Origin of the sequence: Bradyrhizobium sp. 187 (genome assembly GCF_023101005.1) — a bacterium.
Taxonomy (GTDB): domain Bacteria; phylum Pseudomonadota; class Alphaproteobacteria; order Rhizobiales; family Xanthobacteraceae; genus Bradyrhizobium; species Bradyrhizobium canariense_D.
Map to the genome: position 1 here is coordinate 2,626,228 of NZ_CP064693.1, position 114,008 is coordinate 2,740,235.

Consider the following 114,008-nt stretch of genomic DNA (forward strand, 5'->3'; position numbering starts at 1 on the left):
TGCGCTGGTGCTGAACAATCTGCTGCTCACTGTGGCCTGCGCGGTGGTGCTGTTCGGCACGCTCTATCCGCTGGCGATGGAGATGCTCGCCGATTTCAAGATGTCGGTCGGCGCGCCGTTCTACAATCTCACCTTCGCTCCGCTGTTCACGCTATTGCTGCTCGCCGTGCCGTTCGGGCCGATGCTGGCGTGGAAACGCGGCGATCTGCTAGGCGTCACCCAACGCCTGCTGGCGGCCGGCGTTGCCGGGCTTATCGCCGTCGCGATGGTCTGGGGCTGGGTGCGCGGCGGCAGCGCGCTCGCGCCATTGGCAATCGGACTTGGCGTCTTCGTCATTGCCGGCGCCGTCACGGATCTGGCCGAACGAACCGGCTTGTTCCGGCTGCCGTTCGCGACGACGCTGCATCGTGCCCGCGGTCTGCCGCGCTCGGCCTGGGGCTCGGTATTTGCGCATGCCGGCCTCGGCGTTGCGCTGATCGGAATCGTCTGCGAGACCACCTGGAACAGCGAATATATCGCGACGATGAAGCAGAACGACGTCGCCCATGTCGCCGGCTATGACGTCAAGCTGGACGGCCTGTTTCAGCGCCAGGGACCGAACTTCCACGAGATGATCGCCGAATTCAACGTCAGCCACGACGGCGAGATGCTCAGCGTGATGACGCCGTCCAAGCGCAGCTTCACCACCCGCGGCTCCTCGACCACCGAGGCCGCGCTGCTGACGCGCGGCGCCAGCCAGCTCTACATCTCGCTCGGCGACGCCACTGCCGAAGGCGCCATTGCCGTGCGCATCTATCACAAGCCGCTGGTGCTGCTGATCTGGTGGGGACCGGTGCTGATGGCGTTCGGCGGCGTGCTATCGCTGTCGGACCGGCGCCTGCGAGTCGGCGCGCCGAAACCGGCGCGTGCCAAGCAGCGCCTGCAGCCGGCGGAGTGATCTGATGCGCCGAATGATGGTCGCGTTCATCGCGCTGATGCTGCTGGCCTTGCCTGCGGCGCATGCCGTGCAGCCGGACGAGATCATGTCGGATCCGGTGAAGGAGTCGCGTGCACGCGATCTGTCGCGTGAGCTGCGCTGCATGGTCTGCCAGAACCAGTCGATCGACGATTCCGATGCGCCGCTGGCGCGCGATTTGCGGCTCCTGGTGCGCGAGCGTATCGCGGCCGGCGACAGCAATTCGCAAGTGCTCGATTTCCTGGTCGCGCGCTACGGCGAGTTCGTGCTGCTCAAGCCGCGCTTCGAGCGCCAGAACATGCTGCTGTGGCTGCTCGCGCCGTTGCTGCTGATTGGCGGCAGCCTGGCGCTATGGCTGCAAATCCGCCGGCGCGCGCGAAATGGTGCAGACCTACCGGCTCCGCCGCTCACGCCCGACGAGGAAGCGCGGCTCGCCGCATTGATGGCGGATGAAGCCAAATCCAGCTAGCTACGTTGCTGCGCGCATCAAGCCGGCACTGCGCGGGGGTTCCTGGAACTTGGTTAAGTTCCTGCAGGTTCACTAGTTTTGGCCGCGATAAACTGCCGCATCCGCATGTCCGGTTCATTACAAAAGTTTAACCCCGCCGCCAGCGCACGGTAAGGCGACAGCCCCCATCTTCAGGTCCGTAAGGTGCCGCCGTCAGGCGCCAAATGGATTTCAAGGCCCTGGAGATCTCTGCATGACCGACCGTTCCGACCTCTCGAACCTTCCGTCCTACCGGCAGCCCCGCCGGCCCGTTTTCTCGGCCCGCAAGATCGCGCTGATGGCCTCGGTCGTCGCCGGCCTCGGCGCCGCCGTCTACGGCTTCGGCACGTCAACCTCGCCCGCCGACCTGTTCTCGACCCCGGCGCTTGCGCAGGTCAACAACGAGGTCCGCAAGGTCGAACGCCCGATCGGTTTCGCCGACATTGTCGAGCGCGTGAAGCCGTCGGTGATCTCGGTGAAGGTCAACATGAAGGAGAAGACCGCGAGCAACGACGACGGCGATGATTCCTCCTCGCCGTTCCAGCCGGGCTCGCCGATGGAGCGGTTCTTCCGCCGCTTCGGCGGTCCGGATGGCGTCCCGGGCCTGAAGGGTGGTGGCGGTCGTGGCCGCGTCGTGCAGGGCCAGGGCTCCGGCTTCTTCATCTCGGCTGATGGCTTTGCCGTGACCAACAACCACGTGGTCGACGGCGCCGACAAGGTCGAGGTCACCACCGACGACGGCAAGACCTACACCGCCAAGGTGATCGGTACCGACCAGCGCACCGACCTTGCCTTGATCAAGGTCGAGGGCAGCTCGAACTTCCCGTTCGCGAAGCTTGCCGACGGCAAGCCGCGGATCGGCGACTGGGTGCTCGCGGTGGGCAACCCGTTCGGCCTCGGCGGCACCGTGACTGCCGGCATCGTTTCGGCCAGCGGCCGCGACATCGGCAACGGCCCCTACGACGATTTCATCCAGATCGACGCCCCCGTGAACAAGGGCAATTCCGGCGGTCCCGCGTTCGACACCAATGGTGAGGTGATGGGCGTCAACACCGCGATCTACTCGCCTTCCGGCGGCAGCGTCGGCATCGCGTTCTCGATCCCCGCCAGCACCGTGAAGAGCGTGGTGGCGCAGCTCAAGGACAAGGGCTCGGTCAGCCGCGGCTGGATCGGCGTGCAGATCCAGCCGGTGACACCCGACATCGCAGACAGCCTCGGCATGAAGAAGGCCGAAGGTGCGCTGGTTGCGGAGCCGCAGGCGAATGGTCCGGCGGCCAAGGCCGGCATCGAGTCCGGTGACGTGATCACGTCGGTCAACGGCGAATCGGTCAAGGACGCGCGCGAGCTCGCCCGCACCATTGGCGGCCTGGCGCCCGGCGCGACCGTGAAGCTCAACGTGCTGCACAAGGGCCAGGACAAGGTGGTGAACCTCACCCTCGGCCAGCTGCCGAACACGATCGAAGCAAAGGCCGACATCGACAAGGACAGCGGCAAGGGCGCGAGCCGCGGCACCGACGTGCCCAAGCTCGGCATGACCGTCGCGCCCGCCGATTCCGTGGCCGGCGCCGGCAAGGAAGGCGTCGTGGTCACCGAAGTCGATCCGAAGAGCGCCGCAGCCGAACGCGGCTTCAAGGAAGGTGACGTGATTCTCGAAGTCGGCGGCAAGAGCGTGAGCACCGCCGGCGAAGTTCGCGACGCCATCAACACGGCGCGGACTGACAACAAGAACAGCGTCCTGATGCGGGTGAAGAGCGGAGGTCAGTCGCGCTTCGTCGCCGTGCCCATCGCGAAGGGCTAACCAAGGGCTCGGCCTCAGGAGGCCTCCGAGATGAAGGGTGTCGCCGGCATCAGTCGCCCCCGCCGACGGCGCCCTTCGGGGGAGCAGCGCAACGTTTGCTTCCCCTATCTACCTTCCGGTGGAATACGCCCCCCTCCGTCGGAAGGCCTAGGGCGGTGAAGTCCCCCCAGCTTCACCGCCCGCCTTTTTCTCGATGCCAGAGTCTCTCACTCGGCTTGCATGCGATTGCCGCTCGCGCCATGTTTAGAGAAGGTTCACTCCCTTGACCGTTGCCGAACGCACGATGCGCCTCCTCATCATCGAAGACGACCGCGAATCCGCCGACTACCTCGTGAAGGCTTTTCGTGAGGTCGGGCACATTGCCGACCACGCCGCCGACGGCGAGGAAGGCCTTGCCATGGCCGAGAACGGCGATTACGACGTGCTGGTGGTCGACCGCATGCTGCCCAAGCGCGACGGCCTGTCGGTGATCGGCGCGCTCCGCGACAAGGACGATTCGACGCCAGTGCTGATTCTCTCGGCGCTCGGCCAGGTCGACGACCGCATCAAGGGCCTGCGCGCTGGCGGCGACGATTATCTGCCGAAACCCTATTCCTTCGCCGAGCTGTTGGCCCGGGTCGAGGTGCTGTCGCGCCGCCGCGGCGGTCCGGCCGAGGACACGCTGTACCGCGTCGGCGATCTCGAGCTCGACCGGCTCTCCCATCGCGTCGCGCGCGGCAAGGACGAGCTGACGCTCCAGCCGCGCGAATTCCGCCTGCTCGAATACCTCATGAAGCATGCGGGCCAGGTGGTGACCCGCACCATGCTGCTGGAGAACGTCTGGGACTATCATTTCGATCCGCAGACCAACGTCATCGACGTGCACATTTCGCGGCTGCGCTCCAAGATCGACAAGGGTTTTGAGCGGCCGCTGCTGCACACGATCCGCGGCGCGGGATACATGATCCGTGACGGCATTCGGTAAACTCGTCCGCACCACGGCATTCCGGCTGACGCTGGTCTATTTGCTGTTGTTCGCGATGTTCGCGGCCTCGCTGCTGGCCTATTTCGCCTGGAATACGCGGCGGCTGATCACCGAGGAGATCACGCAGACGGTCAATGCCGAGACCTCGGAGATCAGCGAGATCTACGGCCGCCGCGGCTTGCGCGCTCTCGTGCTCGCGATCGAGTACCGGGCGCTGCGTCCGGGTGCCAACCTCTATCTCGTGACGACGCCGACCGGGCAGGCGATCGCCGGCAATGTCGGCTCGCTGGCGCCCGGCGTGATGGCGAAGCGCGGCTGGTCCGAGACCGCCTACCGGCGTATCGAGGACACCGACGATCGCGACCACCTTGCGCTCGTCCGCGTCACCGAACTGGAAAACGGCTTCCGGCTTCTGATCGGACGCGATCTGGCCGAGCGGCGACGGCTGTTCGGCATCGTGGCGAAGGCCGCGCAATGGTCGATCCTGATCGTCGTTGTGCTCGGCCTGGGCGGCGGCATCTTTGTGGCGCGCAGGGTTTTGAGGCGCATTGATGCGATGAGCGGCACCGCCCATCGGATCATGACCGGCGATCTCAGCGAACGCCTGCCGGTAGGGCGCAGTGGCGACGAGCTCGACCGCCTCGCCGAAAATCTCAACGCCATGCTGGAGCGGATCGAGGCGCTGATGGCGGGGCTGAAGGAGGTCTCCGACAACATCGCCCACGATCTCAAGACGCCGCTGACGCGACTTCGCAACCGCGCCGAGGAGGCGCTGGCGAAATCCGGCGGCGAGGCCGATTACCGCGCCGCGCTGGAACGGACCATCGAGGAATCCGACGGGCTGATCCGTACCTTCAACGCGCTTCTGATGATCGCGCGCGCCGAGTCCGGGCAGGCGCGCGGCAACATGGATGATTTCGACGCGGCCGATGTCGCCAACGGCATTCACGAACTCTACGAGCCGCTGGCCGAAGACGACGGCATGACTTTGAAGGTCAGGTGCGAGCCGACCCCGGTTCACGCCAACCGCGAATTGATCAGCCAGGCCCTCGCCAATCTTGTCGAGAATGCGATCAAATACGGCAAGCCGGTCGCGCAATCCGCGGGAACCGTGGTCAGCATGGAGGGCAGGCAGATCACGATCGAATCGAGGCGCGAGGGCGATCAGGTGCTGCTCAGCGTCACCGATCGCGGTCCCGGAATCCCCGAAGGCGACCGCAAGCATGTGGTGGAACGATTCGTGCGGCTGGAAGCGAGCCGCACGCTGCCTGGATCCGGCCTCGGTCTCAGTCTCGCCTCCGCGGTCGCGACATTGCATGGCGGTGAGTTAAGGTTGGGTGACGCCCAGCCCGGTCTTGTCGCCACGCTGGTGCTGCCGGCGCGCGCGGGCGACAGGGTTGCTCCGCCAATGCCGGATGTGCCACAGAAGGTGGCATGAACCACTCCGCGCCGGGAAACGCGGACAAGCATGGTGAGAGACTTGCCGCACGCTTCGCGGAGGCTCCCCATATTGCCGCTTCCGTCACCGACCAAGGACGTTTTGAAAGCTGGCTGGCCGAGCTCGAGCCAGCGCAATTCACCCGTCTTGAAACGCTGCTGGCTCACCGCTTCGCGCGGGACATCCTGGCCGGCATCGCGGAATTCTCGCCTTATCTGTTTGAGCTGCTGCGCGCTGATCCGCAGCGCCTGATCCGGCTGCTGGAATGCGATCCGGATGCGCATCTCGCCACGCTGATCGCGGAGGCGAACGGCGCCGTGCTCGCGGCATCCGATGAAGCCGAGGTGATGCGGCTGCTTCGCCGCATGAAGGCGGAGGCCGCGCTCCTGATCGCACTGTGCGACATCGGCGGGGTCTGGCCGGTGATGCGGGTGACCGCAGCGCTCACCGATCTCGCGGTGGCCTCGGTGCGGGCGGCGCTTCAATACCTCCTGCGGCAGGAAGCCGCGCGCGGCAAGCTCTCGCCGCCCAATCCCGAGGCGCCGGAGGAGGGCTGCGGGCTGATCGTGCTTGCGATGGGCAAGATGGGCGCAGGCGAGCTGAACTATTCCAGCGACATCGATCTCATCGTGTTCTTCGATCCCGACAATACGACGCTTGCCGCGGATATCGAACCCCAGCCGTTCTTCGTGAGGGTGACGCAGGGGATGGCACGCATTCTCCAGCAGCGCACTTATGACGGCTACGTCTTCCGCGTCGATCTGCGCCTGCGTCCCGATCCATCCTCGACGCAGGTGGCGATTTCGCGCGATGCCGCGCTGAACTATTATGAGCGGGAAGGGCGTACCTGGGAGCGCGCCGCGATGATCAAGGCGCGAGTCTGCGCCGGCGATCCCAGGGCGGGCGCGGCGCTACTCGCGGAGATCGCGCCCTTCGTCTGGCGCAAGCATCTCGACTTTGCCGCGCTTGCCGACGTTCACGACATGAAGCGGCAGATGCAGACCTATCGCGGCCAGAGCGAGGTTGCGGTCGAAGGGCATAACGTGAAGGTCGGGCGCGGCGGAATCCGCGAGATCGAGTTCTTCGCCCAGACCCAGCAATTGATCGCCGGGGGGCGACATCCCGAACTGCGTGTGCGGCCGACGCTCGCCGCGCTCGGCGTGCTTGCTTCCAGCAACTGGATCACGGTTTCGGCGCGTGACGAGCTGACCACGGCCTACCAATTCCTGCGCCGGGTCGAGCATCGCCTCCAGATGATCGCAGACGAGCAGACCCACACGCTGCCCGAGGACAAGGAGGCGGTCGAGCGTTTCGCCTGGTTCTTCGGCTATCCGGATCGCGAGGCCTTTGCCCGCGACCTTCTGCGGCAGCTCGAGATCGTCCAGGGCCACTACGAAAAACTGTTCGAAGGCGACGATCCGACCGGCACGGCCAAGCTGCCGGCGCTCGACTACAGTGCGGGTCCCGACGATCCGCGGCTGCTTCAGTATCTGGCCACGCTCGGCTTCAAGAAGCCTGCCGCCGTCGCGCAGACCGTGCGTGACTGGATCACCGGCGAGTACCGCGTGTTCCGCGTCGAAGCGACGCGCAACGCATTCGTCGAATTCGTGCCGGCTCTCATCGACGGTCTCGCTCATGCCGAGGAGCCGGATCGGGCCGTCGTGGCGTTCGACCATTTCCTTGGAGCGCTTCAGCGCGGCGGCCGGCTGATCACGCTGCTCGGGCAGAACCGCGATCTCGTCGCACTGGTCGCCCTGGTGCTGGGCGCGGCGCCCCGACTCGGCGAGATGCTGGCGCGGCAGCCGCAGCTCATGGACGGCCTGATCGATCCGCGCTTCTTCGGTGCCATGCCCGACAGGCAGGAATTGTCGGGGCGGCTTGCGAGCACGGTGCAGGATGCCGGCTCTTACGAAGAGTTCCTCGACCGCCTGCGCCTGTTCGGGCAGGAGAGCCTGTTCCTGATCGGCACGCGCATTCTCTCGGGCACGGTCTCGGCGCAGCAAGCGAGCACGGCCTTTGCTGACGTCGCCGAGGGCATCGTCCATACCGTGCATGGCCTCGTCGCCGACCGCTTCGCCGCCCAGCATGGCCGGATCAAGGGGCAGGAGACCGCGATCATCGCGATGGGCCGGCTCGGCAGCCGCGAGATGACCGCGTCGTCCGATCTCGACCTGATCCTGCTTTACGATTTCGACGGCGACAGTCCGGACTCCGACGGTGCGAAGTCGCTGCAAGGTGCACATTACTTCGCGCGTTTCACCCAACGCCTGATCAGCGCGTTCACGACGCGCACCAATTACGGAGTGCTCTACGAGATCGACATGCGGCTGCGCCCCTCGGGGCGTGCCGGCCCTGTGGCCTCGAGCCTCGTCTCGTTCGCGGACTACCAGGCCAACGAGGCCTGGACCTGGGAGCACATGGCGCTGACGCGCGCGCGCGTCGTGTCCGCTTCGCCCGAATTCCGGGAACGGATCGAGCGCGTCATCCGCGATGTCCTGACCCGCCGCCGCGATCCCGGAATCATCGCCAACGATGTTGCCGACATGCGGCGCGCGATCGCCCAGGAGAAGGGCGAGGCCGATTGCTGGGATCTCAAATATGCCGCCGGCGGCATGGTCGACATCGATTTCATCGCGCAATATCTCCAGCTCGTGCATGCGCACGAGAAGCCGGAGATTCTCGACGCCGGCACCATGCAGGTGCTGGAAAATGCATGCAGGCTGGGCGTGCTGGCGCAATCGGAGACCGAGATATTGCGGGCCGCGGCGCGGCTGTATCACGACCTGACGCAGATCCTGCGGCTCTGCGTCAGCGACCGGTTCAAGCCGGAGACCGCCGGCACCGACCTTCTGCGCGTGATGGCACGCGCCGGCGATGCGCCGCATTTCTCCTCGCTGGAGGCGCGCGTGAAGGAGACGCAGAGCGAGGTGCGCCGTGTCTTCAGGGCGCTGCTGGAAGGGACGTCGTCGTCGGCTTCAGCGAGGTGAGCGCCTCCCGCACGTTCGGCTCCAAGCCCGCGCCGCGGGCGTCGCGGCGACGCGCTGGATGCAGCGCTAGGCATTCGTGGCGGTTTTTGCGTGTCGCAAGGGGTAGGGCATGCTAGCTTGCATGCCACCATACGATCCGAGGGAACGAACGGTTGCTCGACAAGCTTGAACTATTGCTGGCGCTGGCGAAGGAACGGCATTTCGGCCGGGCCGCCGAAATGTGCGGCGTGACGCAACCGACGATGTCGACCGGGCTGAAGCAGCTCGAGGAGATCCTCGGCGTGATGTTGGTCCAGCGCGGCTCCCGCTTCCAGGGTTTTACGCCGGAAGGCGAGCGGGCGCTGGATTGGGCGCGGCGGATCGTGGGCGATGCCCGCGCGATGCGTGACGAGATCAACGGGCTGAAGCATCAGCTCTCCGGCGAGATCCGAATTGCGGCAATCCCGACCGTGCTCGGTATGGTCGCTGCGCTGACGACGCCGTTCCGCGCCAGGCATCCCGAGGTGCGTTTCCGCATCCAGTCCACCACCTCATCCGAGGTGCTGGGGTTGCTCGAGAATCTCGAGGTGGATGCAGGCCTGACCTATATCGAGAACGAGCCGATCGGCAAGGTGCGCACCATTCCGCTCTACAGCGAGAGCTATCGTCTGCTCACCGCGCCGGATGGAATGTTCGGTGATCGCGAGACGGTGACGTGGCGGGAGGTCGGACAGGTGCCGCTGTGCCTGCTGACGCCCGACATGCAGAACCGCCGCATCATCGACCGCGCGTTACGTTCGGTCGGCGCCGAGGCGACGCCGACCTTGACCTCGAATTCGCTGCTGGTGCTGTTCACGCATGTGAAGACGGGGCGCTGGGCCAGCGTGATGCCGGCCAAGCTCGCCGAGACGCTCGGCCTGTCCGATACGGTGCGCTCGATCCCGATCATCGATCCCGATGTCAATTACAGCATCGGCATGGTGATCCCGCAGCGTGATCCGATGACGCCGCTGATCGCGGCGCTGGTCAATGTCGCGCGAGAAGTCGCGCCGTCGCTGCAATCGTAGAATTCAGGCCGCGGCCGATATTCCGGACGCCGACTTGATCGCGTTGCGGGGCAGGGTGACGCGCACGACGGTGCCGACCTCGAGTTTGGAGCGCAGCCGCATCGAGCCGCCATGAAGCTGCGCCAGCGAGCGGGCGATCGCCAACCCCAGTCCCGAGCCGTGATAGGTCTTGGTGAGCTGGCTCTCGACTTGCTCGAAGGGGCGGCCGAGCCGCGCCAGCGAATGCGGCGCGATGCCGATGCCGGTGTCGGCGATCATCAGCACGATCCTGTCGTCGAGCTGCCGGCTGCGCACCACGATGCGTCCGCCGTCGGGCGTGAACTTCACGGCGTTGGAGAGCAAATTGACGATGATCTGCTTGGTGGCGCGACGGTCGGCGACGACGGAGATGGACTTTGCGATGTCGGCGTCGAGCGTCAGGTGCTTGTCCTGCGCGCGGCCGGTGACGACCCGCAGGGATTCCGCCAGCGTCTGCGCCAGGTCGAGCTCTTCCATGTCGAGCTTCATGCGGCCGGCCTCGATCTTGGACATGTCGAGGATGTCGTTGATGACTTCGAGCAGGTAATGCCCGCTGGTCAGGATGTCGTGGCAGTATTCCTGGTACTTCTCCGAGCCGAGCTCGCCGAACATGCCCGAGCCCATGATTTCGGAAAAGCCGATGATCGCGTTCAGCGGCGTGCGCAGCTCGTGGCTCATATTGGCGAGGAATTTCGACTTGGTCTGGTTGGCTTCCTCGGCGCGGGTCTTCTCGCGCTGGTATTTCTCGGCGAGATCGGCGAGTTCGCCCGCCTGGCGCTCCAGGGCTGCCTGCGAGCGCTTAAGGTCGATGACGGTGGCGCGCAGGCGTAGATCGTTGTCGACCAGCTTCTGCTCGTGCTCCTTGATGCGGGTGATGTCGGTGCCGACCGAGACGTAGCCGCCGTCCTTGGTGCGGCGCTCGCTGATGTGCAGCCAGCTGCCGTCGTCGAGCTGCGCCTCGAAGGTCCGCGCACCGGGGCCCTGGCTCGCAGTCTCGTTGTGCCGGGTGCGAACCTCCGGCATGCGGCCGACCTCCAGCACGGTCTCGTAGGAGGTGCCGGGGATGACGGCGCTGTCGGGCAGCTTGTGCAGGCGCTGGAAGTGCGAATTGCAGAGCACCAAGCGGTCGCTGGCGTCCCACAGGACGAAGGCTTCGGGAATGGTCTCGATCGCGTCGCGCAGGCGCAAATCGGCTTCCACGGTCCGCTCGGCGAGGCTCTTCTGCTCGGTGATGTCGACCGCGATCCCGATCAGGTGAACGCTGGAATCGGTCGCGCCGCTGGTCTTCTCGCAGCGGACGCGGAGCCAGATCCAGTGGCCGTCGACATGCTGCATGCGGAAGGTCTGGTCGATGTGGTCGATCTTCTCGGAGATGAGCTGGTCGGCGATCTCGAACAGGTCGATGTCGTCGAACTTCACCAGCGCGTTGACCTCGCCGAAGGTGAGGAGCTCGTTGCGGCCGTCGAGGCCGAGCATTGAAAACATTGACTGCGACCAGAAGATGCGGCCGCGCGACAGGTCCCAGTCCCACAGCCCGCAGCGGCCGCGGTTGAGCGCGGTGTCGATCCGGCCGCGCACGGCGTCGTTGATCAGGTCGCCCTCGCGGGCACGGGTGGACTGCCAGTGGAAGGCGAAGCCGAGGATCAGGACCACGAAGCCGGTGGTGGCCGACAGCGTCACCGATAGCGCGGCGTCCGAGCCCCAGATCGGCTCGTTGCGCTCCTGGATCACGGTCACGAAGCCGGGCAACGATTTGATCTGCCGCGCGGTCGCCATTGCGGCGTTGCCGTTCGGCAGCGTCATATCGGAGATGTTGTCGTCGCGCGGCGGTGCCGCCAGCAGTTGCGCCGTCGTGATTGCGTCGAGCAGGCGGTCGTTGCCCGAGGGATCGCTGTCGATCGGGATGCGAGCGAGGATGCGGCGGTCGATTCCAGCCGAGGTGACGATGACGTGGCGGCCCGAGGCGGTGCCCCAGGTTGGAATGAGGTCGGGCAGCAACGCCGGGAGGCTCTCGATGTTCTTCAGCCGCTCCTGTCGCCCGGAGGTGAGGCGGTCGATACGCTCGGCGAGCAGGTCGGCGAGCGCCGAGATGTCGTGGCGGATCACCAGCCGCTTCTGGCGCGTCTGGTCGACGACCTGCACGAACGCGCCGAGGCAGATCGTGATCAGGAATGCGATGATGAGCGTCGGCACGGCGCGGCGCAGCGCAGGCTCCGCTATCAGGAGCCGATGATAGGCAGGTTTCGCGATCGATTGCGCCAATCCTTTGATCGAATCGGATTGGACGCACGCGTTCGCGGCGTCTGCACGCGACATGCCTAAAGCCCCCTGGAAACCTGCTTGCAACTGGACTTCGGAAGCAGCCCCACATCGCTTCCGAATCATGGTCGATTTGAATCCAGATTTCGCGGGCTGTCGAGAGTCAACGAATCGTTAACGCGAATTTATTCTTATCCAACGCGCAGTTTGTGCGTCGTGCGTCCGCAAACTTACGTGCGCGGCGAGTCCGAAACGAGAACGTGTGACTCCTCGCACATTCTCTGTCACGCGCGCGGCGGTTCGGCGTGACTGATGACGCGCTTCACGCTCGGGAACGCGCGCCGCAACGCGCGCTCGATCGCATCGACATGCTCGTGCACCTTGATCACGCTCATCGACGGCTCGGCGCGGCAGTGGAAATTCACGATCTCGCCGGCGTCGGTGTTGCGGACGCGAACATTATGGATGTCGTGGATCTCGCCGCTGGCGGCATATTCCGTCAAGGCTGCGGCGATGGCCCGCACCCGTTCCGGTTCGGCATCGACCCCGAACGGCAGTTCCGGTTCCAGCGGCTCGATGTGGACGTCGACCTCGACATCTGCGCCGAACTCTTCCTGGATGTTGCGTTCCAGCGTGTTGGCGACGTCATGGGCGGCGTAGAGCTGCATCCCCCCGTCGACCTCGAGGTCGATGCTGACGATCAGCTTGGCGCCGAGATCGTGCACGGTGACGTGGTGGATGGCGAGGCCCGAATTGTGGGCGATGACCATGATGCGGTCGCGCACGGTCTCGTTGTCGCGCGCCACGGGGACTGCGGTGAAGGTGAGGTCGGTATCGCCGAAGGCCGTCTCGACGGCTGCTTGCGCGTTGCGCTTGATGTCCTCGACCCGGTCGATGGGGTAGGTCCGCGGCACCTTTGCGATCGTGTCGATAAACGTGGTGGCACCGACCATGCGCACGCGGAGCCGCTCGATGTCGATCACGCCCGGCACGCTGCGGATCGCGGCCGTGGCCGTCTCATGCGCGCCTTCCGGAGCGCGGTCCACCAGCGTCTGCACGGTCGAGCCGGCCATGCGCAGGCCGAGCAGGGCGATCATCACGGCCACTGCGGCGGCGGCAGCCGCGTCGCCCCACCAGAAGCCGAGGCCGGCGAGGATCAGGCCCACGATCACGGCGAACGAGCCCATCACGTCGGAGGCGAAATGCAGCGCATCGGCGGCGAGCGCCTGGCTCCTGGTCTCCCGTGCGGCACGGTGCAGGGCACGGGCGCGCCAGAAATTGACGGCGATGTCGATCACCAGCACGACGAAAGGGACGGCGGAGATCGTCGGCGGCGCAACTCCCTCTCGGAGATGGCTGTAGGACTGGACCAGGATTCCACCGGCGAGCACGTAGAGCAGGGCGGTGACGCCCAGTGCCGAGACACTTTCGAGCTTGCCGTGGCCGTAATGATGCTCTTCGTCCGCCGGCTTGTCGGACACCCGCACCACCGCCCAGGTGATGATGGTGGCGACCAGGTCGATCGACGAATGCAGCGCCTCGGAGATTAGCGCCAGCGAGCCGATCGCGATCCCGACCGCGAACTTGGCCGCCGCCATGCCGCCGCTGGCGAATATCGAGATCGCTGCGACTGAGGTCTTGTTGTGTTGGGAGCTCATGGCGGGGATTTAGCAGGCCGCGGGTGAACATCAAGCGACGATCCACAGGCGTAGACGCTAGTGAGTTGCAGGAGCGGGTGAACTCCGTCGTGCCCGGACTTGTCCCGGGCATCCACGTTCTTCGGAGCGACAAAGACGTGGACGGCCGGGACAAGCCCGGCCATGACGAGTGGAGAGACTGGTGCGCTGCCGCTCTCTCTGGTCGTCGCGGCCACTACACCGTCACGACGATCTTCCCCAGGTGCTTGTTGGCCTCCATGTGCTCGAAGGCCTTGTCGATGTCGTCGAAGGCAAACACCTTGTCGATCGGCAGCTGCAGCTTTCGCGACTCGACGGCGCCCCAGATGTCCTTGCGGACCTCCTCAAAAATCTCACGGACCTCCGCGACGGTGCGGGTGCGGAAGGTGACGCCGACATAATCGATGCGGCGGGCCGCGTGCAGGTCGAAGTTGAAATCGGCATGGGTGCCGCCGAGCCGGCCGACATTGACGATGCAACCCTTGACCTTGGTCGCCGCGAGGTTCTGGTTCGCGACCTTGCCCGAGACCTGGTCGACGATGAGGTCGACACCTTCGCCGTTCGTCGCCTTCAGCACCTCGTCGACCCATGAGGGGTCAGAGGAGTCGACCGCAAGATCGGCGCCATACTCCTTCAGCCGGCTGCGGCGATAAGCATCGGTCGAGGAGCCGATCACGAGCCTGGCGCCCTTGAGCTTCGCAATCTGCATCGCCATCAGGCCGACGCCGGAGCTTGCGCCCTGGATCAGCACGGCTTGCCCGGGCTGCACGCCGCCGATGGTGACGACGGCGTTGTGCATGGTCGCGAGTGCGACGGGCAGGGTGGCGGCTTCCTCGAAGTTCATGTTCGAGGGCGCGTGGAAAAGCCGGCCGTGATCGGCCAGCGTGTATTCGGCAAACGCCGCGCCGCCCGAGCCCATGATGCGGTCGCCGACCTTGAGGCCCTTGGCATCCGGTCCGAGCGCGGCGACCTCGCCGGCCCATTCCATGCCGAGCACGGTGCCGGCGCCGCCGGCCGCGCCATGGGCGTGGCCCTTGCGCATGCCGGTGTCGGCGCGATTGAGGCCACAGGCGCGGACCCGGACCAGCACCTGCGTGCCTTCAGGCTTTGGTTGAGCGACGTCGGAAATCGTAGCGCCACCAGGGCCGTAGACATAAGCCTTCATGAATTGCTCTCGCTTCTTGCAGTGATTATTCAGCAGCCTGCGCTGTCGGATGAACGATCATGCCTTCGAGCCGGCTGCGGATGATGGCCTCCGCTTCGCGCACGATGCGGGAGATCAGTTCCGCGCAGGTCGGGATGTCCTGGATCAGGCCCTGGACCTGGCCCGCCGACCAGATGCCTTCGTCCGAGTTGCCGGTCGCGTAGACCATCTTGCCGCGGGCGCCCGCGACGAGTTCGCGGATGTCCTCGAACTTGGCGCCTTCCTTCTCCATCGCTACGACCTTGGTCGAGATCTCGTTCCTGGCGACGCGGGAGGTGTTGCGCATGGTGCGGAAGATCAGCTCGGTTTCGCGCTCGTCATTGGCCACGATCTTCTCCTTGATGAGCTGATGAATGGGGCTCTCTTTGGTCGCCATGAAGCGGGTGCCCATGTTGATGCCTTCGGCGCCGAGCGCCAGTGCGGCGACGAGGCCGCGGGCGTCGGCAAAGCCGCCGGAGGCGATCATCGGGATCTTGATCTTGTTGGCGGCGGCCGGGATTAGGATCAGGCCGGGGGTGTCGTCCTCGCCGGGATGGCCGGCGCATTCGAACCCGTCGATCGAAATGGCGTCGACGCCCATGCGCTCGGCCGAGAGCCCGTGACGGACGCTAGTGCATTTGTGCACGACCTTGACGCCGTGCTTCTTGAACTCGTCGACATGCTCCTGCGGCTTGTTGCCGGCGGTTTCGACCACCTTGATGCCGCTCTCGATGATGGCGGCGCGATATTCGGCATAAGGCGGCGGCTCGATTGCGGGCAGGATGGTGAGGTTGACGCCAAACGGCTTGTCGGTGAGATCGCGGCAGCGGGCGATCTCCTTCCTGAGGTCCTCCGGTGTCGGCTGGGTCAGCGCCGTGATGAAGCCGAGCGCGCCGGCATTGGCGACGGCGGCGACCAGCTCGGCGCGCCCGACCCACTGCATGCCGCCCTGGACGATCGGGTGCTCGACTCCGACGAGCTTGGTGAACCGTGTCTGCAGCATGATCTGTTTCCCCGCTTGCGTGGCGCTCTTTTATCGGTCGATGCCGGCAGGATGCCGCCCGGGTCGGGAAAAGTCTATTGCGAGGGCGTGCGGTGGAGGCGGGGCGATCATGCGGGGAGTGGGGGGATTCCGTGAGGCGGATAATTGACGCGGGCTCGTGTCCCGGACGCGCTGCAACGCCTCTTCGCGTTGCCGCGCAGAGCCGCGACCCATGCCCAGCGAGCGCTCTGAAAGATGGGCGCCGGCTCTGCAGCGCACCGTCGAACCGGACGATGCTTCGCTCTGCCGGGGGATGCTGCGCTGCGTCCGGGGCACGGACGCACAATCTTCCGATCAATCTCGATCCGACTTGCAAACAGCAGACGCATCTTCGCATCCTCGCGGCGCATTTCGCCCGAGCTTTGCCTGATCGCATCGCCCTCGTCGTGACAAGGGCGCAGGGAAGGCCGGGCGCCGGCTGGCACCCGCAAGTCCGTGCGCCAGAAGAATGCACACGGGGTGGACCACAGGTCAGCCAATCGCCCGGCCTTCCCTGCGCGGTGGTTTACGGCTTACTTCGTGCTCTCCCCGGGGAGCGATGCACTATTGCCCCCGTCGCCCCGCAGATGGCTGATGCAAGCGCCCGGTCGGGCAGCACGCATCACCACAGGACTTGACGCACAGACCCCGGGCGTCAGGACCACACGACTTCGCCGTCCGCGCACGTCCTCGCTGGGTCTTCGGGAGCTGGCGTGTGCTCGCACCCGAAGCCATGCGAAGACGCTGTCGGCGCCGTGTCGTAGGCGCGAAAGCCTGTGCTCACGGTTTCCCGCCCTGCAAGGCTCGCCGCGCCCGACGCCGTCGCGTCCATCGCTGCCCCACCCGCGGTCCGTGACGATCGCGATCCGCCCCTTGTCCCGGGTCAGGGTGTGTCGTAGGTGCGCCAAATCCGAATTTCGGTAAAGTGGAATATTTTGGCAGACGGGGATTGACAGGCGGCGCGCGAAATTTGTGCGGCTGTTTTGCCCGACGGGCGAACCCTGCCGGGCTATTCCGTCGACAGCCGCACCATCTGGCGGCCGCCGTTCATTTCCTTGAGGCTGTTGACGAAGTTTTCGGGGCGCTGCCAGCGGTAGGGGACCTTCAATCCCATGTACTCGGCGATGTCGCCGATGAAGCCGGTGCAATTGGTGGTCTCGGCGTTCCAGACCGGCGAGCTCGCCTGCAATTTCTTGATATAGGCAAACACGCGCTTGGCGTCGGCTTCGTTCAGATATACGCGGTAGTTCGCGGTCAGATACTCCGGGTCGAGATCGCCGTAGCTCGCGCCGGTCTCCGCCGGCACCCAGGTGAGGTGACCAAGCACATAGGCCCAGGTGTCGCCGGCGGGCGTGAGCCCTGCCACTTCGACGGCGCGCTCGCTGGTCTTGCCGTACCAGACGAAGGCGTGGCCCCAGCTCGCCGCCGTGCGGGCGCGGAAATCGACGTAGTACGGACCTTTTTCCGCGCGCGTTTCCGCGCGCGCGACCGGGCGCCGGGTCGATGGCGCCGGCCGTGATACGGTGTCGGTCGTGGCAAGCGCGTTTGCGTCAGCAACGCGCTTGTTCGCTTCGTGGGCCGAGGCCGAAGGTGTCGTACACGCGAGCATGGCCGCGAGCGCGAATCCCGCAAGGATGCAGGGTCCCGATCGATCAGGTTTGTTCGTCACGCTGTGCCCCTCGACTGTCGGCCACTCACGCAGAGTCTACGCTTGCTTCTGCGGGTATTTCGCTAACGCGTCAGTAGCGCGCTGCGACGGGGCCGGGCGCCTTGCCGATCGGGGCCTTTCCAGCCGGGCTCTTGCCAATCGGCATCTTGCCGATCGGCGCCTGCTCCGAATAGACGGGAACGGGCTGCCGGCGCGGCAGATCCGCGGCATTCGCGACCGTTACCAGAGCAAGCGTAGCACCCACGACAAATACAATCTTCTTCACAGTCATACCCCTAGAAGGTTTGGTCCAAACACGGCACCGCCGTGCCCCCAGACACGCCTCACAGAAGGGCGGCCGAATGCGTCCACAGTGCGGCATCGGCGCGACATGTTGGCGGCATCTGCCGGCCGCGCGGAGATGTGATGTGTCTGGATGTTTCGGCGCGCTCTGCCCAGCCTACGCGACTCGGCCTCACCCGATCCGGTTCAGGCTGTTCCTGATCGTCGAGAAGATGCCGCCGATGTCTTTTCGCAAACCGTCGAGCGCGTTGAAACTGTCGAAGATGCGGGCGAGGCGGTCTTCGACCTCGCGTTTGCTCTTGGTCAGCGCGTCGACGCGCGAGGCGAGGGTGACGTCGCCGTTTGCCTCGATCTCGCCGACGGTTTTGGCGAGGAGGTCGTGCGTCGTGCCGACGTCCGCGATCATGGCCTCGATTCCGAACACGGGCGCCTTCAGCGGGACGAGGTCAGCCTGCGACTTCGACAGCTCTGTCTTGAAGGCGTTCAGCGTCGCCAGCGTTTCCTGTAACGCACCGAGGCGCTGGCGCGACTGGAGAACAAAATCGTTCAACGCATTCTGGCGGTCGGCAAGCGTCTTGCCCTCGGCGTCGATCTCGACACGGGCGAGCGAGCGTTCGAGCTGGGCCCGGCGCTCGCCGAGCTCTTCGAAGTCGAGCCCGATGCCTTTCAGGATGTGGAAGCTGTCGTCGATGCGGGCCAGGCGCTGCTCGATCTCGATCTTGTTCTTCGACAGCGTCTCGACGCGGGCGCCGAGCGGTGCTTCGCCGCCGGTTTCGAGCTCGTCGACGCTCTTGGCGAGGCGCTCATGGCTGAGGCTCAGCTCGCCGATCAACGCATTGAGGCCAGCGTCCGACGCGCGCAGCGGCACCAGCTCAGCGTGGGACTTCGCTAGATCGTCCTTGTACTGGTTCAGGGTCGCAAAGGTGTCCTGGACCGCGCCGACCCGGGACAGCAGCGTCGATACGTCGCCCGCGATGTCCTTGAGCCGGTCGGCGAGGTTGTTCTTGCGGTCGTCGGTCTCGAGGTCGTGCAGCGAGCGTTCGAGCTGGTTCTGGCGGTCGCGGATCTCAGTGAAAACCGGCTCGACCGCGCGGCGCTGCTCGGCGATCTTGCCGACCATATCGCGCAATTCCTGCTGGCGGCGGCGGATTTCGGCGAGCTGGTCGTGCATGTCGGTGGATTCGTTGCGGCCCCGCTGCAGCAGGGCGCGCTGCTCGGTCTCGCCCAGCTTGTCGTGCAGGGCGGAAACGGCCTCCCGGGGATCGCTCTCGATCAGGTGCTGGACGGTGGCGTCGAGGTGGTTCTGCAGGGCGTGGGCGACGACCACGTCCTCGCGGGTCTTCTTGAGGCGGTCGCGCAATGTGTCGAGGCGCCGGTCCTGGCGCGAGAGCCGCCAGGCGGAGGCGCCGATCAGTGCCAACGCCAAGGCCAGGATCGCGCCGGTCGCAACACGCTGCGGGACGGGCAGGCCTCCGAACCAGGCAGGCAGGTGGCCGACATCGTAACCGAGCGCCTGCTGGGCGAAGATCGCGATGGCAGTGAGCAGAACAAACCAGGCAACCAGGAAAAACAGCCACATCGTGACTTCCTCACGCCGGCACATTATCGCCATAATTGCTATTGGAGAGCGGAACCGAGATCAAGGGCGGCGGGAGCTTGCTGGATAGGTCCGGCCTCACGATCCACGGCTGAATGCGTCAGCCGATCGGTGGAGGGGGAGAGGCGCGTTTCCCGTGTTGGGGGCAGACGTTCAGGGCGCTGGTCATGCCCGGGCTTGTCCCAGGCATCCACGCGCCTCCGCGCCAACAGAACGTGGATGGCCGGGACAAGCCCGGCCATGACGGAGAGAGAAGCTACAGCCGAAACTCGTTGGTCAGCTCGCCGATGCCGTCGATCGCGACGGTCACAATGTTCACCGGCTCTTTCATCACGCCGACGCCGACCGAGGTGCCGACGGCAATGAGGTCGCCGGGGAGCAGGGTCATGTCGTGGGAGATCCTGCTGACCAGCTCCTGCGCGGTGAAGATCATGTCCGATATCGGATAGTTCTGTCGCTCCGCACCGTTGAGGATGGTGCGGACCACCAGCCTGACCGGATCGAGACCGGTCGCGATGACGGGGCCGAACGGGCCGTAATCGTCGATGCCTTTGGCCCGTGCCCATTGCGGGAAGGTCGGGTCGCTGGTCAGGATGTCGTTGGCGGTGATGTCGTTGACGCAGGTGTAGCCGAAGATGAAGCTGTCCGCTTCCGCCGGCGACACCCGGGCACAGGTCTTGCCGATGACGATGCCGAGCTCGCCTTCATACGTGGTCTTGCCATCGTAATAAGAGGGACGGCGGATCACCGCGCCTGGCGTCGTAATGCTGGTGGTGGCCTTCAGGAGGTAGAGCGGCTCCGGTGGCTCGGGCTGGTTGAGCCTGGCCGCGAGTGCATGAAAATTGTTCCAGAGCGCGACGATCTTGCTGGGCACGCAGGGCGCGAGCAGTTCGACCTCCGACAGCGCCAGCGTCTTGCCGGTGGCTGCATGGCGGCCAAACATCTCGCCCTCATGGACGCTGATACCCGACGACGTTAGCGTGCCGAAGCCGGTCGCACCGCTATTCCGGAAGCGGAGCCATTGTTTGATCTCGCCAGCCATCACGCCACCGCCAGTGCGCGCGGATCCGATGGGGTCGGGATGCCGTCGTAGAGACCGGCAATGCGGGCGCGCTGGGTCACCATCGCCAGCACTGAATCGAGGGCGGGGGTGGCGACGCCGGTGAGGCGGCCCATCTCCTGCACGACGGTGACGAGCGGGTCGATCTCCATCGGGCGGCCGCGCTCGAGATCCTGGAGCATCGAGGTCTTGTGCGCGCCGACCTTGCGCGCACCTTCGATGCGGCGCTCGACGTCGACGCGGAATTTGACGCCGAACGTTTCGGCGATGCCTTGCGTCTCCATCATGATCGCGCGCGACAGCGCGCGAGTGGCCGGATCGGTGCAGATCACGTCGAGCGTTGCATGGGTGAGTGCGCTGATCGGGTTGAAGCAGACATTGCCCCACAGCTTGAGCCAGATCTCGTCGCGGATGCGGTCGAGCACCGGCGCCTTCAGCCCGGCTGCGACGAAGAGATCGGCGAGGCGTTGCACGTCCGGGGTGATCTCGCCGGAGGGCTCGCCGAGCGGAAAGTTGTTGCCGTAGACGTGACGGATCACGCCGGGCGCCTCGATCTCGGTGGCGGGATAGACGATGCAACCGATGGCGCGCTCGGCGCCAATTTCGCGCCACTGCCGTCCGCCGGGGTCGATGCTCTCCAGCGTCGAATTCTCGTATTGGCCGCCGTGCTTGTAGAAGTACCAATAGGGGATGCCGTTGACGGCGGTGACGATGCGGGTGTGGGGTCCGAGCAGCGGCTGCATTGTCTCGATCACGCCGGTGATCGAGTGCGCCTTCAGCGTGATGATGATGTAGTCCTGCACACCGAGCTCGGCGGGATCGTCGGTGCAGCGCGGATGCACGGTGTGCTTCTCCTCGCCCGCGAGCAACGTCAGGCCGCGCTCGCGCATCGCGGCAAGGTGCGCGCCGCGTGCGACGAGGCTGACGTCGGCGCCCGCGCGCGCGAGCTGAACCCCGAGATATCCGCCGATTGCGCCGGCGCCGTAGATGCAGATCTTCATGGAATCCTCGCGAAGCAGCGGAAGCCGGATTTCGGGACGAAAGATCCGGTCCGGCTCGGAAGGTCCGAGCCGGGGACGGTAGTCGCAGGGGAAGTGAGACGCTTTAAGCTGCTTGCGGCGTGCCGTTGATCGCTTCGTCCACGAAGGAGGCGATGTCACGCATGCTGATGACCGAGACGAGGCTGTAATCGTCGATGACAGGCAGGTGCCGGATGTGATTCCGGTTCATCAGATGGCGGACGTGCTCGATCGTGTCGTTTGAGGTGCAGGATACGAGCTGCTGCACCGAGACGAGCTGCGAAACCTTGACGTTGACGGCATTGGCGCCGTGCTCGGCGACGGCGCGCACGACGTCGCGCTCGGTGAACATGCCGACCGCGGTGTTACCCTCGGAGCGGACCACGTCCTTCACCACAAGTGCGCTGATATTGTTGGCGCGCATCAGCTTGGCGGCGATACCCACCGTTTCGTTCATTCGCACCGTGACAACGCGCGGTGTCTTCTTGCGCAGAATGTCTCCGACCAGCATTGCAACCTCCCTGGGTGAATGATGCGGCAAGTGTGGTATACATAATGCCAATCGTCAAGCACTCGATTTGGCTGTTCCGAAAAATCTTGAGGCAACAATGCTGACGTTTGCCGTGAGCCAAAAAGAAAGAGGCGCATCGCTGCGCCCCCTGTCTCACCGTGCAAGGAGTGTTCGTTATGCCGTCTCGGTCTTGGCGTTCCCCGTCGCGGCGTTGGCGCTCTCGGCTTCCTTGCCGAGGATGAAGGAGCGGCGCATCGGCTTGATCACGAACAGCGCCGTCAGGGCCGCCGTCGCGTTCAGCGCGACTGCGACCACGAACACGGCCTTCCAGCCATACGTGGCCGAGATCACGCTGGCGAGCGGAACGAGCAGGGACGCGGTCCCCTTCGCCGTGTAGAGCATGCCGTTGTTGGTGGTTGCGAACTTCGAGCCGAAGGTGTCGCCGCAGGTCGCTGGGAACAGCGAGTAGATCTCGCCGAACACGCCGAAATAGACCGCGGTGGCGAGCACGAAGACGACAGGGACGTGGCCATAGGCCGACAGCGTCAGCAGCATCAGCGCGGCGGTGCCGAAGGCGATGAACATGGTGTGCTCGCGGCCGATCGTGTCGGAGACGAAGCCGAAGAACGGCCGTCCGAAACCGTCGAAGATGCGGTCGAGCGAGATCGCGAACGTCAATGCCGCCATCTGGAATCCGGCGAGCGTGACCGGCGTGTCGGCGATCTTGAAGTCGTGTGCGATCGGGGCGATCTGCGCCGCGGTCATCAGGCCGCCGGAGGCGACCATGACGAACACGAGATACATGACCCAGAAAATAGGGGTGCGCAGCACCTGGGGCGGGGTGAAGTCGATCTTGGTCTGCGGCAGATTGAGCTGCTTCTTCTTCGGCGGGATCGAGATCCGCGGCGGCTGAATGAAGAAGGCGAGCACGAAGACGATCACGCCCTGGCCGATGCCGAAGGTGAGGAACGCGTGCTGATAGCCGCTCGTTGCGATCATGGCTGCGATCGGCACGACGGTGAGTGCAGCGCCTGCGCCGAAGCCGGCGGCAGTCGCACCGGCGGCAAGGCCCCGGCGATCGGGAAACCATTTCAGCGCGTTGCCGACGCAGGTGCCGTACACGGCGCCCGCGCCCATGCCGCCGATGATCGCGGCCGCGTAGAGCAAGGTGAGGCTATCGGCATAGGAGTTGAGAATCCACGACAGCGCGATCATGACGCCGCCGAACATGATGACGATGCGCGGGCCGTATTTGTCGACGAACCAGGCCTCGATCGGCACCAGCCAGGTTTCGGTGACGACGAAGATGGTGAAGGCGAGCTGGATCGCGGCGCGTCCCCAATGGTGCGCGTGATCGATCGGATCGACGAACAGGGTCCAGCCATATTGCAGGTTGGCGATCATCGCCATGCAGACGATGCCCATGACCAGCTGGAGCCAGCGGAAACCTGTGCGGAGAGGCGCGGCCGTGACAGCGCCATCGGTGCTGGAAATCATCAAGAACCTCCCAAGCGCCTGTCTGGTTCGACACCGGTCGCAAGATGACCTGATGTCGCAATATTGTGGCTTATCGTCGCAAGCGCGGTGGCGACCTTGGTATACCATATTCCAGATTGCAAGCCCTATCTTGGCGCGCGCCTGAAAATTTGCGGAGTTCCTTTAGGGACGGCGGGTTCACGAAAACGTCGCGCACAACGAAAACGCCCGGCCGCGAGGCCGGGCGTTTTGCGCGAGAAGCGCTTTTGGAGCGCGTCAGACGGTCGATTGCGCGACCACGACCTTGCGCCAGGGCTTGAGCACCGCGATCGCCAGCGCCGAGGCCAGGATGTTGGCGCCGGCTGCGATGATAAACACGTTGTCCCAACTGCCCGACGACTGCTGCATGTAGTTGCCGATCGGGACCAGCAGCGCGGCCGTACCCTTCGCGGTGTAGAGCAGGCCGGCATTGGTGGTCGCGAACTTGGCGCCGAACGTGTCGGTGCAGGTCGAGGGGAACAGCGAGTAGATCTCACCCCAAGCGAAGAACACGAAGCCCGAGAGCAGCACGAACCAGAGCGGATCGTGGCCCCAGAGGTAGAGCATCCAGATGCCGATACCTTCCATGCCGAAGGCGATGAACATCGTGTTCTCGCGGCCGATCATGTCGGAGATCCAGCCGAAGAACGGACGCGTCAGGCCGTTGAGCACGCGGTCGATCGTGGCCGCGAAGGTCACCGCGGTCATCGTCACCGCCATCAGCGTGACCGGCACGTTGTCGATCTTCCAGTCCGCCGCGATCGGCTTCAGGTTCGCCGTCACCATCAGGCCGCCAGCGCCGACAATCACGAACATGAAGTACATCAGCCAGAAGATCGGCTGACGCAGCACCTCGGTCGGCTGGTAGTTGCGCCGGGTCTGCTGCAGATTGGCGTTCACGACCGCGTTCGGCACCTGACCTGCTTTCGGCGCGAGCAGGAAGAAGGCGAGGATGCAGATGATAATGCCTTGTCCGAGGCCGAAATAAAGGAAGGTGGTCTGGAAACCGCTGTCCTTGATCATGGCCTGGATCGGCGCGACGGTCAGCGCGGAGCCCGCACCGAAACCAGCGGCCGTGATGCCCGCGGCAAGACCGCGCTTGTCCGGAAACCACTTCAGCGCGTTACCGACGCAGGTGCCGTAGACGCCGCCGGCGCCGATGCCTGCGATGATCATGCCGAGATAGTAGCCGTTGAGCGTGGTCGCCTCCGCGTTGATCGCCCAGCCGGCGGCACAGAGCACGCCGCCGACCAGCACCACGATGCGCGGACCGTATTTGTCGACGAACCATCCTTCGATCGGCACGAGCCAGGTCTCGAACAGCACGAACAGCGTAAAGGCCCATTGGATCGACGCACGATCCCAGCCGAACTTCTTCTGGATGTCGGGGACGAAGAACGTCCAGCCGTATTGATAATTGGCGATCATTACCATCGCCGCGACGCCAACTGCCAATTGCGTCCAGCGATACGTGTCGCTAACGCGCGCGGCTGTCGGGGCGGTTGCTTGCACCATGTCCGTCATAAAGCCTCCCGTGGCGCCTCTCATTTTTCTGCGAGCGCTGGAACGGCATTCTTGTATGCATTATGCCAAGCTTCAAGCGCTGGTCCGGTCACCGTGCGCAAATGCCGCAGGACCTTGCCCGGTTGCGGCTGTGACTCAGGACAGCACAAGTAGAAATGGCCCCGTGATCCGGGGCCATTCATCAAAAGTAGTATGCGGACTGATCTAAAACCGTCTCCCGCTGCGCGCGCAGGCGCGGGCGGCTGTCCGGCCTACAGGCCAAAGCGCGGCAGGTCGCCGTTGTGATTCGAGATCTCGGCGCTCGCCATCAGGAGGCGGTCGATCGTTGCCATCAGGCGGGCGAACAGCGTGGAGGAGGGCGCGAGAGCGACGGAAGCGGTCTTGGACATCGGAAATCCCTTTCTCGAGACGGTCAGTAGTGCTGTCTCATTTCGAAAGGGAATTTATGTATACCAGATGCCAATGTCTATGCATGCCATTGCATAGCAGCATTTAGCTTTTCGCATTGCAGCATAATAATCAGTTAAATGGGCCGATTTGAGCGGGATATGCCCAAAGCCGGCCGAAACTGAACCATTTGACCGTCGATATCCAAAAACGGAGCCTTGGCAGCGGCACATGAAGCCGTTAGTGGTCTGCCCCCTCCAATCATCTGTCAGAGTGGTTCATGTCGAGCGCCTCGCCCGCCGTCTCGATCGGCATCGATTTTGGGACCAGCAACACGGTCGTGGCCCTTGCGGCGGACGATCGCCGGGTCGAGGCCATCCGCTTCGACCATGGTGAGCAGCGCCACAGCGTCTTCGTGTCAGCGCTGTGCTTCTGGGAGGACCGGCCGGGAGCCGGCGCCCAGGCTGAAGGCGGCCCGTGGGCGATCGAGCAGTTCCTGGAAGGACGCCATGTCTACCGCTTCCTCCAGTCGTTCAAGACCTTTGCCGCAAGCTCCAGCTTCAACACCACCCAGGTGTTCCGGCAGCGCTACAAGTTCGAGGATATTTTGGCGGCGTTCCTGCGGACGCTGGCGCGGCATGGCGGCGATAAATTCGGCTTCGAGACGTCCACCATTACAGTCGGTCGCCCCGTCCGCTTCGCCGGGGGCAATCCCGACGAAGCGCTGGCGATGCAGCGCTACCGGGCCGCGTTCGAGCGCCTCGGCGCCGGCCACGCCCGCTATGTCTACGAACCCGTGGGCGCGGCGTTCTCCTTCGCCCGCCGGCTGGAGCGCGATGCGACCGTGCTGGTCGCGGATTTCGGTGGCGGCACCAGCGATTTCTCGGTGATGCGGTTCTCGCGTGCCGGCGGCGCCTTGCGCGCCGAGCCGCTCGGCCATGCCGGCATCGGGATTGCGGGCGACACCTTCGACTACCGTATCGTCGATCACGTCGTCTCGCCGCGGCTGGGCAAGGGCTCGAGCTTCCGCTCGTTCGACAAGGTGCTGCCGATCCCCACCGGCCACTACACTAATCTCGCGCGCTGGCATCAGCTCGCGATGATGAAGAGCAACGGCGACCTGCGCGAACTCCGGGAGCTTGCGCGCACCGCGGTGAAGCCGGCTCTGCTCGAGGATTTCATCACCATCGTCGATCTCGACCTCGGCTTTGCGCTGTACCGCGCGGTGTCCGACGCCAAGGTCGCGCTGTCGGCCCAGGATCAGGTGGAGTTCCGCTTCAAAGGAGGCGGGGTCGATATCGGCTCGACTATCACGCGGAAGAATTTCGAAGCCTGGATTGCCGACGACATCGCGAGGCTCGGGGCCACCGTCGACAAGGTGCTGGGCGAAGCCGGCATCACCGCGCGCGAGGTCGAGAAGGTGTTTTTGACCGGCGGCACGTCTTTCGTGCCGGCCGTTCGAAAACTGTTCGCCGAGCGGTTCGGCAACGAACGGCTGATGTCGGGCGATCAGTTCGAGTCGATTGCGTACGGCCTTGCTTTGATCGGACACAGCCCGGACCCGGACCGCTGGACCGCAAGCGGCGGGCTCCAGTCGAGGGCGGGCGCGTAGCCTACGGTCACGCGGCCGCCCCTAAGTCGCGTCCGATCGCTATTGCTTGATCTCAGGCTCGACGAGCTTCGCCAGATTGCGCAGCGATTCCTGCCAGCCGAGATAACAAGCCTCCGGCGGGATGACGTCGGGGATGCCGGCCTGCGTGATATCCAGCTCGGTGCCTACGGATACTTTCTTCAGGATCACGGTGACCTGGATCTCTCCCGGCAGATTGGGGTCGTCGAACCTGTCGGTGTAACGGAGACGTTCGCCGGGGACGAGCTCGAGATATTCGCCGCCGAAGGCGTGGCTGTTGCCCGTCGTGAAGTTACGGAACGACATCTTGAACGTGCCCCTGACCTTCGGCTCGAAATGATGGACGGTGCAGGTGAAGCCATTCGGCGGAAGCCATTTTGCCAACGCATCCGCCTCCAGGAAGGCGCGATAGACTTTCTCCGGGCTGGTCGTGAGAACGCGGTGCAGGCGGACAGTGCTGGGCATGATCATTCTTCCTCATGAATCGCCGGGCTCGACGTGGGCGTCTACTGCCCGTTCATGTCCAGATGACGAAGGAGATGCTGCCGATCCGACGCGGCGTCTCGATTTTTTTTGATGGATCCACGCATGGGGCGCTCGGCAGCCTTCGAGAGCAGCTCGCCGGGGGGCGAAAGATGAGCGCTGAATAGCGCGCGTCCTGCACCTACCGCCGGGCTCCCGAGCCGTTAAATTCCGTCAAGCCTTGCAAATGGCGAGGATGAGGTATACGTTGAGGCTGTTCGTTCAGCCGCTGTGCCTTGTTGAATGCGCCCGCGGGCTCCTTTTCCATAGACATCGACGAATAGAATTTGTTCTGCGTGACGATCACGCGGAACCTGCGCGTATGCGCTTTGGAGAAGAAAATGACGACAGGTACTGTAAAGTGGTTTAACGGCCAGAAGGGCTTTGGATTCATTCAGCCGAACGACGGCGGCAACGATGTGTTCGTTCACATCAGCGCGGTCGAGCGGGCTGGTCTTGCAGGTCTCGCTGAAGGCCAAAAGGTCAACTTCGAACTCAAGACCGACAAGATGCGGGGCAAGGTCAGCGCTGAGAATCTCTCGCTGGCCTAAGCCTTGGTGCCGTTTCACGGATGTACTGAAACGGCCATGCCACCCGCTCGATCCCAGGATTGAGCGGGTTTTTGTCCGTTGCAGAGCAGGGTGAATAATGAGCGCCAAGAGACCGGCCGAACCGTCACCCGAAAGCATCGCGCGTTCTAACCGTCAGCGTTTGGCCGCTGAGGAAGGCGCGCGGGCGATGGTGGACGTTGGAAAGCAAGCCGTCGATGTTCGCAAGAACATGGCGCGGCTTCGAGAGCTGCGCCAGGCCAAGGAAGCGGCAGACGCCGCCCTTCAGGCGTCGCTGCCGCCGCCCGTCCCGACGAAGCGCAAGAAGAAGGTGACGCCATAACTGGCTTCCATTGCGCCGAGGACAATTTGGAGAGGGCCGATCACATGCCAAAGAGTGCGGGTCGTGCCTAGAATAAAGTCGGATGGCGGTGGCACCATCACCTTCTTTCTCGCGCTTGGCGCGGGACGACAGATGTGCCGTCTTGCGACGACGTTCCTGACGCAGAAGCAGGCTTTCAGTTATCTTCGCAAGAACCGGACCGAGTTCGAGCGCATGGCGCGGGCGCAGCTCGCTTCTGGTGCAGTCGAAGACGGAATCGTCGTGCTCTCGATGCTGTAGACCAGGCGGATTTCGGCGCCCCGCCTTTAGCGGAATTCGCGGTCGGAGTCTGGGATCGTCGTGCCTATTCGGAGCCGCTTCCCGGCTTCGCCTCCCGGGCCAATCGCTCCGCTTTCAGCCGTTCGCGATTCTCGTTGAAGGAGTTCTGGTCCTTCGCATAGTCATTGATCGGCTTCTGCGTTGTCGCAGGCTTGAACGCCTTGTTGGCTTCACGCTTGGCGCGATCAGAGGATTGATCTTTCGACATTTAAGCCCTCAATTTGATCAACGAGCGTGGTCCTGGCGAGTGCCGGACGCGACGCCACCCGTGCCCGAACTGAAAGGCCGACTTGCCATCCTCGGAAGCGAAGGCGACCAGTTCTTCAGCGTGGGGCAGGGTCTTTGCGAGGCGTACTGCACTCGCCGTGGAGATGGCATGCTGGCATTTCCGGCATGCTCGCATTTCCGGGAGCACACCGGTCGAGGGAGCAACGGCCGGCCACCGCATCTGTTCCTCGCGAACCAATCTTTAATCCAGCCTTGGCGGCGCGGCAAGCGCGCCGATCGTGCGATGCAGCCTTTGCGCGCCAACAAAAAGGCCGCCGAAGCCGGCGGCCTTTCGCGTCGTGAGATAAGCCCGCTTATTCGGCGGCCTGCTTCTGCGGCGGATCGAGCGCGCCGGACTTGTGGATATCGGCGACCTGATGGTCCGAGAAGCCCAGCACGGTGCGCAGGATCTCGTCGGTGTGCTCGCCGAGCAGCGGGGATCGCTCCACCTCGCTCGGGGAGTCCGACAGCTTGATCGGGTTGCCGACGGAGATGTACTTGCCGCGGGTGGGGTGGTCGACCTCGACCACGGTGCCGGTCGCGCGCAGCGACTGGTCCTCGGCGATCTCCTTCATCGACAGGATCGGGCCGCAGGGAATGTCGTCCTTGTTGAGGATTTCCATCGCCTCGAACTTCGTCTTCGTCATCGTCCATTGTTCGATGCGGCCGAAGATCTCATTCAGGCGCGGCAGGCGGACGGCCGGCTTGGCGTAGTTCGGATCGGTCTTCCAGGAGGGCTCACCGATCACGTCGCAGATCTTCTCCCAGACCGGGGCCTGGGTGATGAAGTAGATATAGGCGTTGGGATCGGTCTCCCAGCCCTTGCACTTCAGGATGCGGCCGGGCTGGCCGCCGCCGGAATCGTTGCCGGCACGCGGCACGGCATCGCCGAACGGAATGCCTTCGCCGAACTGGCTGTATTCCTTGAGCGGACCATGGGCGAGGCGCTGCTGGTCGCGCAGCTTGACGCGCGCGAGATTGAGCACGCCGTCCTGCATCGCGGCGGTGACGCGCTGGCCCTTGCCGGAATGGGTGCGCTGATAGAGTGCGGTGACGATGCCGAGCGCCAGATGCAGACCGGTGCCGCTGTCGCCGATCTGCGCGCCGGTCACGAGGGGCAAGCCGTCGCGGAAGCCGGTGGTGGAGGCGGCGCCGCCGGTGCACTGGGCGACGTTCTCATAAACCTTGCAGTCCTCGTATGGTCCGGGACCAAAGCCCTTAATAGAGGCGACGATCATCTTCGGGTTGATCGCCTGGATCTTCTCCCAGGGGAAGCCCATGCGGTCGAGCACGCCGGGGCCGAAATTCTCGACCAACACGTCGCACTTCTTGATGAGCTCGGTGAGGACTTCCTTGCCCTTGGGGTTCTTGGTGTCGAGCGTGATCGAGCGCTTGTTGTGGTTGAGCATGGTGAAATACAGGCTGTCCACATTCGGGATGTCCTGCAGCTGGCCGCGGGTGATGTCACCCACGCCCGGGCGCTCCACCTTGATCACGTCGGCGCCGAACCATGCGAGCAACTGCGTGCAGGTCGGCCCGGACTGGACGTGGGTGAAGTCGAGAATGCGAACGCCCTCGAGCGCTTTTGTCATCGTGTTGCTCCGTACTCTGATCTACCCCTGCACCCGCAGGGACCTTGTGGGTTGACGGGGATGCTTACTTCTTCTTCTGCAGAACGCTCTGCGGATTGAGGTTGCCGATGCGGCCGCTCTCGGAACCGGCGGCCGGATCGATCACGGCGTTGATGAGCGTCGGCTTGCCCGAAGCCATGGCCTCGTTGACGGCGCGCTTGAGCTCGTCCGGTGAGGTGGCATTGACGCCGACGCCGCCGAAGGCTTCCATCATCTTGTCGTAGCGGGCGCCCTTGACGAACACCGTCGTCGCCGGATCGGCGTTGGCGCCGTTGACGTCGGTGCCGCGATAGATGCCGTCATTGTTGAAGATGACGACGCAGATCGGCAAATTGTAGCGGCAGATGGTCTCGACCTCCATGCCGGAGAAGCCGAAGGCCGAGTCGCCTTCGACCGCGAGCACGGGATGGCCGGTCTCGAGAGCAGCCGCGATCGCCTGGCCCATGCCAATGCCCATCACGCCCCAGGTGCCGACGTCGAGACGCTTGCGTGGGCGATACATGTCGATGACGCCGCGGGCGAGGTCGAGCGTGTTGGCGCCCTCGTTGACGAGGATCGCCTCGGGATGATCCTTGATGACGTTTTTCAGCACGCCGAGCGCGCCGTGATAGTCCATCGGCGATTTGTTGTTCATGAGCTTCGGCGCCATCTTGGCGACGTTCTCTTCGCGCTTGGTCGAAATCGCCTTGGTCCATTCGGCAGGCGGGGCGGTCCAGCCCGAAGCCATCGCCTGGTTGAAGGCGGAGACGACCGAGCCGATGTCGCCGACGACGGGCGCGACGATCTCGACGTTGGAGTCCATCTCGCGCGGTTCGATGTCGACCTGGATGAACTTCTTGGGCGCTTCGCCCCAGTTCTTGCCCTTGCCGTGCGAGAGCAGCCAGTTCAGCCGGGCGCCGATCAGCAGGACGACGTCGGATTCCTTCAGCACCGTCGAGCGGGCAGCGCCTGCGCACTGCGGATGGGTGTCTGAGAGGAGACCCTTGGCCATGCTCATCGGCAGGAAGGGGATACCGCTCTTCTCGACGAAGGTTTTGATCTCCTCGTCGGCCTGCGCGTAGGCCGCGCCCTTGCCGAGGATGATGAGAGGGCGCTTTGCGCTCTTCAAAACATCAAGCGCGCGCTTGATCGAAGCGGGCGAGGGGATCTGCGCGGGAGCCGCGTCGATTACCTTGACCAGCGACTTCTGGCCGGCATCGGCGTTCATCACCTGGCCGAACAGCTTTGCCGGCAGGTCGAGATAGACGCCGCCCGGACGGCCGGAGACGGCGGCACGGATGGCACGGGCAAGACCAATGCCGATGTCCTGGGCGTGCAGCACACGGTAGGCTGCCTTGCACAGCGGCTTGGCGATCGCGAGCTGGTCCATCTCTTCATAGTCGCCCTGCTGGAGGTCGACGATCTCGCGCTCGGAGGAGCCCGAGATCAGGATCATCGGGTAGCAGTTGGTGGTGGCGTGGGCGAGCGCGGTGAGACCGTTGAGGAAGCCGGGCGCGGAGACGGTGAGGCAGATGCCGGGCTTCTTGGTGAGGTAGCCGGCGATGCCCGCCGCATAACCGGCGTTCTGCTCGTGGCGGAACGAAATCATGCGAATACCGGCCGCCTGCGCCATGCGGCCCAAATCCGTGATCGGGATGCCCGGCACATTATAGATGGTGTTGATGCCGTTCAGCTTGAGCGCGTCAATGACGAGATGAAAACCATCCGTCAATTCCTGCTCGGTGCCCGGTGCTTCGGACTTGGTCGCGGTATTCAGCATGGGCCTTGTCTCCCTGGTCTCAAGATGCCGTTTCAGGCTTTTGGGGGCGATGCCTCGCCCTTTGGTGAACGTTGCCGGCTAGAAGAGTTCCTGACCATGCGCTTCGACGTAAGCGGCAAGGCCAAGGGTGTGATCGCGGGCGCGCTTCTCGGCGAGCTCGGTATCGCGCGCCTCCAGGGCTTCGATCATGCCGAGATGCTCGGGAAGCGACGTCGCGGTGCGGTCCTTGCGTCCGATGGTCAATTGCCGATAGCCACGCACATGCAGCAGCAAGTCGTTGGTGAGATCGACCAGCACCGGTGATTCCGACAGCGAGATCAGCGCCTGGTGGAAGGCGATGTTGGCGCGCGAATATTCCTCGACGTGATCCTCGGGCAGGCGATCCTTGCCAAATTCCTTGAAGTAGTCGCGCAGCGCCGTGATGTCTTTCTTGCGCGCTGTGGCGGTGATGAGGCGAGCCGCCATGCTCTCCAGCGCCGCCCAGGCGCGGATCATGTCGACGATCTCGCTCTTGGTCCTTCGGACCACCATGATGCCGCGGCGAGGAACCGTCTTCACGAAACCGTCTTGCTCTAGCATCGCGATGGCTTCGCGGATCGGCGTGCGGCTCACGCCGAGGCGCTCGGACAACGCGCGCTCGTCGAGCATGACGGGTTCGGGCGTCGAGTAGATGTCCATCTTGAGGATGGCTTCCTTCAAGGCGTCATACGCCTTGTTCTTGAAGCTCGACTCCGGGGCAATACGAACGATTGCGATATCTGCCTCGGCCATGTTCGGCAACGCCTTGGTTGGTTTCCGCAGTGACACGACGAATCTCCTCCAGTGGGAGTCGTCTTTTACAGGATTATTAACGGGAAAGTTTTTGGCATACCAAATACCAGAATGTCAAGCTGCCTATTTTTTGCAGCGTTCTAAGGTGCGCTGCAGCTTGACAAGTTGGCTTCTGGCATACCAAATGCCATCGCCAGCCATTTTTGATCCAAGCCGGCGGAGTAATCTCGGCTTTATGCCACTCCGTTCCGCGACATGGAACAGAGCGCGGCGAATGGAAAGCATCACGGGCAGCCGCAACGCGCGCGCGCTTTGAGAACGCAAGAACCAAGGTCAAGGGAGAGCCACATGTCCAATTCCAAAGATGCCGTCCGCAAGGTGCTTGACCAGGTCAAGGCGGACAAGCGCACCAGCCTGACCGCGCCGGAAGGCAAGCTGGTCTGCGACGCCTACGGCATTGCGGTGCCGAAGGAGGGTGTGGCGAAGTCGGCCGGCGAGGCCGGCAAAATGGCCGCCTCGATGGGGTTTCCGGTGGTGATGAAGATCGTCTCGCCGGACATTCTCCACAAGACCGAAGCCGGCGGTGTCATCGTCGGCCTCAAGACGGCCGAAGACGCCGAGAAGGCCTACGAGACGATTCTCTCCAACGCCAGGAAGTACAAGTCCGATGCCAAGATCGAGGGTGTCCAGGTGCAGCAGATGCTGGCCGGCGGCACCGAAGTGATCGTGGGGTCGATCACCGACGCCTCGTTCGGCAAGCTGGTTGCCTTCGGCCTCGGCGGCGTGCTGGTCGAAGTTCTGAAGGACATAACCTTCCGCCTCGCGCCCGCGACCAAGCAAGATGCGCTGTCGATGCTCGACGGCATCCAGGCGCATGAGATTTTGAAGGGCGTTCGCGGTGGCGAGCCGGTGAACCGCACCGCGCTTGCGGATGTCATCGTCAAGGTCTCGCAGCTCGTCACGGATTTCCCCGAGATCGTCGAGCTCGATCTCAACCCGGTGTTCGCGACGGCCAAGGACGCCATCGCGGCCGACGTCCGCATCGTCGTCGACTTCGCTTACGTGCCCAAGCCGAAGCCGCGCCCGACCGAAGAGATCGTCGCGGCCATGAGCCGCATCATGCAGCCGAAGGCGGTTGCAGTGGTCGGCGCTTCAGCCGAAGACGGCAAGATCGGCAATTCCGTGATGAAGAACCTCATCAACGGCGGCTACAAGGGCGACATCTACCCGATTCATCCCAAGGCCGCCGAGATCCTCGGCTACAAGGCGTATAAGAGCGTCAAGGACGTGCCCGGCGTGATCGACACCGCGGTGTTCGCAATTCCCGCGAAGTTCGTGGCCGCGGCGCTCACCGAATGCGGCGAGAAGAAAATTCCCGGCGCGGTTCTGATTCCGTCGGGCTTCGCGGAAGCCGGCGCGCCGGAGCTCCAGGCCGAGATCGTCGAAGTCGGCAAGAAGTACGACATCCGCCTGATGGGACCGAACATCTACGGCTTCTATTATACGCCTGCCAACCTCTGCGCGACCTTCTGCACCGCCTATGATGTCAAGGGCCACGCGGCACTGTCTTCGCAATCGGGCGGCATCGGCATGGCCATCATCGGCTTCTCCCGTTCGGCCAAGATGGGCGTGTCGGCGATCGTCGGCCTCGGCAACAAGTCCGACATCGACGAGGACGATCTGCTCGCCTTCTTCGAGCAGGATCCGAACACGAACCTGATCGCGCAGCACTGCGAAGACCTCAAGGACGGCCGCGCCTTTGCGGAAGCCGCAAAACGCGTCTCCAAGAAAAAACCGGTCATCGTGCTCAAGGCCGGCCGCACCTCCGCCGGTGCCAAGGCGGCCTCGTCGCACACCGGCGCGCTCGCCGGCAACGACAAGATCTACGAGGATGTCCTGGCCCAGTCCGGCGTGATCCGCGCCCGTAGCTTGCGGCAGCTGCTCGAATTCGCGCGCGGCGTGCCGGTGCTGCCGACGCCGAAGGGCGAGAACGTGCTGATCATTACCGGTGCAGGCGGTTCGGGCGTGCTGTTGTCGGACTCCTGCGTCGACAACGGCTTGTCGCTGATGTCGATGCCGCCGGATCTGGATGCGGCCTTCCGCAAGTTCATCCCGCCGTTTGGCGCGGCCGGAAATCCCGTGGACATCACCGGCGGTGAGCCGCCGATCACCTACGTCAACACCGTAAAACTCGGCCTGACGGACGAGCGCATCCACTCGCTGATCCTCGGCTACTGGCACACCATCGTCACGCCGCCGATGGTGTTCGCCCGCAACATGGTCGAGGTGAAGAAGGAGATGGAGGCCAAGGGCTTCGTGAAGCCGATCGTCGCCTCGCTCGCCGGCGACGTCGAGGTTGAGGAAGCCGCCGAATATCTCTACCAGAACGGCATTCCGGCCTATGCCTACTCGACCGAACTGCCGGTCGAGGTCCTCGGTGCCAAGTACAAATGGGCGCGCGGAGCAGGGCTGCTCTGAGCCGACGATGCCGCTTCACCTCTCCCCGCGCGCGGGGAGAGGTGAGAACAGTCAGGTCGCGATGGGCAGGAACGTGATCCGGCGCAAATCGATCGAGCCCCGATCGCCATCGGCGGCCGATCACGACGCGCGCGACGGCGGCGTGCAGTCCGTCGATCGCGCGCTGTCGATCCTCGAGACATTGTCCGAAGACGACGAAGGCTATCGCCTCAGCGATCTCGCCGTCCGCACCGGGCTCTCGGCCTCGACCGTGCATCGCCTGCTGGCGACGCTGGAAAGCCGCCGCTTCGTGCAGTTCGACCGCGCCGAATCCAAATGGCATGTCGGCGTGCGCAGCTTCACGGTGGGCGCGAGCTTTGCGCGGCGGCGCAATTTCAGTGCCCAGGCCATTCCTTACTTGCGCAAGCTGCGTGATCTTACCCGCGAGACCGCCAATCTCGCCGTGGTCGACGACGAGTTCATCATCGTGCTGACCCGGATGGAGAGCCGCGAGATCATGCGCTCGCTGACCCAAGTCGGCGGCCGCGTTCCGATGGTGACCTCCGGCGTCGGCAAGGCGGTGCTCGCGACCTATTCCGACGAGGACGTCGGCGCCGTCATCCGCCATCACGGCATGCCACGCCTGACCGAGAAGTCGATCGTGCGGCCGAGCGACCTGTTCAAGGAGCTCGAAAAGATCCGCAAGCAAGGCTACGCGCTGGATGATGAAGAGGCCTGCATGGGCCTGCGCTGCGTTGCAGCGGTGGTCTACAACGCCTGCGCCGAGCCGCTTGCTGCGATTTCGGTGTCCGGCATGACCAGCCGGCTGACCGATCAGCGGTTACCGGAAATCGGGCAAATCGTCCGTGATGTTGCCGCCGAACTGACGGCAGCGCTCGGCGGGGCAATTCCGACGCCCCGCTAATCGGAAACCGGGGGTATGTCACTGGACAGTGTCGGCCGTTTTGGCTGATATGCGACCAAACGACACGATGCGGCAAACGTCCGCATGAGCCCGGAGACGTCCCATGTTTCAACTTCCCGCGCGCCTCGTCGGCGCAGCCGTCGCGCTGACCCTTGCGGCAGCCACGCCGGCCTTTGCCCAGCAGCTCGAGCTCAAGCTGATGGCACCTGCGGCGCCGGGCGGTGGTTGGGACCAGACCGCGCGCTCGATGCAGCAGGCGCTGGTCGCTGCCGGCGTCGCACGCAGCGTGCAGGTCACCAACGTTCCCGGCGCAGGCGGCAGTGTCGGCATCGCGCAGTTCGTCAACGGCGCCAAGGGCGACGGCAACCAGCTGATGGTCAACGGCTTCGTCATGGTGGGCGCGCTCGCCATGAACAAATCACCCGTCACGCTCGAGCAGGTGACGCCGATCGCGCGCCTCACCGAGGAAATCCAGGTGATCGTGGTGCCGGCCAATTCGCCGATCAAGACCGCGCAGGATCTGGCCGCCGCGGTGAAGGCCGACATCGCCAAGGTGACCTTCGCCGGCGGCTCGGCCGGCGGCGTCGATCACGTGATGGCGGCATTGTTCGCTGGTGCCGTCGGCGCCGACGCGAAGAAGATCAACTACATCCCGTTCTCGGGCGGCGGCGAGTCGCTCGCCGCCATTCTCGGCGCGAAGGTCACTGCCGGCATTTCCGGCCTCAGCGAATATGATGGGCAGATCAAGTCGGGCAAGCTGCGCGCGATCGGCGTGACCTCGGAGAAGCGCATTCCAGGCAGCGACATCCCGACCTTCAAGGAGCAGGGCATCGACCTCGTGATCGCCAACTGGCGCTCGGTGGTCGCGCCTCCCGGAATCACGCCGGAGCAGCGCAAGACGCTCAGCGACGCGGTCGAGAAGATGGTGAAGTCGGACGCCTGGAAAGACATCCTCAAGCAGAAGGGCTGGGAGGATGCCTATCTCGGCGGTGACGCCTTCGCCGATTTCCTGAAGAAAGAAACGGTGCGTGTGACGGACGTGCTGAGATCAGTCGGCCTGGTCAAGTCATGACCACAGGCGATCCCGTCCAGCCACCGCGGCGCATCGATCGCGCCGGCGTCGTCATCGCCGCGCTGCTCGCAGGTCTTGCCGCGGTGCTGGTCTGGGATGCGCACGGCCTGCAATCGACCGCGATGTACGGGATGGGGCCGGAAGCCATGCCGGTCGTGATCGCCTCCGGCCTCGCGCTGCTCGCGATCGGCAATCTCGTTGACGCGCTGCGCGGCAATCTGCCAGAGCGCGAAAGCGCCGATCCCGTGCGTGTGGTCTTCATCCTCGCCGGCCTTGCGCTGCTGATCGGCATCATCGGCTTCGGCGGCGGGTTCATCCTGGCGACGTCGGCGCTGTTCGTCACGACCTCGGCGGCATTTGGGCGCCGGGCTGTCCTCGTCGATTCCGCCATCGCCCTCGTGATGTCGACCCTCATTTACCTCGCGTTCGACCGCCTGTTGACGTTGAGCCTTCCGGCCGGCCCCCTGGAGCGACTGCTGTGATGGAAACTTTCGCGGCGCTGGCCCACGGCATGGCGGTCGCCGTCCAGCCGATGAATCTCCTCTACGCCCTGATCGGCGTGTTCCTTGGCACGGCCGTGGGCGTGCTGCCCGGCATCGGCCCGGCGTTGACGGTCGCGCTGCTGCTGCCGGTGACGTACAAGCTCGATCCCGGCGGTTCGCTGATCATGTTTGCCGGCATCTATTACGGCGGCATGTATGGCGGATCGACTACGGCCATCTTGATCAACACGCCCGGCGAGAGCGCCTCGATGGCGACGGCGCTCGAAGGCAACAAGATGGCCAAGGCCGGCCGCGGCGGACCGGCGCTCGCGACCTCCGCGATCGGCTCCTTCGTCGCGGGCACCATTGCCACCATCGGGCTTGCCTTTCTCGCGCCGTGGTTGGTCGATTTCGCCGTGCGCTTTGGTCCGGAGGATTATTTCGCGCTGATGTGCGTCGCCTTCGTCACGGTGTCGGCGACCTTCGGCGATTCTCCGATCCGCGGCCTGACCAGCCTATTTATTGGTCTGACATTAGGTCTCGTCGGTATAGACAAGCTGACCGGTCAGGCGCGGCTTGCGTTCGGGGTGCCCGAGCTGCTCGACGGCGTCGAGGTGACGACGCTCGCGGTCGGCCTGTTCGCGGTGGGCGAGGCGCTCTACGTCGCATCGCGCCGCCACCACACCGAAGAGAAGCTCGAGCCGGTGCGCGGCTCGCTGTGGATGACCAAGGAAGACTGGAAGCGATCGTGGAAGCCGTGGTTGCGCGGCACCATGTTCGGCTTCCCAATCGGTGCGCTGCCTGCCGGCGGCGCGGAGATCCCGACTTTCCTGTCCTATTCCTGCGAGAAGCGACTGACCAAATACCCCGAAGAATTCGGCAAGGGCGCGATCGAAGGTGTCGCAGGACCGGAGGCCGCCAACAACGCTTCGGCTGCCGGCACGCTGGTGCCGCTCTTGACGCTGGGATTGCCGACCTCGGCGACGGCCGCGATGATGCTGGCGGGCTTCCAGCAATACGGCCTCAACCCGGGGCCGCTGCTGTTCGCCGAGCGGCCCGACCTCGTGTGGGGCCTGATCGCGAGCCTGTTCATCGCCAATTGCATGCTGCTGGTGCTCAATCTGCCGCTGGTTGGCCTGTGGGTGCGGCTGCTGGCGATCCCGCAGCCGTGGCTCTATGCCGGCATCCTCGTGTTCGCGACCATGGGCACCATCGCCGCAAAGCCGTCGGTGGTCGAACTGTCGATGCTGGCCGGCTTCGGCGTGCTCGGCTTTCTGATGCGGCGGTTCGATTTTCCGATCGCGCCCGTCGTGGTCGGCCTGATCCTCGGCCCGATCGCCGAGAGCCAGCTGCGTCGCGCGCTCGCGATCAGTCTCGGCGATCCCATGACGTTGCTCCAGAGCCCGATCTCGGCGACGCTGCTTGCGCTGGCGTTCATCGCGCTGCTGGCACCCTTCGTGCTGAAAGGGATGGGACGCTTCAAGGCGAACGAGGACTAGCCATTCCGCCGCGAGCGTCTTCTAATGTTACGTTCATCTCGTGGGAAAAGTCATGCCGTCAGAGCTCCGTTCGCCCCGTCTCGCTGTCCTGATCGATGCAGACAATGCTTCGGCAAAAATCGCCGATGGGCTGTTCGACGAGATTGCCAAGATCGGCGAGGCCAGCGTTCGCCGCATCTAAGGCGACTTCTCCAATGCCAGGTCGAGGGGCTGGGCCGACATCCTGTCCAAACACGCCATCATCCCGCAGCAGCAGTTCGCCTATACGACGGGGAAGAATGCCTCCGACATCACGCTGGTCATCGACGCAATGGACCTGCTTCACAGCGGCCGGTTCGATGGCTTTTGCCTGGTGTCGTCGGACAGCGATTTCACCCGTCTGGCCGCCCGCATCCGGGAGCAGGGCATCGACGTCTTTGGGTTCGGCGAACAGAAGACGCCGGAGAGCTTCCGGCAGGCCTGTCGAAGGTTCGTCTACACGGAGAACTTGCTTGCCGCCCCAGCGAACACCCAGGACGCCGCCTCGAGATCGACGTCGCTTCAGCCGCTCGATGCCGCAACCCCCATCATCAAGAAGGTCATCACCCAGATGGAAAGCGAGGACGGCTGGGTGACGCTCGGGGAAGTTGGCCGCCAGCTCGCCAATCTCGCGTCCGATTTCGATCCGCGAACGTTCGGCTTCCGCAAGCTGAGTGACCTCGTGCGCAAGACGAATGCGTTCGAGATTGACGAGCAGAACGGGAGGTCGATGCGGATTCGGGTCAAGCCCGCTGCCGCACCGGCCCCGCGACGACGGAACTCGCGCAGACCTGCGAGGCCAGCGGCGGCAGGCGCTTCTCCGCCTAAAGCGTAAGCAGAGCCTGCCGTTATATTTGCGCTTGCCCGGTCGGGCGCAGGGCGTAACCATCGCAGGGCCATAACGCCACGCGAGGGTTCTGATGACCAGACTTACCCGCTTCGCCGTCGCACCGCTGCATTCGATGACCCGGCGTCTCGCCGATGTGGCCTCGGCGCGTGTCGCGCCGGATCTCGTCGTCACCGGCGCGCGGGTGCTCTCGACCTATTCGGAGCGCATCCTTGCGAACCGCGAAATCTGGATCACCGGCGGCCGCATTGCTGCGATGAAGCCGGCCGGCGCTGCGAAGAATGTCTTCGGCGACGTGCCGGTTTACGACGCGGCGGGCGGCATCATCGCGCCGGGGCTGGTCGACCCGCACATCCACATCGAATCCTCGATGGTGACGGCCTGCGCCTATGCCGAGGCCGCCCTGCTCAACGGCACCACCACAATCTTCTGCGACAGCCACGAGATCGGCAACGTCATGGACGTCGTCGGCGTCGAGGCGATGCTGGAGGACGCACGCGAGGCTCCGCTCTCGATCTTCCTGACGGTGCCCTCGACGGTTCCTGCGACTTCGGCCGCACTGGAGACTGCGGGCGGCGATCTGACGCCCGACAAGATCGCCGGCCTGTTCGACCGTTGGCCGGAAGCCGTCGGGCTCGGCGAGAAGATGGATTTCGTGCCTGTCACCATGGGCGATGAGCGAAGCCACGCCATCCTCGCTGCCGCCCTGAAGCGCGGCCGGCCGGTGTCCGGCCATATCTATGGCCGCGACTTCGTTGCGGCCTATGCGGCGAGCGGCATCACCGACACCCATGAGGCGATCGACCGCGACATCGCCGACGATCTGCTCGATGCCGGGGTCTGGGTGTTCCTGCGCGGGGGACCGCCGACCACGCCCTGGCACTCGCTGCCGCAGGCGATCCGGACCATCACCGAGCTCGGCGCCTCGCACAAGCGCACGGCCGTGTGCACCGACGATCGCGACGCCGACGATCTCCTGCTGTTCGGTCTCGACTGGGTGGTGCGCGAAGCCGTGAAAGCAGGGATGTCGCCGGAGCAGGCCTGGTCGATGGGCTCGCTGCATGGCGCGACGCGCTTCAACATGGACAGCGATATCGGCGGGCTCGGCGGCGGGCGCCGCGCCGATCTGGTGCTGATGGACGACAATCTGAAGCCGCAATGCACCTGGTATGGCGGCGAACTCGTGGTCGAAAACCGAAAGATCACGCCGAAGCTCGAGCAGGCGCTGTCGCAGCGCTATCAATATCCGCAGGCGGCCTATGCGACGGTGAAGCTGCCCGAGAAGGTCAAGCTGACGCCGGAGCTGCCGGCGAAGGCCTGCACTGTCAACGCGATCAAGACCGCGTTGCCCGGCATCACGCTGATCCATGAGAAGATCGCGATCGAGCCCGCAAAGGACTGGCCCTCACTGTTCGCCCGCTACGGCCTATGCTTCGTCACGGTGGTCGAACGCCACGGCAAGTCGGCCGGCAATGTCGCCTACGGCCTGTTGAAGGACTTTGGACTGAAGCGCGGCGCGGTCGCCTCCAGCGTCGGGCACGACAGCCACAACATCATCGTTGCCGGCACCAACGAGGCCGATATGCAGGTCGCGGTCGCCGCCATCAAGGAGCAACAGGGCGCCGTCTGCCTCGTCGCCGAGGGCAAGGTGAGGGCGCTAGTGCCGCTGCCGATCGCTGGGCTCTTGTCCGACAAGCGCGTCACGGAGGTGGCGGAAGAAGTCAAGGCGCTGAAGAAGGAATGGGCGGAGGCCGGCTGCACCATCCCCTACATGGGTTTCAATCTGATTCCGCTATCGGTCATTCCGGAAATTCGTATCACCGACAAGGGCCTCGTGCTGGTGCCGCAGATGCAGCTGGCGCCGCTGTTCGAGTGATCGCTTTCACGGATATCTCGATCTAACCGATTGAGACCGCCACGTTTTTTCCGCGGCTGCCGCATCGTGGAAAATAAAATCGATCTCGTTGAGTGAAGCCCTCGCGGGCCCGATGATCTCGCTCAAGCCAATGCAACTCAAGCGAGGTCCGATATGGCGAAGATGCGAGCCATCGATGCTGCCGTGCGAATTCTGGAGAAGGAGGGCATCTCGACTGCCTTCGGCGTTCCCGGGGCCGCGATCAATCCGCTTTACTCGGCGCTGAAGAAGCGCGGCTCGATCCGCCATATCCTGGCGCGCCATGTCGAGGGTGCCTCGCACATGGCCGAGGGCTATACGCGGGCCAAGGCCGGCAATATCGGCGTCTGCATCGGCACCTCGGGGCCGGCCGGGACCGACATGATCACCGGGCTCTATTCCGCGATCGCTGATTCCATCCCGATCCTCTGCATCACCGGGCAGGCGCCGCGCGCGCGGCTCTACAAGGAGGATTTCCAGGCCGTCGACATCGAGTCGATCGCAAAGCCCGTGACCAAATGGGCGGTGACGGTGCGCGAGCCGGCGCTGGTGCCCCGCGTGTTCAGCCAGGCGTTTCACGTGATGCGCTCGGGAAGGCCCGGCCCGGTGCTGATCGACATGCCGCTCGACGTGCAGCTCGCCGAGATCGAGTTCGACGACGAGACCTATGAGCCATTGCCGGTCTACAAGCCGACCGCGACCCGCAAGCAGGTCGAGAAGGCGCTGGAGATGCTCAATGCGGCCGAACGGCCGCTGATCGTCGCGGGCGGCGGCGTGATCAATGCCGACGCCTCGGATCTGCTGGTGGAATTCGCCGAGATTGCCAACGTGCCGGTCGTGCCGACGCTGATGGGCTGGGGGGCCATCCCCGACGACCACGTGCTGATGGCCGGCATGGTCGGTCTTCAGACCAGCCACCGTTACGGCAATGCCACCATGCTCGAATCCGATTTCGTGCTCGGCATCGGCAATCGCTGGGCCAACCGCCACACCGGCTCGGTCGAGACCTACACCAAGGGGCGCACCTTCGTGCATGTCGACATCGAGCCGACGCAGATCGGGCGCGTGTTCAATCCCGATCTCGGCATCGTCTCGGACGCGAAGGCCGCTCTCGAACTCTTCGTCACCGTCGCCAGGGAGTGGCGCCGGTCCGGCAGGTTGCGCGAGCGCCAGGCGTGGCCCGCTGCCTGCCGCGACCGGAAGAAGACAATGTTGCGCAAGAGCCATTTCGATAACGTCCCGATCAAGCCCCAGCGCGTCTACGAGGAGATGACCAAGGCGTTTGGCCGTGACACCTGCTACGTCTCCGTGATCGGCCTGTCGCAGATCGCCGGCGCGCAGTTCCTGGGCGTCTACAAGCCGCGCAACTGGATCAATGCCGGGCAGGCGGGCCCGCTCGGCTGGACGCTACCCGCGGCGCTCGGCGTGCGCGCGGCGTGTCCGGATCGTGATATCGTCGCGCTCTCAGGCGACTACGATTTCCAATTCCTGATCGAGGAGCTCGCAGTCGGGGCGCAATTCAATCTGCCCTACATCCACGTCGTCGTGAACAATTCCTATCTCGGCCTGATCCGCCAAGCCCAGCGCGGCTTCGACATGGACTATCACGTCCAGCTCTCGTTCGAGAACATCAACGCGCCCGAGCTCGGCGGCTACGGTGTCGATCACGTCGCTGTCGCCGAAGGGCTCGGCTGCAAGGCGATCCGCGTCACCGACCCGAAGGACTCGCAGGCGGCGTTCGCGACCGCGCGCGAATGGATGGCCAAGCATCGCGTGCCCGTGATGGTCGAGTTCATCCTCGAACGCGTCACCAACATCGCGATGGGCACGGAAATCGACAACATCGTCGAATTCGAGGAGGTGCTGGATCTGCCGCTCGACGAGGTCGCGACCGCGCGGCCCGGCGTGCTGCAGCCGGCGGAATAGGGAGATAGCATCATGCCGAAATTCGCCGCCAACCTCACCATGCTCTTCAACGAAATGCCGTTCGTGGACCGCTTCGCAGCGGCCAAAGCAGCGGGCTTCGGCGGGGTCGAGTACCTCTTCCCCTACGAATTCGACAAGGCGCAGCTGCGCGAGCAACTCGACGGCCATGGGCTGACGCAGGTGCTGCACAATCTGCCGGCCGGCAATTGGGCGGCGGGCGAGCGCGGCATCGCGATCCTGCCTGATCGTATCAGCGAGTTCAGGGACGGCGTGTTTCGCGCCATCGACTATGCCAAGGCGCTCGATTGCGAGCAGCTCAACTGTCTCGTCGGCATCGCGCCTGCGGATGCCGATCCGCGTGAGCTCAACGAAACGCTGGTCGGGAATCTGCGCTTTGCGGCGTCGACGCTGGCGCGGGAAAACATCAAGCTGCTGATCGAGCCGATCAACACGCTCGACATCCCCGGCTTCTTTCTGAACGGCACCGAGCAGGCCGTGCAGCTGATCTCCGAGGTGCGCTCGAACAATCTGTTCGTCCAGTACGACATCTACCACATGCAGATCATGGAGGGCGACCTCGCCCGTACTATGCAGGAATACCTGCCGCAGATCGCGCACATCCAGCTCGCCGACAACCCCGGCCGTCACGAGCCTGGCACCGGCGAGATCAACTATCCCTTCCTGTTCCGCCATCTCGACGCGATCGGTTACCGCGGCTGGGTCGGCTGCGAATACAAGCCGCGCACCACGACGCTGGAAGGCCTGTCCTGGCACGCGGCGCAGACGTTCGAGACCTGAGGAAACGTTGACATGATCGACATCGGCTTTATCGGACTTGGCACCATGGGACGGCCGATGGCCGGCCATCTTCTGACCGCAGGCCATCGCGTTCTCCTGCACGATGTCGGGCCGGTCGCGCCCGGGCTGATCGCGGCCGGCGGCGTTGGCTGCAAGTCAAGCAAGGAGGTCGCGGAGGAGGCGGATGCGGTCATCATCATGGTGCCGGATACGCCGCATGTGGAGGCCGTGCTGTTCGGCAAGGACGGCGTCGCGGGCGGCATTTCCAAGGGGAAGATCGTGGTCGACATGAGCTCAATCTCGCCGCTGGCGACCAAGGAGTTTGCGAAGAAGATCGAGGCGCTCGGCGCGGATTATCTCGACGCACCGGTGTCAGGCGGGGAGGTCGGTGCCAAGGCGGCAAGCCTCACCATCATGGTGGGTGGCCCCGAGCGCGCCTTCAACACCATGAAGCCGATCTTCGACCGGATGGGGAAGAACGTCACCCGGGTCGGCGCCAATGGCGACGGCCAGACGACGAAGGTCGCCAACCAGATCATCGTCGCGTTGACGATCGAGGCGGTCAGCGAAGCGCTGCTGTTCGCGTCGAAAGCCGGTGCGGATCCGGCGCTGGTGCGGCAGGCCCTGATGGGCGGCTTTGCGTCGTCGCGGATTCTCGAAGTGCATGGCGAGCGCATGGTGAAGCGCAATTTCGATCCCGGCTTCCGCATCGAGCTGCATCAGAAGGATCTCAACCTCGCGCTTGAAGGCGCCCGCGCGCTCGGCCTGTCACTGCCAAGCACGGCAGTGGCGCAGCAATTGTTCTCGTCTTGCACCGCACATGGCGGCAAGGGTTGGGATCACTCGGCAATGGTGCGTGCGCTGGAACTGATGGCGCGGCACGAGATCGCCGCAGCCTGAACTGTTACCAGGTAACAGTCTCCACTTGTAGTTCTGCCTAGATCCGGCGGGGAACCGGAACAATGATCCGGCCCCGCGGTTGAAGGCGCACAACAATCACTGGAGACATAAGCACATGAAGACCCGTCTTGCGATTACGTTCGCTGCCGCGTCGCTGCTGGCGTCGAGTGCAGCCTTTGCCCAGTCGACGACCGAACAGGGCGCCAGGGACGGCGCTCGCGCGGGCGGCGACATCAGCGGCCCGGTCGGAGCGATGGTCGGTGGTACCGTCGGTGCGGCGGTCGGCGCTGGTCTGGAAATCCCGAATGCGATCCTCGGCGGAATTCCGCGCGATGATTCCGTCGTGGTCCACGAGCGCGTCGTGGTCGGCGAGCCACTGCCGCCGACCGTGGTGCTGCGGCCCGTGCCGAACTACACCGAATATCGCTATGCGGTCGTGAACGATCGCCGCGTGATCGTGGAGCCGCGCACGCGCCGCGTCGTTAAGATCATCGACTGATCGACCGGAGCGTGAGCTTTGAAGAGACGGGCCCTGCGGAGCGTCACTCCGCGGGGCCTTGACTCGTCAGGGCCGGATTTGCGCGAAACCGCGTCATGGCCCAATCGGCGATGGCCGCCAGCGCGAAACCGATGCAGGTGGTGCCGGCATCGACCAGAAAGTCCTCCAGCCGCGCATGCCGTCCCGGTGCCCAGAATTGCATCAGTTCCAGCAGGCCGATCAGCACCACGGCGATCGCTGTGGCCGACAGGCGGCGGCGCGGATAGGCGAGGCCGAAGGCTAGTCCCACCAGGACGAAGGCAAGGGCATGTTCGCCGTCCTGGCCAAGGTCGGAATGGGGCCGTAGGCCTGGCGGGCCGAGGGTTGCAAAGGCGACGGCGGCGGCAAGCAGCCAGGCAGAGGAGCGAAGCAAAATGGACATCCGCACCGCTTAGCACGGATTGCAGCAGCCTGCCGAGGCGCCAGGATCAGATCGCCGTGTAGTTAATGACGAACCGTTAAAGTGGCTCGCGCACGCCAAGGCCGTGCATGAAGCGTTCCCGGATTTGTACGGGATCGCGTCGGGTGGCGCCGACGCCGGGCTTGTCATCGATGCGGACGGCGATCAGGCTGGGCTCGCCGGCCGACATGGCTTCCTCGACCAGACGCTCGAAATCCGCCTCGTCCGCGGCCCAGGCGCTGTTGGCAAGCCCGGAGCCGGTTGCGATGGCGACGATGTCAGCCACGTTCGCGGCCGGTGTCGGCTGCGCGCCCGTGATCTGGTAGATGCCGTTGTCCATCACGATCATGATGAGGTTCTTCGGCTTCAACGCCGCGATCGTCGAGAGTGCGCCGAGCTGCATCAGCAGCGAGCCGTCGCCTTCGAGCGCAAAGACGCGCCGGTCCGGCTGCGCCAGCGCCACGCCCAGCGCGATCGGGAAGGCGAGCCCCATGCTGCCGAGCATGTAGAAATTTTGCGCACGGTGGCCGGCGGCCCAGAGGTCGAAATTGGTGTTGCCGATGCCGCCGATCACGGCTTCCTCGTGCTCGAGTTTCGCGATCAGGCGCGAGGTGACGTCGAAGCGGTTCATCACTTTGGTGTTGCGCACGTCTGTATTCATTTGGGCCGGACTCACTTGTCGAACACCTTGCCGCCCGTGAGCAGCGGGTTGAGGATCAGCGCGACTGGCGCCTGCGTCGTGACGGCCTGCTTGATCGAACGATCGGCAATGAATTCGAGCTCGTCGAGCCGGGTGATGGTGTGATGCTCCAGCGCCAGCGAATCCAGCACCGGACGCATGGTGCGGCAGACCAGTGACTGGCCGTAGTTGAACTCGCCGAGCGTGCCGCGCTCGGACACGAACATGATAAGCGGAATCTGGTAGGGCACCGCGAGCGAGGCCAGCACGTTGGCGAGCGTCGCAAAGCCTGAGGTCTGCATCAGCACCGCACCGCGCCGTCCGCCCATCCAGGCGCCCGAGACGATGCCGACGGCCTCCTCCTCGCGGGCGGTGGCAAAGGTGGTGAAGAACTGATCGGCGTGCAGGTTCTTGATCAGCGGCGTCAGCACGCGGTCGGGCACGTAAGGGACGAGGCTGATCTCATTCCGCTTTAAGGTTTGCAGGATGATGCCGTGCCAGCTCTTGTCACTGGAGGTCTGCGCCGCCTCGGACGAGGTTTGTTGCTCCGCAATCGGCATTGCGTTCTCCCTTCGGCCGCGCATGCTTCTTGGTCTTTGCCATTGTCTTAGGCGTCGTCTTAGCCCTTGTCTTGGCCGTCGCGGCGGTCTGCCGAACTTGACGCAGGCAGCGGGATTGTCAACATGTCCGGACTGCACCGTGATCTGCGCCAGACGGCCTGCCGCAGCCGGTGCCGCCGTGTCATAAGCGGCAACAACAAGAGAACGGAGGAACGCATGACAGGAGCGCGCGAAGCGCTGGCCCTGCGGATCTCCTGGAGAAAGCCGGAAGGGTCCTGATGTCCGTCAACAGCAAGCGCGTCTTCTACGTCAAATATCTGGCCAATCCGATCTATATCGACATCCTGAAGGCGCGGCCCGACGTCCGGCTCGATCGCATCGAGAACGAGAGCCCCGAGGAATATTTCGCGCCGATCATCGAGGCGGCTCATGTCTACCAGATCGGCGCCGCCCGTGACGAACTGGCCCCGCACTTCCATGTCGATGCTGCCTTCCTGAGGCGCGCGCCGAACCTGCTGCTCGTCTCCAGCAACGGCGCGGGATTCGATCCTGTCGATGTCGAGGCTTGCACCGATGCCGGCGTGCTGGTCGTCAACCAGTCCGGCGGCAACGCCCACTCGGTCGCCGAGCATGCGCTGGCGATGATGTTGACGCTGTCCAAGCGCATCATCCAGTCCGACCGCAAGCTCCGCAGGGAGTCCAACGTCAACCGCAACGAACTCGTCGGCAACGAGATCGAGCACAAGACCGTCGGCATCGTCGGCCTCGGCAATGTCGGTCGCCGCATCGCCGCGCTGTGCAAGGGCCTGTTCGGCATGAAGGTGCTGGCCTACGATCCTTACCTCACGGCCGAGGTGATGGCCGAGCGGGGCGGCGAGAAGGTCGAGCTCGACGAGCTGCTGCGCCGCGCCGATTTCGTCTCCATCTCCTGCCCGCTCGACAAGCGCAGCCGCAACATGATCAGCGTGCGCGAATTTGCGTTGATGCAGCCGCATGCGTACTTTATCACCACGGCGCGCGGCTTCATCCACGATGAGGATGCGCTGCTCCAGGCCTTGCGCGAGAAGCGCATTGCGGGCGCCGGTCTCGACGTCTGGTCCAAGGAGCCGCCGCCGCCGGAGCATCCGCTGCTCCAGCTCGACAACGTGCTGGCGAGCCCGCATACCGCGGGCGTCACGATCGAGGCGCGGCAGAACATGGGCCGCATCGCGGCCGAGCAGGTGCTGGATACGCTCGATGGCAAGCGGCCGCCGCGCATCATCAATCCGGAGGTCTGGCCACGCTATGTGGAGCGATTCAAGCAGGCGTTTGGTGTGACGCCGGCGTAGTTGACAGTCGCTCTGTCCTTCCGGGGTGCGATGCTCCTGCTGCCCAATGTCCCGGTTAGCGCTACGCGCCACGGAACGATCGGCGGGGGGAACCGCGCCCGACTTTGATCCGTGTCAAAATCTCCCTCCCGGATTCCGCCTAAATGGGATAAGAGTGAGCGCCGCCGGGGCAGGCAGGAGGTCCCATGTCAACTTATGTGGTCAGGTTCATGAAGGACGTGCTCGGCCAGTACGGCCGGCAGATCGAGGTGTGCCAGGGCACGCTCGAGATCGACGCTTCCGACGAGGACGAAGCCAGAGAGCGGGCGAAGGCGAGGTTTTGCGAGGATCAGGCGTTGCACCACTGGTCGCTGCATGCCGACCGCATCCAAGTCAGACCGGCTGACTTTCCCTCGTGAGGCCTGGCGGCCGGGCGCCGTGAGGTGACGCCGGCGCCGAGAGGGGACTGCTGCACCGTCTCAGTCGAGCAGCTTGTCCAGTGTGATCGGAAATCGACGGATGCGTTTGCCGGTGGCGTGATAGACGGCGTTCGCGATCGCGGCGGGAACGCCGACGATGCCGATCTCTCCCAGCCCCTTGATGCCGAGCGCGTTGATGTGCGCGTCCGGCTCGTCGACGAAGATCACGTCGATGTCGTGAACATCGGCATTCACGGGAATGTGGTACTCGGCGATGTTCGCGTTCATGATCCGCCCGAAGCGGTGATCCATCACCGTCTCCTCGTGCAGGGCCATCCCAATCCCCCAGACCACGCCGCCCATGATCTGGCTGCGGCCTGTCTTGGTGTTGAGAATCCGCCCGGCCGCGACGGCGCTCACGACCCGCGTCACGCGAATGACGTTTAGCTCTTCGTCCACCTTGACCTCGGCGAAGACGGCCGAGTGGGTGTTACGCGCGTGCTTCTTGTCCTCGCCGAATTGATTGAGCTTTTCCTTCTCGATGCGTTCGACGCCGCCGTGACGCATCGCGTCGGCGATCGAGACCGCGCGGCTGTTGTTGCTGGAGCTGGCAATGCTGCCGTCGGTCAGCACCGTATCGGCTAGCTCGGCGCCGGCGAGCGGCGAGCCTGGCATCTTCCCGGCCAGGCGTAACAGTTCCTTGCGCACTTCCTCGGCGGCTGCGAGCACCGCATGCGCGCTCGAAGCGGCCATCCAGGAGCCGCCCTCCACAGGCGCCTGCGGCAGACTGGAATCTGCGAGCCGGACGCTGATGTTCTCAATCGGCAGGCCGAGCGCATCGGCTGCGACCTGAGCCACAATGGTGTAGGTGCCGGTGCCGATGTCGGATGCGGCGCAGGACACCTCGGCATGTCCGTTCGACGTCAGCACGATACGGACGGCGACCGGCATCTGCAGTGCTTCCCACACACCCGTCGCCATGCCCCAGCCGATCAGATCCTTGCCGTCGCGCATCGAGCGCGGCGCAGGATCGCGTCTGCTCCAGCCGAAGGCGTCCGCGCCGCGCGCGTAGCATTCGCGCAACTGCTTGCTGGTGTAGGGCAGGTTTTCGCTCTGGTCGCGATCCGAGTAGCACTTCAGCCGCAATTCGATCGGGTCGAGCTTGAGTGCGACGGCGAGCTCGTCCATCGCGCATTCCAGCGCGCAGACGCCCGACGCAGCGCCCGGTGCGCGCATGTCGCAGGGGGTGGAGACGTCAAGGTGCACCAGCTTGTGGGAGAAGCGGCTGTTCGGGCTCTTGTAGAGCTGTTCGGCCCAGCCGGTATCGTTGCGGGCAAAATCCTCATAGCGCGAGGTGACGGCAATCGCCTCGTGCGTGACCGCGTCGAGGGCGCCATCGGATCTTGCGCCGAGCCCGACGCGCTCGATGGTCATCGGCCGGTAGCCGAGCCCGTACATCTGCTGCCGCGTCAGTACGACGCGAACGGACCGCTTCAGCGCGAGCGCGCCGAGTGTTGCCAACACCACCTGATATTGCGGCCGCAAGCCGGAGCCGAAGGCGCCGCCGACGTACGGCGAGACCACGCGAATGTCGTCCGGCTTCTTGTCGAACACGCTGCAGAGAAATTTGTGGACGTTCTGGACGCCTTGGGTCTTGTCGTAGATCGTGAGCTTGCCATTGCTGTCCCAGACCGCCGTGGTCGCATAGAGCTCCATCGGGTTGTGATGCTCGGTCGGTATCACGTAGTCCGCCTCGTGGCGCACATCAGCTCCCGCAAGGGCGGCTGCGGCGTCGCCCCGCGGTTTATGCGGCTCGTTCTTCTCGGCGGCGTTGCTGCGTTCGCCTTCGAGGTCGGTTGCAAAACCATGCTGCTCATATTCGACCCGCACGAGCGTCGCGGCGAATTTCGCGGTTTCCCAGTCCTCTGCGACGACAAGTGCGATCGGCTGGCCATTGAACTTGATCTTGTCATCATAAAGCGGACGGAAAGGCGAGCCTTCCTCGGGCGCCACCTCGTCCTTCCACGCCTCGTCCTTGTCGGCCAGCGGCGGACGGTTCGCATGCGTGAGCACGTTGAGTACGCCCTCGACCTTCAACGCCTCGCTCGCGTCGAGGCGGGCAATGCGCCCGCATGGAATGATGGCCTCGACCACGAAGCCATGGAGGAGCTTGTCGGCTGGAAATTCGCCGGCGTATTTGGCGGCGCCGGTGACCTTGGCCCGGCCGTCGACACGCGACGTTGGCGTTCCGACATAAGCGTTCATGGGGTCCTCACGCGATCTTCTTGTGCGCCTGAGATTGCGGCGTGGCGTTCGCCGCCTGTGTCAGCGTCCGCACGATGGCGCGGCGTGCGAGCTCGACCTTGAAGCCGTTATGTGAGCGGGCTGTTGCTCCCTGGAGCAAGAGATCCGCGGCGTGCGAGAAGTGATCGGGCGTTGCGGCCTGGCCGCGCAACGTAGCTTCGGCCTCGAGGCTGCGCCAAGGCTTGTGAGCCACGCCGCCGACCGCCACGCGTGCCCCGCTGATCGCGTTGCCCTCCAATTCGAGCGCGGCGGCAACCGAGACCAAAGCAAAAGCATAAGACATCCGGTCGCGAATTTTTAGATAGCTGTAGTTTTGAGCAAAGCCGCGCGGCGGAAGCTCAATCCCGGTGATGATCTCGCCGGTGCCGAGATTGGTATCGACATGAGGCTTGTCGCCGGGCAGCCGATGGAGATCGGTCAGCGCGATGGTGCGTTCGCCGGAGGGACCCGCGATGTGCACGAGCGCATCGAGCGCGGCGAGCGCCACGCTCATGTCGGATGGATTGGTCGCGATGCAGGCGGCGCTCGTGCCCAGGATCCCATGGTTGCGGTTCAGCCCGTCCATTGCCGAGCAGCCGCTGCCGGGATGTCGCTTGTTGCACGGCGTGGCCGTGTCATAGAAATAAGCGCAGCGCGTTCGTTGCATCAGATTGCCGCCGACCGATGCCATGTTGCGCAGTTGCGCCGAGGCGCCGGCCAGGATGGCGCTGGCGAGCAGGGGATAGCGCTGCTCGATCAATGGATGATAGGCGAGGTCCGAGTTCGGCACCAAGGCGCCGATGCGCAAGGACCCGTCGGGCGTCTCTTCGACCTTGCGGAGCGGCAGGCGGGAAATGTCGATCAGCCGGGAGGGGCGCTCGACATTCTCTTTCATCAGGTCGATCAGATTGGTGCCGCCGGCAATCAGTTTGGCGCCGGGACCGGCGGCGAGCAAGCGGATGGCGTCGGCGACATCAGTGGCTCGAGCGTACTGGAAGTTGTTCATGGCTGGCCCATTGCCTGCTGGATGGCGGCGACGATGTTTGGATAGGCGCCGCAGCGGCAAAGGTTTCCGCTCATCAGCTCCCGGATCTCGTCGGTATCTTTGGCACGGCCTTCGGCGAGCAGTCCGGCCGCCGAGCATATCTGTCCCGGCGTGCAATAGCCGCACTGGAAGGCGTCATGGTCGATGAACGCCTGTTGCAGGGGATGCAGCGCGCCATCCTTGGCAAGACCTTCGACAGTCGTGATCTCCGCGCCGTCCTTCATGACGGCGAGCGTGAGACAGGAATTGACGCGCCGGCCGTCCACCAGCACCGTGCAGGCGCCGCACTGACCATGGTCGCAGCCCTTCTTGGTGCCGCTCAGTGCAAGATGGTCCCGCAAGGCATCGAGCAATGTGGTCCATGGCACGAGATCGAGCGTGTGACTGACGCCGTTGACGACAAGATGGATCGGAATGCGTTCGGAAATCTGATGCGTGACATCGCCCATGTCCTGCTCCCTGCGACGGCGACCGTGCCGGACGTCAGCCGTGTTGACGCGGGGGCACGCCTCCGCCGGCCAATAGCGCCCAACGGACCACCGACCGGTTGGTTCCTTGCCAGCAGTTCGCCTTTCCGAGAGGTTGCGGTCAGCGCTTTGCTTCGCCGAACACCACATTCGGCACGGCGCGGTCGACAACTTCGCGCAGCGCGAAGCTCGATTGTACCCTCGCGACGCGCGGCAGGCGCGACAGCTCCATGCGGTGGATGCGCTCGAAATCCTGGATATCGCGGGCGAGCACGATCAGGATGTAGTCGTCGGTCCCCGACATCAGGAAGCAGCGCACGACGGACGGGCATTTCACCACCTCCGCCTCGAACGCCTTCAGCGCCTCATCGCTCTGGCTTTCCAGCGCGATACGGACCAGCACCGTGGTGGTGAGGCCGAACTGCGCGAGGTCGAGCGTGGCCTGATAGCCCTGGATATAGCCGTCGTCTTGCAGCGCCTTCTGCCGCCGCGCGAGCGCGGTGCTTGATAGCCCGACCTTGTGCGCGAGCTCGGTGTGACTGGCCCGCGCGTTGGTCGTGAGCTCCGCGAGGATGGCGAGATCTTTCCTGTCGAGGGCCAAGGTTTCGTTTCCAGCGTGAAAGGGCGTTTGCGCGCCGGAAACCGGCGCAGGGAGGCCAAAGCTAGCGGATATTTGCACGAAACCAAACAGGGCACGTCGCTACGATCATGAGGTGAATCACAAGGAGGCCCGGGATGCGCGTCGGTGTGCCCAAGGAAATCAAAGTGCAGGAATATCGCGTCGGGCTCACCCCGGGTGCGGTCCGCGAATATGTCGCCGCGGGGCACGAGGTGACGGTCGAGACCGGTGCGGGCGGCGGCATCGGCGCCTCCGACGAAGACTACCGGCGGGCAGGGGCCACCATTGCCGAGAGCGCGCGCGACATCTTCGCGAAGTCCGACATGATCGTGAAGGTGAAGGAGCCGCAGACAAGCGAGTGGCCCCAGCTCCGCGAAGGCCAGATCCTGTTTACTTACCTTCATCTTGCGCCGGATCCCGAACAGGCCAGGGGTTTGCTCGCCTCCGGCTGTACTGCGATCGCCTATGAAACCGTCACCGACGCGGCCGGTCACCTCCCCCTGCTTGCGCCGATGAGCGAAGTCGCCGGCCGCCTCGCTATCGAGGCCGCCGGCGCCGCGCTCAAGCGCTCCGCTGGCGGTCGCGGGCTGCTGCTGGGCGGTGTCCCTGGCGTGCAGCCGGCGCGGGTCGTCGTGCTCGGCGGCGGCGTGGTGGGAACGCAAGCCGCGCGCATGGCCGCGGGCCTTGGCGCCGAAGTCACCGTGATCGACCGCTCCATTCCAAGGTTGCGGGAGCTTGATGATCTCTTTGTCGGACGCGTGCGCACCCGCTTCTCCACCATCGAGTCGGTCGAGGAGGAGGTGTTCGCCGCCGACGTCGTGATCGGCGCGGTACTGGTGCCGGGCGCGAGTGCGCCCAAGCTCGTCACGCGTGCGATGCTGACATCGATGCGCCCAGGCGCCGTGCTGGTCGACGTCGCGATCGATCAGGGCGGCTGCTTCGAGACCTCGCACCCGACCACGCATGCCGATCCGACCTATCTTGTCGACGGCATCGTGCATTATTGCGTGGCCAATATGCCCGGCGCGGTGCCGGTGACGTCGAGCCAGGCGCTGAACAACGCGACGCTGCCGTTCGGCTTGATGCTCGCGAACAAGGGTTTTGCTGCGATCTTGGAAAATCCACACCTGCGCAACGGGCTGAATGTGCATCGCGGCCGTATCACCAACAAGGCGGTGGCGGAGAGCCTCGGGCTGGAGTTTGCTCCGGTGGAGAGCGGGCTAGCGGCGTAGCGTTGCTGCTCATGCCGGCTTGCGATGGCGGCTGCCGAGAGCTGCCTCGATCGTCCCGGGCTTCTCGATGCGTTCGATCAACATGTCGATGCGGTCGCCGCCCCAAAACAGCTCGCCGTTGAACACCATGGTCGGCACGCCGAACACGCCGAGCACTTCGGCCTCGTCGATGATGCGGTCATGCTCGGCGCGTGCGGGGCCATGGACGTAGGCTTCGAACTCGCTGGCCGAGCCACCGCAGGACGTGATGACGTCCGTGATTGCGGCGAGATCGTCGATCTCGAGCTCATGCCTCCAGAACCGACGAAACACCGTGTCGTGATACGGACGGAAGAAGCGGTGCTGTTGGGCGAACAGCATGCCGACGCTGGAATAGAACGCGTCGTAGATCCGCCTAGGCCCTTTCATGACGAGCCCTTGCGCATTGGCATAGCGCCGGGCGTCCATATAGGCGTAGCGCACCTTGCGCCAGAAATGCGGCGTGCGCTCTTCCACGGTCCCCATGAATTCGGCAACGCGCAGCGTATAGGGCAGCCATTCGAGCTCGACGCCGTGCGTCTCCTGCAGTTCGAATAGGCGCTTGTTGGCCACGAACGCGTAGGAGCTCTTGTAGTCGGTGTAGACGCGCACGCGGGGGTTTGGCATTGGCAGATTCCTTTCATACGCGCGGCGCTACCTGCTCGCCGTGGCGCCGGTGCTCAAATAGGCCGGAAGAAGAAAACTATTGCCCCGGGTCCGTCCGGCGGAAGGAGTTTCCTCTTCGGGAGGCAAAAAAGCCAATCGCTTCCATTGCTGTTTGGGGCCGAAACGACGACATTTCCATCAGAAATTGATGGATTGACTGCTATGGAACGCACCAGGTTTGAGCCTTTCGGCGAGCAATTGGTGTCCGCAACGGACACCCAGCCGCGCTCGCGCGGGTCAAAGCTGCTGCTGCGGGTCGGCACCGGGCTGTTCTGGTCGCTGGTCGCCGGTATCGTGCTGGCGCGCGCGGCCTTCTTCGAGCCCGGCGTCTATGACGGCTTCAGCCGCGTCGCCTCGCTGGCCAAGAGCCTGATCTTCTAAGGCGCGCCTGATCTTCCAACGGGCGCCTGATCTTCCGAGCCAGATTATTCCGGATTGAGGATAGAACTTCGCTCGGCCCTGATATGTCGAAAACTTATTCCCCAATCGGATGGCGCTGCGTATAAATCCTTCTCCTTGGGGAGAGATTTGTGTCGCAGAATCAAGCATCCAGCCCGGCCGACGCCAAGCGGACCACGGCCATCAGCCGCATCGTCGCGCTGATTCCCGGGATCCTCCTCTGCATCGCCGTGGCCGGCGTTTCGGCCCTGCTCGAACGGGCGGAATTGGGCATCTTCGAACATCCCTATGTCGAGGCGCTGGTGATGGCGATCTTGCTCGGCATGGCTGTGCGCAGCTTTTGGAAGCCCGCGCCGCGCTGGCAGTCCGGCATCGCCTTCAGCGCCAAGCAGCTGCTCGAAGTCGCCGTCATGCTGCTGGGGGCCTCGATCAGCTTCGCTGCTATCGCGGCGTCCGGCGTCGCGCTGTTGGCCTCGATCGCGGCCGTCGTTGTGGTCGCGCTCTGCGTTTCCTTCGGCATCAGCCGGCTGCTTGGTCTCTCGACGCGGCTCTCGATCCTGATCGCCTGCGGAAACTCGATCTGCGGCAATTCGGCGATTGCGGCGGTGGCGCCGATCATCGGCGCCAACAATGACGAGATCGCATCCTCCATCTCCTTCACCGCGATCCTCGGCGTGATGATGGTGCTCGGCCTGCCGCTGCTGATTCCGCTGCTGCAGCTATCGGCTACGCAATACGGCATCCTTGCAGGCCTCACTGTCTATGCCGTGCCGCAGGTGCTGGCTGCGACGGTGCCGGCGGGACTCGTCTCGACGCAGATCGGCACGCTCGTCAAGCTGATGCGCGTGCTGATGCTCGGGCCGGTGGTCGTCGGCCTCTCGCTGACGGCGTCGCGCTGGCACAGCGATGCCAAGAAGACCAATGTCGGCTTCTTCCGCCTGGTCCCGTGGTTCATCCTCGGCTTCCTTGCGCTGGCGACCTTGCGCTCGCTCGAGATCGTGCCGTCCACGGTGATTGCCCCGATCACGCGGATCACGGGTTTTCTCACGGTGGTATCGATGGCCGCGCTTGGCCTCGGCGTCGATGTGAAGGTGCTTGCCAATGTCGGGGGACGGGTGACGGCGGCCGTGACCTTGTCGCTACTGCTGCTGCTCGGCATTAGCATCGCGCTGGTGCACTGGTTCAAGTAAGGCAAGCTGCTGCGCATACTCCACTTCCTTCTCCCACAAGGGGGAAGGAAGTCAGCGCGCAAGTCGAAGATCCCTAAATCACATCCGCGAGCGAGTGCCCGTGCAGCTCGATGTTCAGCCCCTGCATGCCCATGTCGTTGAGCTCGCCGCCCATCGCCTTGATGCTCTCCTCGCGGATCAGCGACATCAGTCCGCGGCGCAATGCCAGGAATTCCGACGACATCATCATCGACTGCTGCCGCGGCCGCTCCAGCGGGATCGGAATCTCCGCCTTGATCGAGCCGGGGCGTGCGGTCATGCAGTAGACACGGTCGGACAGGAAGATCGCCTCGTCGATGTCGTGGGTGACGAATAGCACCGAGATCTTCAGCCGCTGCCACATGTTGGTGAGGATCTGCTGCATGATGACCCGGGTCTGCGCGTCGAGCGCGCCGAAGGGTTCGTCGAGCAGCAACACTTTGGGTCCCGTCGCGAGCGCGCGGACGATGCCAACGCGCTGCTTCATGCCACCTGAGAGTTTCTCGGGGTAATGCTTTTCGAAGGCTTCGAGGCCCGCGAGTCCCAGCAGCGTGCGGGCGGCGCGCTCGCGCTGCGAGCGCGGCATGCCGCGCATCTTCAGGCCGAACTCGACGTTCTCCCGCACGGTCTTCCAGGGAAACAGCGAATATTGCTGAAACACCATGCCGCGCTCCGCGCTGGGGCCGTTCACCTTCTCGCCGTCGACGGTGACGATGCCCGTGGTCGGCTTGAGGAAGCCGGCAACCGCGTTGAGCAGCGTCGACTTTCCGCAGCCGGAGGGCCCGACGATCGAGACGAACTCGCCAGGCTTCACATGAATCTGCGTATCGGCGACGGCTTCGACCGGCCCCTCGATGCTGTCGTAGCTGAGGGAGAAGTTCTTGACCTCGATATGGCCCTGCGGTGCCTTGACAACGATCTCACTCATCTTGACCTCCACGGCATCACCAATTGTCCGGCGCCTCGGATCAACATGCTCGATCCGAGGCCAAGCACGCCGATCGCGATCATGCCGAGCGCGATGTCGGCATACTGGACCAGCGAATAGGCCTCCCAGGTGAAATAGCCGATGCCGTACTGTCCGGAGATCATCTCGGCAGCGATCAGCGACACCCAGGCCACGCCCATGCCGACGGTGAGGCCGGTGAAGATGTGCGGGAGCGAGGCCGGAAAATACACATCGCGGAAGATCGAGCGCTCCCGCGCGCCGAGACATTGCGCGGCACGCACCAGCACGGGATCGACCAGCGACATGCCGTGCAGCGTGTTGACCAGGATCGGGAAGAACGATCCGAGGAACGTGATGTAGACGATGCTCTGCTCGTTGGTCGGCCACAGCATGATCGCCATCGGCACCCAGGCGATCGCCGGGATCGGCCGCAGCACCTCCGCCACGGGAAAGATGATCTCGTGGACGAGCTTGAAGCGGCCCATGATCAGGCCGAGCGGCACCGCGACGATCGCGAGCGAGAAACCGAAGAAGATGCGGCGGCAGCTCAAGAGGACGTGCAGCAGGAATTTCGGATCGTGGATCGCCTTGGTGAAGCTCGCATAGACCGCGAGCGGCGAGGGCACGTTGGTGAAGCGCACGAACAACACGACGCGATAGGTTGTCAGCAGATGCCAGACCAGCAAGAAGGCGAGCAGCGAGATGATGCCGATCGCGGTCGCGCGCAGCCCGCCCCGGTTGAGCCGGTACCAGCGCAGTGCGAGCGTGCCGAAGGAGGGTGGAGACGCGGGTGGCGTGGAGGCGGGCATGGCGCTTGCCTCCGCGATTGCACTTGCCGGCATGCTGTCCTCGGAATGTCTGCGGAGGGCGGGACTGCTCACGTCTTACCCCCGCCGACCGCCGCCTTCACCGCGTCGTCGAAGCCGAGCACCTTGCCGCTGATCTTGGCGGCATAGGCTTCGGCGTCCTTTTTCAACAGGAACGGCGCAACCTCGCCATTGCCGACCGCGAAGAAAGCCTGGTCGGCGAACAGCTTGATGCCGCGGGTTGTATCGAAAACGTAGGCGACGTTGATCTTCTTGCCCTTGGCTTTGTAGTCGGCATAGGCCCCGAGCGTGCAGCTGGCTGACGAGAAGGGCACGATGCCTGAATCGTCGACCCAGACCTCGCCGGCCTTGCGCGGATCGGCGATCGGTTTCTTGCAGAAGGAATCGTCGCCGGAGATCTCGTAGTTCTTGGTGCTCGCAAGCTGCGCGTCATAGTCGAGCTTCATCTCGGCATAGGCTTTGCGGATGTAGCTGTCGTCGACCCATTTCTTCGGGTCGAACTCCTTCATCCGGCCGAGGTTCTGCAGCACCTTGACGTCGGCCGTGGCAGCGTCGATCAGCGCCGGCTTGATCGAGGGATCGGTCGTCATGTTGCCGCTGGGGCCGAGAAAGATATAGACGACCTCCTTGCTGATGCCGGTCCATTCCTGGATCTTCTCGGCGGCGAGCTTGGGATCGTCGCGCAGCCATTGATTGGCGGCGATCACCGCCTTGAAGTAGGCGACGACGACTTCGGGATATTTTTCGGCGAAATCGGTTCGCACCACGATGCCGTGGAAAGTCGGGAGATTGGTCTCGACGCCGTCGAAGATCTTTCGCGCAAAACCGCGGAACGGCAGCAACTCGGCGAACGGAACGAAGTCGGCATGCGCGTCGATCTTCTTCTCCTGGAGATTGGTCGAGCCGACCTCCGGACTCTGGCTCACCAGCTGGAAGAAATCCGATGCATAGCCGCGGTCCTGCATCGCCTTCAACACCATGCCGTGTGCGGCCGAGCCGAACGGCACGCTCACGAGCTTGCCCTTGAGATCGGCGAGATCGTAGTAGGGCGAATCCTTGTGAACGACGATGCCGTTGCCGGAGCCCGACAGGCTGTAGGCGGCGATGCCGATCAGCCGGCTCTTGCTCTCGGGATTGCTGTCAAAAGTGAAGCCGTTCACGATCAGCGGATAGTCGCCCATCATGCCGATCTGCAGCTTGTTGGCCATCATCGCGTTGGTGACGGGCGGGCCGGAGGTGAAGTTCTGCCACTCCAGCTCGAACTTGATGTTGGCGTATTTGCCGTCTTTCGGCAGATATTTTTCGAGGAGATGGAGCTGGCGGATGACGACGCCGGCGGTCACCGTGTTGGTTGTGGTGTCCTGCGTTCCGATGCCCAGCGTGACGGTTTCCGCCGCGGCCGGCTGCGCGAGGAGAAGCGCCAGCGACGTCACCGACATCGCGATCGAGAGCGTGGGAAGATGGCGGACCATTCTCATCCTCATTCGGTTGGATGTGCTGTGGTTGCCATGATTGGGTGAGGGCGTGGGCAGGGCAAATCCGGAATGAGCGCCACAGTCGATTAGTTGCCGGGAAAAGTTGATTGCATACTCCTTGGGCAGTCCTGCACTATTAAGCCGCTTGCATGGGCACCGGCCCTGGTCGCAAGCTCGGTCAGTCGGCCGCCTGCCCTCGCATCTCTTCCAGCACGTCGGACCGGCAGACCACGATCTGCGAGCGCTTGGTCAGCACGATTCCCTTTTCCTGCATGCGCTTCAGGCTGATCGTGACCCATTGCCTGGTGGCACCGACCATGTGGGCGATATCGGCATGGGTGAAGGCGGCCGCGATCACCCGGCCGTCGGCGTCATCGACGCCATAGAGGTCGACGAGATGCAGCAACAGATGCGCAAGGCGCTGTGTGATCGAGCGCGTTCCCAACATCTGGGCCAGCGCCGAATAGCACTTGCCCTTGAAGGTCAGGCCTTCGATCAGGCCGATCGCGAGGTTCGGGATCTCGACCGCAAGGGATCGTAGCTCCTTTCCGGGCAGATGCACCACGCTGCAATTGCTGGATGCAACGCCGGACCATTGATGCACGGTGCCTTCGAACACTTCCGGCCCGCCGACGAAATTGCCGACATGCCAATAGGCCAGCGTGATCTCGCGGCCGAGCGGAGAGGTGTAGAACACCCGGATCCGGCCGCTCTCGATCAGCCAGATACCGTCATGCTTGCCACCCTGGCTGAACAGCGTCTGGCCACGGTTGAGCACTTTTCGGCGGCCCTGCTTCAGCACCAGCTCCCGCTCGCGCTGGCTGAGCTTGTCCATCAAGGGCGGCGGTCCGCCGATCCATTGCTGGTTCTCGGTGAGCAGCAGCGAGGAACCGCCGGTAGGCCGGACCGTTGCGGGAACCGTCCCGCGAACCACATTGGCCGCCGCCTGCAACATCATCTGCCTCCGGAACGTTCAAACCGTTCTAAAGAGGAGCAATGTCCGTGCCAGATTCACTCCGCTGTCATCGCCCGGCTTGACCGGGCGATCCAGTATTCCAGAGACGTCAATGGGCTATCGAGAAGCCGCGGCGTACTGGTTCCCGCCTTCGCGGGGAATGACAGCGAAGCTTGGAAGACGACCTGTGGCGTCTACCGCCCCACCAGGCTCAGCAAATACGGCTTCGGGTAAATCCCCCGATTGTGCCCATCCGAAAACGAGATGTTCAGCCCGTAACCGAGATCGCCGATCTCGGTGATCGCGATGCCTGGAAACCGCTCGGGAAAGCGGCCGTCGAAGCGGGCGCGGGTGCAGTGGGCGCATTTGCAGGAGAGGCGGAGCGTTTCCGCCGCCAAGTCCAGCGTGTCGTCCTGAGCGGTGCGGACGCGGAGCGTCGCGAGGTCGGCGCTTGCTTCGTAATCTGCCACGGTCGGTCCCACCAAGGTCATGACGTGTCTCCGACCCTTCTCTACCTTGCCGCAGCACTGCCGCGATAGCAACTAATTGCCAGGCGCAGGGTGCGCGGCGCTGATCGTCGCTGCCTGCTGTTCGATCATCGCCCACGAAATGTGAAACTAATCGACCGGCAATTTCAGTTCGGCGTTGCCGGATTCCTGTCTCTCCGAAACCTTGTGCGCAATCGAGATCAGGAGAGACAATGAGTGCATTTCAGAGGGAAACGGTCCTGTCGGTCAGGCACTGGACCGATAGCCTGTTCAGCTTCACCGCGACGCGCGATCCGGGCTTCCGCTTCCAGAACGGCCAGTTCGCGATGATCGGGTTGGAAGTCGAGGGCAAGCCGTTGCTGCGGGCCTACAGCATGGCGAGCGCCAATCACGAGGAGGCGCTCGAGTTCTTCTCGATCAAGGTACAGGACGGTCCGCTGACCTCACGCCTTCAGAAGATCAGGGAGGGAGACGTCATCCTGGTCGGCCGCAAGGCCACGGGCACGCTGATCACGGGCAATCTCATTCCCGGCAAACGCCTGTTGCTGCTCTCGACCGGAACGGGACTCGCGCCGTTCGCCAGCCTGATCAAGGACCCCGACGTCTACGAGAATTATGAAACCATCGTGCTCGCCCATGGCTGCCGCCAGGTCTCCGAGCTCTCCTATGGCGAGCACCTCGTGGAAGGCCTGCGAGATCACGAGTTCTTCGGGCCGCTTATCCGTGACAAGCTCGTCTACTACCCGACCGTCACCCGCGAGCCGTTCAGGAATCGCGGCCGCATCTCCGACCTGATCGCGTCGAACCAGCTCTTCGACGATATCGGGCAGTCGGGACTCGACATCGAGACCGACCGCATCATGCTGTGCGGCAGCCCGGCGATGTTGGAGGAACTTCCCGCGATGCTTTCTGCGCGCGGCTTTGTCGAGGGCAATCACAGCCGGCCCGGCCATTTCGTGATCGAAAAGGCCTTTGTCGAGCGCTGAGGCGCAAATCGCAGCCCGGCGACAACTAATTGCTATCGCCGGGACGCCTGCTGAACAAATCTGATGCAAAGGCGCCGGATCTGCCGGCGGACCAGGAGCAAGCGATGTCACTAGATCAGATCGTCGACGGACTTTCGGAGGTTTCCTGCGACGTGCTCGTTATCGGCGGCGGCACTGCCGGCCCGATGGCGGCGTTGAAGGCGAAGCTGAAGAATCCGAAGGCCAACGTCGTCCTGCTCGAAAAGGCGAACGTCAAGCGCTCCGGAGCGATCTCGATGGGCATGGACGGCTTAAACAATGCCGTCATTCCCGGCTACGCGACGCCGGAGCAGTACACCAAGGAAATCACCATCGCCAATGACGGCATCGTCGATCAGAAGGCGGTCTACAAATACGCGCAGAACTGCTACTCGATCATCGAGGAACTCGACAGTTTCGGCATCCGCTTCCTGAAGAACGAGAACGGCGACTACGCCGTCAAGAAGGTGCACCACATCGGCACCTACGTGCTGCCGATGCCGAACGGCGAGACCGTGAAGAAGGCGCTGTATCGCCAGCTCCGGCGTGCCCGCATCCTGATCTCCAACCGCTATATGGCGACGCGGCTGCTCAAATCCGCCGATGGCCGCATCGCCGGCGCGATCAGCGTCAACACCCGCACCGCCGAGATGCTGGTGATCAAGGCCAAGGCCGTCATCCTGTGCATGGGCGCCGCCGGCCGTCTCGGCCTGCCGACCTCGGGCTACATGTTCGGCACCTACGAGAACGCGGCCAATTCCGGCGACGGCTATGCCATGGCCTATCACGCCGGTGCAGCACTGGCGAACCTCGAATGCTATCAGATCAATCCGCTAATCAAGGACTATAACGGCCCGGCCTGCGCCTACGTCGCCGGTCCCTTCGGCGCCTTCACCGCCAACAACGAGGGATCGCGCTTCATCGAATGCGATTACTGGTCCGGCCAGATGATGCTGGAGTTCTACAACGAGCTGTTGTCCGGGAAGGGCCCGGTGTTTCTCCAGCTCAAGCATCTTCACCCCGACACCATCTCGGAGATCGAATCGACGCTGCACAAGGTCGAACGTCCCACGCGCGGCCTGTTCCAGCAGGGGCGCGGGGTCGACTACCGCAGCGAGTCGATCGAGATGCACATCTCCGAGATCGGCTTCTGCTCCGGTCACAGCGCGTCGGGCGTGTTCGTCGACGACAACGCGCGCACCACCGTCCCGGGCCTCTATGCCGCCGGCGACATGGCGAGCGTGCCGCACAACTACATGCTCGGCGCCTTCACCAACGGTTCGGTCGCCGGCGTCGACGCGATGGAGTTTGCGGACAATCACGACTTCGCGGAATTCGACGCGGCTGAGGTCGCCCGCGAACGTGACCGCGTCATGGCGCCGACCAAACGCGAGGACGGTATTCCGCCGAACCAGATCGAGTACAAGACGCGGCGTCTCGTCAATGACTATCTCCAGCCGCCGAAAGTCACGCGCAAATACGAGCTCGGCATGCGCCGGCTCGCTGAAGCGAGGGAAGACATGCAGGAGCGCATGATCGCGCGCAATGCGCACGAACTGCTCCGCGCGCTCGAAGTCCAGTCGATCATGGATTGCGCGGACATGGCTGTGCATGCCTCGCTCTACCGCGAAGAAAGCCGTTGGGGCCTCTATCACTGGCGGACGGATTTCCCGGAGAAGGACAACGAGAACTGGTTCTGCCACACGTTGCTCAGCAAGCAGGATGGCAAGATGACCAGCGAGAAGCGTGCCGTGGAGCCCTATATCGTACCGATCGCCGACGATGAGAAGGATCTCTACGACAAGCAGCGCATCCGCGCGACAGCCTGACCCGCCGCACAAATACAGGAGACATACGATGCCTCTCGCTTCCTATCAGACATCGGTTCCGGTGGTCGTCGATGACGCCAAATGCATCGCGGACAAGGGCTGCACGGTGTGCGTCGACGTCTGTCCGCTCGACGTACTGCGTATCAGCGATATGACCAACAAGGCCTACATGGCCTATGACGAATGCTGGTACTGCATGCCCTGCGAGGCGGATTGCCCGACCGGCGCCGTCACCGTCAACATTCCTTATCTCCTGAGGTAGCCATGTCGAGCCCGTTCGAATCCTACGACGATCTCGAAGACGCCGACGAGCGGCTCCAGGCTGCCGATCCAGGGGAGCGCCGCGTCGCGATCATCGCGCTCGGCCATTCCGGCGATCCCGCCGCCGTCGGCCATCTCGCCAAAATGGTCGCCGATCCTGATGCCGGCGTCCGCCAGCAGGTCGCGATGGCGCTCGGCGAGTTCGACGGGCCGGAGGCCGCGGCTGCGCTGGTGAAGCTGCTCGTCGATCCTGAACGAATCGTTGCGTCCGCCGCGGCCGACAGCATGGCGGAGTTCAAGGATCCGGCTTGCGCCGAGATCATCCTGCCGCTGGTCAAGCATGCCCACGCCTTCGTCCGCATGGGCGCGTTGCGTGCGCTGAAGGAGCTGCGCTGCAAGGACACACTGAAACCGGCGCTGGAAGCGCTCCAGGATTCCGATGCCGCCGTGCGGGTGCAGGCGATCGGCGTGATCGGGTTCCTCAAGCTGGAGGAATCAATTCCGGCGCTGACCGCGCTGATCAACGATCCCGACGCGCATGTGCGCCGTGCCGCCGTCAGCGCGCTCGCCTTCTCGCAGATGAAGCCGGCGGCCGAGATGATCACGCGCGCGTTGAAGGATTCGGACTGGATGGTGCGGGAGATGGCCGCGGAAACGCTGGGCCTCAACGTCAACGGATCGATTGCCGCCGACCAGCTCATCGCTTCGCTCAGTGACGAGTTCTGGCAGGTGCGGCTGAAGGCAATCCGCAGCCTTGGCCGGATGAAAATCGAGCGCGCGGTGCGCCCGATCGGCAACTGCGTGAACCATGAGCAGGCCAATCTGCGGAAAGAGGCGGCGGCTGCGCTTGGCGAGATCGCCCACCACGACGGCGAAGCGTTCCTTGCCGTCATCGCCGACGATCCCGATCCCGAGGTGCGCAAGAACGCGCGCTGGGCGCTTCAGCAGATTGCGGCCCGAAAAGCGCGGGCGGGGGCATAGAAGCGCGGCGGGCTGCCGCGCTGGACTTCCCGTCCCAGACGTTTATTGGTCTTCGCCAATGTGATAGGCCTCCGCGAGCGAGGCCGATCCGAAAAGAGCGAGGATACGCCCATGACGACATTGACGGTAAAGGACCTTCTTCCCGAGGACGGCACGCGGGGAACGCTCGTCGGCCGCGTCTGGCTGCCGCAGGCGAATGGCCCGGCCGTGGTCGCCGTGCGCGGCGATGGTGTGTTCGACGTCACCGCAAAATTCCCGACCGTCAGCGCACTCTGCGAGGAAGACAATCCGGCGAAGGCGCTTGCCGCGACCAAGGGCGAGCGCATCGGCGATCTCGAGGCCATCGTCGCCAACACGCCTCCCGATCAGCGCGATCCGAAAAAGCCGTGGTTGCTTGCGCCCGTCGATCTCCAGACGCTGAAGGCGGCCGGCGTCACCTTTGCCATCTCGATGCTGGAGCGCGTGATCGAGGAGCGGGCAAAGGGCAATCCGGCCTCGGCCGAAGCGATCCGGAAGGAAGTGACCCGGCTGATCGGCGACGATCTGTCGAAGCTCAAGCCGGGCTCGGACAAGGCGATGCACCTGAAGCAGGTGCTGATCGACCAGAACGCCTGGAGCCAATATCTCGAGGTCGGCATTGGCCCCGATGCCGAGGTCTTCACCAAGGCGCCGACCTTGTCGTCGGTCGGCACCGGCATGGATGCGGGGCTGCATCCGAAGTCGACCTGGAACAACCCCGAGCCGGAGCTGGTGCTGTTCGTCTCGAGCCGCGGCACGATCGTCGGTGGCGCCCTCGGCAACGACGTCAATCTGCGCGACTTCGAGGGCCGTTCGGCACTGCTGTTGTCGAAGGCCAAAGACAACAACGCCTCGTGCTCCATCGGCCCGCTGCTGCGCCTGTTCGACGACAGCTTTACCCTCGACGACGCCCGCAAGCTCGACATCAGCCTGAACGTCAAGGGGCAGGACGGTTTCGTCCTCGACGGCCATTCCTCGATCAGCATGATCAGCCGCGATCCGACCGATCTGGTCGAGCAGACCATCGGCAAGGTGCACCAATATCCCGATGGCTTCGTGCTGTTCCTCGGGACCATGTTCGCGCCGGTTAAGGATCGCGACGCGCCGGGACAGGGGTTCACCCACAAACGCGACGACATCGTCACGATCTCGGCGCCCCAGCTCGGCAAACTCGTCAACCGCATGCGGGCCAGCGACGAATGCGAGCCCTGGACGTTCGGCATCGGCGCGCTGATGAAGAATCTCGCGCAGCGCAAGCTGATCTAGCTCACTGCACGCCGGATGTGGGGGACTCTCCACGAGTCGCTTTGCCTCGATCGACGCAGAAACTCTCTCCCCACCGGCATTGCGAGCGCAGCGAAGCAATCCAGAATCCCTCCCCGGAAAGACTCAGGATTGCTTCGCTGCGCTCGCGGTGATGGGGGGAGGGGTTGCGGGTTCGCCTTTCACCATCCTCCTAGACAGTGTCTTCGCCCCAACTGCCGCATCATTTCGTTCATCTCCGCGTTGCATCCGTGGAATAAAATCGCGCTGCGCGTGACATAGAAGTCGCTCATCCGCTCGCGCGCGCTTTCCCCCTCAATAGTCAAATAATATGACTAGTCGGAACCAAACTTCCGTGAAATAGTCCCTCCCGCCACCTCAAAGGTCGGCCTGTGGGTGCGATGCTACCAATCGGCGCCCCCGGATAACATTTTGGGAGACACGCCTGATGATCGTCAAAGCCCTCTTTGCGGCCAGCGCGACGGCCGCGTTGCTGCTCGCGCTGCCGGCGAATGCCGCCGAGCTCACCATTGGCTTCTCGCAGATCGGATCGGAATCCGGCTGGCGCGCGGCCGAGACCTCGGTCTCCAAGCAGGAGGCCACCAAGCGCAAGGTCAATCTCAAGATCGCCGACGCGCAGCAGAAGCAGGAGAACCAGATCAAGGCGATCCGCTCCTTCATCGCGCAGAATGTCGATGCGATCTTCCTCGCGCCCGTCGTCTCAACCGGCTGGGACTCGGTGCTGAAGGAAGCCAAGGAGGCCAAGATCCCGGTCGTGCTGCTCGACCGCGACATCGATCCCTCCGGCAAGGAGCTCTATCTCACCGCCGTGACCTCCGACAGCGTTCACGAAGGCGAGGTCGCGGGTGACTGGCTGGCGAAGACCGTCGGCGCCAAGGCCTGCAACATCGTCGAATTGCAGGGCACGGTCGGCGCGAGCGTCGCCGCCAACCGCAAGAAGGGGTTTGACACCGCTATCGCCAAGCATGCGAACCTGAAAGTGGTGCGCAGCCAGACCGGCGACTTCACCCGCGCCAAGGGCAAGGAAGTGATGGAAAGCTTCATCAAGGCCGAAGGTGGCGGCAAGTCGATCTGCGCGGTCTATGCGCACAACGACGACATGATGGTCGGCGCGATCCAGGCGATGAAGGAAGCCGGGCTCAAGCCGGGCAAGGAGATTCTCACCGTCTCGATCGATGCAGTCCCCGACATCTTCAAGGCGATGGTCGCCGGCGAAGCCAATGCCACGGTCGAGCTGACGCCGAACATGGCAGGCCCCGCTCTCGATGCCATCGCGGCCTTCAAGGACAAGGGTACCGTTCCGCCGAAATGGATCCAGACGGAATCCAAGCTCTACACCGCCACCGATGATCCGCAGAAGATCTACGACAGCAAGAAGGGCCTCGGTTACTGAGGCGAGAGTGTCGCCGGACGGCCGTGCTTCGGCAGTCCGGCGATCCCGCTCGAAACCGCTGCGCGAACGAACAGGCTCCGTGTCCGCATTGTCAGCGGGCGCCCTTGGGAGTGAATGTCATGGAGAACAGCCAGGATTCCGCTGCTTCCCTGCTGGAGGTGCGTGGGATCAGCAAGAGCTTTGGCGCCGTGCGTGCGTTGCAGGAGGTCGACTTCACGCTTCGCGCCGGCGAGATCCATGCGCTGCTTGGTGAGAACGGCGCGGGCAAGTCCACGCTGATCAAGGTCGTCACGGGCGTATTTCCGCGCGATGCCGGCATCGTCAGACTGGGCGGCGAAGAGGTCGCGCCGCGCTCGGCCAAGGCGGCGGTTCAGGCCGGCATTGCGACGGTCTATCAGGAAGTCAATTTGCTGCCGAATCTCTCGGTGGCGCAGAACCTGTTCCTGGACCGGCAGCCGACGCGCTTCGGCGTCGTGCGCGAGGGCGAGATGCGACGGCGCGCGAAGTCGCTGCTCGCGGATTTCGGTCTCGACATCGACGTATCAGCGCCGCTTGGCAATTACTCGGTGGCGATCCAGCATGTCACCGCGATCGCGCGCGCCGTCGATCTCTCCGCGCGCGTGCTGATCCTGGACGAGCCGACCGCGAGCCTCGACCGCCATGAGGTCGAGATCCTCTTTCGCATCATGCGTCAGCTTGCCAAGCGCGGCATTGGCATCGTCTTCGTCAGCCATTTCCTCGACCAGGTCTACGAGATCTCCGATCGAATCACCGTTTTGCGAAATGGTCGCCTTGTCGGCGAGCGCGAGACCGCGTCGCTGTCGCGGCTCGAGCTGATCCGGATGATGCTCGGCCGCGAACTGGCCGAGACCACCAGCGCGCGGGCCGCGACGCGCGACCATCAGGCCCGCGAAGTCTGCGCAAGCTTCGAGAATTATGGCAAATCAGGCTATGTCGCGCCGTTCAATCTCCAGCTGCGCCATGGCGAGGTCGTCGGCCTCGCCGGCCTGCTCGGTTCGGGCCGGACCGAGACGGCGCGGCTGGTGTTCGGCGCCGAGCGCGCCGATGGCGGGCAGGCGAGGGTGGAAGGCGCGCCTGTCCGGCTTCACTCGCCGCGCGACGGCGTGCGCCACGGCTTTGGCTATTGCCCTGAGGAGCGCAAGACCGACGGCATCGTCGCCGAGCTCACCGTGCGCGAGAACATCGTGCTCGCGCTCCAGGCCAAGCGCGGTCTACATCGGCCGCTGTCGCGACGCGAGCAGGACGAGATCGCAAGCCGTTACGTCAAGATGCTCGACGTTCGCCCGCCCGATCCGGAGCGTCCCGTTGGCCTGCTGTCCGGCGGCAATCAGCAGAAGGTCCTGCTGGCACGGTGGCTTGCGACCTCGCCACGGCTGCTCGTGCTGGACGAGCCGACCCGCGGCATCGACGTCGGCGCGCATGCCGAGATCATCCGCCTGATACGCGAGCTCTGCGACGACGGACTTGCGCTGCTCGTGATTTCCTCCGAGCTCGACGAGATCGTGACCTATTCCGACCGCGTGGTGGTGCTGCGCGACCGCGCTCATGTCGAGGAGCTCGCCGGCGAGGCCATCGACGTCGGCAGCATTCTCGCCGCGATCGCCGCCGATGGGGCCAGTGTCGCGCATGAGGGCAGGGCATGACCGCGCTGTTGCCGCGCCGCGGCCTTGCCCAGATCCTCGCGTTGATCGTCATCCTGGCGGTCGATCGCGTGGTATCGCCGCAATTCTTCGATCTGCGCCTCCAGGACGGCCGGCTGTTCGGCAGCCTGATCGACGTGCTCAACCGCGGCACGCCGGTGGCGCTGCTCTCGCTCGGCATGGTCCTGGTGATCGCGACGCGCGGCATCGATCTGTCAGTTGGCGCTGTGATGGCGATCTCGGGCGCGATCGCGGCGAGCCTCGCCGACAACCACAGTCTGGTCGTGGTGCTGGCGGCTGCGCTCGGCACCGGCCTGATCTGCGGGTTGTGGAACGGATTTCTCGTCGCGGTGCTCGGCATGCAGCCGATCGTGGCGACCCTAATCCTGATGGTTGCGGGGCGCGGCATCGCCCAGCTCATTACCGAGGGCCGCATCGTGACCTTCTCCTCGCCCGATCTGGTCTGGCTCGGCAACGGCTCCATCCTCGGCGTGCCGGTGCCGGTCGCGATTGCGCTGGGCATGCTGATCCTCACCGGCGCGGTGGTGCGCGGCTCGGCACTCGGATTGCTGATCGAGGCCACGGGCGGCAATGCGCGGGCAAGCGAACTCGCCGGCGTCGGCACGCGCGCGATGATTTTGGCGGTCTATGTCTGGTGCGGCGTTTGCGCTGCGCTTGCCGGCGTCATCGCGGCGGCCGACATCATGGGGGCGGATGCCAACAATGCCGGCCTCTGGCTCGAGCTCGACGCCATCCTCGCGGTGGTGATCGGCGGCACCTCGCTGTTCGGCGGCCGCTTCAGTCTCGTGCTGGCCGTACTTGGCGCGCTGATCATCCAGACCATGAACACCGGCATTCTGCTGTCGGGCTATCCGCCGGAGTTCAATTTGCTGGTCAAGGCGGTGGTGGTGCTCGCCGTGCTGCTGCTGCAATCGCCGAAGCTGTCCGGCTTTGCCGGCGTCGTGACGCGGCTGCGGAGGACCAAGGCATGAAAGGCCTGCCGCCCGTCCTCATTACCGCGGTCGTGCTCGTCGCGGGATTTGCGCTCTGCGCGATGCAGTTTCCCAACATCGCTTCCACTCGCGTGGTCGGCAATCTCCTGACCGACAATGCCTTCCTCGGCATCGTCGCGACCGGTATGACCTTCGTCATCATTTCCGGTGGCATCGATCTCTCCGTCGGCTCGGTAATCGGCTTCACCACGGTGTTCGTCGCGCTGGCGATCGAGCGCTGGGGAATGCCGCCCCTGGTCGCCTTCGTCGCCATTCTCGCGCTCTCGGCCGCCTTCGGAGCGGCGATGGGCGCGGTGATCCATGTCTTCGATTTGCCGCCTTTCATCGTGACCCTCGCCGGCATGTTCTTGGCCCGGGGTGCCAGCTTCCTGCTCTCGACGGAATCGGTGCCGATCACGGCACCGGTCTATTCCACCGTGTCGGACTTCGCACTGCGACTACCCGGCGGTGGACGGCTGACGGCGGTCGCGATCATCATGCTTGCGATCGTGATCGGCGGCGCATTGCTGCTGCAGCTCACCCGGTTCGGCGCCAATGTCTATGCGCTCGGCGGCAGCCGGGCGACCGCGAGCCTGATGGGCGTCGCCGTCGGCAGGATGACGGTGAAGATCTACATGCTATCGAGCCTGCTCGCCGGCATCGCCGGCATCGTCTTCTCCTTCTACACCAGCGCCGGCTACTCGCTGTCCGCCGTCGGCGTCGAGCTCGACACCATCGCGGCCGTCGTGATCGGCGGCACGCTGCTCACGGGCGGTCAGGGCTCGGTGATCGGCACCTTCCTCGGCGTGTTGATCCAGGGCATGATTCAGACCTACATCAATTTCGACGGGACACTGTCGAGCTGGTGGACCAAGATCGCGACCGGCGTGCTGCTGTTCGCCTTCATCGCCTTGCAACAAGGATTGGTCGCGCTCGCGCGCCGGCCTGTGGCAAAGCGCGCGGGAGTAGTCTCATGACCACCTCGCGCATCCTCGTCATCCCGACGCGCCGGGCGCACTCCAATCACGCGGAGGTGGCCCGTTCGATCGGCGTTGACATCATTGCCGGCCGCTACGCGGAGGGAACGCGCCTGCCTGGCGATGCCGAAATGATTGCGATGTTCGGGGTGTCGCGGCCGGTATTGCGGGAGAGCGTGAAGACGCTGGTCGCCAAGGGTCTGCTCACCACCAAGGCCCGCGTCGGCACTGTCGTGCGCGAACGCGTCGCCTGGAACATGTTCGACGCCGACGTGCTGGCCTGGCACCTGGACGCCGGGATCGACAAGCGTTTCCTCAACGACCTGGCCGAGATCCGCCTCGCGGTCGAGCCGCGCGCGGCGATGTTGGCGGCGGCGCAGCGGTCGGAGCAGGATCTATCCGAGCTTCGGCGCTGCATGGAGCGGATGCGACTTGAAGCCTCCGACTCCGTTGGCTTCGCCGATGCCGACCTCGCGCTCCACGTCGCCGTGGCGCGCGCCTCCGGAAATCTGTTCATGCGCTCGATCGGGCACGTCATCGAGGCTGCGTTGCGCGCCTCATTCCTGCTCAGCGCACCAGTCGAACCGGAGGACCGCGACACCGTTCTGCTCTGGCATCAGAAGATCGTCGATGCCATCGCCGCCGGTGATGCCACGACTGCGTCGGAGGCGATGGTCTACGTCATTCACAACGGCATGCGCCGCCACGAGGGTACAGTGATCGAGACTGTACCGGCCGAAGCGCTGCCGTCCGCGGAAGCTGGAGAAACATCGTGACTGAACTTCGCATCGCCATCGTCGGCTTCGGCAAGATCGCGCGGGACCAGCATGTCGGCGCCATTGCAGCGGTTCCCGGCGCGACGCTGGCCGCCGTTGCCAGCCGCAATGCCTCCTTCCCGGATCTGCCGCATTTCGCGACCATCGAGGAGCTGCTGGAAAAAGGTCCGCCGATCGACGCGGTGTCGCTCTGCACGCCGCCTCAAGTGCGCCGCGCCCAGGCGGTCGCAGCGCTGAGGGCCGGCAAGCACGTCATGCTGGAGAAGCCGCCCGGCGCCGGCGTTGCCGAGCTCGATCCGCTGATCGCGATGGCGGGTGAAACCAAGCGAACGCTGTTTGCGACCTGGCATTCGCGCCATGCGCCGGCAGTCGAGCCGGCGCGCGAGTGGCTCGCCGCGCGCCGCATCCGTTCCGTGCACGTCAACTGGAAAGAGGACGTCCGCGTCTGGCATCCCGGGCAGGCATGGATCTGGGAGCCGGGCGGGCTCGGGGTGTTCGATCCCGGCATCAATGCGCTGTCGATCCTGACCAGGATCCTGCCGAAGCCCGTGTTCGTCAACGCGGCCGAGCTCGCCTTCCCCGCCAATTGCCAGGCGCCGATCGCCGCGAAGCTGACGCTGACCGACATCGACGGCCTACCTGTGACCGCCGAGTTCGACTTCCGCCAGACCGGGCCGCAGAGCTGGGATATCCTCGTCGAAACCGACCAGGGCCGGATGACGCTATCACGCGGCGGCCGGATCATGGCGATCGACGGCAAGACCGTTGCCGAGGCGCCCGATGAGGAATATCGGGAGCTTTACCGGCACTTCGTCGCGCTCGCCGCGACAGGCGCGAGCGACGTCGATTTGGCGCCGCTTCGTCTCGTCGCGGACGCCTTCCTGCTCGGCAGGCGCACGATCGTCGAACCGTTTGTGGGTTGATCATGGCTGGATCGAAAACAGAAAGAGACGTGTTCGGAACGCTGCCGCACGGCCGCAAGGTGGACCGCATCGTGCTGCGCGGCGAGGGCGGGTTCGAGGCGCGCATCATCACCCATGGTGCAGTCTTGCAGGCCTTGATCGCGCCGGACGGCAAGGGCGGCCACGACGACGTCGTGCTCGGCCATGATGGGTTTGCCGGCTATCTCGCCGAACGAAAGTTCTTCGGCGCCACCGTCGGCCGCTACGCCAATCGCATCGCCAACGGACAATTTTCGCTGGACGGCGAGACGGTGCAGCTTCCCGTCAACAACGGTCCGAATGCGCTGCATGGCGGCCTCGACGGCTTCGACCGCAAGCTCTGGGACATTGCGGAGGTCGACGATGGCGCCGAGCCCGCGGTCACGCTGACCTACACGAGCTCGCATGGCGAGGAAAACTATCCCGGTCGGCTCGATGTGCGCCTGACCTATCGTGTTACCGGCCCGGCTGAGCTATCCCTGATCATGGAGGCGCGGACCGACCGGCCGACCATCGTCAACCTGACCAACCACAGCTTCTTCAATCTGGAGGGCGCGACATCAGGCACGCCCATTCTCGATCACAAGCTGACGGTCGCGGCCGGGCATTTCCTCGCGATCGACCCCACGGCCATTCCGTTGCCGGAGCCGCCGCGCAGCGTTGCCGGCACGCCGTTCGATTTCCGGGAGCCTCGGCCGATCGGCGAGCGCATCCGCGAGAGCGACCAGCAATTGCGCAACGGCAGGGGCTACGACCATACCTACTGTCTCGCGCGCGACGGTAAGCTCAGTCTCGCGGCGCGACTGGAGGCGCCGCGCTCGGGGCGCATCATGGAGCTGTTCACCGATCAGCCCGGTCTGCAGGTCTATTCGGGCAATTATCTCGACGGCACGATTTCGGGCAAGGGCGGCAAGCTCTACCGGCAGTCGGACGCGATGTGCCTGGAGCCGCATATCTGGCCGGACGCACCGAACCGGCCGGATTTCCCGAGCCCGCGCCTAGCGCCCGGCGAGGTCTATCGCCATCATACGGTCTATCGCTTTGCGGTGAGGACGTCCTGATGGAACAGGTGCCGACCTCGGTTCTTTCGGACGATCCTTGCCATCTCGGCGAGGGGCCGACCTATGACGTGACCACGGACACCGCCTGGTGGTTCGATATCCGGGAGGGGCGACTGTTCGAGGCGCAGCTCGGCAGCGGCAGCATTCGCGTTCATGCGCTGGGCCGGATGGCGAGCGCGCTTGGGCGGATCGATGCCGAAAGGCAGTTGATCGTCGCGGAAGACGGCCTCTATATCCGCAAAATTGCCGACGGCGCGATGAGGCTGCTCTGTCCGCTTGAAGCCGACAATCCCGCGACCCGCTCCAACGATGCCCGCGTGCATCCCTCCGGCACGTTCTGGATCGGCACTATGGGTCGGAAGGCGGAAGCAGGGGCAGGCGCGATCTACGCGTTCCATCACGGCGAGATATCGATGCTGTTTCCGCGCATCAGCATTCCCAACTCGATCTGCTTCTCGCCCGATGGCGCCACGGGCTACTTCGCCGACACGGCGCGCGCGGTGCTCTACGCGGTGCCGCTCAATCCCGTCACCGGCCTGCCGCGCGGCGAGCCGGAGGTGCTGCTGCGCCACACCGGCGTTGGCGGCCTCGACGGTTCGGTGTGCGATGCCGACGGGCAGATTTGGAACGCGTGCTGGGGCGCGAGCCGCATCGACGTCTACTCTCCGCAAGGCGAACGCCTGCGTTCGCTGAGCGTGCCGGCAAAGCAGGCGAGCTGCCCCGCTTTTGTCGGTCCTGGTCTGTCGCGTCTCCTCGTCACCTCGGCCTGGCAGGACATGGATGCGGCGGCGCGTGCCGCCGATCCGCAAGCCGGCTACACCTTCCTGTTGGAGGCCACCGCGCGCGGTCGCGCGGAGCCTGACGTCAAGCTCGCATAGGAGGCTAGAAGCCGCACACCAAATTTCTCGACGACAGAAAAAACAGTCTGACATCCAAGGGAGTGAAACATGTTGAAACTGAAGACGACCTTCCTCGCGCTGGCGCTGGCCGGCGCTGCGACGATGGCCGCGGGCGTCACCGCCTCGGCCCAGGACAAAGCAACAGTCGGCATCGCCATGCCGACCAAATCGTCGGCGCGCTGGATCGACGATGGCAACAATATGGTGAAGGTGCTGAAGGAGCGCGGCTACAACACCGACCTGCAATATGCCGAGGACGACATTCCGAACCAGCTCTCGCAGGTCGAGAACATGGTGACCAAAGGCGCGAAAGCGCTGGTGATCGCCGCGATCGACGGCACCACGCTCTCCGACGTGCTCAAGCAGGCGAAAGCAAAAGGCATCACCGTGATCGCCTATGACCGCCTGATCCGCGGCACGCCGAACGTCGACTATTACGCCACGTTCGACAATTTCCAGGTTGGCGTGCTCCAGGCCGAATCGATCGTGCAGGGCCTCGGTCTTAAGGACGGCAAGGGCCCGTTCAACATCGAGCTGTTCGGCGGCTCGCCCGACGACAACAACGCTTACTTCTTCTACAACGGCGCGATGAGCGTGCTGAAGCCGTACATCGACAGCGGCAAGCTCGTCGTCGTCTCCGGTCAGATGGGCATGGATAAAGTCGCGACGTTGCGCTGGGACGGCGCCACCGCGCAGGCCCGCATGGACAATCTGCTCAGTGCCTACTACGGCAACAAGAAGGTCAACGCGGTGCTGTCGCCGTATGACGGCCTGTCGATCGGCATCATCTCCTCACTGAAGGGCGTCGGTTATGGCAGCGCCGGCCAGCCGATGCCTATCATCTCGGGCCAGGATGCCGAGGTGCCCTCGATCAAGGCGATGCTGCGCGGCGACCAGTATTCGACCATCTTCAAGGACACCCGCGATCTCGCCAAGGTGACCGCCGACATGGTCGACGCTGCGCTTGCCGGCAAGCAGGTCACCGTGAACGACACCAAGACCTACGAGAACGGCGCCAAGACCGTGCCGTCCTATCTGCTCAAGCCGGTCGTGGTCTACAAGGACAATTGGGAGAAGGTCCTGGTCGACAGCGGCTACTACAAGAAGTCGCAGTTCCAGTAGGCTTCTTTTCTTTTCCCTCTCCCCGCTTGCGGGGAGAGGGTTAGGGTGAGGGGAAGCCTCCGCGAGGAAGGAAGCAGTGCGTCTCGCGGAGACTCCCCCTCACCGGATCGCATCGAACGATGCGATCCGACCTCTCGCCGCGAGCGGGGAGAGGTGATCTAACACTGATTGAGGGACGTGAAATCATGACCGCAATGCTGGAGATGCGTAACGTCAGCAAGAGCTTTTCCGGTGTGCAGGCGCTGCGTGATGTCAACTTCTCGGTTGAAGCCGGGCAGATCCACGCCCTCGTCGGCGAGAACGGTGCCGGCAAGTCCACGCTGATGAAGGTCCTCAGCGGCGTCTACCCGGCCGGCAGCTACGAGGGCACCATCATCTTCGATGGCGAGGAGCGCCGCTTCCGCGACATCAACGATTCCGAGGCGCTCGGCATCATCATCATCCATCAGGAGCTGGCGCTGATCCCGCTGATGTCGATTGCCGAAAACATCTTCCTGTCGCATCCGCCGTCCAAGCTCGGTGTGATCGATCGCGACGAGGTCTATCGGCGTACCCGGGAACTCCTGGCTCAGGTCGGCCTCAAGGAATCGCCGGACACGCTGATCACCGATCTCGGCGTCGGCAAGCAGCAGCTGGTCGAGATCGCCAAGGCGCTGTCCAAGCGGGTGCGGATGCTGATCCTGGACGAGCCGACCGCCAGCCTCAACGAGGCCGACAGTGCCGCGCTGCTCGAACGTCTCATGGCCTTCCGCGAGCAGGGCATCGGCTCGATCCTGATCTCGCACAAGCTCAACGAGGTCGCCCGCGTTGCCGATCACATCACCGTCCTGCGCGACGGCCGCACCGTCGACGGCATCGACTGCCGCGCCGAGCCGATCCAGGAGGACCGCATCATCCGCAGCATGGTCAACCGCGATCTCGCCCATCGCTTTCCGGAGCGCAGCGCAAAGATCGGCGAGCCCGTTCTCACCGTCGAGAGCTGGTCGGTCTACCATCCCATCCATCCCGAGCGGCAGGTGATCAAGAACGTCGATTTCAGCGTGAAGCGCGGCGAGGTCGTCGGCATTGCCGGATTGATGGGCGCCGGCCGCACCGAATTCGCCATGAGCCTGTTTGGCCGGTCGTGGGGCACCACGATCAGCGGTCGCATCCGGCTCGAGGGCCATGAGATCGTGCTGCCAAACGTGGCGGCCGCGATCGACGCCGGCCTTGCCTATGTCACGGAGGACCGCAAGCAGCTGGGACTGATCCTCGCCGACGACGTCCGCAAGAACATCACGCTCGCAAGCCTCGACCAGGTCGCTCCTCGCCGCGTCATCGACGACATCGCCGAGCTGAAGGTCGCCAGCGACTACCGCAACCGGATGCGCATCCGCTGCTCCGACGTTTATCAGGAGACCAGCCAGCTCTCCGGCGGCAACCAGCAAAAGGTCGTGCTGTCGAAATGGCTGATGACCGACCCCAAGGTCTTGATCCTGGACGAGCCGACCCGGGGCATCGACGTCGGTGCCAAATACGAGATCTACTGTATCATCAACGAGCTTGCAGAGGCCGGCCGCGGCGTGGTGGTGATCTCATCGGAGATGCCCGAGCTGCTCGGCATCTGCGACCGCATCTGCGTCATGAACGACGGTGCCTTCGTCGGCGAGTTCCCCGGCGCCGAAGCGACACAGGAAAAGATCATGCGCGCCATCATGCGCAACGACACAAATTATGGAAGCCGCGCCCTGGCGGGTGCAGAGATGGGAGGATCGCAGCCATGACCGACAAGACGGTTTCGCTGCCCGAGGAGGGTCGGCACGGCAGCTTCATCAAGAACAATCTGCGCAATTACGGCATGCTGATGTCGCTGATCGCGATCATGCTGTTCTTTCAGGTCATGACTGGCGGCACGCTGCTGCAGCCGCTCAACCTGACCAATCTGGTGCTCCAGAACAGCTACATCGTTATCATGGCGCTCGGCATGCTGCTCGTCATCGTCACCGGCCATATCGACCTCTCGGTCGGCTCGGTCGCGGGCTTCGTCGGCGCGGTCGCTGCCGTGCTCATGGTGACCTACAAGGTCGACTACACGCTCGCCTTTATCGCCTGCCTGCTGCTGGGCGCGGCAATCGGCGCCGCGCAGGGCTATTGGGTGGCCTATTTCAAGATACCGTCCTTCATCGTGACGCTGGCCGGCATGCTGGTGTTCAAGGGCCTCGCGCTTGCGGTATTGCAAGGCCAGTCACTAGGACCGTTCCCGGCCACCTTCCAGAAGCTGTCCTCCGGCTTCATTCCGGAGATGCTGCCCGAGGCCGGCACGCTGCATCCGACGTCGATGCTGGTCGGTGCGGTGCTCGCGCTCGGCCTCGTCTACGCCAGCGCCAAGGGGCGCTCGCGCGAGCAGCTGCACGGCATCGAGGTCGAGCCTTACGCGTTCTTCCTCGGCAAGAGCATTCTCCTGGCTTGCGCTGTGCTCTATTTCACCTATCTGATCGCCTCGCATCGCGGTCTGCCGAACGTGCTGGTCATCATGACCGCGCTGATCGCGCTGTACGGTTTCGTCACCCGCCGCACCGTCATCGGTCGGCAGGTCTACGCGGTTGGCGGCAATGCGAAAGCGGCAAGCCTGTCGGGCATCAAGACGGAACGGTTGACCTTCCTCACCTTCGTCAACATGGGCGTGCTCGCTGCGCTCGCCGGCCTCGTCTTCGCCGCGCGCCTCAACACAGCAACGCCGAAGGCGGGCCTCGGCTTCGAGCTCGACGTCATCGCGGCCTGCTTCATCGGCGGCGCCTCGGCCTATGGCGGTGTCGGCCGCGTCGGTGGCGCCGTGGTCGGCGCCATGATCATGGGCGTGATGAACAACGGCATGTCCATCCTCGGCATCGGCATCGACTATCAGCAGGTCATCAAGGGCCTGGTCCTGCTCGGGGCGGTGTGCATCGACGTTTATAATCAGCGGAGATGAGGCTGCCGCCGACTACGATCGGCTTCAGTGAGCTATTGCTCAACAGGTGAGCATATGATCGAATGGCCGAATGGATCCTGGTCAGTTCGATCTCTTTATCTTCGATTGCGACGGTGTGCTCGTCGACAGCGAGCTGTTGAGCTGTCAATGCCTGTCGGACGAGCTGTCCGAATCCGGGATATCGCTGACACTTGCACAAGCGCTGGAGCTGTTCCTTGGACGAAGCACGAGCGCAATTACTCAGCATTATCGCGAGCTCGGCCACGCAATGCCGGTCGATTTTCCGTCCCGGCTGAAGTCGCGCGTGTTGATGGCGTTCGAAAAGGCGCTTCATCCGGTTTCTGATGTCGATATGATCTTGTCGGGCCTGCGGGCACCATTCTGCGTGGCTTCCTCCAGCGACATCGACCGTGTCGCGCTCTCCCTTGACGTCACCGGCCTGCGGGCGCATTTCGGCGACCGGATCTACACCGCGCAGATGGTCAGGCACGGCAAGCCGGCGCCCGATCTCTTTCTGTACGCGGCCGAGCAGATGGGCGCGCAACCTGCGCGCACGCTGGTGATCGAGGATAGTCCGAGCGGCGTGCAGGCGGGCAAGGCGGCCGGCATGACGGTCTGGGGATTTGCCGGCGGCAGCCATTATCGCGGACGCGACGGGCAGGCTATACTGTCGGGTGCGGGGGCCGACCGGGTCTTCGCGCGCATGATCGATTTCTGGAAGGACGCCTGACGCCTGCCATGGCCGCCGAGAACGAAAAGTCCAGGCTCGACGACGCTGCGCGTGCCGGCTGGCTCTATTTCATTGCCGGTCACACCCAGGACGAGATCGCGAAGATGCTCCAGGTGTCGCGCGCGTCGGCGCAGCGGCTGGTGTCGCTATGTCTCGCCGAGCGGCTCATCACCTTCCGGCTCGAACATCCCATCGCCGCGTGCATGGAGCTGGCGGCGCGGTTGAAGGAACGTTTCGACCTTGCCCATTGCGAGGTGGTGCCGGCTGATCCCGCCGCGCCGCAGGCCACAGCGGGCATTGCCGAACGCTGCGCCAACCTGCTCGATTCCACCCTGCGTTCGGAAACGCCCGTCATCGTCGCGCTCGGGACGGGACGCGCCGTGCGCGCCGCGGTCGAGCGCGTCACGCCGATCGACCGGCCCAATCACCAGATCGTCTCGCTCGTCGGCAACATCTCCGCCGACGGTTCTGCGAGCTTCTACGATACCGTCGGCCGGCTCGCCGATCGCACCGGCGCACGGCATTACCCGATGCCGCTACCGTTCCTGATGTCGTCCGAGGACGAGCGCAACAAGATGGTCCGGATCGAGCCGATCGCGAAGGTGAAGGCGGTCGCGGAGAAGGCGGATTTGCGCCTCGTCGGCATCGGCCAGATGGACCAGAAGGCGCAGGTCCATGTCGACGGCTTCGTCACCCGCGACGAATTGTTCGAGATGATGCGGCAAGGGGCGATCGGCGAGATCACGGGCTGGGCCTATGATTCCAAGGGCCGCCTGCTGAAGGCCGGCACCAACAAACGGTTGACCAGCATTCCGCCGGAGGTCCCGGCGAAGACCACGACGATCGGCGCCGCCGTCGGCGCAGCCAAGGTGCCGGCGATCGCGGCGGCGCTGAATGGGCGGCTGATCAACGGTCTGATTACGGACGAGGCGACCGCAAGGGCGATTCTGGAGCGCTGAGGCGGTTCGTCGTTTCCCGCGCGGGGCGCGAGGCAGGGATTTCGCCACCCACGCCGCTGTCGTCGTCCGCGACCCGGCTACGCCAAGGCTTCGCCGGGGTTGAGGTCTGGGGCGCCGAAGGTTTAGCGAAGGCGGCAGGCGGACGATCCAGGACGCCGCAGCGCCGCTTGAGGCAAACCGACAGACGGCACGGAGTACTGGATGCCCCTTCGCGGGGCATGACGGGGAGGGCGACGCACGAGCCCCCCGCATCGCAGCACTCATAAGTTGCCGAAACGTCCGCGCGCCTGCTTGACAACGGCCCGCCCTCAGCCGAACATACGCCCAACGCGTGGGCATATGCTCAAAAGCGCGAGCTTAGGGAGGTCACCGTGAAACACGTCCTCGGCGCCGTTTGTGGCGCGTCTGTCCTGCTGGCTGTCCCCGCGATGGCCGAAACGACCCTGACGATTGCCACCGTGAACAACGGCGACATGATCCGCATGCAGGGGCTGACGGGTGAATTCACCAAGAAGAACCCCGATATCAGCGTCAAATGGGTGACGCTGGAAGAGAACGTGCTGCGCCAGCGCGTCACCACCGACATCGCCACCAAGGGCGGCCAGTTCGACGTCCTCACCATCGGCACCTACGAGGTGCCGATCTGGGCCAAGAAGGGTTGGCTGGTGCCGCTCGCCAATCTCGGCGCCGACTACGACGTCGCCGACCTCCTGCCCAAGATCAAGGATGCGGTCTCGGTCGACGGCAAGCTCTACGCCGCGCCATTCTACGGCGAGAGCTCGATGGTGATGTACCGCACCGACCTGTTCGACAAGGCCGGCCTCAAGATGCCGGAAAGCCCCACCTGGGATTTCGTCGTCGACGCCGCCAAGAAGCTCACCGACAAGAGCGCCGGCGTCTACGGCATCTGCCTGCGCGGCAAGGCCGGCTGGGGCGAGAACATGGCGTTCCTCTCCGCCATGGCCAATTCCTACGGCGCGCGCTGGTTCGACGAGAAGTGGCAGCCGCAGTTCAACACGCCGGAATGGAAGGCGACGCTCACGACCTATGTCGACCTGATGAAGCAGGCCGGCCCTCCCGGTGCGAGCTCGAACGGCTTCAACGAGAACCTCGCGCTGTTCAATGCCGGCAAGTGCGCAATGTGGATCGATGCCACCGTCGCGGCGTCGTTCGTCACCAACCCGAAGGACTCCAAGGTCGCCGACAAGGTCGGCTTCGCGCTGGCGCCCAACACCGGGCTCGGCAAGAACGCCAACTGGCTGTGGGCCTGGAGCCTCGCAATTCCCGCCGGCTCGAAGAAGGCCGAAGCCGCCGAGAAGTTCATCGCCTGGGCCACCAGCAAGGATTACACCAAGGTCGTGGCTGCGAAGGAGGGCTGGGCGAACGTGCCGCCGGGCACCCGAACCTCGCTCTACCAAAACCCTGATTATCTGAAGGTCGCCCCGTTCGCCAAGCTGACGCTGGCCTCGATCGATGCCGCCGATCCGAACAAGCCGACGGTGAAGCCGGTGCCCTACGTCGGCGTGCAATATGCGGCCATCCCCGAATTCCAGGGCATCGGTACGCAGGTGGGCCAGCAATTCTCGGCCGCGCTTGCGGGATCGATGACGGTCGATGCCGCGCTCACCGCGGCGCAATCTTCAACCGAGCGCGAGATGAAGCGCGCGGGTTACATCAAGTGAGCTCGAGCTCTCCCTCCTGAGCTCAGACTTGCGGCCATCCACCGCTCCAGGTGGATGGCCGCCTTCTTCCCGCAAGCGGAGAAGCCAAGAATGGCAACCCGGCAGACGCAGCTTCTCGCACGGACGCTCCTGACGCCGGCCGTCGGGCTGCTGTTCATCTGGATGATCGTCCCGCTCGCGTTGACGATCTATTTCTCGACGCTGCATTACAGCTTACTCTATCCCGGCTCGGAAGCGTTCGTCGGGCTGGAAAACTTCCGCTACTTCCTCACCGACCCCGCGTTCCTCGCCTCGCTCCAGAACACGCTGGTGCTGGTCGGCTCGGTGCTGGCGCTGACCGTCCTGCTCGGAATTCCGCTGGCGCTATTGCTCGACCAGCCGGTGATCGGCCTCAACATCGTGCGGTTGATGGTGATCGCGCCGTTCTTCGTGATGCCGACGGTGAGCGCGCTGGTCTGGAAGAACCTGCTGATGCATCCTGTGTCCGGGCTGTTTGCCTGGATCGCCTCGCTGTTCGGGTTGACGCCGATTGACTGGTTTACCGACGCGCCGCTGCTCGCCGTGATCCTGATCGTGTCCTGGCAATGGCTGCCGTTCGCGACCCTGATTTTGCTCACCGCGATGCAGTCGCTCGACGAGGAGCAGAAGGAAGCCGCTGAAATGGACGGTGCCAGCGCGGTCTCGACCTTCATCTACATCACGCTGCCGCACCTCGCGCGCCCCATCACGGTGGTGATCCTGATCGAGACGATCTTCCTGCTCACCGTCTTTGCCGAGATCTACGTCACCACGGGCGGCGGCCCGGGACTCTCGACCACCAACATCGCCTTCCTGATCTATTCGCAGGCACTGATCCAGTACGATGTCGGTACTGCCTCGGCAGGCGGCCTCGTCGCTGTCGTGATCGCCAACGTTGTTGCCTTTTTCCTCGTCCGTATCGTCGGTCGCAACCTGGAGGCATAAGACATGGCGCGTACGGCGACGAGGCAGCGGGTGGTGGTCTCGACCATCGGGGCGTGGTTCTTCGGCTTCCTGATCTTCTTCCCGATCCTCTGGATGGTATTGGCGAGCTTCAAGACCGAGCTCGAGGCTTTCGCGATCCCGCCGTCCTTCCTGTTCTTCCACTGGACCACGGAAAACTACGCGACGGTGCAGGAGCGCAGCGATTATGTCCTCCACGCGATGAACTCGATCATCATCGCCGGCGGCTCGACCTTGATCGCGCTTTTGATCGCGATCCCCGCGGCCTGGTCGATGGCGTTCTCGCCGACCAAGCGCACCAAGGACATCCTGCTCTGGATGCTCTCGACCAAGATGATGCCGCCGGTCGGCGTGCTGGTGCCGATCTACCTGATCTACAAGTCATTCGGCCTGCTCGATTCCCGCATCGGCCTCGTCTTCATCCTGTGTCTCGGAAACTTGCCGATCGTGATCTGGATGCTGTTCACATATTTCAAGGAGATTCCGCGCGACATCCTGGAAGCCGCGCGCATGGACGGCGCCACCATCGGCCGCGAGCTGATCTACGTGCTGACGCCGATGGCGATCCCGGGGCTCGCATCGACCATGCTGCTGAACCTGATCCTGGCCTGGAACGAGGCGTTCTGGACGCTCAATCTGTCGACCTCGAACGCTGCGCCGCTCACCACGTTCATCGCGTCCTATTCGAGCCCGGAAGGGCTGTTCTGGGCAAAGCTGTCGGCGGCTTCCACGTTGGCGATCGCGCCCATTCTCGTCCTCGGTTGGTTCAGCCAGAAGCAGCTCGTGCGCGGGCTCACCTTTGGCGCGGTAAAGTAGGAAGGGCTGCCGGATCATGGGTCAGATCACACTTCAGGACGTGCAGAAATCCTTCGGCCCCGTGCACATCATCAAGGGCGCGGACCTGGAGATCGCCGATGGGTCGTTCGTGGTGTTCGTGGGGCCGTCGGGCTGCGGCAAGACCACGCTCTTGCGGCTGATCGCGGGGCTCGAGGACGTCTCCGGCGGCAAGATCCTGATCGACGGCAAGAACGTGGTCGACACGCCGCCGGCCAAGCGCGGGCTCTCGATGGTGTTCCAGTCCTATGCGCTCTATCCGCATATGAGCGTGCGCGGCAACATCGGCTTCGGCCTGAAGATGGTGGGGCTGGCCAAGGACGAGATCAACCGTAAGGTCGAGGCCGCCGCCGCAACGCTGAACCTCACTCCCTATCTCGATCGCAAGCCGCGCGAGCTCTCCGGCGGCCAGCGCCAGCGCGTCGCGATCGGGCGTGCCATCGTCCGCGAGCCCAAGGCGTTTTTGTTCGACGAGCCGCTCTCCAACCTCGACGCGGCGCTGCGCGTGCAGATGCGGATCGAGGTGACGCGGCTCCAGAAGCAGCTCGGCACCACCGCGATCTATGTCACCCACGACCAGGTCGAGGCCATGACCATGGCCGACAAGATCGTGGTGCTCAACGGCGGCAAGATCGAGCAATACGGCTCGCCGCTGGAGCTCTACGAGAAGCCGGCCAACCTCTTCGTCGCCGGCTTCATCGGCTCGCCCAAGATGAACTTCGTGACCGGCGAGCACGCCTTGCAGAAGGCCGCAGCAACGATCGGCGTACGGCCTGAGCATCTCAAGATCGAGCGCGACGGTGCCGGCGGCTGGCAGGGAACGATCGCGGTGGCCGAGCATCTCGGCAGCGACACCTTCCTTTATGTCGATGCCGGCCCGCTCGGCATGCTGACGGCGCGCTACATCGGTGAGTTGAGCCTGCACGCCGGCGACCATGTATCGCTGGTGCCGGAGCCAGCGCGCATCCATCGCTTCGACGCAAGCGGCAACGCCATCCGGGGCTGACAAGAAACGGCAAGAATCGGGAAAAGCAACATGTACCTGGAAAAATTCAAGCTGAACGGCAAGACCGCGTTCATCACCGGCGGCGGGCAAGGCATCGGCTTCGCCTGCGCCGAAGCGCTGGCTGAAGCCGGCGCCAGGGTCGTCATCGGCGATCGCGACAGTAAGGTCGCCGACAGTGCAAAAGCCAGCCTGAAGGCGAAGGGGTATGACGCCGAGACGGCGATCATGGACGTCACCGATACCAAGCGCGTGGCGGAAGTGGCCAACGACGTCGTTGCCCGGCACGGCAAGGTGGACATCCTCGTCAACAACGCCGGCATCGCCCGCAGCGAGACGCCGGCGGAGACCGTGACCGACGAGCACTGGCTCAATGTGATCGACGTCAATCTCAACGGCACCTTCTGGTGCTGCCGCGAATTCGGCAAGCACATGCTCAAGGCGAAGAGCGGCGCCATCGTCAATGTCGGCTCGATGTCCGGCTTCATCGTCAACAAGCCGCAGGAGCAGTGCTTCTACAATGCGTCCAAGGCCGGCGTGCACCATCTGACGAAATCGCTCGCCGCCGAATGGGGCGCGCGCGGCATCCGCGTCAACGCGGTGGCGCCGACCTATATCGAGACGCCGCTCAACGCCTTCGTGAAGAGCAATCCGAGAATGTACGACGCCTGGATCGGTGGAACCCCGATGGCGCGGATGGGGCAGGTCGAGGAGATCGCCTCCGTGGTGCTCTTTCTCTCGTCCGAGGCCGCGAGCCTGATGACCGGCAGCATCGTGCTGGTGGATGGCGGCTACACTTGCTGGTAGGCTTGCGTCAAAACTGACGAGAGCTTCCGGGGGCGACAATGCCGCGAGCGTATATCGGCGTCGATGTAGGGACCACAAGCACGCGGGCAGGGGTGTTCGACGAGGCGGGCACCTTGTTGGCTATCGCACGGCATCCGATCAGGATATGGCCCGAGGCCGGTGACATCGTCGAACAGTCGTCCCAGGATATCTGGGACGCTTGCACGGCGTCGGTGCGGGCCGCGATGGCGGAAGCTGCAATCGCGCCCGACAGCGTCGGCGGTATCGGTTTCGACGCCACCTGCTCCCTCGTGGTGCTCGACCGGCAAGGCGAGCCGCTCACCATCAGCGCCTCCGGCGACCGGCAGCGCAACGTCATCGTCTGGATGGATCACCGCGCCACGGCCGAGGCGCGGCTGATCAACGAAACCGGTGATGCCGTGCTGCGCTATGTCGGCGGCTCGATCTCGCCCGAGATGGAGATGCCGAAACTGCTGTGGCTGAAGCGGCACATGCGCACGAGCTTCGACGCCGCAGGGCACTTCTTCGATCTGGCGGATTACCTGACCTGGCGCGCCACCGGCTCGTTGCAACGCTCGACCTGCACGGTCACTTGCAAATGGAACTACCTCGCGCATGACGGCGGTGGCTGGAGCGCGCCATTCTTCAAGCGCATCGGCCTGTCGGACTTCGTCAACGAGAAATACGCCCGCATCGGCACCGAGATCGTCGCGCCTGGCACGCGGCTCGGCGCCGGTCTAACCGGTACGGCAGCTGCCGATCTCGGCTTGTCACCGGGCACGCCGGTCGGAGCGTCCCTGATCGATGCCCATGCCGGCGGCATCGGCGCCATCGGCGGCCGCGATGAATCGGAGGGCGCGACAGATGTCTGCGACCGCCTCGCCTACATCATGGGAACGTCGGCCTGCATTATGGCGACGACGAAAGAACCGTGCTTCGTACCGGGCGTGTGGGGTCCTTACTATTCGGGCATGGTACCAAATTTCTGGCTCAACGAGGGCGGGCAGTCGGCTGCGGGCGCTGCGATCGACCATCTTCTCAAGTCGCATCCCGGCCACGCCGAGGCGAGCGTGGCGGCGCGCAGCGAGGGCCTCGACCTCATCGAGTTTCTCGAGCGCCGCATCATCGCGCGCGCAGGCGGCGCCAGCCGCGCCGTGCTGCTGGCCCGCAACGTCCATGTGCTTCCTGAGTTCATCGGCAACCGCTCGCCCTATGCCGACCCTGACACGCGCGCGGTGATCGCGGGCCTCGATCTCGACACCGACATCGCCTCGATGGAACGGCTGTTCGTCGCCGGTCTGTGCGGGCTCGCCTATGGGCTTGCCGAGGTGATCGAGGCCTTTACCGCGCATGGCGTCCATTCCAGCATCATGATCATGGGCGGCGGCGCCAGCCGCAGTCCGCTGGTGCGGCAGATCATGGCGGATACGACTGGCCTCACCGTGGCGCTGCCGCAGACCAGGGAGCCCGTGCTGCTCGGCGCCGCGATGCTCGGCGCAGTCGCCGGCGGCGCCTATGCCTCGATCGGCGAAACCATGGCCAAGATGTCGGCGTTGGGACGGAAGAGCGAGCCCACTACGCCCGACATTGCCGCCTTTCACGCCCGCAAGCGCGAGGTCTACAAGTTGCTGCGCGAGGTCGATCGCGGCAGCCGCGCGGCGATGCGTGGAATGGCCGGAGGTTGAAACGGATGTTGATTTCCTGCGGCGACGCGCTGATCGATTTTGTCCCGACGCGAAATACCGACGGGCGCGAAGCGGTGATGCCGGCGGTCGGCGGCTCCTGCCTCAACGTCGCAATCGGCATGGCGCGGCTCGGCGCGCCGACCGGCTTTGTCGGCGGGATCTCGACGGACATGTTCGGGCGCATGATCGCCGACCACGCCGCTGTATCCAATGTCGAGCTCGGTCTCGCCACAAGCAGCGATCACCAGACCACGCTCGCCTTCGTGCGTATCGTTGCGGGAGAGTCGCATTATGCTTTCTACGACGCCGAGACCGCGACGCGGAATTGGACCTACCGGCGCGGCTCTATTCCCTTCGATACGGTCGAAGTTCTCCATGTCGGCTCGACCACGCTGGTCAATGACCAGGGCGCGAGCGAGACCATGGCCCTGATCGCGGACGCACGAGCGTCCTCGACAATCTCCTTTGATCCGAACTGCCGGCCCAACCTCGTGAAGGACAAGCCGGCTTATCTCGCCCGCATGGCCGAGTTTGCCGGCTGTGCCGATCTCATCAAGATGTCAGACGTCGATTTTACCTATCTGTTCGCCGACGAGCCGTATCACCAGCGTGCGAGCACGCTGCTTGCACGCGGCGCGAGCCTCGTCGTCATCACCCGTGGCGACAACGGTGCGATCGCGTGGCATGCGGGGGCAGGACAGATCGAGGTCGCCGCCCCCAAGGTCGTGGTCGCCGACACCATCGGCGCGGGTGACAGTTTTCAGGCGGCGTTGTTGTTCGCCCTGCACAAGCAGGGACGCCTCGCCCGACAGCAACTGAAGGATATCGGCGCGGACGAGCTTCGCGGTGCACTATCCTTTGCTGCCAATTGCGCCGGTCTCACCTGCACCCGTCCCGGTGCCGATCCGCCGTGGAGTCACGAGATTATCTGGAGCTTGTAGCGTCGCGTCACAGCGGTGCCACGACCTTCTCGGCGCATTTGAGGAAGGTCCGGATCAGCGGGCTGTGAGAATCCCGCCGCCAGCAGACCGCGATGTCGATGGAATCGGTCGCATCCCGCAACGGCCGGAACACGATGCCGCGCGGCGCCCCGAGCTGGGCGCAGGCGGGCAGGATGGCGAGGCCTTCACCGGCGAGAACCAGGTTCATCGCCGAATGCACTGTCTCTACCCGGCTCGCAATCGGCATCACGATCTGATGCCGCCGCAGCAGGGCCGCGACCGCGGAGGAGGAGGGGTCGCGCTCCGGCGGCGGCAACGCGATCAGCGGACGGCCTTGTAGTCGTGTCATTGACACCGCGCTCAGGCGCGCAAGCGGCGAACGGTTTCGCACCGCCAGCACGAACGGCTGCGCGCCGATTCGGGCCACCTGGATCTCGGGATGGTGGATCGCCGGCATGCACAGCGCGACCGTGACGCTACGGTCGAGCAGACGCGGCTCGCGCGTCGTGGCACTGAGCTCGGCGAAATCGAGATCGACGCCGGGAACGGATCGCCGCAACTCGGGGATGAGACGCGGCAGCATCGCGTTCGCCAGTACGAACATGTAGCCGACGGACAGCCGACCACGGCTGCCGGCCGCGACCGCGCGCGCGGCCTCGATGCCGTCGGCCGCCAGCGCCAGCGCCTCGCCGGCGCGCGCCAGCAGCGCCTGGCCCGCTTCGGTCAAATCCATGCCGCGCGTGCCGCGGCGGAACAGCGGCGCGCCGACCTCGGCCTCCAGCTTGCGGATTTGGACCGAGAGCGGCGGCTGCGCCATCCGCAGCCGCTCGGCCGCCTTGCCGACGCTGCGCGCCTCGGCGACGGCAACGAAATAGCGGAGCCGGCGAAGATCCATTGGCATACCGAAATCGTATGGGTTGGTGCTCAAAATCGTATTGGACGGCGAGTTAACAAAACTGTCATCCTGGCTGTCAATGCTATCGGCCAACGGCGGCCCGCTTCGGAGCGATGTGACGATGAACGGCGATCCTTGCCTGCTATCCGCAACCGTGCTGCGCGGTCTCATCGCGACAAAGCAGATCTCGCCCGTCGAGCTCACCCGCGCGGTGCTCGCCCGCGCCGAAGCGCTCCAGCCTGAGCTGAACTGCTTCATCACGATCTGCGGCGACGAGGCGCTTGCCGCCGCGCGCGAAGCCGAGCGCAAGCTGATGGCGGGCGAGCCGCTCGGCCTGCTGCACGGCATCCCCGCAACCGTCAAGGACATCGTCAACACCAGGGGTGTCACGACCAGTTTCGGCGCCATTCCCTACAAGGATAATGTTCCGAACGAGGATGCCGTCGCGGTTGCAAGGCTGCGTGCGGAAGGCGCCATTCTGATCGGCAAGACCACGACGCCCGAATTCGGCAGCAAATGCCTGACCGACTCGCCGCTGTTCGGCCGCACCCGCAATGCGTGGAGCGCCGAGCGCTCGTCGGGCGGCTCCAGTGGCGGCGCGGCGGTGGCGGTGGCGAGCGGCATCGCGCCGCTTGCGATCGCAACCGATGGCGGCGGCTCGACGCGGATTCCCGCCGCTTGCAACGGCGTGGTCGGGCTGAAGCAGAGCAATGGCGTCATCCCGCATAGCCAGGCGCTGGACGTGTTCGGCAACCAGACCTATGTCACGCCGATGACGCGGTCCGTCCCCGACACCGCGCTGATGATGCAGGCGATGGCCGGCGAGGATTCTTGCGATCCCTGGTCGATCGGCGTTCCCGTGCCCGACTTCATCGGCACGGCCGCCCCGCGTGGCGATCTGCGTGGGCAGAAAATCCTGTATTGCCTGTCGCCACCCGGACGCCCGGTATCTGTCGACGTCGAGGCCGGCTTCAAGGCGAGCCTCGATCGACTTGCGGGCCTAGGTGCCGAGCTCGAGGAGTTTTCGGGCGAGGGGTTCGACATCGAGCCGATCTGGCGCGCCATCAATCACACGGTCTGGCGGACGCGCTTTGCAAAATTCGCGGCCGAGCATGGGGACGCGCTGAGCGAGGCCTTCCTCAGGCAGCTTGCGCTCGCCACCGACTTCAGCGGCGTTGCCTATCAGGAGGCGATGTTCGCGCGCACGGCGCTGTTCCGCCGGGTGCAGTCCCTGCTTGCGCATGGGCATCTGCTGGCGATGCCGACCCTCACCCGCACCGCCCTGCCGATCGATCAGGACCTGTTCGGCACCATCGAGATCGACGGCAAGCAGTTTGACAGCGTCCGGCCGCACTGGTTCCCCTGGACCATGCCGTTCAACATGACCGGACACCCCGCGCTCAGTCTGCCCTGCGGCTTCGGCCGCGACGGCCTGCCGATCGGCTTGCAACTCGTCGGCCGCTTCCGCGCTGATGCGGACTTGCTGCGCGTGAGCGCGCTGTTCGAGGCGTCGCATGACCTCCTGTCCCGCTGGCCCGGCTGAGGTGAGGCACATGCCGCAAGGGACTTGTTTGCAAAGCACTTGCCTCCGATGCCCGGACATGTTGATCGTGCTGCGGATGAGCCCTGAATCCGAGCGCGCATGAGCGTATTTGTCCTCCGACGTGTGCTGACCCTGCTGGCGACGCTGGTCGGCGCGTCCGTGATCATTTTCCTGGTGCTGGATGCGCTTCCGGGCAACGCCGCGCAGATGCTGATGGGCGCCGACGCCTCGCCAGATGCGGTCCGCGCGCTCACCGTCAAGCTCGGGCTCGACCAGCCGCTGGCGGTTCGCTATCTGCATTGGATCAAAGGGCTGCTCGTCGGCGATCTCGGCAACTCCTATGTCTACGGCACACCGGTCGCCAGCCTGATCGTGGAGCGGCTGGTGTTGACCATCCCGCTCGCGATGATGTCCATGCTGATCACGGTGACGCTGGCGCTCTCGGCCGGCATCTACACCGCCGCCAACCACAACAAGCTCGGCGACGTCGGCGTGATGTCGCTGACGCAGATCGGCATCGCGCTGCCGAATTTCTGGTTCGCAATCCTGCTGGTGCTACTGTTCTCGGTACGGCTGCAATGGCTCTCCGCGGGCGGCTTTCCCGGTTGGGAGGACGGCGTCTGGCTCGGCATCAAGTCGCTGCTGCTGCCGGCGGTGTCGCTTGCGGTCGTGCAGGCCGCGATCCTCGCACGCGTCACGCGCTCGGCTGTGCTGGAAGTGCTGCGCGAAGACTTCGTCCGCACGGCGCGCGCGAAGGGCCTCGGCAAGCGCGAGGTACTGTGGAGTCATGTGCTGCGCAACGCCATGATCCCTGTGATGACGGTCATGGGCCTGCAATTCGCCAATCTGCTCGCCGGCACCATCGTGATCGAGAACGTGTTCTATCTGCCGGGGCTCGGCCGCCTGATCTTTCAGTCGATCGCCAACCGCGACCTCATCGTGGTGCGCAACTGCGTGATGCTGCTCGCGACCATGGTGGTCATCGTCAATTTCGTGGTCGACGTGCTCTATGCCTTCGTCGATCCCCGCATCAAGGTCCATGATCTGTGAGCGCGCCGTTGACCACCCTCGTCGACGCGCCGGCCGTAGCGCGCCCTCTGCCGGCCCGGACCTTCTGGCGCCGCGCGCTGCGTCATCGCAGCTTCGTGCTCGGCGGCGCGCTGAGCCTGCTGGTTCTCGCCTCGGCGCTGCTGTCGCTGGTGTGGACGCCCTGGTCGCCCTATGAGATCGACATCGCGTCAAAGCTCCGGCCGCCCTCGGCCGCGCACTGGCTCGGCACCGACGTCTTCGGCCGCGACATCGTTTCGCTGCTGCTCGCCGGCGCCCGCTCCACCATCATGGTCGGCATCATCGCGGTCAGCATCGGCCTCACCTTCGGCGTCTGTCTCGGCCTCATCGCGTCGGCTAGGCGCGGCTGGACCGAAGAGATCATCATGCGCTTCTCCGATTTCACCTTCGCCTTTCCGGCCGTGCTCTCGGCGATCATGCTCGCCGCGGTCGTGGGGCCCGGCATGGTGACCTCGATCGTCGCCATCGGCATCTTCCAGATCCCGACGCTGATCCGGCTGACGCGCGGCTCGGCCAACGCGATCTGGGCGCGCGAATTCGTGCTGGCCGCGCGCGCCGCGGGGAAAGGGCGCTTTCGCATCACCATCGAGCACGTGCTGCCCAACATCATGTCGATTCTGATCGTACAGGCGACGATCCAGTTTGCGCTCGCGATCCTTGCCGAAGCCGCCTTGTCGTATCTCGGTCTCGGCACGCAGCCGCCGCAGCCGTCCTGGGGACGGATGCTGAACGACGCGCAGTCGCTGCTGTTCCAGTCGCCGATGCTCGCCGTCTACCCGGGTGCTGCGATTGCAATCGCGGTGCTCGGCCTCAATCTGCTCGGCGACGGACTGCGCGATCTGCTCGACCCTCGACTGGCGCGGGAGCGATGATGATGAGCGAGCGCTCGTCCATGCCGTTGATCGAGGTTGTCAATCTCGGCGTGCGCCTCAACACCAGCCGCGGGCCGGCGCAGGCCGTGCGCGGCGTCAGCTTTGCGCTGAAGCGCGGCGAGACGCTCGGGCTCGTCGGCGAATCCGGCTGCGGCAAGTCGGTCACCGCGTTGTCGCTGATGGGGCTGCTGCCGGATAGCGCGTCCGTCACCGGCAGCATCAAGCTGGATGGCGGCGAACTCGCTGGTTTGTCGGACGCGGAATATTGTCGGCTGCGCGGCAATCGCATCAGCATGATCTTCCAGGAGCCGATGACCGCGCTCAATCCGATGCACACGATCGGCAACCAGGTCGCCGAGCCGCTGCGGCGTCACAGGAAATTTTCGGCATCGCAGGCGCGGCGAGAGGCGATCGCCTTGCTCGACCGCGTCGGGTTGCCTGATCCGGCCAGGCGCGTCGACGCTTATCCGCACCAGTTTTCCGGCGGCCAGCGTCAGCGCGTCACGATCGCGATGGCGCTCGCCTGCGAGCCCGACCTTCTGATCGCGGACGAGCCGACCACGGCGCTCGACGTCACCATCCAGGGCCAGATCCTCGACCTCATCGCCGATCTCATCGAGGAGCGCGGCATGTCGATGATCCTGATCTCGCACGATCTCGGCGTCATCGCCGAGAACGTGCAGCGCATGATGGTGATGTACGGCGGCACGATCATCGAGAGCGGACCGACCGACGAGGTGTTCCGCCGGATGGGCCATCCCTACACGCAGGGCCTGTTCCGCGCCCGACCGAAACTCGGCGCACGCAAGGGGACGCGGCTGACGACGATATCGGGCACGGTGCCGGAGCTCGCCGATCTGCCTTCCGGTTGCACCTTCGCCGATCGGTGTCCGCTCGTGATCGAGCAGTGCCGGGCTGCGCTTCCAGCAATGGTGGACGTCGGACCGGGCCATTTCGTGCGCTGCATCCGGACGGACGTGTCGATGGCCGAACGCGTCGGAGCGCTGACCGTATGAGCACGGCGCCTCTTCTCGACGTGAAGGATCTCGAGCAGCGCTACACGTTGCCGCGCGAAAGCGTGTTCCGCCCGCCCGGGCAGGTGCGCGCGCTCAACGGTGTCAGCGTGCGGGTCGACGCCGGCAAGAGCCTCGGCATCGTCGGCGAATCCGGCTCCGGGAAGTCGACATTCGCGCGGGTGGTGATGGCGCTGGAGCGGCCGACATCGGGGCAGGTCGCGCTGCTCGGCCGCGACCTCAACCGCATCTCCGCCGACGAGTTGCGCCGCGCCCGCCGCGATTTCCAGATGGTGTTCCAGGATCCCTACGGATCGCTCGACCCGCGCCAGACCATCGCGCGCATCGTCGCCGAACCGCTCACCGTGCTGGAGGGGATTGATCGCACGACGCTACGTGCCCGCGTCTCCGCAGTGCTACGGCAGGTGGGTCTGCGCGATGCCGACATGGAGAAATATCCACACGAGTTCTCCGGCGGCCAGCGCCAGCGCATCGCCATTGCGCGCGCGCTGATCACCCAGCCGAAGCTGATCGTCGCCGACGAGCCGGTCTCCGCGCTCGACGTTTCCGTGCAGGCGCAAGTCTTGAACCTGATGCAGGACCTCCAGGAGCAGTTCGGCCTCAGTTACGTCCTGATCAGCCACGACCTGGCCGTCGTCGACTATCTCTGCGACGAGGTCGCGGTGATGTATCTGGGCCGGATCGTCGAACAGGGCAGGCCTGAGGATTTGTTCGAGCGTTGCGCCCATCCCTATACGCGAGCGCTGCTGGAGGCCGTGCCGCGGGTGCGCGCCGGCGGAGGCCGGCGGCGGCGCGGAGCCCAGGCGATCGCCTCGCAATCGGCGGCCGCGACCGGCTGCCCCTATGTCTCGCGGTGCGCGCTAGCCGACCAGCATTGCCGCGAGGTTCTGCCTGAGCTACGCAAGGTGGGCGAGACGCATCTGGCCGCTTGCCACAAGGCGGAAGCCGTGATGGCGTTGCCGCAATTGCCCGTGGAAGGTTAGCGTCCGCGGCAGGATTGGCGTAGGCTTGAGACAAGACAAGGCCGGGGAGTTACGCATGTTCAGGAAACTATCGATCGTCGCATTCGCCGCCGCACTTGCCGCTGCTCCGTTGCCGGTGCTGGCTCAGAGCAAGAAGGACAGCGTCGTCATGGCGATGGCGCTGGAACCGCCGGGGCTCGATCCCACCAACGCCGCCGCCGCCGCGATCGCCGAGGTCACGCTCTACAACATCTATGAGACCCTGACCAAGATCAACGAGGACGGCACCACCTCGCCCCTGCTGGCGGAGAGCTGGACTGCATCGCCCGATCTGAAGACCTATACGTTCAAGCTGCGCAAGGGCGTCAAGTTCCACAACGGCGAGCCGTTTGACTCCGCAGCCGTGAAGTTCTCGTTCGAGCGCAACGCGGTCCCCACCAGCACCAACAAGGACAAGAGCCTGTTCCAGAGCTTCGAGAAGGTCGATGCGCCCGACGCCGACACGGTCGTGATCAGCCTGAAAAATTCCGAGCCGAACCTGCCGTTCCTGCTGGGGCAGGCGAGCGGCTCGATCGTCGAGCCGAAGAGCGCTGCCACCAATATCACGCAGCCGGTCGGGACCGGGCCCTATCAGCTGGGCGCCTGGGCCAAGGGCTCCTCGATGACCCTGACCAAATGGGCTGACTATCGCAACGCCGCCGCGATCAAGCTCGCGAAGGTGACGATCCGCTTCATCTCCGATCCGTCCGCACAGACGGCGGCGCTGCTGTCGGGCGACGTCGACGCGTTTCCCCGGGTGTCGGCCCAGCGCACCATCGCGCAGTTCAAGGCGGATCCGCGCTTCAACGTTATGGTCGGCGGCTCCAGGGCCAAGACCATCGTCGGTATCAACCATCGCAAAAAGCCGCTCGACGATGTTCGCGTGCGCCGTGCCATCCTCGCCGCGATCGATCGCAAGGCGATGATCGACGGTGCGGTCGACGGTTTCGGCACGCCGATCGGAAGCTTCTACGTGCCGGGCGCGCTCGGCTATGTCGACACGACAGGCATCAACCCCTACGATCCCGAGAAGGCCAAGAAGCTGCTAGCCGAAGCCGGCGTTACCACCCCGCTCGAGCTGTCGTTGAAGCTGCCGCCGCCGTCCTATGCGCGCCAGGGCGGCGAGGTCCTCGCGGCCCAGCTTGCCAAGGTCGGCATCATCGCCAAGATCGAGAACGTCGAATGGGCGCAATGGCTGTCGCAGGTGTTCGCCGGCAATGGTCCGCATAATTTCGACCTCACCATCGTCAGCCATGTCGAGCCGTTCGATCTCGTCAAGATCACCGAGCCGGACTACTATCTCGGCTACAACAACGACGCCTTCAACGCGCTCTACAAGCAGATCGTGTCGACGCCGGATGAAGCCGCCCGTGCCAAGCTTCTCGGCGACGCCCAGCGCATGCTGGCCACCGATGCAGTCTCGGGCTATTTGTACCAGCCGCAGCTGATCACCATCACCAACAAGAAGCTGAAGGGCGTCTGGAAGGACGTACCCCAATACGAGAACGATTTCTCGACATGGGCGTGGGAGTAGGGCGCGCATGTCGATTGCGCGATGTCGGTGACGATCTCTCCCAACGGAAGAGATCGTCACGAGACCGGTCCAAACAAAAAACCTGAAGAACAACCCCATGCACAGTAGCCGAGGGTAGTGATTTCAATGACTTGCGCGCGACGCGATTGATGAGTTGCGCGTCGCGCGATGCCGTTGACGCGTCGGGCAAAACACTGGCATGATGGCATCATCGAAGAAGGCCGCGCCCGCTTGGTTTGATTGGGTCGCTCGATTGCTCCCCCGACTTTGAACGTTCGGAACCCTCATGCGTTAGCTCGGCGCAGGATGGCCGCAGGCCGTGCGATCCGGCGCGAGGGTATGCGGAGTTCGGTTCTTGCTCAAACTATACAGGTGGCCATCCGACGACTGGCAGAAGATCGGCGCGGAGATGCCCTCCGAGATCATCTGGGCTGATCTATTGGACGCAACCGCGGAGGAAAAGCAGTTCGTCGAACGATTGCTCGGGATACGCGTTCCGTCCGAGGATTCGCTCAGCGAGATCGAAGCGTCGAGCCGCCTGATCCTCGACAACGGCACGCTCTATCTCAGCTCGCCGGCGGTCCGGCTCAACGAGAACAACGAGGCCGAGATCACGCCGGTGGGATTCGTCATCGGACCGCACGTGCTGGTGACGGTGCGTTTCGCGCAGCTGCCGATCTTCGAGGACATCGGCAAGCGCATCGGTTCCGATGACAGCCTGGAGAACGGCATGTGCGTGTTCACCAGCCTGATCGAGGCCATGGTCGACCGCGGCGCCGATGTCCTTGAGCATCTCGGCGCGAAGGTCGACAGGCTCTCGCGGGACGTCTTCAAGGGCGGGCTCGTTCGCAGCAAGCGGCCGGTCCGCTCCAGCCGGCGGATGCGCGAGGCGCTGGAAAACATCGGCGAGTTGGCGGATCGGCTGGCCAAGGCGCGCGATGTCCTGCTTGGCGTTGGCCACATCGCTTCATTCGCCGGCGATGTCGGGGGTGAATGGATCACCGCCGCGTCGAAGAAGCGGCTCGAAGCCGTCTCCAAGGATGTCGCTTCGCTCGGCGATTACGAGACGCGATTGTCGGACAAGATCCAGCTTCTGCTCGATGCCGTGCTCGGCTTCATCAACATCCAGCAGAACGAGCTGTTCAAGATCTTGACGATCGTCTCGGTCGTCGGCGTGCCGCCCACGATTCTGGTCGGCATCTGGGGCATGAACTTCAAGCACATGCCGGAGCTGGACTGGACCTTCGGCTATCCGCTGGCGTGGCTCGCCATCATTGCCAGCGGCGTGCTGCCGCTGATCTGGTTCAAGCGGCGCGGCTGGTTCGAATGAAGCCGCGGCGCACCGTTCGAAATCGATGCGCCGCTTCTTGTGTCAGGCGACTTCGGCGGCGAATTTGCCGATCCAGTCGCGGGCAAGCGTCAAATCGGCCTGCGATAATTGATGGCCCGCCGGCAGGACCTTGTGACCGACCTGCGCGCCCGCTTCGGAAAGCAGTGATGCGAGCCGGGCCGAATTGCTCGCCGGCACGATCGGATCAGCCTGCCCGGACAACAGCAGGATCGGCTTGCCTGCGAGGTTGACCTTGGGCGGATCCGACAGCGGCACCATGGCGCGGAGCAGGATCGCACCAGCAAGCGCGTCCGGCTTCAGCAACAACAGCGCGGCTGCGATGTTGGCGCCGTTGGAGAAGCCGACCGCGACCGGCGCGGCGAGGCCATATCGCTGTCGCGCTTCCGCAACGAAGTCGCCGAGCTCAAGGGCGCGGCGGCGCACGTCGTCCTCGTCGAACACGCCCTCAGTGAGGCGGCGGAAGAAGCGCGGCATGCCGTGTTCGAGCACGCGGCCGCGCGGCGATAGCAGGGCCGAGCCGGGCGAGATCATCTTGCCGAGCCCGAGCAGGTCGTTCTCGTCGCCGCCGGTGCCGTGCAGCAGCAGGAGAGGAGGAGAGCCCGCGTCACGCGCGGGCTCGAAACGATGGATGAATGAACTCTCGGTCACGACACCCTCTCTTCCAGGTTCGGCAACACGCCCTCGATCTGCTTGCGCTGTGCTTCGAGGAAGCTCGGCAGCTTCAGGTCGTGTCCCAGCGTTGCCACGGGCTCGTCGACGGCGAAGCCTGGGATGTCGGTCGCGATCTCGAACAGCACGCCGCCGGGCTCGCGGAAGTAGATCGAGCGGAAGTAGTTGCGGTCGCGCTGTTCGGTCGGGTGCAGGCCGTGATTGCTCACGAGCCTTTGCGCCATCTTGCCCTGCTCGGCGTCATCGGCCGCGCGGAAGGCGATGTGATGCACGGAGCCGCCACCTTGGTGTCCGCGCAGGAAGCCCTTGGCTTCGTAGATGTCGACGACGCTGCCTTCGGCATCGCCCGGTGCCTTGAAGCGGATCACCGAGCCTTCGCGCGCCGTCTCCTTGAAGCCGAACACGTCGGTGAGGACGGCAGCCGTTTTTGCCGCGCTGTCGAGCAGCAAGGTCACGCCATGGAAGCCGCGGATCGCATGCTCGGCCGGCACCTCGCCATTGCTCCAGCCGGGCTCGCTCTCGGCGCCGGGGATACCGACGAGCGCGAGCGCCATGCCATCAGGGTCTGTGAACGGCAGCACGGACTCGCCAAAACGCTTCTCCAGCGCCTCATAAGCGATGCCCTTCTCGACGAAGCGTTGCGTCCAATAGCCGAGCGAGCTTTGCGGCACGCGGAAGGCGGTCTGGTGCGTCTCACCGACGCCGCGGCGCCCGGCCGGCACGCCGGCCCAAGGAAAGAACGTCAGGATGGTGCCGGGGCGGCCGGTCTCGTCGCCATAATAGAAGTGATAGGTGCCGGGATCGTCGAAATTGACCGTCTTCTTGACGAAGCGCAGACCGAGATCACGGGTGTAAAAGCCGAAATTCCTGATGGGGTCGCCCGCGATCGCGGTCACATGGTGCAGTCCAGACATTGTCGGTCCTCCAAAGCTCGGGGAGCGGTCTTGCTCTGCAGGGAAATATCGTTCCGCTTTGGATTGGAGACAATCCATGCAAATATGACGGCTATGTCTACGATTTGGAAACAATCGCCGGCGCCAGCCCGTGGATAAGGTCGCCAGCCTGCGAGCCTTCGTAAAGGTGGTCGAAAGCGGCAGTTTTGCCGAGGCGGGCCGGCAGTTGCGGCTGTCACGCTCGGCGATCAGCAAATACATCGCTGACCTCGAAGAAAGCCTCGGCGTGCAGCTCCTGAACCGGACCACGCGCCATGCGAGCCCGACCGAGAACGGCCAGCGCTATTTCGAGCGCGCGGTCGTGATCCTGTCGGAGATCGAGGCGGCCGACCAGGCCGTGGTGCAAGCGCAATCGGCGCCGCGCGGCCTGTTGCGCGTCAACGCGCCGATGTCGTTCGGCACCCTGCGGCTCGGGCCGGTGCTTGCCGATTTCATGGCGCGATATCCGGAGCTGCAGCTCCAGCTCGTGCTCAGCGACGACCTGCTCGATCCCGCGCAGGACGGTTTTGACGTGACCTTGCGCATCGCGGAATTGGAATCGTCGAGTTTGATCGCGCGAAAGATCATCCCGGTGGCGCGCATGATCTGCGCTTCGCCCGATTATCTGGCGCGTCACGGCACCCCAAAACATCCGCAGGATCTGCGCGAACATGTCTCGCTGACCTACGGCTTCCTGCTCACTGGCAATCAGTGGAAGCTCACCGGCACCGACGGCGATCATTGGATCCAGCCGGCCTGGTCGCTCTGCGTCAACAATGCCGAGGTGCTGCGCGATGTCGCGATCAAGGGCAGGGGGCTCGCGCTGCTCCCGGAGTTCATCGCCGCCGACGCCTTGAGGACAGGCGAACTGCGAACGGTGCTGGACGATTATTCTGCGCCGCCGCTTGCGCTCTATGCGGTGTATCCGCCGACCCGACATCTGTCGGTGAAAGTGCGGCTGTTCATTGATTTCCTGGTCGAGCGCTTTGGCCGGGAGGGCGAGGCGTCAACCCGATCACAATGACCCGCGCGGAAGGGCTGAGCCGAGATATGTCGGCTCCGCGCGGCTCGCTGCTCTATTTTTTGGTATCGAGGAATTGGCGTATCGCCTTCACGGTCGCCGCCGGTTGCTCTTCCATCAGCCAATGACCGGCGTCCGGAATGACCAATTCGGTGACGTCAGTCGCGGCGTTTCGCATCACGACGGCCTCTGTCGCACCGAAGGATTTTTCGCCCCCGACAGCCAGCACGGGAATGGTCAACTTGGTCGCGATCGCCTTCTTGTTGTCCTCGGCGTCGGTTCGGATCGACTTGAACTGGGCGAACGCAGCACGCATGGCGCCCGGCCGCGCATAGAGCGCTGCGTAATGACGGCGTGTTGCGTCCGCGATCCTGGAAGGCGTCCCCGCGAAGTCATTCCAGAAGCGGTCGAGGTAGATGCGCTCGCGGCCCTTGACCAGCCGCTCCATGTCCGGGCCTCCGAGATCAAAATGCCAAAGCTGCGGGCTGCGAACCACCTCGTCCCATGGCGGCACCCCAGGCACCGGGGCATCCATCACGATCAGCTTCTCGGCCAGGTCGCGATAACGGGCCGCGTAGGCATAGGCCACCATGGTTCCGATGTCGTGGCCGACGACGACGGCCTTTTCGATGCCGAGCGCTGCGAGAACGGCCCGCATGTCGGCAGCCTGGGTCCATTTGTCGTAGCCATTGTCGGGCTTGCTCGAGAGGCCCATACCGCGAAGATCGGGCACGACAACGGTGTGGTCGCGCGCGATATCAGCGGCGAGCTTGACCCACATGTCGCCGGTATCACCAAAACCGTGGATCAGGATCACGACAGGCCCCTGACCGCCGACGCGAACATGAATCTGCGTGCCGTTGGCCGCGATGGTTTTGGTCTTGAAGCCGGACGGAAACTGTTCGACCTCGGCGCGCGCGGCAGGGGCGAGCAGCATGAGAAGAATGGCGAGACATCTTGCGCGCACCGGCGCCTCAGATCATCTTGTATTTCAGTCCAGTGACTGAACGCTGTTAGGCCGGCCGGAGCAGATCGTCCAGCGCGCTCATCGAGGCCTCTCGAAGCGCGGCGAGTTCGCGGGCGGCTCTCTCGCATTCGGGCCGGGACATCGTGACTGCCGCCAGCTCGACCTCACGGCAGAATTCGAAAAGGCGGACGAGGCCGAGCGCACTCGCGCCGCTGCCGAGCTGGTGCGCGCAGCGCGCGAGCTGCGCGGGATCGTCAGTCGCCGCAGCCTTGGCAATCTCCTCGACCAGCTTTTCGCTCGTCAGTTCCAGCAGGTCGTGGAGTTTTGCGATCTGCGCCGCGCCCAGCAGCTCCTTCTGGTCATCAAGGAAATGCCGGTCGATCAATGCGCCTGCGGCGAGTTGCGGCGCGGCCGGCTGGTTCTGGGCATCGTCCTCGATCGCCTCGCGCAGCGCATTGATCAGGATCGGCTTGCTGACGATCCTGGCAATGCCTGCCCCCGCGAGCCGCTCGCGGGCGCGGCCCGACATGTCCGCGGTTACCGCGATGATGCGCGGCATGGTCGGCAGACCGAGCTTGCGGATCCGCGATGCCGCCTCGACGCCGTCCATGTCGGGCATGTGCAGATCCATCAGGATGATGTCGAACGCCTGATCGCGGGGGAGCGCGACGGCCGACGCGCCGTTCGTGGCGATGGTGGCGTGGTGGCCGAGCCTCTTCAACATCGCTTCACCGACCTCGCAATTGACGGGGTCGTCGTCGACCAGCAGCACGCGAAGCTGCCGCGATGGCGGCTGAACCGCGCCTTGCGCGATGTCGGTGGTGGCGAGGCCAAGCGGTACCTCAAGCATGAAGGAGCTGCCCGTACCCGGCGTGCTCGCCACCGTCAGCTCGCCGCGCATCAGGCGGGTGAGGCGCCGCGCGATCGCCAGTCCAAGGCCGGTGCCGCCGAACCGCCGCGCGATACTGTCGTCAGCCTGGACGAAATCCTCGAAAATCCGCTCGTGCATGTCGGGCGCGATGCCGATGCCGGTATCGCGCACGGTGATGCGCAGCAGGACATGATCGTCATGTCTCTCGGCGGCCGCGCTCAAGCCGATGCCGCCGCGCGGGGTGAACTTGATCGCGTTGCCGATCAGATTGAGCAGGATGCGATTGAGCCGCACCGGATCGCCGTGCATGGAGGTATTGACCGTCGCATCGCAGGCGAGATCGAAAGTCAGGCCCTTGTCAGAGGCCTGCGGACGCATCAGATCGGCGGCCGTCTCGATGAGCTGGTCGAGGCGGAAATCGCGGGTCTCCAGAGTCTCGGCGCTGGCCTCCAGGCGCGCATATTCGAGGATGCCGTCGACCAGCGCGATCAGCGTTTCGCCCGACGCGGCCGCGGTCGTGAGGTGGCGCCGCTGCGCTTCGCCGAGACTGCCGTCGTCGAGCAGTTGCAGCACGCCCATGACGCCGTTCAGCGGCGTGCGCAGCTCGTGGCTGACGACCGCGAGAAAGCGCGATTTGGTCTCGTTGGCCGCAACCGCCGCGCTGCGCGCACGCTCGGCGGCATCGTGCTCGGCAAGGGCCTGGTCGCGGGTCTTTTCCAGTTCGGAGGTGCGCTCGATCACCTTGCGCTCGAGCGTCGCATAGGATTCGCGCAAGTGAGCGGCCATCCGGTTGAATTGATCGCCGAGCGCCTCCAGCTCGTCGCCGGTCTTGATCGCGAGCCGCAGGCTGAGGTCGCCGCTGCCGATCCGCCGCGCGCCCTGCGTCAGGATCTGGATCGGCACGGTCATGCGCCGGCTCAGAAAGAGAGAGACCAGCACCGCACATGCCAGCAGGATGACCAGGAGAAAAGTCGAGCGCCCGATCGACGCATAGATCGGCGCATAGGCCTCGGTGAGCGGCAGCTCGACGAACACCAGCCAGCCCAACGAGGGGACCGTCGCATAGGTCGACAGCACGCGTTGACCGGACAGATCCTCCTTGACCAGGCCGCCGGAGGGCGGCCCGATGCCATCGAGCGCGGCTCGGACGTCGGGATGGCCGGAGAGATCGCTGCGGCGCAGCGCCCGCCACAAATCGGGATGCGCGATCAGGATACCCATGCGATCGACCACATAGGCCTTGCCGGTGTTGCCGACCCTGATTCCGGCGACGAGGTCCCAGATGAAGCGAAGATTGACCTCGGCGACAATCACATCCGGCGCCAGGCCCGTTCCGCGCGTGGCGAGTGTCATGAACGGCTCGGTGTCGCCGAGGAAGTAGACCGGCCCGTAATATGCGCGGCTTTCGTTGGCGCCGCGGAAGGCCTGCGAGGCGGAGAGGTCGGTCTTGCTGCCGATCCTGTCCGCGACACGGCGCGACACGCGCACCTGCTCGCGGCCTTGGGCGTCGAGCTCGGCGATGTCCGCAATCGCAGGCGAGAGGCGCAGGAGGCGGATGGCGTTCAGGCGCTGGTCCTCGTTCGTGGACAGCTCCGGGGGCAGGCGCGAGAGCCATCTGATCTGGTTTTCGATCTGGCCAATGAACTGGCCGATCTGGACGGCGGCGCTTGCTGCCTGCTCGCGCTGGGTCGCCGCCAGGAGTTGCTTCTGCTCGCGATAGGAGAACCAGACGTCGAAGCCGGTGTTGATGGCGAGCGCGGCAAAAGCGAGCGCGACGATCGAGTAGAGGTATTTGCGGAACAGCCGGCCGGGAGGTGGCCGCAAATCTCCCTGATCGATCGTCTCGTTCACTCGCGAATCTCGTCGGCGCGCGCGAGCAGTGTGAATGGTATCGTCAAATCCAGCGTGCGAGCGACCGTGCGGTTGATCAGGAGCTCGTATTTTCGCGGCGATTGCACCGGCAGATCTCCGGCCTTGGTGCCGCGCAGGATGAGATCGACATAGTCGGCCGAGCGCACTTCGAGCGTCGGCCCGTAGCTCATCAGCCCGCCCGCATCCATGAAATAATAGAACGGGTAAATCGCAGGGACGCGATATTTGGCCGCCGCCGCCACCGCCGCCTGCCGGTGGACCACCAGGAAGCTGTCGACCAGCGCAATCATTGCCGCCTTGGGGGGAGCGGAAAAGGGCCTGACGGCTTCGTCGATCTCCGTTGGCGCGCTGACGGGGGCGGGGATCACGGACACGCCGGCCAGTGCTGCCTCTTGCTCGATGGAATCGAGGAAGAAACGGCCGCCGCGAGGAGTGGTCGCCGGGTTGTACAGGATACCGACGCGCGCAAGATCCGGCACGGCCTCCCGGATGAGCTGAAGCCATTTGCCGCCCATCTCGGCGCTGCTGTTGGTGAAGCCGGTCACGTTGCCGCCGGGATGGGCGAGGCTTTCGACGAAGCCGTTGCCGACGGGATCGTTGGCCGTCGCGAACACGATCGGAATGGTTTTGGTGGCTTCCAGGACTGCTGCGGTTTCTATCGTCGAGCCGGTCAGGATCACATCCGGCTTGAGCGCCAGCAATTCCTGAACCGCGGTTTTCACTCTATCCGGCGCGCCGAAGGTCGAACGGAGCTCAAGGCGGAAATTGACGCCTTCGACCCAGCCTCGCTGCCTCAAGCCCACGATGAGGCCACCCAGGCGGGAGGTCGGGCTATCGATCATGCTCCTTTTGGTCAGTTCGTCGTCGAGCGGCAATGCCGTCAGCGATCCCACGACCCGTACGCGATCAGATGTTGCGCCGAGCGCCAGCCACCCCGCGGCGGTCGTGCTGGCAAGGCGAATGAACCCGCGGCGATCGACCGCGAGAGCGGAAGGCCGTTCGGTCATGACATTCTTTGCATGGTGGCTAGCCCCAGGCGCATGCTTAGCGCGAACGGCCGGCATCCACAATTGACGAAAAAATGCGTTTGTGACTGCTCATTCGCAGCGTCTGACAGCCCGATACCGTATTCCTACGCCGGCAGCCGCTCGCAAGACGGAAGATGGATCTCCGGCGCGGCCTGCTTAGCGCCGCAACGTGAACTCATCCGCGCCGCGGCGCTGCTCCCACTTCGCCTGTTCCAGCTCGGGCCGGTCGCATTCGACTTCCGGATAGCCGATACAGAGATAGGCGATGAATTTCCAGGTGTCGGGCACGTCGAGAATGGCGTGGATGCGATCCGGATGGAGGATCGATACCCAGCCAAGCCCGATGCCCTCGGCGCGCGCGGCGAGCCACATCGCGGTGATCGCCGCGACCACGGAATATTCCGTCGTCTCCGGCATCGTCGCGCGGCCGAGGCCGTGACCGGTGTCGCTGGCCTTGTCCGCGAATACGGCGAGGTGGCCCGGGGCCTGTTCGAGACCCGAGAGTTTCAGCGTGGCATAGCGTGCTGCGCGCTCACCGGCATAGGAATTCAGCGCGTCCGCGTTGCACGCTTTGAAGTCGTCGATCACGGCGCGACGCCGTGCGGCGTCATCGACGATGACGAAGCGCCAGGGCTGGCTGAGGCCGACCGAGGGTGAGAGACAGGCCGTCTCGATCAGGCGATCGATGGCGCCGTCCGGCAACGGATCGGCGCGAAAGCGGCGCACGTCGCGGCGCCACACGAACAGCTCGCGCAAGTGCTGGCGGAAGGTGTCGTCGAATTCGACCATTGCGTCACCCTCCGATCTGGAAAGCTGCGGCAACCAGCAGGATCAGAATCTCGCCGGTCTGCTCGAACGCGCCGAGGATGTCGCCGGTCTGCCCGCCGATCTGGCGGATGGCAAGTCGCGCCAGCATCAGGCCGGAGAGAGCGAGCAGGATCAGGCTCACCAGCGCCTTGCCCGGCCCAAGCGCGAGCACGAGCGCGAGGATTCCAACAGCGAATGCGATTGCAACGCTGCGGCCCGGCGGTGATCCCGCACTCGCCGACAGGCCGTCAGGTCGCGCAGGCGCGACCTGCGACATGAAGGCCGGCAAGCCCGCGCGGGCCGCAGTGTGCGCAGCGCACAGTGCGAGCGCGACGGCCCACGGATTGGCGATCGTCGCGAGCGCGCTCCAGCGCAGGCCGAACGACAGGATCAGCGCGCAGACGCCATAGGTGCCGATCCGGCTGTCGCGCATGATCTCGAGCTTGCGCTCGCGGGTGCGGCCGCCGCCGAGCCCGTCGGCGGTATCGGCAAGGCCGTCCTCGTGCAGCGCGCCGGTGACGAGGGCGGTCGCGGCCAGCGCGAGCAGGGCGGCAAGGTTCGGCGACAGACCCAACAGGCTCGCGACCTTGTAGACCAAGGCGCCGGCAAGGCCGACCAGCACTCCCGCGACTGGAAGAGCCCAGGTCGCGCGTGCGACGGCGCCGTCAGCTGCGGGCTTCGACAATGCGATGGGGAGGATTGTCACGAACGATGCCGCCATCCTGAGATCGGCGATGACGTCTCGCAAAAATTGGTCGCGCGGCATCATTTCAGTTTCATCGGTAGGCCGGCGACGACGAACTCGGCCTCGTCCGCAACGGCCGCGATGGCCTGGTTCATGAAGCCGGCGGCGTCGCGGAAGCTCCGCGCCAGCGCATTGTCGGGCACAATGCCGAGGCCGACTTCGTTGGTGACGAAGACGACAGGGCTCTTCTGGCCGCGCAGGAAGAGGGCGAGCTTCATGACTTCGTGATCCCAGTTGCGCTGCGCATGCATCATGTTGGAGAGCCACAGGGTCAGGCAGTCCACCAGCCTAGCGCCGCCGCCATCGGTTTCGATCAGCGCCTGCAGAAGATCGAGCGGTACCTCCCGCTCGATCCAATCGGTTGAGCGTCGTCTGCGATGCTTTTCGATGCGTGCTTCCATTTCCGCATCGAGCGCCTCGGCCGTCGCGATATAGACGGGGCGGCCCGGAAAGCTGCGTGCGCGTTTTTCCGCATGGGCGCTCTTGCCCGATCGCGCTCCGCCCGTGATCAAGATGACGGCCATAAAAATCTCCTGTCGGCCAGCACTAATCACCAAACGAGGCCAAAAACAAAGCCGAAATCCGCCAATCGGGGGCTTGCGCTCCGGCCGTCGTTTGCGCAACAGGGGCGGGACAGGAGGCGGGTGTGGGTTTTGCGGGTGCGATGGCGGTGGCGATGGTGGTGGATGCCCTGTTGGGCTGGCCGTCGTGGTTGTTCGCGCGGATCGGCCATCCCGTCACCTGGCTGGGCGGGCTGATCTCTGCCATCGACACCTCGTGGAATCGACCGTCCGATCCGCCGGCATTTCGCCGCGCCGCGGGTCTTGCCGGAGCACTCGTCGTGATCGCGCTCGCTGTCGCGCTCGGCTGGGTGCTGCAGTCTCTGCTTCCCTTGGGATTGATCCAGCTCGTGCTGGTCGGGGTTCTGGCCTGGCCGCTGATCGCCTTGCGCTCGTTGCACGACCACGTTGTTGCCGTCGCAAATCCCACGCGGGCCGGTGATATCGCCGCCGCACGCGAGGCGGTCTCGCGCATCGTCGGCCGCGATCCCGCCGCGCTTGACGAGGCCGGGATCGCGCGCGCTGCGATCGAGAGCCTCGCCGAGAATGCGTCCGACGGCATCGTCGCACCGGTGTTCTGGGGCGCGCTGTTCGGTCTGCCCGGCATTTTGGGCTACAAGGCGATCAACACGCTGGACTCCATGATCGGCCATCGCTCTGAACGCCACGAAGCCTTCGGCTGGGCCGCGGCGCGCATCGACGATGTCGCCAATTTCATTCCGGCGCGGCTGACCGGACTTCTGTTCGTGCTGCTGGCGCCACGGCGATCAGAGGCGCTGTCGTGCATGACGCGGGATGCACGCCGTCACCGTTCGCCCAATGCCGGCTGGCCGGAAGCGGCCATGGCGGGCGCGCTTAGTGTGCGGCTCAGCGGTCCGCGGATCTATCACGGCAGCATCACGAACGAGCCATGGCTGAATGAAGCTGCGCGCGATCCGCTTGCCGCCGACATCGATCGAGGCTTGACGGTTTACCGCCGCACCATGCTGCTGCTCGCCGGCATCCTTGCGATCTTGGCCTTCGCGTGAAAGAACAGCGCATGCGCGAGCACGGTGGAAATCTCGATCAGGCCCAGCAGCGCTTCGGCGGTCGCGCGGAGGACTGGATCGATCTGTCGACCGGTATCAACCGCCTGCCTTATCCCGTGGGCGAGGTGAGTTCGCGCGCGTGGAGCGCGTTGCCGTCGCGCGCCGAGATCGAGGCGCTGCATCAAGCGGCGCGGCACGCTTACCGCACGAGCGCGGCGGTTGTCGCGCTCGGCGGCGCACAGGCGGCGATTCAACTGCTGCCGCAACTTGCGCCACCCGGCCGCGCGCGCATCCTCGCCCCGACCTACAACGAATATGCCGGGGTCCTCTCGGCCGCGGGCTGGGAGGTCCAGGAGGTCGGGGACTTCGACGCATTGGCGGGCGCGGACCTCGCCATAGTCGTCAATCCCAACAATCCCGACGGCCGATGCCACCCACCAAGGGATTTGCTGACGCTGCTGCCGCGCGTCGGTCGTCTCGTCGTCGACGAGAGTTTCGCCGATGTAGCCCCGCAGCTATCGCTTGCATCCGGGGACCGGCCGGGGCTGCTGATCCTGCGCTCCTTCGGAAAGTTCTATGGCCTTGCCGGCCTGCGGCTAGGCTTCGCGCTCGGCAATTCGTCCGACATCGCCAGGGTCGCGGCGATATCGGGACCTTGGCCGGTCTCGGGAGCGGCGATCGCGATCGGCTGTCGCGCTCTGCGTGACGATGCCTGGGCCGAGGCCACGTCCGCGCGGCTCGCGCGAGACTGCGTTCGCCTCGACGGCATGGTGCAGTCGCAAGGCTGGACGCTCGTCGGCGGGACGCAGCTGTTTCGTCTCTACGAGACGCCTGACGCGCCTGCCGCGCAGGAGAAGCTGGCGCGTCGCCATATCTGGTCTCGCGTGTTCGCGCGAGAGCCGACATGGCTGCGCCTCGGGCTTCCGGGCAGCGAATCCGAATGGACCCGCCTGGCCGAGACTCTAGCGCGCTAGGGCGAGCAGGCCGTCGACATCGAGATGGGCTTCGATGTGATCGGCGAGCGCATCGAGCGCGCTCTCGACCCTTGCGTGATAGGGCTCGTCGCCGGCGGGAATGTCGAGCTTCGCCAAAAAGGCCTTGCGGAAATCATCCGACGTGAACAGGCCGTGCAGATAGCTGCCCTGCACGCGTCCGTCGCGCGAGATCGCGCCTTCCGGTTCGCCATTCAGCCTTGCGAATGGCCGCGCGCGATCCGGCCCATCAGTGCGGCCGATGTGGATTTCATAAGCCTCGATCGGCTGATTGGTGGCGGCATGCAGCGCTGCGACGCGTGTCAACGTCTTCTCCGAGCTCATCACCGTTTCCACATCCAGAAGTCCGAGACCCGGTGTGTCGCCGGCGGGGCCCTCGATCCCCTCGGGATCAGCGACGCTGCGTCCGAGCATCTGATAGCCGCCGCAGAGGCCGAGCACATGGCCGCCTCTGCGGTACTGCGCCAGGAGATCGATGTCCCAGCCCTGCGCGCGCAGAAAGGCGAGGTCGCCGCGGGTGGATTTCGAGCCGGGAATGATGACGAGGCGCACGTCGCCGGGAATGGCCTCGCCCGGCCGCACCATCACGAGATCGACGCCGGGCTCGAGCTTGAGCGGATCGAGATCGTCGAAATTGGCGATTCGCGACAGCGCGAGACAGGCGATCTTGCATTGACCCGGTTTGCGCGCATCGCTCAGGCCCAGCGCATCCTCGGCCGGCAGCTCGCCGGCGCGCGCGAACCAGGGCAGCACGCCGAGGCCGCGCCATGCGGTCTTTTCTTCGATCAGTCTGTAGCCGTCATCGAACAATGTGGGATCGCCGCGGAACTTGTTGATGACAAATCCCTGGATCATCGCGGCATCGTCCGGGTCGATCACCGTCTTGATGCCGACGAGTTGCGCGATGACCCCGCCGCGGTCGATGTCGCCAACCAGCACGACCGGCACATCGGCCTTGCGCGCAAAACCCATATTGGCGATGTCGGCCTTGCGCAGGTTCACTTCGGCCGGGCTGCCGGCACCCTCCACCAGAACGAGATCGGCGCGCGCCTTCAGCCGCTCGAAGCTCTCCAGCACGGCGCCCATCAATGACGGTTTCATCGCCGCATATTCACGCGCACGCGCGGTCGCGATGCGTTTTCCTTGCACGATCACCTGCGCGCCGACATCGGTCTCGGGCTTGAGCAGCACCGGGTTCATGTCGGTGTGCGGCTCGACGCCGGCGGCGAGCGCCTGGAGTGCCTGGGCGCGGCCGATCTCGCCGCCGTCAACGGTGACGGCTGCATTGTTCGACATGTTCTGCGGCTTGAACGGGACCACGCGCAGGCCGCGTCGCACAAAGGCGCGTGCGAGGCCGGCAACGATGAGCGACTTGCCCACGTCCGAGCCGGCTCCCTGGATCATCAATGCGCGCGCCATCGCGAGTTTCTTAGAACTCGACGCCGGCTTGCGCCTTGATGCCCGAGCGGAAGGGATGCTTGACCAGCGTCATCTCGGTGACGAGATCGGCGATCTCGATCAGCTCGTCCTTGGCGTTGCGGCCGGTGAGCACGACATGCGTCATCGGCGGCTTCTGCGTCGTGAGGAATTCGACGACCTCCGCGATGTCAAGATAGTCGTAGCGCAGCGCGATGTTGATCTCGTCGAGCACGACCATGCGGAGATTCTGGTCGAGGATCAGCTCCTTGGCCTTCTCCCAGCCGGCGCGCGCGGCGGCGATGTCGCGGGCGCGGTCCTGCGTCTCCCAGGTAAAACCCTCGCCCATGGCGTGGAATTGGCATAGGTCGCCGAAATGGCCGGTCAGCATGCGGCGCTCGCCGGTGTCCCAGGCGCCCTTGATGAACTGCACGACCGCGCAGGGGAAGCCATGGGCGACGCAGCGGACGATCATGCCGAAGGCCGAAGAGGACTTGCCCTTGCCGGCCCCGGTGTGGACGATGATCAGGCCCTTTTCGCCGCTCTTGGTCGCCATGATCTTGTCGCGGGCGACCTTCTTCTTCGCCATTTTCGAGGCGTGGCGGGCGTCGGTTTCGTCGGCCGTCTGGGTATCCGGTTCGGGCGTCATCGGACGGGGTCCTTCGGCTTGACAAGAGGCGGTCGGGGGCAAATGGTGGCCCGGCGTTGGTTCCTGTCCTACGACAGGCGAAGAGGGAATGCGATAGGGTCCGAATCGGCAAGATTTGGTTCCAAAATGCAGCCGCCCCCGCGACCGTGACCGGAGAGATGCCCGAAGCCACTGATCCCCTGGGGATCGGGAAGGCGGGGATCGAAGGGGAAACCCTGCTCCGCAAGCCGGGAGACCTGCCAACGCGGACGATTTTGGACCGGCGGACGGGGTGTTCCGCGACGGGGAAACGGGCCTTCGCAAGAACGGTTCGTGGGCCTCATCGCTTCCCGCTGTTTATTCTGGAAGAAGCGATGACCGTCACACTTCATGTCTGCATTACCTGCCGCGCCGGCGAGACACTTGGCGAAGGCGAGACGACGCCCGGCAAGCGCCTGCATGGCGCGATCCTCGAGGCCGGCGTGCCCGACGGCGTCAGCGTGGTTCCCGTCGAATGCCTGTCTGCATGCAACCAGGGTTGCTCCGTCGCGCTCAGCGCGCCCGGCCGCTGGTCCTATGTCTATGGCCGTCTGTCGGATGCGAATGCGAGCGATGTGGTCGCGGGCGCCGCGGCCTATGCGGCCGCGCCCGACGGCCTCGTGCCCTGGCGCAGCCGCCCGGAGATATTCCGCAAGCAATCGCTTGCCCGCATTCCCCCCATTTCCCCCTTGGCCGTCGTGCCGGAGGCCGCCGAATGAATTCGCTCGCAAAAGTCCCGGTCACGGTCGTCACGGGCTTTCTCGGCTCCGGCAAGACCACGCTGATCCAGCATCTGCTTGCCAACGCCAACGGCAAGAAGCTCGCGG

Annotated in this window: 105 protein-coding genes, 1 pseudogene and 1 riboswitch (2 of these 107 only partly in view); of the genes and pseudogenes, 64 read left to right on the forward strand and 42 right to left on the reverse strand. The window is 64.6% G+C overall.

Annotated elements, in window-relative coordinates; all coding sequences use genetic code 11:
* The 7 genes from IVB19_RS12375 to IVB19_RS12405 form a co-directional block, all read left to right on the forward strand.
* Nucleotides 1-937, forward strand: the final stretch of a protein-coding gene (locus IVB19_RS12375; RefSeq protein WP_018458559.1) for a heme lyase CcmF/NrfE family subunit. The gene continues 1,046 nt to the left of window position 1, outside the view; 937 of the gene's 1,983 nt are visible here — the last part of the coding sequence; the start codon falls outside the window, past its left edge; its stop codon occupies nt 935-937.
* 4 nt (nt 938-941) lie between these two features.
* On the forward strand, nt 942-1,424 hold the full coding sequence (locus tag IVB19_RS12380; RefSeq protein WP_026233610.1) for a cytochrome c-type biogenesis protein: 483 nt from the start codon (nt 942-944) through the stop codon (nt 1,422-1,424).
* 232 nt (nt 1,425-1,656) lie between these two features.
* Nucleotides 1,657-3,240, forward strand: coding sequence for a Do family serine endopeptidase (locus IVB19_RS12385; RefSeq protein WP_018458561.1), 1,584 nt, complete (start codon nt 1,657-1,659; stop codon nt 3,238-3,240).
* Nucleotides 3,241-3,523: 283 nt separating this feature from the next.
* Complete coding sequence (locus IVB19_RS12390; RefSeq protein ID WP_035969420.1) at nt 3,524-4,204, forward strand: response regulator transcription factor; 681 nt, start codon at nt 3,524-3,526, stop codon at nt 4,202-4,204.
* Nucleotides 4,188-5,642 (forward strand): sensor histidine kinase, encoded by a 1,455-nt coding sequence (locus IVB19_RS12395; RefSeq protein ID WP_018458562.1) that lies wholly within the window; start codon nt 4,188-4,190, stop codon nt 5,640-5,642. Before IVB19_RS12390 ends, IVB19_RS12395 begins: the two co-directional genes overlap by 17 nt.
* Nucleotides 5,639-8,629 (forward strand): bifunctional [glutamine synthetase] adenylyltransferase/[glutamine synthetase]-adenylyl-L-tyrosine phosphorylase, encoded by a 2,991-nt coding sequence (locus IVB19_RS12400; RefSeq protein ID WP_247300167.1) that lies wholly within the window; start codon nt 5,639-5,641, stop codon nt 8,627-8,629. The genes IVB19_RS12395 and IVB19_RS12400 overlap by 4 nt, the downstream gene beginning before the upstream one ends.
* 152 nt (nt 8,630-8,781) lie before the next feature.
* Nucleotides 8,782-9,675 (forward strand): LysR family transcriptional regulator, encoded by an 894-nt coding sequence (locus IVB19_RS12405; RefSeq protein ID WP_018458564.1) that lies wholly within the window; start codon nt 8,782-8,784, stop codon nt 9,673-9,675.
* Between the two features lie 3 nt (nt 9,676-9,678).
* On the opposite strand, the gene IVB19_RS12410 is transcribed toward IVB19_RS12405, so the two are convergent.
* The 13 genes from IVB19_RS12410 to IVB19_RS12470 all read right to left on the reverse strand — a co-directional run bounded on the left by IVB19_RS12410 (nt 9,679) and on the right by IVB19_RS12470 (nt 25,398).
* Nucleotides 9,679-12,009 (reverse strand): PAS domain-containing sensor histidine kinase, encoded by a 2,331-nt coding sequence (locus IVB19_RS12410; RefSeq protein ID WP_247821430.1) that lies wholly within the window; start codon nt 12,007-12,009, stop codon nt 9,679-9,681.
* Between the two features lie 227 nt (nt 12,010-12,236).
* Nucleotides 12,237-13,610 (reverse strand): cation-efflux pump, encoded by a 1,374-nt coding sequence (locus tag IVB19_RS12415; RefSeq protein ID WP_085362399.1) that lies wholly within the window; start codon nt 13,608-13,610, stop codon nt 12,237-12,239.
* A 214-nt stretch (nt 13,611-13,824) separates the two neighbouring features.
* The gene (locus IVB19_RS12420) at nt 13,825-14,793 is read right to left on the reverse strand and encodes a quinone oxidoreductase family protein (RefSeq protein ID WP_018458567.1); all 969 of its coding nucleotides are present in this window, start codon (nt 14,791-14,793) and stop codon (nt 13,825-13,827) included.
* 25 nt (nt 14,794-14,818) lie between these two features.
* Nucleotides 14,819-15,814, reverse strand: a complete 996-nt coding sequence (locus IVB19_RS12425) for an NAD(P)H-dependent flavin oxidoreductase (RefSeq protein ID WP_247821431.1) — start codon at nt 15,812-15,814, stop codon at nt 14,819-14,821.
* A gap of 1,027 nt (nt 15,815-16,841) precedes the next feature.
* Nucleotides 16,842-17,501 carry a hypothetical protein gene (locus tag IVB19_RS12430; RefSeq protein ID WP_247821432.1) on the reverse strand — a complete coding sequence of 220 codons (660 nt, stop codon included), beginning with the start codon at nt 17,499-17,501 and terminating at the stop codon, nt 16,842-16,844.
* 70 nt (nt 17,502-17,571) lie between these two features.
* Nucleotides 17,572-17,772, reverse strand: a complete 201-nt coding sequence (locus IVB19_RS12435; RefSeq protein ID WP_247821433.1) for a hypothetical protein — start codon at nt 17,770-17,772, stop codon at nt 17,572-17,574.
* 183 nt (nt 17,773-17,955) lie between these two features.
* Nucleotides 17,956-19,362: a coiled-coil domain-containing protein gene (locus tag IVB19_RS12440; protein ID WP_085385855.1), complete on the reverse strand. Its 1,407-nt coding sequence runs from the start codon at nt 19,360-19,362 to the stop codon at nt 17,956-17,958.
* 274 nt (nt 19,363-19,636) lie between these two features.
* Nucleotides 19,637-20,422, reverse strand: coding sequence for a fumarylacetoacetate hydrolase family protein (locus IVB19_RS12445; RefSeq protein WP_204510720.1), 786 nt, complete (start codon nt 20,420-20,422; stop codon nt 19,637-19,639).
* Nucleotides 20,422-21,441: a 2-dehydropantoate 2-reductase gene (locus tag IVB19_RS12450; RefSeq protein ID WP_018458572.1), complete on the reverse strand. Its 1,020-nt coding sequence runs from the start codon at nt 21,439-21,441 to the stop codon at nt 20,422-20,424. Before IVB19_RS12450 ends, IVB19_RS12445 begins: the two co-directional genes overlap by 1 nt.
* Before the next feature lie 103 nt (nt 21,442-21,544).
* Complete coding sequence (locus IVB19_RS12455; protein ID WP_018458573.1) at nt 21,545-21,970, reverse strand: CBS domain-containing protein; 426 nt, start codon at nt 21,968-21,970, stop codon at nt 21,545-21,547.
* A gap of 174 nt (nt 21,971-22,144) precedes the next feature.
* Nucleotides 22,145-23,467 carry an oxalate/formate MFS antiporter gene (gene oxlT / locus IVB19_RS12460; protein WP_018458574.1) on the reverse strand — a complete coding sequence of 441 codons (1,323 nt, stop codon included), beginning with the start codon at nt 23,465-23,467 and terminating at the stop codon, nt 22,145-22,147.
* A 255-nt stretch (nt 23,468-23,722) separates the two neighbouring features.
* The gene (gene oxlT / locus IVB19_RS12465) at nt 23,723-25,009 is read right to left on the reverse strand and encodes an oxalate/formate MFS antiporter (RefSeq protein ID WP_026233613.1); all 1,287 of its coding nucleotides are present in this window, start codon (nt 25,007-25,009) and stop codon (nt 23,723-23,725) included.
* A 251-nt stretch (nt 25,010-25,260) separates the two neighbouring features.
* Nucleotides 25,261-25,398 (reverse strand): hypothetical protein, encoded by a 138-nt coding sequence (locus IVB19_RS12470; RefSeq protein ID WP_018458576.1) that lies wholly within the window; start codon nt 25,396-25,398, stop codon nt 25,261-25,263.
* A gap of 278 nt (nt 25,399-25,676) precedes the next feature.
* On the opposite strand from IVB19_RS12470, the gene IVB19_RS12475 reads away from it, so the two are divergent.
* A complete protein-coding gene (locus IVB19_RS12475) occupies nt 25,677-27,008 on the forward strand; it encodes an Hsp70 family protein (RefSeq protein WP_018458577.1) in 1,332 nt (443 codons plus the stop codon).
* Nucleotides 27,009-27,047: 39 nt separating this feature from the next.
* Here IVB19_RS12475 and IVB19_RS12480 read toward each other — a convergent pair whose 3' ends face one another.
* Nucleotides 27,048-27,491, reverse strand: coding sequence for an SRPBCC family protein (locus IVB19_RS12480; protein ID WP_026233614.1), 444 nt, complete (start codon nt 27,489-27,491; stop codon nt 27,048-27,050).
* Nucleotides 27,492-27,889: 398 nt separating this feature from the next.
* On the opposite strand from IVB19_RS12480, the gene IVB19_RS12485 reads away from it, so the two are divergent.
* From IVB19_RS12485 to IVB19_RS12495, 3 genes are all read left to right on the forward strand, one after another.
* On the forward strand, nt 27,890-28,099 hold the full coding sequence (locus IVB19_RS12485; RefSeq protein ID WP_007593324.1) for a cold-shock protein: 210 nt from the start codon (nt 27,890-27,892) through the stop codon (nt 28,097-28,099).
* 97 nt (nt 28,100-28,196) lie between these two features.
* Complete coding sequence (locus IVB19_RS12490) at nt 28,197-28,439, forward strand: hypothetical protein (RefSeq protein ID WP_026233615.1); 243 nt, start codon at nt 28,197-28,199, stop codon at nt 28,437-28,439.
* A gap of 54 nt (nt 28,440-28,493) precedes the next feature.
* Nucleotides 28,494-28,718: a hypothetical protein gene (locus tag IVB19_RS12495; RefSeq protein WP_026233616.1), complete on the forward strand. Its 225-nt coding sequence runs from the start codon at nt 28,494-28,496 to the stop codon at nt 28,716-28,718.
* Between the two features lie 64 nt (nt 28,719-28,782).
* On the opposite strand, the gene IVB19_RS12500 is transcribed toward IVB19_RS12495, so the two are convergent.
* The 4 genes from IVB19_RS12500 to IVB19_RS12515 all read right to left on the reverse strand — a co-directional run bounded on the left by IVB19_RS12500 (nt 28,783) and on the right by IVB19_RS12515 (nt 33,185).
* Nucleotides 28,783-28,965, reverse strand: coding sequence for a hypothetical protein (locus IVB19_RS12500; protein WP_007608360.1), 183 nt, complete (start codon nt 28,963-28,965; stop codon nt 28,783-28,785).
* A 373-nt stretch (nt 28,966-29,338) separates the two neighbouring features.
* A complete protein-coding gene (gene frc, locus IVB19_RS12505) occupies nt 29,339-30,616 on the reverse strand; it encodes a formyl-CoA transferase (protein ID WP_018458582.1) in 1,278 nt (425 codons plus the stop codon).
* A gap of 64 nt (nt 30,617-30,680) precedes the next feature.
* Complete coding sequence (oxc, locus tag IVB19_RS12510; protein WP_007608367.1) at nt 30,681-32,414, reverse strand: oxalyl-CoA decarboxylase; 1,734 nt, start codon at nt 32,412-32,414, stop codon at nt 30,681-30,683.
* A gap of 78 nt (nt 32,415-32,492) precedes the next feature.
* The gene (locus IVB19_RS12515; RefSeq protein WP_162496371.1) at nt 32,493-33,185 is read right to left on the reverse strand and encodes a GntR family transcriptional regulator; all 693 of its coding nucleotides are present in this window, start codon (nt 33,183-33,185) and stop codon (nt 32,493-32,495) included.
* 348 nt (nt 33,186-33,533) lie between these two features.
* Here IVB19_RS12515 and IVB19_RS12520 point away from each other — a divergent pair, with 348 nt between their 5' ends.
* From IVB19_RS12520 to IVB19_RS12570, 11 genes and pseudogenes are all read left to right on the forward strand, one after another.
* On the forward strand, nt 33,534-35,663 hold the full coding sequence (locus IVB19_RS12520) for an acetate--CoA ligase family protein (RefSeq protein WP_018458584.1): 2,130 nt from the start codon (nt 33,534-33,536) through the stop codon (nt 35,661-35,663).
* Nucleotides 35,664-35,724: 61 nt separating this feature from the next.
* Nucleotides 35,725-36,567, forward strand: a complete 843-nt coding sequence (locus IVB19_RS12525) for an IclR family transcriptional regulator (RefSeq protein WP_018458585.1) — start codon at nt 35,725-35,727, stop codon at nt 36,565-36,567.
* A 103-nt stretch (nt 36,568-36,670) separates the two neighbouring features.
* Nucleotides 36,671-37,639: a Bug family tripartite tricarboxylate transporter substrate binding protein gene (locus IVB19_RS12530; protein WP_018458586.1), complete on the forward strand. Its 969-nt coding sequence runs from the start codon at nt 36,671-36,673 to the stop codon at nt 37,637-37,639.
* Nucleotides 37,636-38,121, forward strand: a complete 486-nt coding sequence (locus IVB19_RS12535; RefSeq protein WP_247821434.1) for a tripartite tricarboxylate transporter TctB family protein — start codon at nt 37,636-37,638, stop codon at nt 38,119-38,121. The genes IVB19_RS12530 and IVB19_RS12535 overlap by 4 nt, the downstream gene beginning before the upstream one ends.
* Nucleotides 38,121-39,620 carry a tripartite tricarboxylate transporter permease gene (locus IVB19_RS12540; RefSeq protein WP_018458588.1) on the forward strand — a complete coding sequence of 500 codons (1,500 nt, stop codon included), beginning with the start codon at nt 38,121-38,123 and terminating at the stop codon, nt 39,618-39,620. The genes IVB19_RS12535 and IVB19_RS12540 overlap by 1 nt, the downstream gene beginning before the upstream one ends.
* A 52-nt stretch (nt 39,621-39,672) precedes the next feature.
* Nucleotides 39,673-40,473, forward strand: a pseudogene (locus IVB19_RS12545) (NYN domain-containing protein).
* Between the two features lie 85 nt (nt 40,474-40,558).
* Nucleotides 40,559-42,361, forward strand: a complete 1,803-nt coding sequence (locus IVB19_RS12550; protein WP_018458590.1) for an adenine deaminase — start codon at nt 40,559-40,561, stop codon at nt 42,359-42,361.
* A 153-nt stretch (nt 42,362-42,514) separates the two neighbouring features.
* Nucleotides 42,515-44,305, forward strand: a complete 1,791-nt coding sequence (gcl, locus tag IVB19_RS12555; RefSeq protein ID WP_018458591.1) for a glyoxylate carboligase — start codon at nt 42,515-42,517, stop codon at nt 44,303-44,305.
* A gap of 12 nt (nt 44,306-44,317) precedes the next feature.
* Nucleotides 44,318-45,103: a hydroxypyruvate isomerase gene (gene hyi / locus IVB19_RS12560; RefSeq protein ID WP_018458592.1), complete on the forward strand. Its 786-nt coding sequence runs from the start codon at nt 44,318-44,320 to the stop codon at nt 45,101-45,103.
* A gap of 12 nt (nt 45,104-45,115) precedes the next feature.
* A complete protein-coding gene (locus IVB19_RS12565) occupies nt 45,116-46,003 on the forward strand; it encodes a 2-hydroxy-3-oxopropionate reductase (RefSeq protein ID WP_018458593.1) in 888 nt (295 codons plus the stop codon).
* 115 nt (nt 46,004-46,118) lie between these two features.
* Nucleotides 46,119-46,502, forward strand: coding sequence for a DUF1236 domain-containing protein (locus tag IVB19_RS12570; RefSeq protein ID WP_247821435.1), 384 nt, complete (start codon nt 46,119-46,121; stop codon nt 46,500-46,502).
* A gap of 43 nt (nt 46,503-46,545) precedes the next feature.
* Here the strand turns inward: IVB19_RS12570 and IVB19_RS12575 are convergent, their stop codons facing one another.
* The 3 genes from IVB19_RS12575 to IVB19_RS12585 all read right to left on the reverse strand — a co-directional run bounded on the left by IVB19_RS12575 (nt 46,546) and on the right by IVB19_RS12585 (nt 48,180).
* On the reverse strand, nt 46,546-46,923 hold the full coding sequence (locus IVB19_RS12575; RefSeq protein WP_018458595.1) for a VanZ family protein: 378 nt from the start codon (nt 46,921-46,923) through the stop codon (nt 46,546-46,548).
* A 76-nt stretch (nt 46,924-46,999) separates the two neighbouring features.
* Nucleotides 47,000-47,602: a thiamine pyrophosphate-dependent enzyme gene (locus tag IVB19_RS12580; protein WP_018458596.1), complete on the reverse strand. Its 603-nt coding sequence runs from the start codon at nt 47,600-47,602 to the stop codon at nt 47,000-47,002.
* Between the two features lie 11 nt (nt 47,603-47,613).
* On the reverse strand, nt 47,614-48,180 hold the full coding sequence (locus tag IVB19_RS12585; protein WP_026233617.1) for a thiamine pyrophosphate-binding protein: 567 nt from the start codon (nt 48,178-48,180) through the stop codon (nt 47,614-47,616).
* Between the two features lie 278 nt (nt 48,181-48,458).
* On the opposite strand from IVB19_RS12585, the gene IVB19_RS12590 reads away from it, so the two are divergent.
* Nucleotides 48,459-49,508: a hydroxyacid dehydrogenase gene (locus tag IVB19_RS12590; protein ID WP_018458598.1), complete on the forward strand. Its 1,050-nt coding sequence runs from the start codon at nt 48,459-48,461 to the stop codon at nt 49,506-49,508.
* Between the two features lie 185 nt (nt 49,509-49,693).
* Nucleotides 49,694-49,906 (forward strand): hypothetical protein, encoded by a 213-nt coding sequence (locus tag IVB19_RS12595; RefSeq protein ID WP_007608382.1) that lies wholly within the window; start codon nt 49,694-49,696, stop codon nt 49,904-49,906.
* A 60-nt stretch (nt 49,907-49,966) separates the two neighbouring features.
* Here IVB19_RS12595 and IVB19_RS12600 read toward each other — a convergent pair whose 3' ends face one another.
* The 4 genes from IVB19_RS12600 to IVB19_RS12615 form a co-directional block, all read right to left on the reverse strand.
* A complete protein-coding gene (locus tag IVB19_RS12600; RefSeq protein WP_018458600.1) occupies nt 49,967-52,171 on the reverse strand; it encodes a xanthine dehydrogenase family protein molybdopterin-binding subunit in 2,205 nt (734 codons plus the stop codon).
* 7 nt (nt 52,172-52,178) lie between these two features.
* Entirely contained in the window at nt 52,179-53,195 is a 1,017-nt protein-coding gene (locus IVB19_RS12605) for an FAD binding domain-containing protein (RefSeq protein WP_018458601.1), read from the reverse strand.
* Nucleotides 53,192-53,683: a (2Fe-2S)-binding protein gene (locus IVB19_RS12610; protein ID WP_018458602.1), complete on the reverse strand. Its 492-nt coding sequence runs from the start codon at nt 53,681-53,683 to the stop codon at nt 53,192-53,194. Before IVB19_RS12610 ends, IVB19_RS12605 begins: the two co-directional genes overlap by 4 nt.
* 139 nt (nt 53,684-53,822) lie before the next feature.
* A complete protein-coding gene (locus IVB19_RS12615; protein ID WP_018458603.1) occupies nt 53,823-54,302 on the reverse strand; it encodes an Lrp/AsnC family transcriptional regulator in 480 nt (159 codons plus the stop codon).
* Nucleotides 54,303-54,436: 134 nt separating this feature from the next.
* Between IVB19_RS12615 and ald the strand changes: the two genes are divergently transcribed.
* Nucleotides 54,437-55,552, forward strand: coding sequence for an alanine dehydrogenase (gene ald, locus IVB19_RS12620; RefSeq protein WP_018458604.1), 1,116 nt, complete (start codon nt 54,437-54,439; stop codon nt 55,550-55,552).
* A 9-nt stretch (nt 55,553-55,561) separates the two neighbouring features.
* Here the strand turns inward: ald and IVB19_RS12625 are convergent, their stop codons facing one another.
* Nucleotides 55,562-56,197, reverse strand: a complete 636-nt coding sequence (locus tag IVB19_RS12625; RefSeq protein ID WP_018458605.1) for a 2-hydroxychromene-2-carboxylate isomerase — start codon at nt 56,195-56,197, stop codon at nt 55,562-55,564.
* Between the two features lie 201 nt (nt 56,198-56,398).
* On the opposite strand from IVB19_RS12625, the gene IVB19_RS12630 reads away from it, so the two are divergent.
* Entirely contained in the window at nt 56,399-56,617 is a 219-nt protein-coding gene (locus IVB19_RS12630; protein ID WP_007593267.1) for a hypothetical protein, read from the forward strand.
* Nucleotides 56,618-56,766: 149 nt separating this feature from the next.
* Nucleotides 56,767-57,825, forward strand: coding sequence for a YeiH family protein (locus IVB19_RS12635; protein WP_085352331.1), 1,059 nt, complete (start codon nt 56,767-56,769; stop codon nt 57,823-57,825).
* Nucleotides 57,826-57,898: 73 nt separating this feature from the next.
* On the opposite strand, the gene IVB19_RS12640 is transcribed toward IVB19_RS12635, so the two are convergent.
* The 5 genes from IVB19_RS12640 to IVB19_RS12660 all read right to left on the reverse strand — a co-directional run bounded on the left by IVB19_RS12640 (nt 57,899) and on the right by IVB19_RS12660 (nt 62,540).
* Nucleotides 57,899-58,771, reverse strand: a complete 873-nt coding sequence (locus tag IVB19_RS12640; RefSeq protein ID WP_026233618.1) for an ABC transporter ATP-binding protein — start codon at nt 58,769-58,771, stop codon at nt 57,899-57,901.
* Complete coding sequence (locus IVB19_RS12645) at nt 58,768-59,673, reverse strand: ABC transporter permease (RefSeq protein WP_524536753.1); 906 nt, start codon at nt 59,671-59,673, stop codon at nt 58,768-58,770. Before IVB19_RS12645 ends, IVB19_RS12640 begins: the two co-directional genes overlap by 4 nt.
* Nucleotides 59,670-61,091, reverse strand: coding sequence for an ABC transporter substrate-binding protein (locus IVB19_RS12650; RefSeq protein ID WP_162496366.1), 1,422 nt, complete (start codon nt 61,089-61,091; stop codon nt 59,670-59,672). The genes IVB19_RS12645 and IVB19_RS12650 overlap by 4 nt, the downstream gene beginning before the upstream one ends.
* Nucleotides 61,092-61,272: 181 nt before the next feature.
* Nucleotides 61,273-62,052: a Crp/Fnr family transcriptional regulator gene (locus IVB19_RS12655; protein ID WP_018458610.1), complete on the reverse strand. Its 780-nt coding sequence runs from the start codon at nt 62,050-62,052 to the stop codon at nt 61,273-61,275.
* Nucleotides 62,053-62,243: 191 nt separating this feature from the next.
* The gene (locus IVB19_RS12660) at nt 62,244-62,540 is read right to left on the reverse strand and encodes a gamma-butyrobetaine hydroxylase-like domain-containing protein (RefSeq protein WP_018458611.1); all 297 of its coding nucleotides are present in this window, start codon (nt 62,538-62,540) and stop codon (nt 62,244-62,246) included.
* Between the two features lie 209 nt (nt 62,541-62,749).
* Between IVB19_RS12660 and IVB19_RS12665 the strand changes: the two genes are divergently transcribed.
* The 25 genes from IVB19_RS12665 to IVB19_RS12785 all read left to right on the forward strand — a co-directional run bounded on the left by IVB19_RS12665 (nt 62,750) and on the right by IVB19_RS12785 (nt 90,308).
* Nucleotides 62,750-63,523, forward strand: a complete 774-nt coding sequence (locus IVB19_RS12665) for a ferredoxin--NADP reductase (protein WP_018458612.1) — start codon at nt 62,750-62,752, stop codon at nt 63,521-63,523.
* 104 nt (nt 63,524-63,627) lie between these two features.
* A complete protein-coding gene (locus IVB19_RS12670; protein ID WP_247821437.1) occupies nt 63,628-65,370 on the forward strand; it encodes a fumarate reductase/succinate dehydrogenase flavoprotein subunit in 1,743 nt (580 codons plus the stop codon).
* 28 nt (nt 65,371-65,398) lie between these two features.
* Nucleotides 65,399-65,632 carry a 4Fe-4S dicluster domain-containing protein gene (locus IVB19_RS12675; protein ID WP_007593252.1) on the forward strand — a complete coding sequence of 78 codons (234 nt, stop codon included), beginning with the start codon at nt 65,399-65,401 and terminating at the stop codon, nt 65,630-65,632.
* Between the two features lie 2 nt (nt 65,633-65,634).
* The gene (locus IVB19_RS12680) at nt 65,635-66,612 is read left to right on the forward strand and encodes a HEAT repeat domain-containing protein (RefSeq protein ID WP_085352336.1); all 978 of its coding nucleotides are present in this window, start codon (nt 65,635-65,637) and stop codon (nt 66,610-66,612) included.
* A 111-nt stretch (nt 66,613-66,723) separates the two neighbouring features.
* A complete protein-coding gene (locus IVB19_RS12685; RefSeq protein WP_026233621.1) occupies nt 66,724-67,896 on the forward strand; it encodes a fumarylacetoacetate hydrolase family protein in 1,173 nt (390 codons plus the stop codon).
* Nucleotides 67,897-68,341: 445 nt separating this feature from the next.
* Complete coding sequence (ytfQ, locus tag IVB19_RS12690) at nt 68,342-69,307, forward strand: galactofuranose ABC transporter, galactofuranose-binding protein YtfQ (protein ID WP_018458617.1); 966 nt, start codon at nt 68,342-68,344, stop codon at nt 69,305-69,307.
* 119 nt (nt 69,308-69,426) lie between these two features.
* Entirely contained in the window at nt 69,427-70,971 is a 1,545-nt protein-coding gene (locus IVB19_RS12695; protein WP_085352337.1) for a sugar ABC transporter ATP-binding protein, read from the forward strand.
* Nucleotides 70,968-71,960 carry an ABC transporter permease gene (locus tag IVB19_RS12700; protein WP_018458619.1) on the forward strand — a complete coding sequence of 331 codons (993 nt, stop codon included), beginning with the start codon at nt 70,968-70,970 and terminating at the stop codon, nt 71,958-71,960. Before IVB19_RS12695 ends, IVB19_RS12700 begins: the two co-directional genes overlap by 4 nt.
* Nucleotides 71,957-72,937, forward strand: coding sequence for a galactofuranose ABC transporter, permease protein YjfF (yjfF, locus tag IVB19_RS12705; protein WP_247404455.1), 981 nt, complete (start codon nt 71,957-71,959; stop codon nt 72,935-72,937). Before IVB19_RS12700 ends, yjfF begins: the two co-directional genes overlap by 4 nt.
* Nucleotides 72,934-73,713 carry a FadR/GntR family transcriptional regulator gene (locus tag IVB19_RS12710; protein WP_018458621.1) on the forward strand — a complete coding sequence of 260 codons (780 nt, stop codon included), beginning with the start codon at nt 72,934-72,936 and terminating at the stop codon, nt 73,711-73,713. Before yjfF ends, IVB19_RS12710 begins: the two co-directional genes overlap by 4 nt.
* The gene (locus IVB19_RS12715) at nt 73,710-74,636 is read left to right on the forward strand and encodes a Gfo/Idh/MocA family protein (protein WP_247490131.1); all 927 of its coding nucleotides are present in this window, start codon (nt 73,710-73,712) and stop codon (nt 74,634-74,636) included. The genes IVB19_RS12710 and IVB19_RS12715 overlap by 4 nt, the downstream gene beginning before the upstream one ends.
* A 2-nt stretch (nt 74,637-74,638) precedes the next feature.
* Nucleotides 74,639-75,715 (forward strand): aldose epimerase family protein, encoded by a 1,077-nt coding sequence (locus IVB19_RS12720; protein ID WP_247394442.1) that lies wholly within the window; start codon nt 74,639-74,641, stop codon nt 75,713-75,715.
* The gene (locus IVB19_RS12725; RefSeq protein WP_018458624.1) at nt 75,715-76,593 is read left to right on the forward strand and encodes an SMP-30/gluconolactonase/LRE family protein; all 879 of its coding nucleotides are present in this window, start codon (nt 75,715-75,717) and stop codon (nt 76,591-76,593) included. The genes IVB19_RS12720 and IVB19_RS12725 overlap by 1 nt, the downstream gene beginning before the upstream one ends.
* Nucleotides 76,594-76,662: 69 nt before the next feature.
* Complete coding sequence (chvE, locus tag IVB19_RS12730; RefSeq protein ID WP_007593237.1) at nt 76,663-77,736, forward strand: multiple monosaccharide ABC transporter substrate-binding protein; 1,074 nt, start codon at nt 76,663-76,665, stop codon at nt 77,734-77,736.
* Nucleotides 77,737-77,921: 185 nt separating this feature from the next.
* A complete protein-coding gene (gene mmsA / locus IVB19_RS12735) occupies nt 77,922-79,499 on the forward strand; it encodes a multiple monosaccharide ABC transporter ATP-binding protein (RefSeq protein ID WP_247393849.1) in 1,578 nt (525 codons plus the stop codon).
* Nucleotides 79,496-80,686 carry a multiple monosaccharide ABC transporter permease gene (mmsB, locus tag IVB19_RS12740; RefSeq protein WP_007608442.1) on the forward strand — a complete coding sequence of 397 codons (1,191 nt, stop codon included), beginning with the start codon at nt 79,496-79,498 and terminating at the stop codon, nt 80,684-80,686. The genes mmsA and mmsB overlap by 4 nt, the downstream gene beginning before the upstream one ends.
* Before the next feature lie 70 nt (nt 80,687-80,756).
* Nucleotides 80,757-81,416, forward strand: coding sequence for an HAD family hydrolase (locus IVB19_RS12745; protein WP_247821438.1), 660 nt, complete (start codon nt 80,757-80,759; stop codon nt 81,414-81,416).
* 8 nt (nt 81,417-81,424) lie between these two features.
* Entirely contained in the window at nt 81,425-82,375 is a 951-nt protein-coding gene (locus tag IVB19_RS12750; RefSeq protein ID WP_204510750.1) for a sugar-binding transcriptional regulator, read from the forward strand.
* Between the two features lie 428 nt (nt 82,376-82,803).
* A complete protein-coding gene (locus IVB19_RS12755; protein ID WP_018458630.1) occupies nt 82,804-84,057 on the forward strand; it encodes an ABC transporter substrate-binding protein in 1,254 nt (417 codons plus the stop codon).
* A 90-nt stretch (nt 84,058-84,147) separates the two neighbouring features.
* On the forward strand, nt 84,148-85,020 hold the full coding sequence (locus IVB19_RS12760; RefSeq protein ID WP_247821439.1) for a carbohydrate ABC transporter permease: 873 nt from the start codon (nt 84,148-84,150) through the stop codon (nt 85,018-85,020).
* Between the two features lie 3 nt (nt 85,021-85,023).
* Nucleotides 85,024-85,854 (forward strand): carbohydrate ABC transporter permease, encoded by an 831-nt coding sequence (locus tag IVB19_RS12765; protein ID WP_026233625.1) that lies wholly within the window; start codon nt 85,024-85,026, stop codon nt 85,852-85,854.
* A gap of 16 nt (nt 85,855-85,870) precedes the next feature.
* Nucleotides 85,871-86,878 (forward strand): ABC transporter ATP-binding protein, encoded by a 1,008-nt coding sequence (locus tag IVB19_RS12770; protein WP_247821440.1) that lies wholly within the window; start codon nt 85,871-85,873, stop codon nt 86,876-86,878.
* A 30-nt stretch (nt 86,879-86,908) separates the two neighbouring features.
* Entirely contained in the window at nt 86,909-87,682 is a 774-nt protein-coding gene (locus tag IVB19_RS12775) for an SDR family NAD(P)-dependent oxidoreductase (RefSeq protein ID WP_018458634.1), read from the forward strand.
* Between the two features lie 38 nt (nt 87,683-87,720).
* Nucleotides 87,721-89,367 carry an FGGY-family carbohydrate kinase gene (locus tag IVB19_RS12780; RefSeq protein ID WP_247394420.1) on the forward strand — a complete coding sequence of 549 codons (1,647 nt, stop codon included), beginning with the start codon at nt 87,721-87,723 and terminating at the stop codon, nt 89,365-89,367.
* 5 nt (nt 89,368-89,372) lie between these two features.
* Nucleotides 89,373-90,308, forward strand: a complete 936-nt coding sequence (locus IVB19_RS12785; RefSeq protein ID WP_247404415.1) for a carbohydrate kinase family protein — start codon at nt 89,373-89,375, stop codon at nt 90,306-90,308.
* 7 nt (nt 90,309-90,315) lie between these two features.
* Here IVB19_RS12785 and IVB19_RS12790 read toward each other — a convergent pair whose 3' ends face one another.
* Nucleotides 90,316-91,203, reverse strand: a complete 888-nt coding sequence (locus IVB19_RS12790; RefSeq protein ID WP_018458637.1) for a LysR family transcriptional regulator — start codon at nt 91,201-91,203, stop codon at nt 90,316-90,318.
* Nucleotides 91,204-91,324: 121 nt separating this feature from the next.
* Between IVB19_RS12790 and IVB19_RS12795 the strand changes: the two genes are divergently transcribed.
* The 7 genes from IVB19_RS12795 (at nt 91,325) to IVB19_RS12825 (ending at nt 99,585) form a co-directional block, all read left to right on the forward strand.
* Complete coding sequence (locus IVB19_RS12795; protein WP_026233627.1) at nt 91,325-92,746, forward strand: amidase; 1,422 nt, start codon at nt 91,325-91,327, stop codon at nt 92,744-92,746.
* 99 nt (nt 92,747-92,845) lie between these two features.
* Nucleotides 92,846-93,796: an ABC transporter permease gene (locus IVB19_RS12800; RefSeq protein WP_026233628.1), complete on the forward strand. Its 951-nt coding sequence runs from the start codon at nt 92,846-92,848 to the stop codon at nt 93,794-93,796.
* Nucleotides 93,793-94,686, forward strand: a complete 894-nt coding sequence (locus IVB19_RS12805; protein ID WP_018458640.1) for an ABC transporter permease — start codon at nt 93,793-93,795, stop codon at nt 94,684-94,686. Before IVB19_RS12800 ends, IVB19_RS12805 begins: the two co-directional genes overlap by 4 nt.
* Before the next feature lie 2 nt (nt 94,687-94,688).
* On the forward strand, nt 94,689-95,702 hold the full coding sequence (locus IVB19_RS12810; protein ID WP_247393840.1) for an ABC transporter ATP-binding protein: 1,014 nt from the start codon (nt 94,689-94,691) through the stop codon (nt 95,700-95,702).
* Entirely contained in the window at nt 95,699-96,703 is a 1,005-nt protein-coding gene (locus IVB19_RS12815; protein ID WP_018458642.1) for an ABC transporter ATP-binding protein, read from the forward strand. The genes IVB19_RS12810 and IVB19_RS12815 overlap by 4 nt, the downstream gene beginning before the upstream one ends.
* 55 nt (nt 96,704-96,758) lie before the next feature.
* Complete coding sequence (locus IVB19_RS12820) at nt 96,759-98,255, forward strand: ABC transporter substrate-binding protein (protein ID WP_247394413.1); 1,497 nt, start codon at nt 96,759-96,761, stop codon at nt 98,253-98,255.
* 355 nt (nt 98,256-98,610) lie between these two features.
* Nucleotides 98,611-99,585 carry a magnesium transporter CorA family protein gene (locus IVB19_RS12825; protein WP_247821441.1) on the forward strand — a complete coding sequence of 325 codons (975 nt, stop codon included), beginning with the start codon at nt 98,611-98,613 and terminating at the stop codon, nt 99,583-99,585.
* A 42-nt stretch (nt 99,586-99,627) separates the two neighbouring features.
* On the opposite strand, the gene IVB19_RS12830 is transcribed toward IVB19_RS12825, so the two are convergent.
* Complete coding sequence (locus IVB19_RS12830; protein ID WP_018458645.1) at nt 99,628-100,254, reverse strand: alpha/beta hydrolase; 627 nt, start codon at nt 100,252-100,254, stop codon at nt 99,628-99,630.
* Nucleotides 100,251-101,189 (reverse strand): ring-cleaving dioxygenase, encoded by a 939-nt coding sequence (locus IVB19_RS12835; protein WP_018458646.1) that lies wholly within the window; start codon nt 101,187-101,189, stop codon nt 100,251-100,253. The genes IVB19_RS12830 and IVB19_RS12835 overlap by 4 nt, the downstream gene beginning before the upstream one ends.
* A 130-nt stretch (nt 101,190-101,319) precedes the next feature.
* Here IVB19_RS12835 and IVB19_RS12840 point away from each other — a divergent pair, with 130 nt between their 5' ends.
* Nucleotides 101,320-102,231 (forward strand): LysR family transcriptional regulator, encoded by a 912-nt coding sequence (locus tag IVB19_RS12840; protein ID WP_247404407.1) that lies wholly within the window; start codon nt 101,320-101,322, stop codon nt 102,229-102,231.
* Between the two features lie 52 nt (nt 102,232-102,283).
* On the opposite strand, the gene IVB19_RS12845 is transcribed toward IVB19_RS12840, so the two are convergent.
* The 6 genes from IVB19_RS12845 to cobU all read right to left on the reverse strand — a co-directional run bounded on the left by IVB19_RS12845 (nt 102,284) and on the right by cobU (nt 109,042).
* Nucleotides 102,284-103,165 (reverse strand): alpha/beta fold hydrolase, encoded by an 882-nt coding sequence (locus tag IVB19_RS12845; protein ID WP_247821442.1) that lies wholly within the window; start codon nt 103,163-103,165, stop codon nt 102,284-102,286.
* A 76-nt stretch (nt 103,166-103,241) separates the two neighbouring features.
* Nucleotides 103,242-105,917 carry a hybrid sensor histidine kinase/response regulator gene (locus IVB19_RS12850; RefSeq protein ID WP_247404402.1) on the reverse strand — a complete coding sequence of 892 codons (2,676 nt, stop codon included), beginning with the start codon at nt 105,915-105,917 and terminating at the stop codon, nt 103,242-103,244.
* Nucleotides 105,914-106,945, reverse strand: a complete 1,032-nt coding sequence (locus IVB19_RS12855) for an ABC transporter substrate-binding protein (RefSeq protein WP_247821443.1) — start codon at nt 106,943-106,945, stop codon at nt 105,914-105,916. The genes IVB19_RS12850 and IVB19_RS12855 overlap by 4 nt, the downstream gene beginning before the upstream one ends.
* Nucleotides 106,946-107,122: 177 nt before the next feature.
* Nucleotides 107,123-107,755: a 5,6-dimethylbenzimidazole synthase gene (bluB, locus tag IVB19_RS12860; protein ID WP_247370815.1), complete on the reverse strand. Its 633-nt coding sequence runs from the start codon at nt 107,753-107,755 to the stop codon at nt 107,123-107,125.
* A 4-nt stretch (nt 107,756-107,759) separates the two neighbouring features.
* A complete protein-coding gene (gene cobS, locus IVB19_RS12865; RefSeq protein WP_247404394.1) occupies nt 107,760-108,542 on the reverse strand; it encodes an adenosylcobinamide-GDP ribazoletransferase in 783 nt (260 codons plus the stop codon).
* Complete coding sequence (gene cobU / locus IVB19_RS12870; protein WP_247371102.1) at nt 108,539-109,042, reverse strand: bifunctional adenosylcobinamide kinase/adenosylcobinamide-phosphate guanylyltransferase; 504 nt, start codon at nt 109,040-109,042, stop codon at nt 108,539-108,541. Before cobU ends, cobS begins: the two co-directional genes overlap by 4 nt.
* A gap of 122 nt (nt 109,043-109,164) precedes the next feature.
* Between cobU and cbiB the strand changes: the two genes are divergently transcribed.
* Together cbiB and cobD are read left to right on the forward strand one after the other, a co-directional pair.
* Nucleotides 109,165-110,106, forward strand: a complete 942-nt coding sequence (gene cbiB, locus IVB19_RS12875; RefSeq protein ID WP_247404391.1) for an adenosylcobinamide-phosphate synthase CbiB — start codon at nt 109,165-109,167, stop codon at nt 110,104-110,106.
* An 11-nt stretch (nt 110,107-110,117) separates the two neighbouring features.
* Complete coding sequence (cobD, locus tag IVB19_RS12880; protein WP_162496361.1) at nt 110,118-111,080, forward strand: threonine-phosphate decarboxylase CobD; 963 nt, start codon at nt 110,118-110,120, stop codon at nt 111,078-111,080.
* Here cobD and IVB19_RS12885 read toward each other — a convergent pair.
* Nucleotides 111,069-112,517: a cobyric acid synthase gene (locus IVB19_RS12885; RefSeq protein WP_247370807.1), complete on the reverse strand. Its 1,449-nt coding sequence runs from the start codon at nt 112,515-112,517 to the stop codon at nt 111,069-111,071. The genes cobD and IVB19_RS12885 overlap by 12 nt on opposite strands.
* A 10-nt stretch (nt 112,518-112,527) precedes the next feature.
* Nucleotides 112,528-113,163 (reverse strand): cob(I)yrinic acid a,c-diamide adenosyltransferase, encoded by a 636-nt coding sequence (cobO, locus tag IVB19_RS12890; protein ID WP_247338640.1) that lies wholly within the window; start codon nt 113,161-113,163, stop codon nt 112,528-112,530.
* A gap of 40 nt (nt 113,164-113,203) precedes the next feature.
* Nucleotides 113,204-113,421, forward strand: a riboswitch (cobalamin riboswitch).
* A 95-nt stretch (nt 113,422-113,516) separates the two neighbouring features.
* Between cobO and IVB19_RS12895 the strand changes: the two genes are divergently transcribed.
* Nucleotides 113,517-113,900: a DUF1636 family protein gene (locus IVB19_RS12895; RefSeq protein WP_018458658.1), complete on the forward strand. Its 384-nt coding sequence runs from the start codon at nt 113,517-113,519 to the stop codon at nt 113,898-113,900.
* A protein-coding gene (cobW, locus tag IVB19_RS12900; RefSeq protein ID WP_247370805.1) for a cobalamin biosynthesis protein CobW crosses the window boundary here: on the forward strand, nt 113,897-114,008 show its 5' end (the start). It continues 938 nt past the right edge of the window; the window shows 112 of its 1,050 coding nt (coding positions 1-112); it begins with the start codon at nt 113,897-113,899; its stop codon lies beyond the right edge, outside the window. The genes IVB19_RS12895 and cobW overlap by 4 nt, the downstream gene beginning before the upstream one ends.

Excerpts from the sequence above, each read along its gene's own strand:
- IVB19_RS12380 (WP_026233610.1), top strand. The coding sequence starts at position 942 with ATGCGCCGAATGATGGTCGCGTTCATCGCGCTGATGCTGCTGGCCTTG.
- IVB19_RS12385 (WP_018458561.1), top strand. The coding sequence starts at position 1,657 with ATGACCGACCGTTCCGACCTCTCGAACCTTCCGTCCTACCGGCAGCCC.
- IVB19_RS12390 (WP_035969420.1), top strand. The coding sequence starts at position 3,524 with ATGCGCCTCCTCATCATCGAAGACGACCGCGAATCCGCCGACTACCTC.
- IVB19_RS12400 (WP_247300167.1), top strand. The coding sequence starts at position 5,639 with ATGAACCACTCCGCGCCGGGAAACGCGGACAAGCATGGTGAGAGACTT.
- IVB19_RS12410 (WP_247821430.1), bottom strand. The coding sequence starts at position 12,009 with ATGTCGCGTGCAGACGCCGCGAACGCGTGCGTCCAATCCGATTCGATC.
- IVB19_RS12415 (WP_085362399.1), bottom strand. The coding sequence starts at position 13,610 with ATGAGCTCCCAACACAACAAGACCTCAGTCGCAGCGATCTCGATATTC.
- IVB19_RS12420 (WP_018458567.1), bottom strand. The coding sequence starts at position 14,793 with ATGAAGGCTTATGTCTACGGCCCTGGTGGCGCTACGATTTCCGACGTC.
- IVB19_RS12425 (WP_247821431.1), bottom strand. The coding sequence starts at position 15,814 with ATGCTGCAGACACGGTTCACCAAGCTCGTCGGAGTCGAGCACCCGATC.
- IVB19_RS12435 (WP_247821433.1), bottom strand. The coding sequence starts at position 17,772 with ATGACTGTGAAGAAGATTGTATTTGTCGTGGGTGCTACGCTTGCTCTG.
- IVB19_RS12440 (WP_085385855.1), bottom strand. The coding sequence starts at position 19,362 with ATGTGGCTGTTTTTCCTGGTTGCCTGGTTTGTTCTGCTCACTGCCATC.
- IVB19_RS12445 (WP_204510720.1), bottom strand. The coding sequence starts at position 20,422 with ATGGCTGGCGAGATCAAACAATGGCTCCGCTTCCGGAATAGCGGTGCG.
- IVB19_RS12450 (WP_018458572.1), bottom strand. The coding sequence starts at position 21,441 with ATGAAGATCTGCATCTACGGCGCCGGCGCAATCGGCGGATATCTCGGG.
- IVB19_RS12455 (WP_018458573.1), bottom strand. The coding sequence starts at position 21,970 with ATGCTGGTCGGAGACATTCTGCGCAAGAAGACACCGCGCGTTGTCACG.
- oxlT (WP_018458574.1), bottom strand. The coding sequence starts at position 23,467 with ATGATTTCCAGCACCGATGGCGCTGTCACGGCCGCGCCTCTCCGCACA.
- oxlT (WP_026233613.1), bottom strand. The coding sequence starts at position 25,009 with ATGACGGACATGGTGCAAGCAACCGCCCCGACAGCCGCGCGCGTTAGC.
- IVB19_RS12470 (WP_018458576.1), bottom strand. The coding sequence starts at position 25,398 with ATGTCCAAGACCGCTTCCGTCGCTCTCGCGCCCTCCTCCACGCTGTTC.
- IVB19_RS12475 (WP_018458577.1), top strand. The coding sequence starts at position 25,677 with ATGTCGAGCGCCTCGCCCGCCGTCTCGATCGGCATCGATTTTGGGACC.
- IVB19_RS12480 (WP_026233614.1), bottom strand. The coding sequence starts at position 27,491 with ATGCCCAGCACTGTCCGCCTGCACCGCGTTCTCACGACCAGCCCGGAG.
- IVB19_RS12485 (WP_007593324.1), top strand. The coding sequence starts at position 27,890 with ATGACGACAGGTACTGTAAAGTGGTTTAACGGCCAGAAGGGCTTTGGA.
- IVB19_RS12490 (WP_026233615.1), top strand. The coding sequence starts at position 28,197 with ATGAGCGCCAAGAGACCGGCCGAACCGTCACCCGAAAGCATCGCGCGT.
- IVB19_RS12500 (WP_007608360.1), bottom strand. The coding sequence starts at position 28,965 with ATGTCGAAAGATCAATCCTCTGATCGCGCCAAGCGTGAAGCCAACAAG.
- frc (WP_018458582.1), bottom strand. The coding sequence starts at position 30,616 with ATGACAAAAGCGCTCGAGGGCGTTCGCATTCTCGACTTCACCCACGTC.
- oxc (WP_007608367.1), bottom strand. The coding sequence starts at position 32,414 with ATGCTGAATACCGCGACCAAGTCCGAAGCACCGGGCACCGAGCAGGAA.
- IVB19_RS12515 (WP_162496371.1), bottom strand. The coding sequence starts at position 33,185 with ATGGCCGAGGCAGATATCGCAATCGTTCGTATTGCCCCGGAGTCGAGC.
- IVB19_RS12520 (WP_018458584.1), top strand. The coding sequence starts at position 33,534 with ATGTCCAATTCCAAAGATGCCGTCCGCAAGGTGCTTGACCAGGTCAAG.
- IVB19_RS12525 (WP_018458585.1), top strand. The coding sequence starts at position 35,725 with ATGGGCAGGAACGTGATCCGGCGCAAATCGATCGAGCCCCGATCGCCA.
- IVB19_RS12530 (WP_018458586.1), top strand. The coding sequence starts at position 36,671 with ATGTTTCAACTTCCCGCGCGCCTCGTCGGCGCAGCCGTCGCGCTGACC.
- IVB19_RS12535 (WP_247821434.1), top strand. The coding sequence starts at position 37,636 with ATGACCACAGGCGATCCCGTCCAGCCACCGCGGCGCATCGATCGCGCC.
- IVB19_RS12540 (WP_018458588.1), top strand. The coding sequence starts at position 38,121 with ATGGAAACTTTCGCGGCGCTGGCCCACGGCATGGCGGTCGCCGTCCAG.
- IVB19_RS12550 (WP_018458590.1), top strand. The coding sequence starts at position 40,559 with ATGACCAGACTTACCCGCTTCGCCGTCGCACCGCTGCATTCGATGACC.
- gcl (WP_018458591.1), top strand. The coding sequence starts at position 42,515 with ATGGCGAAGATGCGAGCCATCGATGCTGCCGTGCGAATTCTGGAGAAG.
- hyi (WP_018458592.1), top strand. The coding sequence starts at position 44,318 with ATGCCGAAATTCGCCGCCAACCTCACCATGCTCTTCAACGAAATGCCG.
- IVB19_RS12565 (WP_018458593.1), top strand. The coding sequence starts at position 45,116 with ATGATCGACATCGGCTTTATCGGACTTGGCACCATGGGACGGCCGATG.
- IVB19_RS12570 (WP_247821435.1), top strand. The coding sequence starts at position 46,119 with ATGAAGACCCGTCTTGCGATTACGTTCGCTGCCGCGTCGCTGCTGGCG.
- IVB19_RS12575 (WP_018458595.1), bottom strand. The coding sequence starts at position 46,923 with ATGTCCATTTTGCTTCGCTCCTCTGCCTGGCTGCTTGCCGCCGCCGTC.
- IVB19_RS12580 (WP_018458596.1), bottom strand. The coding sequence starts at position 47,602 with ATGAATACAGACGTGCGCAACACCAAAGTGATGAACCGCTTCGACGTC.
- IVB19_RS12585 (WP_026233617.1), bottom strand. The coding sequence starts at position 48,180 with ATGCCGATTGCGGAGCAACAAACCTCGTCCGAGGCGGCGCAGACCTCC.
- IVB19_RS12590 (WP_018458598.1), top strand. The coding sequence starts at position 48,459 with ATGTCCGTCAACAGCAAGCGCGTCTTCTACGTCAAATATCTGGCCAAT.
- IVB19_RS12595 (WP_007608382.1), top strand. The coding sequence starts at position 49,694 with ATGTCAACTTATGTGGTCAGGTTCATGAAGGACGTGCTCGGCCAGTAC.
- IVB19_RS12600 (WP_018458600.1), bottom strand. The coding sequence starts at position 52,171 with ATGAACGCTTATGTCGGAACGCCAACGTCGCGTGTCGACGGCCGGGCC.
- IVB19_RS12605 (WP_018458601.1), bottom strand. The coding sequence starts at position 53,195 with ATGAACAACTTCCAGTACGCTCGAGCCACTGATGTCGCCGACGCCATC.
- IVB19_RS12610 (WP_018458602.1), bottom strand. The coding sequence starts at position 53,683 with ATGGGCGATGTCACGCATCAGATTTCCGAACGCATTCCGATCCATCTT.
- ald (WP_018458604.1), top strand. The coding sequence starts at position 54,437 with ATGCGCGTCGGTGTGCCCAAGGAAATCAAAGTGCAGGAATATCGCGTC.
- IVB19_RS12625 (WP_018458605.1), bottom strand. The coding sequence starts at position 56,197 with ATGCCAAACCCCCGCGTGCGCGTCTACACCGACTACAAGAGCTCCTAC.
- IVB19_RS12630 (WP_007593267.1), top strand. The coding sequence starts at position 56,399 with ATGGAACGCACCAGGTTTGAGCCTTTCGGCGAGCAATTGGTGTCCGCA.
- IVB19_RS12640 (WP_026233618.1), bottom strand. The coding sequence starts at position 58,771 with ATGAGTGAGATCGTTGTCAAGGCACCGCAGGGCCATATCGAGGTCAAG.
- IVB19_RS12650 (WP_162496366.1), bottom strand. The coding sequence starts at position 61,091 with ATGGTCCGCCATCTTCCCACGCTCTCGATCGCGATGTCGGTGACGTCG.
- IVB19_RS12655 (WP_018458610.1), bottom strand. The coding sequence starts at position 62,052 with ATGATGTTGCAGGCGGCGGCCAATGTGGTTCGCGGGACGGTTCCCGCA.
- IVB19_RS12660 (WP_018458611.1), bottom strand. The coding sequence starts at position 62,540 with ATGACCTTGGTGGGACCGACCGTGGCAGATTACGAAGCAAGCGCCGAC.
- IVB19_RS12665 (WP_018458612.1), top strand. The coding sequence starts at position 62,750 with ATGAGTGCATTTCAGAGGGAAACGGTCCTGTCGGTCAGGCACTGGACC.
- IVB19_RS12670 (WP_247821437.1), top strand. The coding sequence starts at position 63,628 with ATGTCACTAGATCAGATCGTCGACGGACTTTCGGAGGTTTCCTGCGAC.
- IVB19_RS12675 (WP_007593252.1), top strand. The coding sequence starts at position 65,399 with ATGCCTCTCGCTTCCTATCAGACATCGGTTCCGGTGGTCGTCGATGAC.
- IVB19_RS12680 (WP_085352336.1), top strand. The coding sequence starts at position 65,635 with ATGTCGAGCCCGTTCGAATCCTACGACGATCTCGAAGACGCCGACGAG.
- IVB19_RS12685 (WP_026233621.1), top strand. The coding sequence starts at position 66,724 with ATGACGACATTGACGGTAAAGGACCTTCTTCCCGAGGACGGCACGCGG.
- ytfQ (WP_018458617.1), top strand. The coding sequence starts at position 68,342 with ATGATCGTCAAAGCCCTCTTTGCGGCCAGCGCGACGGCCGCGTTGCTG.
- IVB19_RS12695 (WP_085352337.1), top strand. The coding sequence starts at position 69,427 with ATGGAGAACAGCCAGGATTCCGCTGCTTCCCTGCTGGAGGTGCGTGGG.
- IVB19_RS12700 (WP_018458619.1), top strand. The coding sequence starts at position 70,968 with ATGACCGCGCTGTTGCCGCGCCGCGGCCTTGCCCAGATCCTCGCGTTG.
- yjfF (WP_247404455.1), top strand. The coding sequence starts at position 71,957 with ATGAAAGGCCTGCCGCCCGTCCTCATTACCGCGGTCGTGCTCGTCGCG.
- IVB19_RS12710 (WP_018458621.1), top strand. The coding sequence starts at position 72,934 with ATGACCACCTCGCGCATCCTCGTCATCCCGACGCGCCGGGCGCACTCC.
- IVB19_RS12720 (WP_247394442.1), top strand. The coding sequence starts at position 74,639 with ATGGCTGGATCGAAAACAGAAAGAGACGTGTTCGGAACGCTGCCGCAC.
- IVB19_RS12725 (WP_018458624.1), top strand. The coding sequence starts at position 75,715 with ATGGAACAGGTGCCGACCTCGGTTCTTTCGGACGATCCTTGCCATCTC.
- chvE (WP_007593237.1), top strand. The coding sequence starts at position 76,663 with ATGTTGAAACTGAAGACGACCTTCCTCGCGCTGGCGCTGGCCGGCGCT.
- mmsA (WP_247393849.1), top strand. The coding sequence starts at position 77,922 with ATGACCGCAATGCTGGAGATGCGTAACGTCAGCAAGAGCTTTTCCGGT.
- mmsB (WP_007608442.1), top strand. The coding sequence starts at position 79,496 with ATGACCGACAAGACGGTTTCGCTGCCCGAGGAGGGTCGGCACGGCAGC.
- IVB19_RS12745 (WP_247821438.1), top strand. The coding sequence starts at position 80,757 with ATGGATCCTGGTCAGTTCGATCTCTTTATCTTCGATTGCGACGGTGTG.
- IVB19_RS12750 (WP_204510750.1), top strand. The coding sequence starts at position 81,425 with ATGGCCGCCGAGAACGAAAAGTCCAGGCTCGACGACGCTGCGCGTGCC.
- IVB19_RS12755 (WP_018458630.1), top strand. The coding sequence starts at position 82,804 with ATGGCCGAAACGACCCTGACGATTGCCACCGTGAACAACGGCGACATG.
- IVB19_RS12760 (WP_247821439.1), top strand. The coding sequence starts at position 84,148 with ATGGCAACCCGGCAGACGCAGCTTCTCGCACGGACGCTCCTGACGCCG.
- IVB19_RS12765 (WP_026233625.1), top strand. The coding sequence starts at position 85,024 with ATGGCGCGTACGGCGACGAGGCAGCGGGTGGTGGTCTCGACCATCGGG.
- IVB19_RS12770 (WP_247821440.1), top strand. The coding sequence starts at position 85,871 with ATGGGTCAGATCACACTTCAGGACGTGCAGAAATCCTTCGGCCCCGTG.
- IVB19_RS12775 (WP_018458634.1), top strand. The coding sequence starts at position 86,909 with ATGTACCTGGAAAAATTCAAGCTGAACGGCAAGACCGCGTTCATCACC.
- IVB19_RS12780 (WP_247394420.1), top strand. The coding sequence starts at position 87,721 with ATGCCGCGAGCGTATATCGGCGTCGATGTAGGGACCACAAGCACGCGG.
- IVB19_RS12785 (WP_247404415.1), top strand. The coding sequence starts at position 89,373 with ATGTTGATTTCCTGCGGCGACGCGCTGATCGATTTTGTCCCGACGCGA.
- IVB19_RS12790 (WP_018458637.1), bottom strand. The coding sequence starts at position 91,203 with ATGGATCTTCGCCGGCTCCGCTATTTCGTTGCCGTCGCCGAGGCGCGC.
- IVB19_RS12795 (WP_026233627.1), top strand. The coding sequence starts at position 91,325 with ATGAACGGCGATCCTTGCCTGCTATCCGCAACCGTGCTGCGCGGTCTC.
- IVB19_RS12800 (WP_026233628.1), top strand. The coding sequence starts at position 92,846 with ATGAGCGTATTTGTCCTCCGACGTGTGCTGACCCTGCTGGCGACGCTG.
- IVB19_RS12810 (WP_247393840.1), top strand. The coding sequence starts at position 94,689 with ATGAGCGAGCGCTCGTCCATGCCGTTGATCGAGGTTGTCAATCTCGGC.
- IVB19_RS12815 (WP_018458642.1), top strand. The coding sequence starts at position 95,699 with ATGAGCACGGCGCCTCTTCTCGACGTGAAGGATCTCGAGCAGCGCTAC.
- IVB19_RS12820 (WP_247394413.1), top strand. The coding sequence starts at position 96,759 with ATGTTCAGGAAACTATCGATCGTCGCATTCGCCGCCGCACTTGCCGCT.
- IVB19_RS12835 (WP_018458646.1), bottom strand. The coding sequence starts at position 101,189 with ATGTCTGGACTGCACCATGTGACCGCGATCGCGGGCGACCCCATCAGG.
- IVB19_RS12845 (WP_247821442.1), bottom strand. The coding sequence starts at position 103,165 with ATGCTGCTCGCCCCTGCCGCGCGCGCCGAGGTCGAACAGTTTCCGTCC.
- IVB19_RS12855 (WP_247821443.1), bottom strand. The coding sequence starts at position 106,945 with ATGACCGAACGGCCTTCCGCTCTCGCGGTCGATCGCCGCGGGTTCATT.
- bluB (WP_247370815.1), bottom strand. The coding sequence starts at position 107,755 with ATGGTCGAATTCGACGACACCTTCCGCCAGCACTTGCGCGAGCTGTTC.
- cobS (WP_247404394.1), bottom strand. The coding sequence starts at position 108,542 with ATGATGCCGCGCGACCAATTTTTGCGAGACGTCATCGCCGATCTCAGG.
- cobU (WP_247371102.1), bottom strand. The coding sequence starts at position 109,042 with ATGGCCGTCATCTTGATCACGGGCGGAGCGCGATCGGGCAAGAGCGCC.
- cobD (WP_162496361.1), top strand. The coding sequence starts at position 110,118 with ATGCGCGAGCACGGTGGAAATCTCGATCAGGCCCAGCAGCGCTTCGGC.
- IVB19_RS12885 (WP_247370807.1), bottom strand. The coding sequence starts at position 112,517 with ATGGCGCGCGCATTGATGATCCAGGGAGCCGGCTCGGACGTGGGCAAG.
- cobO (WP_247338640.1), bottom strand. The coding sequence starts at position 113,163 with ATGACGCCCGAACCGGATACCCAGACGGCCGACGAAACCGACGCCCGC.
- IVB19_RS12895 (WP_018458658.1), top strand. The coding sequence starts at position 113,517 with ATGACCGTCACACTTCATGTCTGCATTACCTGCCGCGCCGGCGAGACA.